This is a genomic window from Lelliottia jeotgali (assembly GCF_977070485.1).
In genome coordinates this window covers 1-114,938 of the sequence record NZ_CDRVFO010000003.1, presented here as the reverse complement: position 1 = coordinate 114,938, position 114,938 = coordinate 1, and the positions used below count along the sequence as shown (strand labels likewise).

Genomic DNA, 114,938 nt, shown 5'->3' with positions numbered 1-114,938 from the left:
TGTGTTCGCCCCCGACATGCTGGTTGCGCAGACCTGGGTCGAGGAGATGCGAGATGCCTTGCAGGTGTCCTTCGATGCATTGGCCGATGCCGAAGGTGTGCCCCTCGATTGCCGGCATTTCATGGAAGGCGGGGCGGTGCAGGTGATTCGGGACCAGGTGGCGGCCCTGGATATCGACGTGGTGGTCATGGGAGTGGTGCAGCCCAGGGGTTTGAGCAAGCTGCTGGGTGATACCACCGAACGTATTGTCAGCGATCCACCGTGCAGCGTGCTGGCCGTTCACCCCTGTGTGATCGACACCTGGGAGCCGACGCCATGCAACTGACCTTTTTCGGCGGGACGGGTACGGTGACCGGCAGCAAGTTCTTGCTGACGCATGACTCGACACGGGTGCTGATCGACTGCGGGCTTTTCCAAGGCTACAAGCAACTGCGCTTGCGCAACTGGGAGCCACTGCCGACGGCACTGCGCACGGTCGACGCGGTGGTGCTCACGCATGCCCATCTGGACCACAGCGGTTACCTGCCGGTGTTGGTGCGCGAGGGCTTCAGCGGGCCTGTGTATGCCACCCCGGCAACCTGTGCCCTGGCTGAAATCCTGTTGCTCGACAGCGCCCGATTGCAGGAAGAGCAGGCCGAACATGCCAATCGCCATGGCTATTCAAAACATTCGCCGGCCCGCCCCTTGTACACCGAGCAGGATGCCAAACGCGCACTGCAGCTGTTCAGGCCCGTCGCATTGCACCATCGCACCCGGATCGCGCCCGGTGTCGAACTGTTGCTGCGCACGGCCGGGCACATTCTGGGCGCGGCGACCGTGCAACTGACGTTGGACGGCCAGACAGTGGTTTTCTCGGGCGACCTGGGCCGGCCAAATGATCCCGTGATGCGTGCGCCCGAACTGATCGGTGCAGCCGATGTGCTGCTGGTGGAGTCGACCTATGGTGACCGTTCGCACCCTGCACAGCCCCCGGAGCGTTACCTGGCTGATGTGATCAACCAGACCCTGCTGCGCCATGGCATCACCCTGGTGCCTTCGTTCGCGGTCGGCCGAGCGCAATTGCTGATGTATTACCTGTACATGCTCAAACGCGACGGGCTGATACCGGACATTCCGGTGTATCTCAACAGCCCCATGGCAACTGATGCCACGACCCTGTACCAGCAGTTCAGGAGCGAGCATCGCCTCACGGCGCTGGAGTGTGCCCAGATGTGCAAAGGCACGCAAATCATCCGCACGCTCGATGAATCCAGGCACCTGGATCAACTGCGCGAACCTGCGGTGATCATTGCCGCCAGCGGCATGGCCACGGGTGGGCGGGTGTTGCACCACCTCAAGGCGCTGGCGCCCAATGCGCACAACAGCATTCTGTTCTCCGGCTTTCAGGCAGGCGGTACCCGGGGCGCCGATATCATTGCCGGTGCGCGCAGCGTGCGCCTGCATGGCGAAGACGTGCCGATTCGGGCGCAAGTCTTTGTCATGGACAACCTGTCGGCGCATGCCGATGCGGACGAAATCATGGAATGGTTGCGCGGGTTCACCCGGCCGCCGCGCCAAACCTACGTCATTCATGGCGAACCGCATGCTGCGGACACCTTGCGTCGACGTATAAGCCTTGAGCTCGGCTGGCAGGTGTGCGTGCCCGAGTACCTGGAAACGGTTGCCATAGACCCTGTGCGCTGACACGGCGCTGGAGGCTTGCATGAATATGCAAACAAGGGCGAAGCTCAGCGCCTGGGCAAAACGACCCAAGGGCAGCCTTGGATGGATCGCGGCCATCGCCACACTGGTGGTTGCCGCCTCGATCTATCAGGTGTTGGGCCCGGCCTGGCAACTGCCCATGCGTGCCCCGGCCATTGTGCTGGCGCTGCTGGCGCTGAGTGCGGCGGTCGGGTTGGCCGTGCACCGCAGTTTCAAGGGTGCGGTGGGCAAGACCATTTTTTCCGGGCAGGGGAGAGGTTGGCAGGCGAGGCTCGCCATTGTCCGGGACGTAGCCAGAGAGTCGAACATTTTGCTGGGCATGCTGCTACTGCTGGCCGTGTTGGGCTTAGGCTCACTGATACTCGCCAGCCGCTCCGTACAAGGCATCGTCAGCGGATGCGAGACCAACCTGCAGGCCCAGGTCGATCTGCCAGAGGACCAGGCGCTCGCCGCGTTGGTCGCCCAACCGGTCTGCCAGTGCCTGGCGCAAACGTTTCTGGAACGCAATGGCGTCATCCGCCTGGCGCTGTTCAATACGCCGTTGCTTGAAGTCAGTGCCTTCAAGGGGGTTACCGAGGCCGATGAGCGGCGGTGCCTGGAGCAACTGGACCTGCTGCCGGAGGCTACCGCCGGGGCACCGCCTCAGGCCAGCGAAAGCCGGTGAATCAGCTGGCTTGGGTCATCCGGGTCTCTGGCAGTGGTAAACCCTGCCGCCTGAGCCAGATCGCGCATTGCCACATTGGCTGCAGCGTCGATGGAATACATCTGTCGCAGGCCCTTGGCGCGTGCGTGGTCGATCAGGTGCCGGAGCAGCAATGTGCCCAGACCGTGACGCTGCCAGCTATCGAGCACGGTGACGGCGCATTCGCATTCCTGGTTATCCGCACCGGTGGCGTAGCGGGAGATACCGACTTCCTGCAGTTCACCGTCGACATGTGCGAGGGCCACATAGGCCATGTGCTGGTCCTGATCAACCACCATCAGTTGATCCAGCATGGCTTCGCCAGGCTCCTTGAGCTGTGACAGAAAACGGAAATGGCGCGATTGAGGGGACAGCCGTTCGATGAAGTTCTTCTCGCGCTGACGGTCCTTGGGCTGCAAGGGCCTGATCAGCACATGTGTGCCATTGTCGAGTGCTTCGATCCAGTGTTCGCCGGTCGTGGCAGGAAATGCCGCTGCGGCGTGGGGGCGGGGTGTTTCGGCGGGTGCCATGGCAAGCCTCCTTACATTCAGGGGTGTACAAAGGAGGTTCAGTTTCAGCGCATCGCCTTCTGCGCGCTTGATAGTTGTCAATTGCCGCGCCTTTAGGACCGCACCTTGCTACTTGGCCTTCCAGTACTTCTGCATTTCCAGAAACAGAAAGGAGGCCGTCCAGGTGATCATCACCAGGCCCGTCAGCGCCTGCAGGCCTGTGAGGTATTTGAGGTCGCCGCTGGGCGAAATATCGCCGAAACCGATGGTGGTATAGGTGGTGAATGAGAAGTACACGCAGTCCATGAACGTGCCGTCGAAGTTGCCGCTCAGGGTGCCCCAGCCTTCGGCACTGGCCATCAGATAATAGACCAGGGCAAAGCACCAGACTTCCAGGGCGTGGGCCACCAGTGCGCCGAGCACACCTATGACGATGCGAAACCGGCTCCAGAGTTTGAGCCGCGGTAGCCAGTCGTTCAGGCGCAGCAGGCATTCGTAATGAATCACCACCACCAGCACCACGACCAGCGCGTTGATCAGCGTGACGGTAAGCATCGACGGCTCCCCTGTGGCCCTGACAGAAGTTTGGCCGGTAATGGCCATCGTGTCGGTTTTACACCTGAACATCAGTTGATGATTGATAAAGATCACTGCGCGGGCCCTGTAGAAGCCGGCTTGCCGGCAATGGCTGCGTAGCAGCCCAACAACGCAGGTCGAATCCGTCACTTCAGACTACCTTCAGATTGACCACAGATACTCACCCCATCAAGCCCAAACGGGGGGAGTTTCATGACCCAGTCTCAGTGGAGCAGCCTGCTCCCATTGCCTATCGGCAGCCACGTCGACCATCACGCTCACTTGTCGCTTCATTTGCACAAGGACCCAGGGCGCGATGAGCTTGAGCACTTCATCCATCAGTGTTTTGCCAGCGTGCACCACGCTGATGTGCACCATTACCTTCCAGAACTGCTGGCACTGCATGACAGCCAGGGTCGGCTGGTTGCTGCCGCAGGCATGCGCCCGGCCAGCAGCGGGCCGCTGTTTCTGGAGCACTATCTGGACGAGCCGCTGGAAGCTGCAGTTTCACGCGTGGCGGGTTGCACCCTTGAGCGCGCGTGCATGGTTGAAGTCGGCAACCTGGCCTCGCTCAGTGCCGGTAGCGCGCGAATCATGATCATAGCGGTGACCTGGTTGCTGGCCACACGCGGCTTGCGGTGGGTGGCGTTCACCGGCGCGACGACATTGATCAACAGCTTTCAGCGCCTGGGGTTGGTGCCATCGGTGCTGGCGTCGGCCGACCCGGCCCGGCTGAATGGGCAGGTGGACCAATGGGGGACCTACTACGCTCAGCACCCGCAAGTCTTTGCCGGCAATATCGGTCATGGCTTCGATGCCTTGAGCAAGGCCGGGGTGTTCCAGCGCCTGGGGTTGCCAACGGCCCTTGAGGAGACTGGCCATGCCGCATGAACTGGAGCGCTTTCATCAACTGCTGGTTACGTTTGCACGTGATCACGCTGACGCAATCGCCGTACAAGATGAGACGCAGCGCTTCACTTTCAGGCAATTACTGGCAGAAGTGGGGTTGCGCACCCACAACTTGGATGCCCGCTCGCCAGGCACGCTGGTACTGGCCCTGGATAATGGCCCGCAGTTGCTGTTCTGGGATCTGGCGGCGCTTTTTTCTCAGCGTCCCTGCGTGATCGTGCCCTCGTTCTTCAGTGCCGCTCAATTCAGCCATTGCATCGAGCAGAGCGGCGCCAGCCATGTGCTATGCGACCCGCAATGGCGCGGTACGCTCGCCGAGCTTGGATTCACCCAGCAGGACGAGTTCTGGGTTCGCGAGGCAGAACCCGCCGCGGCGCTGCCTGTCGGTACTGCCAAGATCACCTACACCTCTGGCAGCACAGGCAAGCCCAAGGGCGTGTGCCTGTCGTCCGAAGCCCTGCTGCGTGTAGCCCGGGAACTGGAGGTGGCCAGCCGGCCCAGTGAGCCTCAGCGTTACCTGGCGGTGCTGCCGCTTGGTGTGCTGCTGGAAAACCTCGGTGTCTACGCCGCACTGATGGCCGGGGCGAGTGTGCTGCTGTACCCCCAGGCGCTTCTGGGCATGGGCGGTGCGAGCCAGGTCGATTTCAAGCGCTTGCTGGGGGCGATCGCCCTTAGCGGCGCGCAGAGCCTGATTCTGGTGCCGCAGTTGTTGATGGGGCTGATCACTGCCATCGAGCGCGGGCTGATGCGGGTGGGGGCGCTGCGGTTCGTTGCCGTCGGTGGTGCCCGGGTGGCGCCCAGCCTGTTGGCCCGCGCCGAAGCGATCGGCCTGCCGGTGTTCGAAGGCTATGGCTTGTCCGAGTGCGCATCGGTGGTGGCCTTGAACCGGCCTGGCGCAACCCGCCGGGGCAGTGTCGGCAAACCGCTGCCCCATGTGCAGGTGCGTATCGCCGAAGACGGGGAGGTGCTGGTGGCTGGCTCGGTGTTGCTCGGCTACCTGGAGGAGCCACCCGTCTTCGATAGCTGGTGGGCCACAGGCGACCTCGGCCATTTCGACGAGCAGGGCTACCTGTACCTCGATGGCCGCAAGAAACACCAGTTCATCACCAGCTTCGGGCGCAACGTCAACCCGGAATGGGTGGAGGCCGAACTGACCCAGAGCGGTGTGATCGCCCAGGCGTTCGTGCATGGCGAGGCCCTGCCGAAGAACCTGGCATTGCTCTGGCCGTTGGACCCTGCCACCCCCGACACACTCATCGACCAGGCGGTGCAGCAGTGCAATGCCTTGCTGCCGGACTACGCCCGTGTACATGCCTGGCGTCGCCTGCCGCGCCCACTGTCCAGTACCGACGACACACTGACCGCCAATGGCCGCCCGCGACGCGAGGCCATCCTGCGGCGTTACCACTCCCAGTTATCCGATATCCCGTTGTGAGGTCTGCCATGTCCTTTTTTGACACGCTGCAACTGCAAACCACCCAGGAGCGTCAGGCCCTGTTCGCCGTGCCGGTCATACGCGATGCGTTGGCGGGGCACGTCAGCCTCGACAGCTATGTGGCCTTCCTGACCCAGGCCTACCACCATGTGCGCCATACCGTGCCGCTGATGATGGCGTGCGGGGCGCGCCTGCCTTCGCGCTTGGAATGGCTGCGCGGCGCGGTGTGCGAATACATCGAGGAAGAGTACGGCCACGAGCAGTGGATCCTCAATGACATCAATGCCTGCGGTGGCGACTGGGAAGCGGTGCGTGACGGTCGGCCGGCACTGCCGATCGAGCTGATGGTCGCCTACCTTTATGACGTGATCGCCCGGGGCAACCCGGTCGGGCTGTTTGGTATGGTCAACGTGCTCGAAGGCACCAGCATTGCCCTGGCCACCCAGGCCGCCGGCACTATCCAGAGCACTTTGGCGCTGCCGGACCGGGCCTTCAGCTACCTCAGCTCCCATGGCGCGCTGGACCAGGACCACATGGTCACCTACAGGCGGCTGATGGACCGCCTTGATGACGTGGATGACCAGCGGGCTGTGATCCACGCGGCCAAGGTGGTTTACCGCCTGTATACCGACATGTTCCAGGGGCTGCCGCGTGCGGGCCTGCATGAGGTGCGTCATGCGCTTGCCTGAGTGCGTAGTGATACTCACCGGCGCCAGCGGAGGCATCGGCCTGGAGCTGGCCGAACAGTTGTGCGCAGCCGGTGCCCGGGTACTGGCGGTGAGCCGGCAGATGGGCAAACTCGCCGGTCTGATGCACCGTTATCAAGGCAGGCTGCTCTGGCAGGCGGCCGACCTGCGCAGCCATGAGGGGCGTGAGCAGGTGCTTGCCCGTGCCCGGGAGATGGGAGGGGTCAATGTCCTGATCAATGCCGCAGGCGTGAACCGCTTTGCCCTGCTCGAGCAGATCGATGAGCACGCGCTGGACGAACTGCTGGACATCAACCTCAAAGCCGCTGTGCAACTGACGCGTGTATGTCTGCCGCTGCTGCGCGCCCAACCCCGGGCGATGGTGGTCAACGTCGGCTCCACCTACGGCTCGATCGGTTACCCCGGTTATGCCACCTACTGCGCCAGCAAGTTTGCCCTGCGCGGTTTTTCTGAGGCGTTGCGCCGCGAGCTGGCCGATACCTCGGTGAATGTCATGTACGCGGCACCCCGGGCAACCCGCACCGCTATGAACAGCACCGCCGCCACGGCGCTCAACCAGGCCCTGAAGGTCGGCATGGACGACCCGGCAGATGTGGCCCGCGCTGTGCTCAAGGCCGTGCAGTCAGAGCGCAACGAGCTTTATCTGGGTTGGCCGGAAAAGCTCTTCGTGCGCATCAACGGCATGTTGCCCGGCGTGGTTGACCGTGCGCTGCGCAAGCAATTGCCGGTGATCCGTCGTTACATCGCTAGTCATTCCAAGGAGTCGATCAAATGAAACGTCTGTTCATCGCGGGCCTGCTGGCGTTCGCACCGCTCACCTGGGCGCTGGACCAGGCTGGCAGCCAACAATTGGCCAACCTGCAGCAGCGCTGGGTGCAGATTCAGTACCAGACGCCTGAAGGCAAGCGCGCCGATGCGTTCGAGAAACTGGCAGCCGACGCCTCCACGCTGGTTCATCAGCACCCGGGCTCGGCCGAACCCTTGATCTGGGAGGGCATCATCAATAGCAGCTGGGCGGGTGCCACTGGGGGGCTGGGGGCGCTGGGCAAGGTCAAGTCGGCCAAGGCCAGCCTGGAAGAGGCGATCAAACTTGACCCCAATGCCCTGCAGGGCTCGGCGTATACCAGCCTGGGTACCTTGTATGACCAGGTGCCTGGCTGGCCTATCGGTTTTGGTGACAGCGACAAGGCCGACACCTTGTTGCGCAAGGCGCTGCAAATCAACCCCAATGGTATCGACAGCAATTACTTCTGGGCCGATCATCTGTTCCGCCAAAAACGCTACGCACAGGCCGCAGCAGCACTGGAAAAAGCCCGCCAGGCGCCACCACGCCCGGGGCGCGAGCTGGCCGACCAGGGCCGGCGTGGCGATATCGATGCTTTACTCAAGGCCATCAAGGACAAACAGGACTGAACATGCGGCTGCTACTGGTTGAGGATGATACCGCTCTGGGTGAGGGGATCTGCGACGGGTTGCGCCAGGAGGGCTATACCCTCGACTGGTTGCGCGATGGCCTGAGCGCGCTGCATGCCCTGCAACACGAAATGTTCGACCTGGTGATCCTCGACCTCGGGCTGCCGCGTTTGGGTGGCATCGAGCTGCTGCGCCGGCTGAGGGCAGGGGGCGACAGCCTACCGGTTCTGATCCTTACCGCGCGCGATGCAACCGAAGACCGTATCACTGGCCTGGATGCCGGCGCCGACGATTACCTGGTCAAGCCTTTCGACCTCAACGAACTCAAGGCCCGCCTGCGCGCCTTGCTCAGGCGCAGCGCCGGGCGGGCCAAGGTGCTCATCGAGCACGCAGGCGTAAGCCTTGACCCTGCCACTCAGCAGGTGCACTACAACGGTGTGCCCGTGGTACTGACGCCCAAGGAGTACCGGCTGCTGCACGAGTTGCTGGCGCAACCGGGCAAGGTATTCACCCGTGAGCGGCTGACCCAACTGCTGTATGGCTGGGACGAGGAACCTGAGAGCAACACGCTGGAAGTGAACATCTATCACTTGCGCAAGAAGCTGTTCAACGGCCTGATCCGCACGGTGCGCGGTATCGGTTACCTGGTCGAGGGCAAGGTATGAGCTCGCTGCGCCAGCGTACGCTGTGGCGGGTGATGTTGCTGATGCTGCTCGGCACCGGCTTGTTGGCGCTGTACAACTATCACGACAGCCGGCGCGAGATCAACGAAGTCTACGATGCCCACATGGCTCAGAATGCCCGGCTGTTGCAGGGGGTGATGAACCTGCCGGTGCAGGATGGCAACCGCGAAAAGCTTTATCGGGCATTCAACGAGGCACTGGGCAAGGCCGGGCGCCATCGCGTGGGCCACCCCTATGAAAGCAAGCTGGCGTTCCAGGTATGGGGTGATGGAGCACGGCTGCTGGTACACACGCCCAGTGCACCGACGCTCGACCCACCGCCCACGGCCCCGGGCTTTTATGATTTCGCCAGCGGCGGCGAGCAATGGCGCGGCTTCGTTCTACCGGTGCCCGAAAAGCAGTGGGTGATCTGGGTGGGTGAGCGCGACGATGTGCGCTACGACCTGATCGACCGCATCGTACGCCATACCCTGTTCCCGTTTCTGCTTGGCAGCCTGGGCCTGGCGCTGCTGGTCTGGGCAGCTATCGGCTGGGGATTGCGCCCGTTGCAGAACATGGCCGATGTGATTCGCGCGCGCCATGCCGACTCCCTCGAACCGCTGCAGCTGGTGCCGTTGCCGACCGAGCTCGAGCCCATGCAGGCGGCCATCAACCGCCTGCTGGCGCAGATCGAGGACCTGCTGCGGCGTGAACATCGGTTCATTGCCGACGCCGCCCATGAGATGCGTACGCCGCTGGCGATCCTGCGCCTGCATGCGCAAAACGCCCAGGCCGCCAGTACTGATGCCGAGCGCCAGAAAGCCCTGGGCTTTCTGATTGGCGGCGTGGATCGGCTGACCCGGGTGGTCAACCAGTTGCTGACACTCGCCCGCGTCGAGCCGCGCCTCGGTCAGCGTCCCACCACCCTTGTCGACCTAGGTGAAGTGGTCACCGACGTGCTGGCGGATCTCACACCCTGGATACTGGATCGCGGCCTGGAGCCTTCGCTGGATATCAGTGAAGGTGACCATGGCCTGATGATCGATGCCGGTGCGCTGGGCATTGCCTTGCAGAACCTGGTTTCCAATGCAGTGGAGCATTCACCGCCGGGCGGGCGCATCACCGTATCACTCAGGCGCCTGGCCAACCGCTTCGAACTGGTTGTCGAAGATGAAGGGCCGGGTATCGACGAGGCGAATCTTGGGCGGGTGTTCGAGCGCTTCTATAGCCGCAACAGCCCCAATGGAGCAGGGCTTGGCCTCTCGATCGTGGCTACCATCGTCGAGCGGATGGGGGGGCAGGTACGTCTTGAGAACAGGGCCAGTGGCGGGCTGGCAGCTACCCTGACGTTTGCGTTGCAGTAAGCAGCCAGCCGAAGAGGCCACAACCCAGCACAACCAGCCAGGGAGGCATCTTCCAGAACATCAGGGCCACGAGGGCTGTAAGCGCAAAAGCGAAGTCCGACGGCTTGGCAATGGAGCTCGTCCAGACCGGGTGGTACAAGGCGGCTAACAGCAGCCCTACCACGCCTGCGTTTACACCGCCCAGCGCGGCCTGGCTACGAGCGCTGTGCCGCAGTTTTTGCCAAAAGGGCAATACGCCGATCACCAGCAGGAAGGAGGGGGTGAAAATGGCGAGAATGCAGACAGTCGCGCCCGCCCAGCCGGATGGCTGCACGCTCATGGACGCCCCCAAAAATGCTGCAAACGTGAAGAGGGGGCCCGGTACGGCCTGTGCCAAACCATAACCCGCCAGGAAGGTGTCATTGGCGACCCAGCCATTGGGTACTGTCGCCGACTGCAGCAGCGGCAGGACCACATGCCCTCCGCCGAAGACCAGTGAGCCTGCACTGTAGAAGGCGTTCACCATCGCCATGGCCTGCGACGGCCAGAAGTGGGCCATCAGCGGCAGGCCGAGCAACAGACCAAAGAACAGTGTCAGCGCGATCAGGCCGGTTTTGCGGCTGACTGAAAACGGCAGTTTCTCCCCTGCTGGAGGCGGGGTGGACTTGAACAGCAGCAAGCCTGCGACGGCGGAACACAAAATCACGCCTATCTGTCCCATTGCGTTGGGCCACACAAGCGCAGCGCAGGCGGCGAACAAGGCGATGGTCACGCGCGGAACATCGGTGCAAAGGCTGCGTGCCATGCCCCACACTGCCTGGGCGACAACAGCGACTGCGACGATCTTCAGGCCGTGCAGCAAACCACCAGGGACGGCACCTCCCCATGCCGAGATGCCCTGAGCAAACAGAACCAGGATGATGGCCGATGGCAATGTGAAGCCTGCCCACGCGGCCACAGCGCCCGCTAAACCAGCGCGTGAGAGGCCCAGGCCTATACCGACCTGGCTGCTCGCCGGCCCGGGAAGCAGCTGGCACAGGGCGACCAGCTCGGCATAACTGCGTTCACTGAGCCATGGGCGGCGGGTTACCAATGCTTCGCGAAAATAGCCCAAGTGCGCAATGGGGCCACCGAAAGAGGTCAGCCCCAGGCGCAAGAACACCAGAAATACCGACCAGGCAGAGTCGCGAGACGTCACGGCGCTGTTACTGCGTTCTGACAATGCAGGCTCCTTGAAGTATTGCCGCTGAGGTGCAAGAGGGGGCGCAGATCAGAGCTTGCCTTCCGACCCGCTGTAGCTGGCGCCTTGCACCTTGCCATTGGCATCGGCCAGGCATGACCATGGCGCTTGCGCGCCCGGTACCTGGATATTCACGCCGATGCCCGCTTCGCTGGGCAGCACTTCGATCACCGATAGCGTGTTGCGTGCCATACCGGTTATTTTCGCGACCTCGTCCAGGCAGGCATTGCGGGCCTTGGCAGTGCCTGGCAGCGCCGCGGCGTTGGCACCCTGATCTGCTGAGCTGGCCGCTGTGGCGAACAACAACAGCACAGCACCAGCCAGGTAGTTGCGCTTCATAACGGTGACCTCGGTCGATAGGGCAGAGAAGATGATAGCCGGTCAGGCATGTATTTTTCGAGAATCGCTGCTGCCCGTCTACGCTTGCCAGAGCAATGGCTTACAGGAGGTAGCATGAGCAATTTCCCAATCGTCGCCACTGTCTTATCGATGATATTGGGTTTATCCGTTACCCGCCTGCTTCTGGGCGCGCTGACTGTCTTCCGTATCCGCCGCAGCGCTGCCCCGGATTGGGTTGCCCTGGCCTGGGCGATCATGCTCTTCACCACACAGATGGATTTCTGGTGGGCGGTCAATACGCTGCCGCAAGTAAGGGCGACCTTCTCGTTTCAGGAATTTCTGCTGCTGGTGCTGCTGGCACTCTCGCTGTTCGTTTCCTCGGCGCTGATGTTGCCCAGCCGGAGCGAGGACGAGCTCGAAGGGCTTCGCGTGTATTTCGAGCAAGATGGCCGATACGCGCTGCTGTTCCTGTCGGGCTATTACCTGCTTGGGTTCATCGTGAACGTTCTGTTGTTCGGCGTCTCGCCCATGGCGCTTTGGGGGGCCTTTGACGTGGTCATGATCGTGATCCCTCTGTGCGTGTTTGCAGCTCGCTCGCGCAAGGCCTATGCGCTGCTGACCTTGGCATTCGTGCCGATCAATATTGCGGACCTGGTGATATCGCTACTGGCGTGACCGATGGATGGCCCCGGCTCATTCGGCCATGAACCCCGGTGGTGGCGGGCTAAGCTCGCCGAGTAGGCTTTTCAAACCGTCACCCCATTGTTTGCGGATATGGCTGTAGTAGGGGTCGTCTTGATGGATGCGCACCGGCTCGCTGCCCTTGAGGCTGTCCTTGCCATACACCAGCAGGTCCAGTGGCATGCCGACCGACAGGTTGCTGCGGATGGTGGAGTCGAATGAGATCAAACCGCAGCGCAGTGCTTCGTCCAAAGGGGTGTCGTAGGTGAGGTTACGGTCGAGAATCGGCCTGCCGTACTTGCTCTCGCCCAATTGCAGGAAGGGTGTATCTGGCGTTGCCTGGAAGAAGTTGCCTTGGGCGTAGACGTTGTAGATGCCCATGGCGCTGCCGGCGATCTGGCCGCCCACCATGAACGAGGCGCTCAGGTCGATCTGGGCCGTCAGCTTGCTGCGGTCACGGGTGATGACTTCGCGAAGGGTTTCGGCCACCAGCACCGTTGCATCGTAGAGCGTGCCGACGTTCAGCAGGTGGGTGCCGCTGCCTTGTGTACGTTGCTCAAGCAAGTTGACCACCGATTGCGAGGTGGCAAGGTTGCCGGCGGTCTGCAGGACGATCAGCCGGTCCCCCGGCACGCTGAAAACGAACAGCTTGCGAAACGTGGATATCTGGTCGATACCGGCATTGGTGCGTGAGTCGCAGATGAATACCAGCCCGTCCGCCAAGTGCATAGCGACGCAGTAGGTCATGCTGTCTACCTTGTTCCTGGAATGGAGCGGCCCCGCGCGCATGGCACGACGGGGCCCGCTTGAGTTGCGCCAGGTGATTACTGGCGGTGTACGTGGACGCTTGCCTGCATGGATTCGACGCCGCCACCGCGGCGCACGCCCCGGACCGGGCAGGCGTCGAGGTAATCCAGGCCTACTGCCAGCTTCAGATGCCGATCGGGCCGGGTGAGGCGGTTGGTGACGTCGAAGCTGTACCAGGCTTCATCGATCCAGGCTTCGGCCCAGGCGTGGCTGGCCAGGTGGGTTTCGTCTTCGGTACACAGGTAACCGGACACGTAACGTGCCGGGATGCCGAGGCTGCGGGCGCAGGCCAGGAAGGCGTGGGTATGGTCCTGGCACACCCCGGCACCGCCGGCAAATGACTCGCTGGCTGTGGTGCCCACGGAGGTAGCCCCCGGGCTGTAGGGCATATGGTCGGCCAGGCCTTGCATAAGTGCGGTCAGCGCGCCCCGGTCACGGCGCTCGCCGCACTGCTGGGCGGCGAAGGCCTTGAGTGCGTCACTGGCCTGGGTGAGTTGGCTGCTGCGCAGGAAGGGCAGGGGCGACTGGCCGCCGGCCTCGTGTTCGCAATCCGGGTCGATTTCTACCTGGCCACTGGCGGTAAGGGCGAGGTGGCCATGGGGTTTTTCCAGGGTCAGTACGTGCAGGATATTGCCATACGGGTCGATCTGGCTGTTCACCTTGCAGGGCAGGTCCAGTTGCCATTCGAGGATGCGCTGACGCTCGCTGCTGCGCGGTGTCAGGCGCAGGAACTGGATGCTGTTGCACACGTCACTGGCATAGCTGTAGGTGGTGTCGTGGCGGATGGACAGTTTCATACGACCTCCAGATAGGAATTGTGGACGGTCTGGCCCAATTGATGGATGCGGCCGATGAAGTCGGTCAGCCACACGTGCAGCCCGGCTTCGAGAATCTCATCGATGGCGGTGTAGCGCAGTCGCGCATTGAGTTCGGCAGCCATCCGTTGTGCGGGGCGGCCGGTAGTGCCAGGCAGGCCGGCGAGGATCTGGTCGAGCTCCTCGATACAGGCATGCAGTGAGCGTGGCACGTCAACGCGCAGCAGCAACAGCTCCGACACCGGGCGTGCGCTGGGCGCATTGCGATAGATTTCGTTGAACGCTTCGTAGGAGGTCAGTGCGCGCAACAAGGCGCTCCACTGGTAGTAACCCCTTGCAGAGTCGTCGCTGACTTCCTCGGAGGTTTCCCCGAACATTTCGTAGCGCGCATCGAGCAGGCGCAGGGTGTTGTCCGCCCGCTCCAGGAAGGTCCCAAGGCGAATGAAACTGTAGGCATCGTTGCGCATGATGGTGCCGGAGGTTGCGCCGCGGAACAGGTGGGAGCGTTCCTTGACCCAGTCGCAGAACTGGCTGATGCCATAGCGCCCGAGGCCATTGCTGGCGATGTTGCGCATTTCGATCCAGGTGGCGTTGATGTTTTCCCACATGTCGGCGGTTATTCGCCCGCGCACCGCATGCGCGTTGGTGCGCGCCGCCTGCAGGCAGCAATAGATGCTGCTGGGGTTGTTCGCGTCCAGCGCAAAGAAGTGCAGCATGCGCTCGGTGTCCAGCTCGGAGTGCTTGCGGATGTAATCGTCCAGCGTACCGGAGGCCAGCAGCGACATGGCAAGCTCCGCGTGGCCATCGGAGCGGCCGGCTTGCGGCATCAGCGACAGCGAGTAGCTGACCTCGAGCATGCGCGCGAGGTTTTCGGCGCGCTCCAGGTAGCGGGACATCCAGTACAGGTCGGAAGCGGTTCTCGAAAGCATGGCTCAGTCCTCCACCACCCAGGTGTCCTTGGTGCCGCCGCCCTGCGACGAGTTGACCACCAGCGAGCCTTCCTGCAGCGCAACGCGGGTCAGGCCGCCGGGTACCAGGCGCGTTTCGCTGCCTGACAGTACAAACGGACGCAGGTCGATGTGGCGCGGCGCGATGCCGCTTTCGACGAAGGTCGGGCAGGTTGACAGGCATAGCGTGGGCTGCGCGATGTAGGCGTGCGGGCGCGCCTTGATGCGGGCGCGGAAATCCTCGATCTGCGCGGCGGTTGCGGCGGGGCCGACCAGCATGCCGTAGCCGCCGGAACCCTGGGTTTCCTTGACCACCAGCTCCGGCAGGTGCGCCAGGACGTGGGACAGGTCCTGCGGCTTGCGGCATTGCCAGGTGGGCACGTTCTTCAGGATCGGTTCCTCGCTCAGGTAAAAGCGGATCATCTCGTCAACGTAGGGGTAGATCGACTTGTCGTCGGCAACGCCGGTGCCCACCGCGTTGGCCAGCACCACGTTGCCTGCCCGGTACACCGAAATCAGCCCCGGTACCCCCAGCATCGAATCAGGGTTGAACGACAGCGGGTCGAGGTATTCGTCGTCCAGGCGACGGTAGATCACGTCCACTTGCTGCGGGCCTGCGGTGGTGCGCATGTAGAGGTGGTCGTTGCGCACGAACAGATCGGCGCCTTCGACCAGCTCGATGCCCATCTCCCGCGCCAGGAAGGCATGCTCGAAGTAGGCGCTGTTGAAGCGCCCGGGGGTGAGCACCACGGCGGTCGGGTTGTCCAGCGGGCTGGCACTTTTGAGTGTATCGAGCAGCAGGTTGGGGTAGTGGTCGATCGGGGCGATGCGCTGGGCGGCGAACAGTTCGGGGAACAGGCGCATCATCATCTTGCGGTCTTCGAGCATATAGCTGACGCCGCTGGGCGTGCGCAGGTTGTCTTCCAGTACGTAATACGTACCATCACTGTCGCGTACCAGATCGACACCGGCGATATGCGCGTACAGCCCCCGGTGCAGGTTCAGGCCTTGCATGGCGACCTGGTAGCCCTCGTTGGCCAGCACTTGCTCGGGCGGAATGATGCCTGCCTTGAGAATGCGCTGATCGTGGTAGATGTCCTGGAGGAACAGGTTCAGCGCCTGAACACGCTGGATACACCCGCGTTCGACAATGCGCCATTCGCTGGCGCGGATGCTGCGCGGGATGATGTCGAAGGGGATCAGCCGCTCGGTGTCCTGCTGGTCACCGTACAGGGTGAAGGTGATACCGGCCCGGTGGAACAGCAGGTCGGCTTCGTGCCGGCGTTGTTCCAACAGTTCCAGCGGTGTGTTCGCCAGCCAGCGGGCGAACTCCTGATAGTGCGGGCGGCAACTTCCGTTTGCCTCATACATTTCGTTGAAAAAAGCCCGGGACATACCCACTCCTTGCCACGACTCGTCGGCAGTTTCGTTTCTCGCTTGCCAAGCGATCCACTGGAGCTTTGCAATGAAAATGCCGGAACGGGCAGAGCGGGAGAGTCAGGAAGAAAAATGCCCCTGGGAACGCGCAAGTGCGCTTTTTGGTATCAATAACGCGAAAGAATCAGGCCAATTGACCGGGATTTTCGTAAACCAGGCGCGGCGAATGCAGGGGTGAACTGCATCAAATGGGTGCAGGGTTGGGCGCCGGGTAAAAGGTGAACCAAATCAGGGCAAGCGATGAGTGCGTCAGGACCATGGCCAGCCGTGCCATCAGGCGGCGGCATGCACATGGTCGACGATCGTCACCCGATTACGACCCGATGCCTTGGCACGGTACATGGCCTTGTCGGCGCTGCTGAGCAACGCATCGAGTTCACTGGCGGGTGCTTTGGCGAAGGCCAGGCCTATGCTGGCGGTAACCGCGTACTGCGTGTCGACGTTCAGCTTTGCTATCAGGGCCCGCAGGCGCTCGGCAAACTCGCTGGCAGTGACCAGAGGCGTATCGGGCAGCAGGATGGCGAACTCCTCGCCGCCCAGCCTGCCGGCGATGTCGTTGTCACGCAGGCTGGCGCTGATGGCTGTACCGATCCGCTTCAGCACCTGGTCGCCCGCCGCATGCCCGGCGGTATCGTTGATCTGTTTGAAATGATCGACGTCCAGCATCAGCACGGCTACATACGTGTGCCCCTCCTTGCACAAGGTGTGCTGCGCCAAGGCACAGTCAAAAAAGGCACGGCGATTGTTCAGTCCGGTCAGTTCGTCCGTGCACGAGGCCACGATGGCAAGCCGGTGTGCACGTTCCATTTCGTGCTTCAGGCGCCAGGCGGTCACCAGCGCTGAAGACAGGCTTTGCGTCGCGTTGACGACGAACGAGGCGAACACCAGCACCGCCAGAGCGATGCCCTGCTGAAGCGCGGACGGCTGCAGCAGCAGCCAGGCGGTACAGGGCAGCAGCACCAGGACGATCGAGACCAGGGTCATGTTGCGGTACGAGGAGTAACACGAGACTGCACTGACAGACATGCCCACGGCGAACAGCATGATCAAGGCCTGCCCCAGCAGGTCATCGGCAGGCATTACAGCCAATGCGCCCAAGCCCCAGACTGCTGCCGACAGCACCAGGGTGGCCCAGTAACGCCACTCCCACCGTTCGGCCGTGCGCAGGTTGGCCGGTGCCCGCAGATAGGCGACGAACATGGAAGTACGCAGGACCGTCGACAGGCTCAATACCGTCATCCAGGCGGCCACGTTCTGCTGGTCGAAACGCTCCCAGCCCAACCAGCACAACATTGCCGCAGCCAGGAAGCTGCCAAGCACAGCGGGCGCCGACTGGACGAACAGCTGCTGCAGGCGATCCCTCCTTACACAGTACGCTATTTCATCGCCAGGATTGAGCTCTGTCATGGCATCCGCCGCAATTCGTGATCGGTGGCGCATTGTGGCACTTTGCCTGCGCCCTGGAAAAGCGTTCTGGCGTTCACGTGGGATGCCCTCTGTTGTTGGCGTCAGTGCACACCCATTGGCAGCGCTTGTCTTGCCTGGCTCTTGTCGGGGCGCGTGGGCAACATGGCAGACTGTAGCTGCTTTCCCACTGGATGCTCGAAACCAGTGCAGTGCGTGACGGGCCGATCCTCGACGATGCAGCCGCCGTCCAGCAGCACGACCCGCTGGCAGAAGTACTGCACCAGGCTCAGGTCATGGCTGATCAGCACGAAGGCGGTGCCGCTGCGCTGGCGCAGGGCCTCCAGCTGCTGCAGGAGCTGTAACTGCAATACCCGATCCAGGTTCGACAACGCTTCGTCGAGCACCACCAGTTGCGGCGAGACGGCCAGCGCCCGGGCGATGTTGGCGCGCTGCAACTGGCCGCCACTCAACTGCTGCGGCAGGCGCTGGGCATGCTCGGCACGCAGGCCCATTGCCTCCAGCAGTTCAAGGGTGCGAGCTTGTCGGCCGGCTTCATCCAGGTCGGTGAGGTGGCGCAGCGGCTCGGCGATGCTCCAGCCGATGCTGCGCTGCGGGTTGAAGGCGCCAGGGGCGTCCTGGAACACCAGTTGCACGGTGCGCTGGAAGTCGCGCGCCTGTTCACCTCTTAGCTGGCTGACATCCTGCCCGGCAAAGCTCACCTGGCCCTGGGTGGGTTTTTCCAGCCCGAGCAGCAGCCGCGCCAGTGTGCTTTTGCCGCTGCCACTGCTGCCTAGCAGGCCGATGGACTCACCTGCGTGCAGGTGCAGGTCGATACTGTCGAGCACCTGCAGCCAGCCCCGTTTGCGCAACAGCCCCCCGGTGCGATAGCGATGGCCAACGTTGTGGACGTGCAGCAGGCTCATGGTTGGCTCCGGCAAAGTACCTGCTGGGCGTGGAGGAGGGTGCGGGCAGCGGCGCTGGCAGGGTTCTGGAAAAGCTCATGGACCGGCTGGCATTCGACGATGCGGCCGGCTTCCATCACCGCAACCTGGTCTGCGCAGCGCGCCACCACGCCCATGTCGTGGGTCACCAGCAATACCCCAAGCCCATGCACCTGCACCAGTTCCATCAGCAGGTCGAGAAACCGCGCCTGGCTCAGGGCATCGAGGTCACTGGTAGGTTCATCAGCCAAGAGGAACGGGGTTTCGGCCATGAGCGCCAGGGCGATCATCATCCGTTGCAGCATGCCACCGCTGAGCTGAAAGGCGAACGCTTGCAGCACCCGCTCCCGGTCTGCAAGACCCACCGCATCCAGGCAGTCGGCCATCCGCGCACGGGCTGCAGCACCGGTGACGCCGCGCTGCCTGAGCGTCTCCAGGCCGTGGCTGGCCATGTTGCGCACCGGGTTGAAGGCACTACGCGGGTTTTGCAGTACCAGGCTGGCCAGGCGGCCACGAACACTGCTTGCAGCCAGCGGCTGGCCGTCGAGCAGCAACTGCCCCTGGGTGCGGTTAAGGCCTGGTGGCAGCAGGTCGAGCACACCAAGGCAACTGAGGGATTTGCCCGAGCCACTGGCACCGACCAGCGTGCAGACTTCGCCGCGGCGCAGTTGCAGGTCAACGCCGTGCACCAGCACGCCGGCCTGAGCCTCGATGCGCAAGCCGCGGATTTCAAGTACTGATGGGTTCATTCAATGGCGCTCCTGTGTGGGGTCGAGGCGGTCGCGCAGCGCATCGCCCAGCAGGTTGAAGGCCATCACCGAGAAGAAGATCATCAGCCCTGGCAACAGCAGCAGTTGCGGGTGCGTCCAGATGAATTCCTTGGCGTCGTTGATCATCACGCCCCATTCGGCGGTGGGCGGCGCCACCCCAAGGCCAAGGAACGACAGGCCGGAGACGTGCAGCATCATGTGGCCGATATCCATGGTGGCCAGCACCAGCAATGGGCCGGCGATATTGGGCAGCACATGCTGGCGCAGCCGCGCCCAGCGTGAAGCACCGGCCAGGCGTGAAGCCAACACGTATTCGCGGCCGCGCTGGGCAATCACCAGGCCGCGCACCATGCGCGCATACCAGGCCCAGTGGGACAGGGCGATGGCGATGATCACGTTGCTAAGGCCGGTGCCCAGCAAGGTGACGAAGAAGAATGCCAGGACCAGCGTGGGGAAGGTCATGAACATGTCGCACAGGCGCATCAGCAGCAGGTCGGTGCGCCCGCCGACGAACCCGGCCACGCCGCCTACCGCGAGCCCTAGCGCCAGCACCAGCGCCAGGGTCAGCATCACGCTGCCCAAGGACAGGCGCGTGCCGACGATCAGCCGCGAAAGCAGGTCGCGCCCGAGGTGGTCGGTGCCCAGCCAGTGGCTGGCGTCGGGCGCCTGCAGGCGCTGGCCGAGGTCGACCAGGTCGGGGTCATGCGGGGCGATCCAGTGGCCGAACAGCGCCAGCAATGCGAGCAGCCCGACCAGGGCCAGGCCGATCATCAGGCTGGGGCGGCGCAGCAGCAATGGTTGACGCAGGGCAGACTGCACACTCATGCGTTCACCCCTTCCAGCCGGCTGCGAGGATCAAGCCAGGCGTAGCAGACATCGACGATCAGGTTGCAGACCATCAGCAGGCCGGTCAGTAGCAAGGTGAAGCACTGCATCACCGGGAAGTCGCGGTTCAGCACTGCAGACACCGCAAAACGGCCAACGCCGGGCCAGGCGAAGATGGTCTCGATCACCAGTGCGCCACCGATCAGTTCGCCGATGTGCATGCCGGTGGCGGTCACCAGCGGCAACCAGGCATTGCGCAGGATATGGTCGCGCCAGACGTGCCGTTCGGGCAGGCCGCGGGCACGGGCATAGGTGACGTGGCGCTGCCCGCCGGCTTCCAGCAGGCTGGCACGCAGCAGGCGGGCGTTGATCGACATCGACATCAGGGCGATGGCCAGCACCGGCATCACCAGATGCCCAGCCCCCCCACGCCCCAGCGGCGGCAGCCAGCCCAGCCACAGGGAAAACAGCGCGATCAGCAGAAACGCCAGCCAGAAATTGGGCATGGACACCCCCAGGAACGTCACTGCCCGCACGGCGTGGTCGGGCCAGCGCCCTTGCCAGCGGGCCGCCAACAGCCCCAAGGGGATCGACAGCAGCAGCGTGCAGGCCAACGCCAGGCCGCCGAGTTGCAGGGTGGCGGGCAGGTAGTAGAGCAGGTCATCAAGCACTGGGCGGCCGGTGATATAGGAGATGCCGAAGTCCAGATGCACGGCGTTCCACAGCCAGCTCAGGTATTGCGCATACAGCGGGCGATCCAGCCCCAGGGTATGGCGCACCTCGGCGATGGCTGCGTCGGTCGGCGGGATATGCGAAAGCCTGAGGTAGTCCAGCGCCGGGTCGGTGCTGCCCAGGTGCAGCAGCACGAACACCAGCAACGAAACGCCAAGCATGACCGGTACAAGCAGCGCCAGGCGCAACAGGATGTAGCGCAACATGTCAGTCTTCCTGTTTGGGTGTCATGGTTTCGAACGGCACATCGAACAAGGTGCTGCCGAACTGGACCTTGGCCACGGAGTTTCGGCGCACGCTGATGGCCGTGAGATGCGAGATGGGCAGGTAGACGGCCTGTTCGTGCAAGGTGGTGAGGATGAAGCGGTACTGCTCGGCACGCTGCTGCTCATCAGTGCTGGCCAGCACCTGGCCTATGCGCTTGTCCAGTTCGTCCTTGATTGCCAACCCACGCTGGGCCATGTAGTCGGCATGGCCGGCGTAGCGCATGGAGCTGACGAACGAATGCGGATCGTAGGGCGCACCCCAAGTGTCGGCGAAGATCATGCCGAAGTCGCCGTCGCGCTGGCGTCGCACCAGCGCCCCTTCCTCAACCGCACGCAGGTCGATGCGGATGCCGATTTTCGCCAGCTCGCCCTGCAGCACTTCGGCCAGGCTCTTCTGCAAGGCGCTGGTGCCGAGGAACACCAACTCGATGGCCAATGGTTCGCCGCCTTTGCTGCGCACTGAAGCGCCTGGCGCCAGCGCCCACCCGGCAGCATCGAGGGAGTTGGCGGCGAGTACAGGGTCATACGGGTAGGGCTTGAGGCCGATATCGGCGTAGGGCGTGTTGCTGGCAAACAGGGTATCTGCCCGGGGCTCAAGGCCGTAGAGGATCTTGTCGATGATGGCTTGCTTGTCCACCGCCTCGTTGATCGCCTGGCGTACCGCCAGATCACGGGTAGCGCCACGGCCGGTGTTCATCGCCAGGGTGCGGGTGGCCAGCGGTGCCGACAGTGCGGTGGCAAAGCCCTGGTCACGCAGGCGTACGAACGTGCTGGCAGTGATCTCGCCGGCGGCGCCTTGGATCAGCTCGACTTCGCCGGCCTGCAGGGCCAGCGCGCGGCTGTTGGGGTCTGGGATGACTTTGACCATGACCTCGGCGTAGGCCGGCTTTGGCCCCCAGTAATGAGGGTTGCGCACGAAGCGGTCGTATTCGCCCAGGCGCGATTCGGCGCGCATCCACGGGCCGGTCCCGGCGGGTTGGCCGGGTTTTGCCTGAGGCGAGGCAAAGCGCAACGGACGAACCTGGGCCAGTTCCATCAGCGTTGGGTAGTAGGGGTGCTTGAGAACCAGGCGCAGGGTCAGGCGTTCAGGTGCTTCAACGTGGTCCAGGGTGGTCACCAGCTCCATCCAGCGGTGGCGCTGAGTGTTGGCCAGCACTGCGTCGAGGTTGGCTTTGGCCGCAGGCGCATCGAACGGTGTGCCATCACTGAAGCGCACACCGTCACGAAGCGTGAACGTGTAGGTCTTGCCGTCATCGGAAACCTGCCAGGCCTCAGCCAGCCAAGGCTCCAGCGTACCCGCGGCGGTATAGCGCACCAGGGGCTCATAGACCATGGCCTGGGCGTACATCTGGTTCGGGGAGTAGCCACGCGGGTCGAGCGGCCCGGCATTCACAGGCCATGAGTACACCAACCTTGGCCCTTGCTCGGCGGCGCTGCTGGCCGGCGCAACAGTGCACGCAGCAAGAAAAAGGAGGCCCAAGAGGGCGGGCTTTCGTTTAGCTGGCTGCTGCTTCACACTGCGTTCCCCACTTTCACGGAGGCCGTAGGCTAAAGCGCGGTGGGTATGATGTCTACGTGAAATCATCTTACCGGAAGTTACAAAATGCAACGAATCACCATCACGCTGGATGAAGAGCTGCTCGACGTCATCGATCGGCGGGTGGCGAGCCAAGGCTACCAGGGCCGTTCGGAGGCCATTCGCGACCTGCTGCGTGCGGGCATGCGCGAGTCTGAAGCATTGCCGGACGATGCCGCCTGCGTGGCCGTGGTCAGCTACCTGTACGACCACAGCACCCGCGAACTGCCCAGGCGGCTCAACCAGACCCTGCATGCCCACCACGATCTGACCCGGTCCACCCTGCACGTGCACCTGGACGCCGGCCACTGCCTGGAGGTCTCGGTGCTGCAGGGCGAAAGCGGCCGCATTGGCGAGCTGTCTCGCCAATTGATGGTCGAACGTGGGGTGGAACATGGTCAGGTGCAGGTGATGCCGGCGCCGGGCCAGGCGAAGGTGCGCTGAGGGGCGAGATCGTCGCCCCATAAGCAGTTGGCGTCTCAGAGCAGGATATAGTCGCTGTATTGACGCAGCCCGCCATGCGCACCTTCGATCAAGTGCACATAACGCCCGTCCACCAGGTCGACTGGCAGGCAATCGTCGACCTCAAGCACTGCGTCGGTATGCGGCTTGAGCCAGCCTGCCTGCATGCGTTGCTTGCCCAGTTGCTTGGCCTGGGCCTTGTCCCTGGCCACTACCAGCAGGTAGCGGTGCGCCTCCCCAAACACCTGCGGCTCGTAGCCGCCCAAGTTGATGAAAAACAGCCGCGGGTCATCCGGGCCTGGCGCCAGTTGGCTGAACTCGACACGGTAGTGATCGATACCGTCGACCTCCAGCCACGAGTCGATGTGCAGGCCTGCACGGCTGCCGAACCAGCCCTCGCGCAGTTGCGGGTACGCCTGCTGCAGTGAGCCCGCCTGCGCGAACAGCACGTCGTGCACCTCTATACTGGCCCGTGGATGGCGGCCACCGAGCATGACTACGTACAGCATGAGCAATTCCTTCAGGGGGTGGACGACGCCGTATTTTGCGGGTTATGACGCCTGTCGACCACCGTCTCTTTACGCACCTTTTACCTGCCGGCTCTGGCGCCGTCTACGACGCCAGCCCCATCAGTAACGCCACTGCACAGCGACTTCCAGGCTGCGCGGCTCACCCAGGTAGTACTGGGTGTTGCTCTGGTGGATGAAGCGGGCGTAAACCTCGTCGGTGAGGTTGCGCAACCGTGCGCTGAGCTGCACATGCTTGTCCAGGTCGTGGGTCATGGACAGCCCGTATAGGGTGTAGGACGGCACCCAGGCGGTGTTGGCGGTATTGGCGTACACCGCGGCCACGTAGCGTGCATCGGCACCCACTTGCCAGCCCGGCGCCAGGTCGTAGGTCAGCCAGAGGTTGGCCACGCGGTCGGGGATGTTCACCGGGTTCTTGCCCTTGCGCGAATACACCACACCGCCAATGGTCTCGTTGAACTCGTCGTACTCGGCATTCACCCAACTGAAGTTACCGGCCGCCAGCAGCTTGGGCGTGACCTTGAACGACGCCGCCAGCTCGATACCGGTGGAGGTCTGCTGGCCTGCCTGCTCGGTGGTGTTGGGCACGGTCGAAGAGGACACCGAGATGTTCTTGCGCACGATGCGATAGGCCGCTGCGGTGGCCGAGCCGCGGCCGTCGAGGAAGTCGAACTTGCTGCCCACCTCGACCTGGCGGCCAGTGCTCAGGTCGAAGTCACCAACCTGGCTGATCGACGCACTGGTCAGCGTGCCTCCTGGTGGTTCGGCCGAGGTGCTGTACTGGGTATAGAGGCTGACGTTCGGGGTCAGGTCGTAGACCAGGCCCAGGCGACCAGTGACCGCGTCCCAGCGCCGGTCGAGTTTCGAGCGTGCGACATGGTCGACAACGTCGAAGTCGATGTGGTCGTAGCGCAAGGCGGTGATCAGCGACAACTGGTCGGTCAGGCGCGTGCGGTTCTCGACGAAGCCCGAGGAGGTGTCGGTGGTCGTGCTGCGGCCTTTGCTGCGCGGTGCGTCCATGCCAGGGATGTCGAGGAAGTGATCGGGTTCGAAACCGTTCGGATCGACGGTGTCGAAGGCCCCTTTGGACAACGGGTAGTTGGTTTGCTGATTGCGGCTGTAGTCAACGCCAAATGCCCAGTCGCTGGCCAGGCCGAACAGTTGGCCTTGATGGGTCAGCTCGAGGCGGTTGCCATTGACCTCTTGGTCGTGACGTTGGCGGTAGCCCCCGGAGCGGGCAATGGCGCTGTTGTCGGCGTTGTAGCGGTACACCTCGAGGTTGCGGTAATCGCGCTGGCCGTCGTAGTGGTAGAACGTGTTGCGCAACTGGGTGGTGTCGTCGAAACGATAGTCGGTGATCGAGCGCAGCCAGCGGGTGCGCTGCTCGTAGCGGCCGTCTTCGACGTTGTAATTGTTGAAGCGGTTGCCTTTGTCGATGTGCAAGGTCCCTGTCAGCGGTTGCAACACCGGCGTACCCCAGTAGGGGCTGTCTTCCTTTTCTTCCAGGTATTCAAGTGCCAGGGTATGCGACAACTGGTCGTTGATGTCACTGAGCAGCGAGAAGGCGAGGTTGCCGGCACCGTTCTCTTGCCGGTCGATATAGCCATTGGTGTGGGTGCGGCTGTAGTCGAGCCGCGCATAGTGGCGTGGGCCGTCGCCACTGTTGAGCTCTTTGTTGAAGCCTACCGCGGTTTCCCAGGTGTCGTAGCGGCCGTAGCTGACACGGCCTTCGAAGGTATCCTCATCTCGGTTTGCCAGCTTGGTGATCACGTTGAGGCTGCCACCCACGGCGCCACTGCCGTTGAGGAACGACGACGGGCCACCCAGCAGTTCGACGCGGTCATAGATCCAGGCGCCGACCGGGCGTGCCGCTGCGCCGTACTGCAGGTTGATGCCGTTGAACAGCTGGCTGACCTGGGCACCGTTGAAGCCCCGGTACGCCACATAACCGCCCCAGCCGGGCGGCGCCGACGCATTCACCCCTGGCAGGGCGTTGGCGGCGTCCTGGAAGTTGCGCGCGCCGATACGCTCCATGGTCTGGCGGTCGGCCACACTGACCGAAGCAGGGTTTTCACGGGCGCTGAGGTTCAGGCGCGAGCCGCTTTCGCTGGGGGTATCAAGGTTCAGGGCGGTGGCCGGTTTCGGTTGGTCGGCGCTGGCCGTCACGTTGCTGGCAGGCAGTGTCAGGGTCTGATCCTGCGCCCACGCGCAGGTTGCGCTGCCAACGAGCAGCGCCAAAGTGGTCATGCGGAACATGCAAGGCTTCCTGGCTGAAATAGATTAACGCCCGCCGCAGGCGATGCCGCGGCGTGGCGATGTCAGAGCACGGGAAGGGTTGCGGGTGAGGCGCGGGGGTTGACTAACGGCCAGCGTTGTTTGGGCAGGCGCGGCGCCGGTTGCCTGGGCAAGGGTTTGCGCGACTCGCCAGCGAGCAGGGCCAGCAGGCCGAAGAAGGCAGCGAGCAGGCTGGCGCAGAACAGGCTGGTGATCACACAGTCGGCGCCGGTGGAGGGCACCGGGTCGGTGATGTCCTGGTCACCCTTGAATGCACCGCTGCTGTCGGCGGCGCACCAAGCGGCGTCGTCCAGGCCGCTGAGGCGCAACCCGGCCATCTGCCCATGCCCCATTGCGCAGAGCAACGAGCCGAACAGGATGCTGAAGTACAGCATCCAGGCAACCAGTGCTTTTTCGGGGCGGGCCAGGTTCAAGGGGCTGCTCTGGGACGGGTCAGGGATCGAGGACGCGATTCTAACGGTTTTGCCGTATCTGAAAAGAGGTGTGTGCACACAAAGGGCATTGGAGTGGAGGCTGCATCGTTTCATCTGCTGAAAGCGGCTCAGGCCCGGGGGATAAATATATAAAAGCCTAAAACCTGTACAAGAAGCTATTCTTGTATAGGATTTAGCGAGCCTGACGTTTACAAATGACGCCCTGCGCAGGTGATACCTGCCTTATGGAGTACACGCCATGAATCTGCACACTCTGACGGAGCTGGCCGCAGCCGGTAACGTTCAAGAACTTGAGCTGCTGTCGCTTGAAGGCGGCTTTTACATCCTGCGGGCGCTGACTGACGCAGGGCCGCTCACGCTCAGCGATGCAAACGGCCAGGCGGTGCGCTTTCGCTCGACCACCGAACTGCGACAACTGCTGGCCGATCTGCCGCCCGTGCCCTGCATGCTGGTGCAACAAGTGGTGCATGACGAGATGTGCGGGCAGCGCAATGGCCCTGTCGAGCCCCTGCGCGTGCCGGTGACGCTGGCCAGCCAGTGGTAGACCGAGCATTGCGCCTGGGCCTGGTGCTGGGGGATCAACTGTCGTTCAACCTAGCAAGCCTCGCCGCGCTGGACCCTGCACACGATGTGATCCTGATGGCGGAAGTGCAGGGCGAGGCGCGCTACGTGCCGCATCATCCGCAAAAGATCGTGCTCATTTTCAGCGCCATGCGCCATTTCGCCCAGGCGCTGCGTGAGCGCGGCTGGCGGGTGGAGTATGTAGAGCTGAACGCACCCGGCAACAGCGGCAGCATTGCTGGTGAACTGCGCCGGTGGCAGCAGGCGCTGGGTGCGACGTACATTCACCTGACCGAGTGTGGTGAGTGGCGCCTGGAGCAGGCTTTGAATGACGCCGGCTTACCACTGGTATGGCATCGCGATACACGGTTTCTTTGCTCGCGCGATGCGTTCGCACGCTGGGCAAAAGACCGTCGCCAATTACGTATGGAGCACTTTTACCGAGGCATGCGCAAGCGTTGCGGCCTTCTGCTGGAGCCTGATGGCAGCCCGGTGGGTGGGTCCTGGAACCTAGACGCTGACAACCGCAAACCCTTGCCACGGGGGCTGCGCGGACCGTTCCCGGCGCGCTTTGCCCAGGACGAAATCACCACGGCGGTCGTGGCGCTGGTCGGCGAATGCTTCAGTGACCATTACGGGGCGGTAGAAGGGTTCGATTATCCCGTGACCCATGAACAGGCCCAACAGCTCTGGCAACATTTCCTCGAGTTTGGCCTGGCCGCGTTCGGCGACTTTCAGGACGCCATGGCCGAAGGCGAGCCGTTCCTGTTCCATGCCCGTATCAGTGCGGCCCTGAACATCGGGCTGCTGGATGTGCGGCGGTTGTGCGAAGACGTGGACAATGCCTGGCGTGAGGCGCGGATACCGCTCAACGCGGCTGAAGGTTTCATCCGCCAGCTGATCGGCTGGCGCGAGTATGTGCGCGGCATCTATTGGCTACGCATGCCTGAGTATGCCGGGCTCAACTACCTGGGCAACGACCGTGCGTTGCCGGAATTCTACTGGACCGGGCATACCCGCATGCGCTGCATGGAGCAGGCCATCGGCCAGACCCTGCAGTTGGGTTATGCGCATCACATCCAGCGGCTGATGGTCACGGGCAACTTCGCATTGCTCGCCGGTATTGTGCCCAGCGCGATTTGCGAGTGGTACCTGGCCGTGTACATGGATGCCTTCGACTGGGTGGAGTTGCCCAACACGCTCGGCATGGTGATGCACGCTGACGGCGGCTACCTGGGGTCCAAACCGTATTGCGCCAGTGGCCGCTACATCCAGCGCATGTCCGACCACTGCAAGGCTTGCAGCTACAAGGTCGAGCATGCGGTAGAGGAGGATGCCTGCCCGTTCAACGCGCTGTACTGGCACTTCATCATCCGCCATCGTGACCTATTGGCTGGCAACCCCCGCCTGGCGTTGGTCTATCGCAGCCTTGACGGCATGCCGGTAGCCAGGCGCGAAGGCGTGTGGGCGCGAGGCGAAGCCTTGTTGGCCCGCCTCGATAGTGGCCAGAACCTATGAAATAACCGTTCGATAAACGACCACTTTTCCCCGATCTGCAGATACCGCCAAGCAGCCATCATGCACATTTGTGATTCTCTTTGGCCAACCGCTCGGCGCAGTTTCCCCCAGGTTCAGGACGCTGGGGCAGGCAGTAGGGCGTTCAGCGTCAGGCTGGCTCTGATCATGAACCGATTCCAGGCCTTCTTTTTGCAGTTTGATGTGCACTGCAACCTGAAACCCGCCGCTCTCGATAAGGTGTTCACGCTTGAAACTTCATCAGCTCAAGGCGCTTGTTGCCATTCACCAGGGGGGAAGCATTCTCGAGGCCTCCAAAATCTTGCACATCACGCAACCTGCCCTGAGCCGCTCGATCAAGGAACTGGAGCGGGAGTTGGGGTTCACCCTCTTGCAGCGTTCGTACAAGGGCATGGCGTTGACCGATGAGGGCAAGCGCATCATCCGCCATGCCAACCTGGTGGTGGAGAGTATCCGCCGTTTGCAGATCGAGGCGGCAAGCATTCAGGATGCCGCATTGGGGGCGGTGTCGATCGGCGTCACCTCGCTGACGGCGATGCTTGACGGGGTGGATGAAAGCATTCTGGCGTTTCGGCGCAAGTACCCGCGGGTGAAAATCACCATCACCGATCTGCGTCCCAGCCAGATCCTGCAACGCCTGCGCGACGGTAGCCTGGACTTTGCCATCACCTCCCAGCAACCCTTGAGCCGTCTCAATCTGGATTGGGAGGCAGTGGGCAGCATCAAGGGCAAGGTGATCTGCCATGCGTCCAACCAGCAGAAGTTTTCCCAGTCACTGCGTTCGCTGCAATACGCCAACTGGATCAGCCTGGACGAGCTGACCGATCAGGCATCGCAGTTTCACCAGTTGTTCGAGGTCAATGGCCTGCGTGTGCCGCAGAGCGCGGTGGAGTGCACGTCGATAATGATGGCCCTCAAGCTCCTGAAGAACACTGAGTCGCTGATGACCATCAGTGAGCTGGCCGTAAACGATGCCTTCACCTTTGCGACCCGGCCGGAGTTCATTCAAGTGGCGGTGCAGGAGTTGGTACCAGACTATCCAATCAATCTCGTCTGCATCGACCGTGATAGCCTCACGGCCCCCGCCCAGGAACTCTTCCACAGCTTGCGCGCAAGAGTCCTCAAGACGCTGCCGCGGGACGTTTCAGAAGTGGTAGTACATGCCTAGTGAAATATTGCTTGGGTCATCTCCCACCTGATCAACCGGAGTGCCTGCGTAGGTCACCGATGACGCGCCTTGGTTGGCGATCACACCCAGGCGCGCATAGGCGGCCCATCGCGGGTTGAAGAAGTGGTCGTAGCCAAGCACTGCCCCCAGCGCGTCCTTTTCGCGGGCCGATACCGTCCGCTGGACCACCGCCAGCCTGAGCACGTCAAGCTCGCCCACCGGGGCCATCAGGCCGAAGGTGTACACGGTGGTACTGGGTGTGCCCGCTTGGTCTACATCCTGGCGTTGCCAGGTCAGGCTGGTGGCCAGCGGGCCGAAATCATAGAACGCCGACAGGCTTGTGTAGTGGTTGGCAGTCTGTCGCGAGCTGCCACCATCATCCCATGGGTCGCTGTAATACAGGTTGTAAGACCCCAGCAGCATCACACGGCTATTTCGGTATTGCAGCTTCGCACCCCCACCACGCACCGTACGCCCCTGGCTGGCGACGTCATCGAAGCCGAAGCTCAAGGCCGTTGCCAGGCTGAAACCGTTCATGTTCGGGCTGGTGTAGGCCAGGGTGTGCTTGGGCCTCAGGTCGAGATAGTAGGCGCCTTTGCCGGCCGCAGGTATTGACAGAAACGTATACGGCGAGCCGTATGCCGCGAGAAACGGGTCGGCGTAGGTCGGGGTCCCCACCCCGTAGGTTTTGCCGAACTCAAGCCTGCCCAGGCTCTGCGAGCGCAGGGCGAGCGTTGCCAGGCGCAGCGTGCCGATGTTGTCCCACGTCCCTTCCAGGGCCTTGCCGTTCAGATTGAAGCCTTCTTCGACGTCCAGTTCCAGCACCGTATCGGGGTCGAGTGCTTTTCGGGCATACAACCCGAGTTTGTTGGTCCAGGCGCCGCCGCCCGCCATTTGAAAACCTGAGTGGTGCTGAGAGTCGTGGTAGCTGGCGAATGCATCCACGGTCCCGTAGATCTTCAGCTTGTCATCGAACCCCTGATCCACCCCGTAGTAACCGAACCCGGAAGCTAGCCGGTTGAGGGTAGGGAAGCCCTCAGCCTGTGCCTGCATGGCAAGACAAATTCCTTGGCTCATCAACAGCAACGACACAGTGCGAGTGATGCAAGTATTCATTCACGACTCCAGGCACGGGATGCGGTCGCGCTAGATTCGATGAACAGGAGGTTGCAGCGTGATTGCTTGTTTGGCCAACGAATGTCTTTTGGTTAATAAGGTGGGCGGGATCTCGCTGGGCCGGGAAAAGGTGGCCGCAAAGCTGCTGCATGGCAGTGACCAATGTTTGTTTCCATCCCCCTGAGTGGCCAACTTCGATGACCCTTATCGGGGCACAAGGACGATGCCAGGGCATCTGTGCGCCATCCCAAGGCAAAGCGGCCACACCAGCACCCGGTCAATTAACCATTGGTTAGTTCATTGCCAAAACTGCAAGTGTGTTGGCTGCGCGATTGGCTGATAGTCACTGCATGCCGTGATTCGCCATCGGAGATAACAATGAATAGACCGCTACCTGCACCTACGATCCTGGAGGCCGGCTCAAAGCATCACGCGCAGGCATCGTCCTCACGCAGAACCCTGATAGCGTGCTCACTGGGCAACGCCCTGGAGATGTACGACTTCACCATCTACAGCTTCTTCGCAGTGCTGATCGGCCGGCACTTCTTCCCTTCAGAGTCGGCACTGGCCTCGCTCCTGATGTCGCTTGCAACTTTTGGTGTGGGCTTTTTGATGCGGCCTGTCGGGGGCATCATCATTGGCCGATACGCCGACAGGCATGGCCGCAAAGCCGCCTTGAGCCTGACGATCGGCCTGATGACATTGGGCACTGCCTTGATCGCCTTCGCGCCTACGTATTCGCAGATCGGTATCTTTGCAACGTTCATGCTGGTCGCCGGTCGGCTGATTCAGGGGGTGTCGGCAGGTGGCGAGGTCGGTACCGCATCTGTTTATCTGATGGAGTCCAGTACTGCCTCCAAGCGATGCCAGAGTGTGAGCTGGCAGGCTGCCAGTCAGGGCTATGCCGCGCTGGTCGGGGCGGGGTTCGGGTTCAGCCTGAGCCAGTTGCTGGACCCGGCCAGCCTCGAAAGCTGGGGCTGGCGCATTCCATTCATTTTCGGCCTGTTGATCGGCCCGGTAGGCTTGTACATCCGCAACCGTCTACCAGAAACCCACGAGGCCGCAGCGGCACAGGAGGGCAGGCAGCCGCTGGACCCTGAGTTGCTCAAACGCATCGGCCTGGGCATCGGCCTGATGGCCAGTTCCACCATCGGCATGTACCTGTTCGTGTTTTACATGCCCACCTACCTGACCACCGCCATGCACTACCCGCAAAGCAGTGCCATGGCGATCGCCGGCATCAGCAGCGGCTGCATGGCGATCATATGCCCGCTGGCCGGCAAGTTCGCCGACAAGTACCAGCTCAGGAAACGCCTGCTGGTCTGGACCATTCTCGCGCCCGTGGTGTTGACGCTGCCGGTGTTCTACGTGCTTGGGCACGTCGAGCACATGGGCCTGGCAATGATGTGTGTCGCGGCGTTGATTCTGCCCACTTGCATAGGCGCCGGTGCGTACTTCGCGTTGATCATGGAAGGCTTCCCCAAGGCGCAGCGTGCCTTTGGCACCTCGGTCAGCTACAGCCTGGGGGTGACGCTTTTCGGCGGGTTTTCGCCACTGATCGCTACCTGGCTGATTGCCGCAATGGGCACGCCATTGGCACCGGCCTACTACCTGTTGGTGGGTGGCGCGGTAAGCCTGGTGTGCCTCAAGTACTTCCCTGAAAACAAAGGATGCGAGTGACATGGGTACCTTCGAGCGAAAGCAAACCCCGCAGTTTGCTGAAGAGCTGGACACGTTCATCAGGATCCGGCGCCAGATCCATGCGGCGCCAGAGCTCGGCGGCGACACGCCTGACACTGCTGCTCTGGTGGCTGAAAAGCTGCAGGCTTGGGGCTATGAGGTGCACCGTAATGTGGGCGGGCACGGCCTGGTAGGGGTGCTTAAAGTGGGCGACAGCCCCCGCAGCATCGGGCTGCGGGCAGACATGGACGCTCTGCCCATGAGCGAGAAGAACCCCTTCGAGCACGCCAGCAAGATCCCCGGGCGCATGCATGCCTGTGGCCATGACGGGCATACCGCGATCCTGCTGGCGGCGGCTTCGCGATTGGCTGCGACGCGAAACTTCAACGGTACCTTGAACCTGATCTTCCAGCCCGACGAAGAAGGTTTGGCCGGCGCCAAGGCCATGATCGACGACGGTCTGTTCGAGCGTTTTCCGTGTGATTCGGTGTACGCGCTGCACAACATGCCAGGCATGCCGGTGGGCACTTGCGTGGTGCAAAGCGGACCGACCATGGCGTCTTCCCAGCGCGTGAGCATTCGCATTTGCGGCAGAGGCGGGCATGGCGCCATGCCGGAGCTTGCGGTGGACCCCATCTCGGCCCTCAATAGCCTGATCAGTGCCATCCAGACCATCAAGTCGCGCAACCTGAGCGTTGAAGAGTACGCGGTCATCAGTATCGGCATGATCCAGGCGGGCACGGTCTACAACATCATTCCCGATGAAGCGAGCATGTTGCTCAGCGTGCGCACCGATACGCCCGAAACCCAGTTGAAGATAAACCAGCGTATCGAGGCGCTGGTCAGGGGGCATGCCGAGAGCTTTGGGGTAGAGATCGAGCTGGACTTCACCCAGCTGGCGCCTGCGCTGAGCAACAGCGATGCGCAAAGCGCACAGCTGCGTGAAAGCCTGCGCCCTTTGTTTGCCGAGGGGCAGATGCTGGCGAGGATGCCCAAGAAGGTGATGGGCACCGAAGATTTCGCCTACATGCTCCAGGCACGGCCGGGGTGCTACTTCATGTTGGGTAACGGCACAGGGGAGTTCCATGGTTGCTCGGTACATAACCCGCATTATGACTTCAACGATGCACTGGTGAAGATCGGCTCCGATTGTTGGGTGAAGTGGGTTGAGGACTATCTGAGTTGATGTGGCGCAGGCTACGTAGCCTGCTCACGGCGATAGGCATAGGTTTCGGCGAAGCGCGACAGCATGTAGGCACTGCACGAAACCGGCGGGTATTTGGCGGGGTTGTCGGGGCTGGAGCAGTTGGGCAGGCAACTGATCATCGTGTCCGGGTGCGGTTCGGCAAAGAACGGCATCGAGTAGCGGTGCGCGCCCTGCGGGCTGACCACCCGGTGGGGCGTTGAGGTGTACCTGTCGTTGCTCCACCGCGCCATCATGTCGCCGATGTTGACCACATAGGTGCCCTCGATCGGTGGCGCATCGATCCATTGGCCATCCACGCTCTGCACCTGCAGGCCGCCGGTGCTGTCCTGGTACAACAAGGTCACGCATCCGTAGTCGGTGTGCGCGCCAGCGCCTTGCTGGTCGGTGCTGCTGGCGGTCTGGCGCGGCGGGTAGTGGATCATGCGAAACACGCTGATGGGGTTGGCGAAGCGCTGGTCGAAGAAGTCGTGCTCGATACCCAAGGCCTGCGCCATCGCCCGCAGCAGGGTCAGGGACAAGGCGTGCATGTCCTGGTAATGCGTTTGCAGCAGCGCCTCCCACCCGGCAATCGCGGGGTGCCGGTTGGGACCGCGCAGTGGCTTTTTCGCGAGCACGTCGGGATGATCCGGGGCCATGTGAAAACCCATGTCGAAGGTTTCCTTCAGGTCGCTTGGCCGGCTCGGGTCCAGCTGCTCGGTGGCGATGGCACCGTAGCCGCGATGGTGCTCGCTCTGGGTGATGTCGATGCGCAGCTTTTCTTCGGCCGGGCAGGCGAAGAACTGTTCGGCGGCCGCTTTCAGTGCGCCAATGCGTGTGGCCGGGATGGGGTGCCCCTTGATGTAGTAGAAGCCCCACTGCCGGCAGGCGGCGTCGATCTGCCGGGCTACGGCCTGGCGTGCGGCGGGATCGTTCTGATAGAGCGGGCTGATATCGATGATCGGCAGGGTGTTCATGAATGGCTCCGTGAAATGGCGGTGCAAGCGGGAGCGGCTGGCGCTCCCACCCGGCGTTTACTTGGGCAGTTGCGCCGTAATGCCTTTGACGTAGTAGTTCATGCCTGCCAGTTCGGCATTGCTGGCCACGGCACCTGCGGGGATCTTGACTGCGCCAGCCTGGTCCAGGATCGGGCCGGTGAAGGGGTGGAACGTGCCGTCTTTGATGCTGGCGATGATCTGTTCGGCGCCGCTTTTGACATCGGCCGGCACCAGGTCGCTGATGGGCAGCTGTACGGTGCCCTCGGCAAGCCCGCCCCAGTAGTCCTGGGGTTTCCAGGTGCCGTCCATGACCGCCTGAGTGCTCTTGATGTAATGCGGCCCCCAATTGTTGACGATGGAGGTCAGCACCGCCTTGGGCCCGAAGTGGGCCATGTCCGAGGCGTAGCCGACGGCGTAGATGCCGCGGCGTTCGGCGGTCTGGATCGGTGCCGGGCTGTCGGTGTGCTGGAACAGCACGTCAACGCCCTGGTCGATCAGAGCGTTGGCGGCATCGGCCTCTTTGCCCGGGTCGAACCATGAGTTGACCCATACCACCTTGATTTCGGTGCCGGGGTTGTATTTGTCCAGGGCAAGCTGGATTGCATTTATATCGCGCAGCACTTCCGGAATCGGGAAGGAGGCGACATAGCCGATCTTCTTGCTCTTGGTCATTTTCGCGGCCAGGTACCCGCCGACGTAACGGCCTTCGTAGGATGTGGCCAGGTAAGTACCAAGGTTCTTGTCCTGCTTGTAGCCGGTGGCATGTTCGAAGGTGACCTTCGGAAACTGCTTGGCGACTTTGGCGGTGGGGTTCATGTAGCCGAACGAGGTGGCGAACACCAGGTCGTAGCCGCCCTTGGCCATGTTGCGGATGACCCGCTCGGCATCGGCGCCTTCCGGCACGTTCTCGACGAAGCTGCTGTCGACCTTGTCACCGAACTGCTTGATCAGGGCCTGGCGGCCCTGCTCATGCTGATAGGTCCAGCCATGGTCGCCGATCGGGCCGATATAGACGAAGCCGACTTTCAGCGGGTCGGCTGCGGCGGCGGACAGGGCGGTGCTCAAGCCAATGGCGGCTGCCAGGGCGCGCAGCAGGTATTTGCTTTTGTTGTGAGGCTTCAAGGTGTGGCTCCTGTAGGTCTTCATGTTGGCTGTGTAGGGTGCGTTGGTAATGCAAGAAAACAGAGCAGAGGGGCATGAATTGCGGTGCACGGTGCGGCCAGGCGCGAGGCCTCAGCGCCCGGTCTTCCACGGCTGACCCAGTGAAACCGGCGCATAGAGGCGGGTTTTGATGGCATCGCGCGACAGCACCACCAGCACCAGAATCGTGGCCACATACGGCAACATGGCCAGCAGGTTGGCAGGGAAGCTCACGCCGATACCCTGGGCCACCAGGTGCAGGATGCTCGCCAGGCCAAACAGGTAGGCGCCGAGCAGCACACGCAGTACTCGCCAACTGGCGAACACCACCAGCGCCAGGGCGATCCAGCCGCGACCTGCGGTCATGTTTTCTGCCCACATCGGTGTGTAGGCCAGCGACAGGTAACCCCCGGCCAGCCCGGCCATCGCGCCGCCGAACAGCACCGCCAAGGTGCGCACGCGCAGCACGGGCAGGCCCATGGCGCTGGCGGCGTCGGGGTTTTCACCGACGGCCTGGAGGATCAGGCCGGTGCGGCTTTTGAGCAGCGTCCAGGCAATCAGCACGAACAGGCCGAAGGACAGGTAAACCAGCACATCCTGGTTGAACAGCATATGGCCGATGACCGGAATGTCCGCCAGCAGTGGTATGGCCACCGGCTCGAAACCGCTCAAGGGCTTGCCGACCCAGGCGGTGCCGACGAAAGAAGACAGGCCGACACCGAAGATGGTCAGTGCCAGCCCGGTCGCCACCTGGTTGGCCTGGCAACCGAGTGCTACGAGAGCGAACAGTGAAGCCAGCAACATGCCGGCCAGGCACGCCATCAGGACGCCCAGCCAGAGGTTGCCGGTGGCGTAGGCGGCGATGAACCCTACCACCGCACCGAACAGCATCATGCCTTCCTGGCCGAGGTTGAGTACGCCGCTCTTTTCGCACACCAGTTCGCCCAGGGCTACCAGCAGCAGCGGGGTACCACAGCGCACCATGGCGTAAAGAATGTTGCCAAGCAGATCGAGATCCATAGTCGAAGCCTCAGCCTGCACGCGTTGAGCGGCAGGTAAACGAAAGGGTCATGGGAATTCAGGCACTGGCGGTTTTTGCCAACGGCGCTCGGCGGTGCCCTTTCAGCTTCAGGCGCAGCCGGTAGAGGATCAGCACGTCGCAGGCCAGCAGGTAGAACAGCATCATTCCCTGGAACAGCCCGGTCAGCGATTGCGGCAGGTTCAGGCTCATCTGCGCGTTCTCGCCGCCGAGGTAGAGCAGGGCCATCAACAACCCGGCGACCAGAATGCCAAACGGGTTGAGGCGCCCGAGAAACGCTACGGTGATAGCCGCGTAGCCGTAGCCGGGTGAAACCTGCGGCACCAGCTGGCCGATCGGCCCGCTGACTTCGCTGACCCCGGCCAGGCCTGCCAAGCCGCCGCTGATCAGCAGCGCCAGCCAGACCAGGCGCTTTTCACGGAAGCCGACAAAACCGGCGGCGCGCCGGTCCAGGCCGAGCACTTTGATCTGGAAACCGATGAAGCTCTTGTGCAGCAGCACCCACACCGCCACCAGTGCCATCAGTACGAAGTACAGCCCGACATGCAGTCGGCCATCCTCGAACAGCGCCGGCAGGCGGCTGGCATCGCCGAACATTGCCGACTGCGGGAAGCTGAACCCTTCGGGGTCCTTGAGTGGCCCGTGGACGAAGAACAGCAGCAGGTTCAAGGCGATGTAATTGAGCATGATGGTGGTCAGGATTTCGTTGGTATTGAAGTGCGTGCGCAGCCAGGCCGCGAGCGCCCCCCACAGCGCACCGGCCAGCGTGCCGGCGAGCAACACCCAAAGCAGTGCCCAGCGGCTTTCCCAATCGATGAGGTGGATCGCCACGGCACTGCCGGCCAGGGCGCCCATCAGCAACTGCCCTTCGGCGCCGATATTCCAGATCCGCGCCTGGTAGGCCACCGCCAGGCCGAAGGCGCAGAGCAGGATTGGCAGGGCTTTGAGCAGCAGTTCCGAGAGGCCGTAGAGGTCGCTGATGGGTTCGATCAGCAAGGTGTGAAACGTCTGCAAGGGCGCATGCCCCTGGGCGCTGAACAGGATCGCCCCGCTGAGCAGGGTCAGCAGGGCGGCAAGCAGGGGTGACAGCACGAGCATGGCACGGGACTGCTGGGTACGGGGTTCGAGGGATAGCAACATGAAGGGCTCTCGTCAGGCGGCGTCTTGCGGGGCATCGAACTGGCCGGCCATCCAGCCGCCGACCTCCACGGTATGGGTCTGTGCGGTGGCCTTGAGCGGCGACAGGCGGCCACTGCACAGCGCGCCGATGCGGTCGCTGATCTGGAACAGCTCTTCCAGGTCTTCGGAGATCACCAGGATTGCCGCACCGGCGTCGCGCAGGGCAATCAGCGCACGGTGAATCGCGGCGGCGGCGCCGACATCCACGCCCCACGTCGGGTGGGCAGCGACCAGCAGCTTGGGGGCCTGGAGGATTTCGCGGCCGAGGATGAACTTCTGCAGGTTGCCCCCGGACAGGCTGCGTGCCGTGGCGCGGGCATCCGGGGCCTTGACCGCGAAGCGCTGGATGATCTGCTCGGCCAGCGCCTGCACCTTGCCGGAGCGGATCAGGCCGCGGTTGACCAGGCCGTGCTGGAAAGCGGTGAGCAGGGCGTTGTCGGCCAGGCTCATGTCCGGCACCGCGCCGTGCCCAAGGCGCTCGGCCGGTACGAATGCCACCCCCAGGGCGCGGCGGGCGTCGGGGTACAGGTGGGCCATCGGCCGGTTGTCGAGGGTTATGCGTTCGCGCTCGCCGGCGGGCAGGCGTGTTTCACCACTGAGCAGGGCCAGCAGTTCGTCCTGGCCGTTGCCGGCCACCCCCGCGATGCCGACGATCTCACCGCTGCGCACTTCCAGGCGCAGGTGTTCGAAGGACGTGCCGAACGGGTCCTTGTTGCGCCAGGACAGGTCGTCCACCCGCAGACGTGGCAAGCCGCCGGCGCTTTTCGGGTAACTTGCCTCCAGCCCTTCGGCATCGCCGACCATCATCCGCGCCAGCTGCAGATCGCTGCATTGCGCCGGGCTGCACGCGCCGGAAACCCGTCCGCCGCGCAACACCGTGGCACCATGGCACAGGGCACGCACTTCGTTTAGCTTGTGGCTGATGAACAGGATGCTGCAGCCCTCTGCGGCGAGTGCGCGCAAGGTGACGAACAGTTCGTCGACCTCTCGCGGGGTAAGCACCGAGGTCGGCTCGTCGAGGATCAGCAGCTTGATCGGCTGCATCAGGCAGCGCACGATCTCCACCCGCTGGCGTTCCCCGATCGACAGGCTGTGCACCAGGCGCTCCGGCTCCAGGCCCATGCCGTAGCGTTGGGACACTTCGCGGATGCGTGGTGCCAGCTGCTTTGGCGTTCCGGCATCGCGGCCAAGGGCCAGGGCAATGTTTTGCGCGACGCTCAGGGTTTCGAACAGGGAAAAGTGCTGGAACACCATGCCGATGCCCAGCGCGCGGGCCCGGGCGGGGTCGCGCACGTGCACGGGCTGGCCTTCCCATAGCACCTGGCCGGCATCCGGCGCGGTGACGCCGTAGATGATCTTCATCAGGGTGCTCTTGCCCGCGCCGTTCTCGCCGAGCAGGGCGTGGATTTCACCGGGAGCGATGCGCAGGTCGATGCGGTCGTTGGCCAAGGTGCCCGGGTATCGCTTGGTAATGGCACGCAGCTCAAGGCGCAGTTGCGAGGGGGATTTGGACATGGGACTGCTCGGGGTCAGGGTGATGAGCAGTTGCACAGCAAAAACATGGCCAATTGGTCAGATTATTGTTCAAGGGCTTGTGTTAGAGGGGCTGCCGGCCGAGACCGGCGCACGCTTGGTGAACGTTGCGGCAGCGGGGTGTTTGGTTTTGGGGCGCCAAGGTGCCAAGTTGGGGCGCTGTGTTCAGCGTGGTCGCCATGTTCGGCCGGCTACGACATGGGCGTCACTGCTGGAACGCAGTGCGGCCCTTCGCGGGCAAGCCCACAGGTACCGTGCTGGTCCCTTAGGCGTGGTTGGTTTCACGTTTTCAGCATGCGCACTTCGGCAGTCATTGTTTGATCTCCCCGAAATTCTGGATGCCTGGGCTGGCCCTATCGCCGGCAAGCCGGGCTCCCACAGGTTTCACCGGGCGCCTAAGGGTCGTCTACAACCTCAGGGGCGGTGCTGTGCGAGGAAGCTAGCCGGGGAAAGAGCCAGGCCAGGCAGATCATGATGAGGACTAATGCAGCGTCTGCGGGTCGGCTGGTTTCTGTATTTGTGCCAGAGCTGACTCGAGCAATTTGCGCCGGGCATCAAGCTCGTGCATCGAGGTCATGATCATCAAGGACACGGGTGCTTTGGGCTGCATCAACATCGCCTGTTGGGCAACGACCTCGGCGCAGAGCGCGTAGTCGGCAGCCATCATCAGCGTGTCTTCGAGGGAGTGAAGGGTGTGCGGGGGATCGGGGACTATCTTCAACATGCTTTGGTATCCATTTTCAGGGCCGCCTGCTACCTGCTGTCAAACAGTTAGGTGGCAGCTGTGCATAGGTTGACAGACCGGCGGATACCAGAACCGGCGCACGCGAACGAGCCCCATACACAGCCGCCATTAAAGGCAAAGCTCTGCAAAGTATCTCGTCGCGGCCTGTCAAAGCCGGTCGTTGATGTGCAACGACCCACCGAGCCTAAAACTCAGAAATAACGACCGCAACGAAAAACAGGCGTAGCGAGTATCTTTGGGAAATGGACTACAAGAAAGGGGACAAATCTGATTTTTTTGCGGTCGGGCGTGACTGCTTGTAATGCCGGCCAGCGTCCTGCATGTCTCGTCATCCTGCATCCGCTCGATAACCAGCCTTTCCAATAATCCGTGAATAACCATTGCCTAAGATCAGCACCGACGCTCCTTCGCACTATTCTTGACATTTGATAACCACTGCAGCCGACGCATTGCTAGTGTGGTTGCACAAGCTTTGTGTGATGGGCAATACCCTGTATCAGGCTCTGCCCATACCGGGTTGGGCCGGGGAGCAGGCGCACCGTCAGAAACGCTATCGAAGCCGGCTTGGTTCCTCGGAGGTCATTCCTGTGCGCGATCCAGCAAAGAAAATGGGTTTGGTCGGGCTGACCACTTTGGTCACCGTCAACATGATGGGCTCAGGTATCATCATGCTGCCCGCCAGCATGGCGCAGATCGGTGCTGTGTCGCTGCTCTCGTGGGTCGTGACGGCTGTGGGTTCGATGGCCATCGCCTACTGTTTCGCACAATGCGGTATCTACTGCACGCGCTCGGGCGGAATGTCGGCCTACAGCGAAGAGGCCCATGGCAAATCCGCATTCTTCCTCTGCTCCTACCTGTATTTCCTCTCGCTGATGATCGGCAATGTTGCCATTGGTATTTCCGCGGTGGGTTATCTGACGCCTTTCCTACCCTGGCTTGGTACAGGCCCAGGCCCGCTGGTGGCAGGGACGGTGATGCTGATCTGGTTCAGCACCCTGGCCAATGTCGGCGGTGCGAACATAACCGGCAAGCTAGGCGCGATCAGTGTATGGGGCGTCATCATTCCTGTGGCGGGCCTGAGTTTCGTGGGTTGGTACTGGTTCAACCCGCAGACGTTCACCGATGCCTGGAACCCCGACAGCATACCGGTGAGCCAGGCGATCACCGCCAGTATCCCCTTGACGCTTTGGGCCTTTCTGGGCATGGAGTCGGCCGCGCAAAATTCGGATGCGGTGGAGAACCCCAAGCGCAACGTGCCGCTTGCATGCCTGTTCGGCACACTGGGCGCGGCGGTGATTTATATCCTGTCGACCACCGTCATTCAGGGGATCGTGCCAAACCCCGAACTTGCGAACTCCAGCGCACCCTTTGCGCTGGTCTATGCGCGCATGTTCAATGACACGGTCGGTAACGTGATCATGGGGTTGGCAGTCATTGCCTGTGTCGGTTCATTGCTGGGGTGGCAGTTCACCCTGGCCGAGACGGCCAAGGTTACCGCCGAGCAAGGGCTGTTTCCCAAGTTGTTCACCCGCGTTACTGCCAGGGGCGCGCCACTGGCGGGCATGCTGACGTGCGCGGTCTTGCAGAGCCTGATTGCGTTGTCGACCATTTCGCCTAATGCCAGCGCTCAGTTCAGCAAGCTGGTCAACCTGGCGGCAGTGACCAACATCATTCCCTACATCACGTCCCTGACCGGGTTGCTGGTGATCATGTACAAGGCCCAGGTGGATATAAAGATCTTCCGTCGCAACAGCGCAATCATGCTGGTTGCGGTGTGCTATTGCTTCTATGCGCTCTATGCCTCGGGTCTGGAAGCGGTGTTTGGCGCTGCGCTGATCATGGCGCTGGGTTACCTGCTATTCGGCTTCATCGCCAAACGTTTCGTCAAGGTGCTGGACTTGATTGGAGGTGCGCCATGATGCGCAGGTCGAAATGGGTTGCCCTGTGCCTGGCCCTTTCGGTGCCGTTTGCGGCGGTGTGCAGCGTTGAAGCAGCGACCGACAAGCTGAGCCGGCTGCGCGCCAGTCAGGTCCTCAATCTGGGTTTTATCGCAGACCTTGCCCCGTTTTCCTCAGGCAGTATCCAGTCACCTCAAGGGTATGGCATCGAATTGTGCCAGGCAGTGGCTCAACACCTTCGCCAGTCACCTGGCCTTGCCGACTTGCAAGTGCATTGGCATGTGGTGCCGCAGGAGCAAGCCGTCCGCGCCTTGAGCGAGGGAACGGTTGATCTGCTGTGCACGCCGATGGTGGAAACGATCACAAGACGGGAAACCCTGAATTTTTCCATACCGGTATTCACCACCGGCCTTGCGGTGCTGGTGCGGCGTGATGCACCGGCCAGCCTTCTGGAGCCACTGCGTGGTAAGCCTGTCGATACCGGCCCCAGGTGGCGCGCAACCCTCAATGCGGGGTTGAGCAAGCACAGTTTTGCAGTGCTGCGCGGCACGCTGAGCAGTCAGTGGGCGCGGGAGCGTATTCGCAAGCTTGGCCTGCAGTCCAGGCTTGAAGAGGTGTCCAGCTACCAGGAGGGTGTGCGCCGGGTGGTCGAGCGCAAGGTCGATGCGTTTTTTGGCGAGAGGATGATTTTGCTTTCCCTGCAGAGCCAGCAGCCTGAGCGCGACCGGTTATGGATCCCGGATCACCTGTTTGTCACGAGCCGTGTCGCACTGCCCATGGCCCGTGGCGATGATGGTTTTCGCCTGTTGGTGGATGCCGCGCTTAGCCAGGCGCTGTCCGGCCCGGATGGAGAAGCCTTGTTCGTACGCTACCTGGGGGTACAAACAGCGCAGGACAAACTGTTGCAGAGCCTTTATGTGTTGCCGGATGACCGTGAACGGCTGGCGCCGCAACATTAGTCTTCTTCGCGCAGTGCCTTGATTCTTCCTTTTTTCTCAGCGCTGATCAGTGCCGCGTAGTCCTTCGCATTCTGCTCGGCGTAGGCGAGTGAGAAATCGCCTATGGCCTGATCAAAGGTGTTCGATTTACCCAGATAGCCACTGATCAAGGCGGCGTCACCTGATTTTGCATGCGCGCGCGCCAGGGTAATGCCGCATACCTCGGCGTACATCATCATCTGTTCGAGCGATGCACCTTCTACAGGTAGTGACATTTTCATGTCGCGCAATTGCCGGACAAAAAACTGCCGGCCCTTGGTGCTCTCGGTCCATCCGAGAAAAATGTCACTGGCAGATTGCATAAGCCGTTGGCCCGTGACCACCCGTTGGCCCTGGTTTACAAATTCGCTCTTGCCCGCATAGGGTTCAAGCACAGAAGGACAAGCCTGCTTGAATTGCAGGAGCAATGGGTTGTTTTGCGCTGAAAAGAACAAACCGACGAAGCAATAGGTGCCGACGCTGCCGATACCCACTGCCTTCATGGCAAAGTCTTCCAGGCGATAACGGTCATACAGGACCCTGCGTTCCGGCAGCAGAGAAGTACGATAATCCTCCAGGGCAAGGTGCACCCGGTTGATGAAGTCGGCTTCATCGACATGAAAAAGAATCGGCGGCTGATCGACCAGGCGTCGCCGGCCGCCCACTTCGTCACTGATTTGTGGGTACAGGTAGTCGCCGATGCGAGTCCGGGCCTTGGCCATCAACTGTTCACGTGCTTTACGGTATTTGAGACTAGGGGCCATATCGATGAGTGTTTGTGCGTCGAGGCGGTCGTACCAGATTTCCAGCGGGCTCATCATCGTCAACTCGCGCATGCGTTCCCGGTAGGCGCGAACGCATTCCATAGCCAGACGCCTGGCATCTTCATCGATGAGGCGGTTATCGCGGGCGGCTACGGCAAAACTGGTTGCCAGACGCTTTATATCCCACTCCCAAGGGGCGGGTAACGTTTCGTCAAAATCATTGATGTCGAAGATCAGGTTACGTTCGGGGGTGGCGAATAATCCAAAATTCAGCAGGTGGCAATCACCGCAGGCCTGAACGCGAATACCTGTGTGGGGAAGTGTCGCGAGGTCGCGTGCCATCAAGCCGGCTGAGCCCCTGAGAAAAGTGAACGGGCTACGCAACATGCGCCCATAGCGCACGGGCACCAAGGCCGGATGCCGGCTGCGGTTGGACTGTTCGAGAATGTCGACAGGGTCGCGATGCTTGTGCGCCGGTTTCCAGAATGCATGGGACGAGCGCGGCACCGTTTCGCGCAGTTTCTTTCCTGCGTCCAGGCGCTCTGTTCGTGACGCGAAGCGCTTGTGTTCCCGATGGCCGTCATCATCTGCTTGCAGGTGCGAGCTGGCCTGTTTCCTGAACTCGGGCATGTCAGCACCTTTGGTGATCAAAGGCAGAAGGGCAGGGCCTTGTTTTTTGCGCCAAGACACTGTTCACAGCTGATTCAAGCGTAGCATGCGCTGCGTCCAAGCTTGCACCGGGTGGCCAGATCGTCCTTCAGCGCTCATCCCAAGGGTGCTGAAGATTTTGCGGCAAGCACCCAAAGGAACCTTGACAGACTATTGGTTAACAAAAATAATCATTAACAATATTATCCATTAACAATAACAAAGGATATCTGCACTCATGAAAGCGCCTATAGCACGCCCCCCAGCAAACCGGGTCGCATCACCAGGCCCGCACCCGACAAATCCCGATGCCCGGTCAGTGCAGGAGGCAGCATGATGAACCTTCGCAGAGGATTGCTTGGGCTGCTGCTTGGCGTTTGCACGGGCCTTGCCCAGGCTGCCAGTTACGCTCCGCCCCCGCTCAAGCTCGAACCCCTGGCGCGCTTTACGGTGGACCTTGTCGCGCCGGTGTGGGAGCTGGGCGAAACCAGCGCGCAGGGCAAGCGGCGTATCATCCCGATCACAGGCGGCCGTTTCGAGGGGGCCAGGCTCAAGGGCACCATCCTCAATAACGGCGCGGACTGGCAGATTGTCAGCCCCGAGGGTGTGGCGATCATCGACACCCGCTACCTGCTGCAGACCGACGATGGCGCACTGATCTACCTGCGCACCGAAGGCTACCGTTACGGGCCGGCTGCGGTCATGAAGAGGGTGGCCGCTGGCGAAGACGTCGATCCCAGCCTGTACCAGTTCCGCATCACCCTGCGTTTCGAGACATCCGCGCCCCAATACGCATGGCTCAATCGTACGGTCGGCGTGGGTAGCGCAATGCGCTTGGGCAATGCAGTGGTCTACGACGCGTTCGAGGTCAAATAGTTTTCCATGTCAACCATGACTTTCTGGGCTACATGCATGGTCATGACGGAATAAACCGCAAGTTGCATGCCCCGATGGAATGCGCCTCCGTATAGTGTCGCGCAGCGCCCAGCACGCGGGCGATGAGCCTATCCTCGTTCGGCAGACCCACGTCGCAGCAAAGGGTGACCATCGTCACTGCCCGTACCCATGAAGCGATGCACCCGGCGCCAATGGTATGTATCGATGCACACCGGGCAAGCTGGCGCGCTGCGCCCCTGCAGCGCGTGTCTGTTTGCTCGGCGCGTCATCGTTGCTATCACTCACGCCTGCTTGGCTGATTGATGGCTAGAGGATTGCGTCACTTCTTACCAGGAAGCATCGAGCTCAATACCTGCTTGGCTGTCTGGACCATGACGCTGGCCTGGTCCGGGTCGCCTTTGAACAAAAAGCCGGCGAGGTTCTTCGCCTGTTCGAGTTTGATATGAGGCGGCAAGGGCGGCACGTTGGGGTCGGTCTTGAACTCGATCAATACCGGCCGATCGGCGCTTAGCGCACGTTCCCAGGCCGCTGCGATGTCATCTTCACGGTCGACGAAAATGCCCTCCAGGCCGATGGAGATGGCAAACAGGTGATAAGGCACGTCAGGGATCGTCTGGGACGCCTCGAACTTGGGGTCGCCCTCCATCACACGTTGCTCCCAGGTGACCTGGTTGAGGTCCTCGTTATTGAACACCGCGCAGATCCATTGCGGGTTCTCCCACTGCTGCCAGTACTTGGCTACGGTAATCAGCTCGGCCAGGTTGCTCATCTGCATCGCGCCATCGCCGACCAGTGCCACCACCGGGCGCTGCGGATGGGCGAACTTGGCGGCGATGGCGTACGGTACCGCGGCGCCCATGCAGGCCAGGCCGCCTGACAGCGAGCACTGCATGCCTTGCCGAATTTGCAGGTCACGGGCATACCAGTTAGCGCAGGAACCGGAGTCGCTGGTCACCAGGGTGTTGTCGGGCAGGCGAGGGGACAGCTCGTACACCACGCGTTGCGGGTTTATCGGGTCCGCCTTGACCATTGCGCGTTTGGCCAGGGTCTTGTCCCAACGTGCGCGCCAGCCTTCGACTTTCTTACGCCAGCGGCGGTCGGATTTTGTCTCGAGCAATGGCAGCAATGCGCGCAAGGTCTCCCCGGCATCACCCAGCAGGTTGACCTCCATCGGGTAACGCAGGCTTAGCATGTCTGGCTGAAGGTCGATCTGCACCCCACGGGCCTGGCCTTCCTTGGGCAGGAACTCGGAATAGGGGAACCCTGAGCCGATCATCAGCAAGGTGTCGCATTCGGCCATCAACTGGTAGCTCGGTTCGGTACCCAGCAAGCCGATGGCGCCGGTCACCCACGGCAGGTCATCGGGCAAGGCGGCCTTGCCCAGTAGCGCCTTTGCCACCCCTGCGCCGAGCGTGTCGGCGATTTCGATGATCTCTTCGGTAGCCTGCAAGGCACCGGCTCCGACCAGAATGGCCACTTTGCGCCCAGCGTTGAGTACCTCGGCGGCACGCTGCAGGTCGCTGTCGTAGGGCACCACCTTGGGCTTGCTGTAACCAACGCCGGAATGCACGGTGCCATGGGCGCGGGCCGGTTCCTGGTAGGGCAGGTCCTGAAGGTCATTGGGCAGGATCACCGCCGTCACACGCCGTTCGCCGACGGCAGTGCGCACGGCGCGGTCGAGTAAATGGCGTACCTGCGAGGGTGTGGAGGCTTGTTGCACGAATGCACCGGCCACATCCTTGAACATCGACAGCAAGTCCAGTTCCTGCTGATAGTGGCCGCCCAACGCCGCTCGGGCTTGCTGGCCGACGATGGCCAGCACTGGCATGTGGTCCATGCGGGCGTCATACAGCCCGGTGAGCAAGTGCGATGCGCCAGGCCCGGAGGTGGCAATGCACACGCCCAGTTCACCGGTGAACTTGGCATGGGCGCAGGCCATGAATGCTGCCATTTCCTCATGGCGGGCCTGGATGAATTCGATCTTGCCGTTGGCCCGGCTCAACGCGCCGAATACACCGTTGATACCGTCGCCGGGGTAGCCGAAGATGCGCCGCACCCCCCATTGATACAAGCGCTCTACCAGAAAGTCGCCTACCGTGCCTGTCATTGCCTTCTCCCGTTCGCTGGCCGATAGGGGTCTGGACTTGGCGCGGTTTACGAAAGTTTCAACTGATATGCTTGCGTGCGCGGGTTAGCCGCCGTTTCAAGCGTTTTGGTCCTGGACCTTGAGTCGCACTGACCTGGCGTCTTCAGGGGCAGTCAGCAAGGTCAGACGATGAAGTTCACCAATCTGTTAGGTACCACTATCATTCTCTCAGCGCCTTCCAGATATTTGCTCAACACCGCATCGCAGAGTGCCTGGCGACGGATCGTGTCATGGTCGGCGTCTGCCTGGACGAGGATTTCCCCACGCAGCTTGCCATTGACCTGCACCATCATCTTCACTTCATCCCGTTTCAGCGCTTCGCTGTCTGGGGTCGGCCAGGCACTGTCATAGATCGCGCCAGGGAACGCCAGCTCTTCCCATAGTACTTGGGAAATATGCGGCGTCACCGGATGCAGCACCTGGAGGAGAATGGATATGGTCTCCCGGCAGACTTGGCGGCCAGCGCCGCGGGCTCCTTCGAGCACCTTGAGCATCTTCATCGCGCCCGATACGACGGTGTTGTACTGCAGGCGCTCATAATCGTAATTGATCTGTTGTAGCAAGCCATGGGTCTCGAAACGTACACGGCTAGCTTGCGCGGCATCCGTCGGCAGGTCGTCAACTTCGTTCCAGCGAGCTTGCTCGTCAACGGCAAAGTCCCAGAGACGGCGCAGGAAGCGATAAGCCCCTTCGACACCGCTGTCGCTCCAGATCGTGCTCTGGTCCGGAGGCCCTGCGAAAATGGTGAACAGGCGGGCGGTGTCCGCGCCGAATCGGTTGATGATCTCCTTGGGCTCGACCACGTTGTTCTTCGATTTGGACATCTTCTCCACACCGCCCAGGCTTACGGGCATGCCATCCTCGATCGCTGTGGCGCTGACCGGACGGCCCTTCTCATCGTAGTGAACCGATATCTCGGAGGGGTAGAACCAGCGCCGGCTGCCATCTTCGGCCTTGCGGTAGTAACTTTCCCGCAGCAACATCCCCTGAGTGAACAGGTTCTTGAACGGCTCACTGAAGTCAACCAATCCCTCGTCGCGCATCGCCTTGGTCCAGAACCTGGCGTAGAGCAGGTGCAGAACCGCATGTTCGATGCCGCCGATGTACTGGTCGATGGGCATCCAGTAGCGATTGCCAGATCCGACCATTGCGGTATGGCAGTCCGGGTCGCAGTAGCGCATGAAGTACCAGCTGGAGTCGACGAAGGTATCCATGGTGTCTGTCTCCCGAAGTGCGGGCGCCGCACAACGCGGGCATGCGACGTGGCGGAACGCATCATGCTGCTGAAGCGGGTTGCCACTGCCGTCGGGAATGCAGTCAGTCGGCAATACCACTGGCAGGTCTGCGTAAGGCACCGGAACATCGCCACAGCATTCGCAATGGATGATTGGAATCGGTGTTCCCCAGTAACGCTGCCGTGAGATGCCCCAGTCACGCAAACGCCAGGTGGTGGCTTGCTCCCCGCATCCGCGCTCGGCCAGGGCATCGAAGATCGCCAGGGACGCCTGCTCTACAGTGAGGCCATCGTAGGCGCCTGAATTGATCAGGCGACCCTCCCGACTGGCATAGCGATCCGACCATGCGGCAGGGTCATAGGCCGCCCCTTCGAAAGTGATGACGGGGCGCACGGGCAAGCCGTACTGCCGTGCAAAGTCGAAATCACGCTCATCGTGGGCCGGCACTCCCATCAAAGCGCCTTCGCCGTACTCATCGAGCACATAATTGGTGATCCAGATGGCGACTGGCTCGCCAGTCAATGGGTGCTCGACGTGCAAGCCGCTCGGGATGCCGAGCTTCGCTTGTGCACCAGCGGCAGGGCTGGCCTGTGCCGACTGCCGACACGCCTGCACCTGTGGTTCGAGCCCAGGCTCGAGCGCGATGGCTCGCTGGGCCAGGGGATGATCAGGGGAAACAGCGCAGAAAGTCACACCCATCAGCGTTTCGACGCGCGTGGTGAATACCCACAGCTTGCCCGCGTCGATCAACTGCCCGCTGGCATCTTCGATCGCATGTAGGAAGGCCAGGCGCGTGCCACTGGCCTTGCCAATCCAGTTGCGTTGCATGCTGCGAACCATGTCCGGCCAGCCTTCCAGGGTATCGATAGCCGACAGCAGCTCTTCGCCATACTGCGTGATGCGCAGGTAGTAGCCGGGAATCTCGCGCTTCTCCACCAGTGCCCCTGATCGCCAGCCCCGTCCATCTACCACTTGCTCATTGGCCAGCACGGTTTGGTCGATGGGGTCCCAGTTGACGATCTGGGTTTTCTTGTAGGCCACGCCCTTTTCCAGCAGCTTCAGGAAGAACCACTGGTTCCACTTGTAGTATTGCGGATCGCAGGTGGCAATTTCCCGCGACCAGTCGAACGCCAGGCCGAGCGGTTGCATCTGGGATTTCATGTCGGCGATGTTCATTCGAGTCCATTCGGCTGGAGGCACGCCCGACTGCATGGCGGCGTTTTCCGCCGGAAGGCCGAATGCATCCCACCCCATTGGCATCAGGACGTTGTAGCCCTTCATCCGCAAGTGGCGTGCCAGCATGTCATTGATCGTATAATTGCGCACATGGCCCATGTGCAGTTTCCCGGAAGGGTATGGCAGCATGGAGCAGGCATAGAATTTTGGCCGGCTTTGGTCTTCGACAGCCTTGAAGACTTCATCGCGAAGCCATTTGGCCTGAACCGTGCTTTCGACCCAGGCGGGATCATACTGCTGTCGCATAGACGCTCCTCGAAGTTACTGGCGCCGAGTGGCAATAAACCGCTCGACTCATGCGTTTTTATTGGATATCACTCGGCCTACTGAATTTCATCTGCCGCCGGTGCGAGGGATTAGGGCAATCTGACAGAGATCGGATTTGAACAGTTTTCTGACTCTGGGCGGCCTCCCGCCAACCAGCCACGGGGCCACACACTGAAGGCCCGAGGCGGCTTGTATTTGGGCTTCAGCGACCTGCTGACAATAGCTGCGATGTTCCGATCCCCGCGCTGCATGAGGTTACAGTGAAGGCGCTGCACTTTAAGTGGGCAGACATGGTCTGCTCCAGTTGATCCAGTTCTTTCAGGCGGATCCGGATGCGGGAAGTCGGCAGATTGACGGTACCGCTTTGTAAAGCATACTCCGCCGCGCGTCTGAGGGATCCATCGTGAAGAAACTGACCTGCTTTTAAATTCTGGTCAGTGTCTAGAGTGAGTGTCGGTTGGTTAGTGAGGTTGAATATGGCTAAGGCCTAACTTTAATGTCAAGCGTTTCTTTCAAGGATCTATGGGGTTGAATAGAGGCGCTGAATTGGCTGTCAGAAAATTCGCAGGAATGTGTAGGATTAGTTCACGCAATGTTTATTGTATGCTGCGATTCTGGATATCCCTATGATTTCAAATATAGAGGGTTTTTAGTCCGAGTAGCCATGAGGGTAGATGTCGTCTAATTGTTGTATGTATTGCCCGCCATGCTATCGATGGTGACAAGTTCATGGCGTTTATCATCTTCATCATGGGTTCTGCCAAGTATCCGTATGTTGATTTGGCATCACGGGCGGCAATGAGTATGCAAATGGCCTTTCCTACCGAGCTCGCTATTTTTTACAGGCTATCCGGATCCCCAAAGAACATCTGTATCCGCGACCTTAACCAGCGCTCCGCCGGGTCATTGTCCTGCGCCCCTCGCCAGGCCATGTGCAACTCGAAGCTGCGCACCGCTATCGGCAGGTCTTCAGCCCGCAACCCACCCGCAGCAGTCAGCGCATCAGCGGTGTAATCGGGCACCGTGGCAACGATGTCGGTCCCCGCCAGCAGGCTGCCCAGGCCGTTGAATTGCGGCACGGCCAGGACCACATGGCGCTTGCGGCCGATCTCCTCCAGCGCTTCGTCGATGAAACCGGACAAGTCACCAGCGAACGACACCAGTGCATGCGGCCGTGCGCAGAAGTCGTCGAGGGTGATGCTGCCGGGCACGCTGTCGGCGCGCAGCAGCTTGGGCATGCTGCGGCGCAGCACCTTGCGCTTGGCGTTGGCGGGCAGTTCGCTGGTGTAGCTCACCCCCACCGAGATTTCGCCGGAGGCCAGCAGGGTAGGCATCAGCAGGTAATTGACCCGGCGCACCACCAGCACGATGCCGGGCGCCTCGGCGCGGATGCGCTTGAGCAGCTGCGGCAGCAGGGCGAATTCGGCGTCGTCCGACAGGCCGATGCGGAACACCGCGTTGCTGGTGGCCGGGTCGAACTCGGCGGCGCGGCTGACCGCGGTGGAGATGGAATCCAGCGCCGGCGACAGCAGGGCGAAGATTTCATGTGCCCGCGCTGACGGCTCCATGCTGCGGCCCGTGCGCACGAACAACGGGTCGTCGAACAGGTTACGCAGGCGCGACAGCGCCGCGCTGATCGCCGGCTGGCCAAGGAACAGCTTCTCGGCGGCACGGGTCACGCTACGCTCATGCATCAGGGTTTCGAACACGATCAGCAGGTTGAGGTCTACGCGACGCAGGTCGTTTCGATTCATCGGTGCACTTCGCCTAAAGTGGGGCAGGGGTGAATCTTAAGGCCAAAGGCTGTTAACCTGCACCGATTTGTGGGGCCAATGCACAGAAATGTGAGGTGCCCAATCGATGACAGGCATGTCGACTATTAATAGCCACTGATGGTCTAACGGCAAAAGCCCGGATAAAGTCCGTGGTAATACGAGATTCACAAAGGCGAGGTATGCGATGTCCCGCATGATCCGGTTCCACAAGTTCGGCGCTGCCGAAGTGCTCCGCTGCGAGGAGCAGGCCGAACCGTCACCTGCTGTCGGCGAGGTGCAGATCCGCGTCGAGGCCATTGGCGTGAGCTGGTACGACGTGCTTTGGCGGCAGAACCTGGCGCCGTCCCAAGCCCGTCTGCCTGCGGGGATCGGCCACGAGATGGCCGGTGTGGTGACTGCGGTGGGTGAAGGTGTCGATGACATTGCAGTGGGCGACCGGGTGGCCAGCTTCCCGGCGACCAGTGCCAATGATCACCCGGTGTATGGGGATGTGATCGTTCTGCCGCGCACGGCGATTACCCGTTATCCGGATATCCTCACACCGATCGAAGCCAGCGTGCATTACACGCCGCTGCTGATCGCCTACTTCGCCTATGTCGACCTGGCCAGGGCCAAGGCCGGGCAGACCGCACTGGTCACCGATGCCAGCCATTGCGCAGGGCCCGCCTTCGTACAGCTGGGCAAGGCCCTGGGGCTCAAGGTGTTCGCTGCCACCAAGGAGCCGGAGCAGCGCGAATATCTGCTGGGCCTGGGCGCTGACAAGGTGATTGTCACCGAAGAGCAGGACTTGCTCATGCAGGTGGGCAAGTACACCGACGGGCGCGGCGTGGACATGGTCCTGGACGGTATGGGCGGCCCGCAGATGTCACTGCTCGGCGATGTACTCGCGCCACGCGGCAGCCTGGTGCTTTATGGCCTGCAGGGTGGTAACCAGACACCATTCCCGGCCTGTGCGGCGTTCCAGAAGAACATCCAGTTCTACGTTCACTGCATCGGTAACTTCACAGGCAAGCCGGAACTGGGCATTAGCCAGGACCAGGTTGCGCTGCAGCGCGCCCTGCGCGATATCAACCAGTTCACGGCTGACCAGTTGCTGACACCGCAGATCGTCAAGGTGTATCCGTTTGATCAGGTGGTTGAAGCGCACCGGTATATGGATGAGTGTCCTTGTGGCGGCAGAGTGGTGCTGGACTTGGGGGCGGGCTGATATACGCTCGATGTAAAGGGAACCCGGGCTTGGCTCGGGTTTTTTTTCGAGTGTTCGCAGCTTGATGGTGCGCCTCCCGCGCGGTGCTCGATAGCCGCAACGCCATAAAATTCTAGGCGTTCACTTTCCAATACTCTATCTCCCCGACAATTCGTGAATAGTCACTTGCTAGGACTTTTCCTACAATTAACTAGTATCCGTCCTACATAGAAACTATTGCCGCCTCGCGTGCATGCAGATGTCTTGAAAAATCTTTATCTTTGAAAACTTCCCCGTGTCGAGCGCACATTGACCTGCCATTCGGCTGAATGGTTTTTTTACCGGCGTCTGTATCTTTTAATCGTCGAGCAACGCCTGATAATGGCGTAATGATGCTTTACGCAAGGAGCGTGTAATGGAGAAGAACAACCCTGGTTTTTGGTGTTTTGGCGCGGCGGAGGGCTCACGCAGGGGTTCATTTTGCTCAATGGCATGGCGACAGTAATTCGTCACTTCAGTTTCTCATAAAGATTTGTAGGAAGATTCTTCAGATTTGATTCGCCGCCTATTCATTCATGCAAAAGTGCATCGTTGGCGGTGGAAAGAATGAAGTAGTGAGGTGGCATGTGAGCAATATCCACGACCAAGCTATGCATCATATCTACCAACAGGTGCTGGACCGCGTGTTGGGCCATATGTCTCAGGTCCAGCGCGCCTCTTTGCAGTTGTTGGTTCAGCGTTTGCTGGTAGCCGCAGGTGGCCCGGAATATATCGGTACGTTCAGGTTGCTCGTGCTGCTAGGCGCAGACTGCCATAGCGCCCGGCTGCTGGCGGTCTTGCGTGCGGCCCAGTTGAGCATTGCCCAGCGCGCACCTGTCACCTTTCAGTTGCAGGTGGTGGCGGTGTGCCTACCCGCAGCCAGCAGCGCGCTTCTTGAGCAGCATGAGCGTGTTTTCAGTGCCTTGTTTCTGCATGACGATCCCAGGGTCCAGTTGCAGATGCTCGAAGCCGGGCAGGTGGTGTCGTTCACCCGCCGGCCCTACCTGGCGGCCGAACCCTGGGCGCTGGCGCGCGATGCCTTGCTTGTGTTTGGCCATCTTGTCGATACGCGGCCCGAAGCACTTTTGGGCAGTCGCACGCACCTGGAACTGGGCGCAGCCCTGTGTCTGGCGCTCGACGGCCAACCGGCAGTCGATGCAATGGTTACCGCCATGCCTGCGCGACAGCGGCTGCGTTACCTGGCGTGGGCCCGCAGGGGCCTGCGCCAGGCGGGTGGCGGGGGGGGAGCAAACCTGCATCAGTGCATGGCGACGCTTGCCAAGCGGTTGAGTCAGTTGCACAACACCGCCGGCACTTCACTTGGCGAGCCCGAAACGCCTGGCACCGAGTGCTACTCGGACCGCCTGATCAGGCTGATTACCATCGACGAACTGTTGCCCCAGCTACTGAGTGAAGGTGAGCTGGACTTGATGATGGAGTGCCACTTCGAGCCTGTGCAGAAGGCCATGCCACTGGCAAGTTTTCTCGACCCGCTGGCCTTGGCCCAGCTGCATGAGTTGCGGTCGCGCTGCAATGTTCCTGTGGAGGCAGGCTTGGCGCAGCGTCTGCATGGTGAAAGGTCGCCAGCCACGCCACAGGCATCGCAGCACAGCCGTTTTGCCAAGGCCTATGGACTTGAGCGAACCCAGCTCGTTTGCATGCTCCACAGCCCGTTCGCCAACAAGGGGCGCGGGTTGGAGCGCTTTCTGCAATGCTGCCACGCCGATATGCTGGTGGCACTGCCTTATCTGCATCGCGCCATGCAGGGCAAACCCTGCCCCGATCCCGTCAAGGATTGGTTGGTAAACACCAGTGGTTTGTCCCTCGGCCAATTGCGAGCTATTTATGAAGGGCGTTTGCATGACAGCGCCTTGCCCTTGCTGGCAAACCTGGCACGGCGTGATGTGCATCTGGGGCTGGTGGCCAACCGGCCCGCAGCTGGTTTGACTGCCTGTGAGGGCTTACCTGATGGGGCGTGAATTCGCCTACCAGACGGTGTATAGATATCTGCAAGCGCTTATCGATGAGGCCGCGCGGGGAGGTCAGCGCCGTTTGCCCTCACTGCGCGCCCTGTCCAGGCACCTGCGCGTTTCATTGGCCACTGTGCAAACGGCCTACGGGTTGTTGGAACATGAAGGGCGGGTACTGTCGGTACCTAAGTCCGGATACTTTGTGCCGACCGGAGTCATCAAGGGCGTAACGGCCACTGCAGAGTCGGATCAGGCTGTGCTGGCGCATCCGGCGATGGAACGTGTTTTGTTCGCTCACGAACGACGGCTGGCGCGACAGCGAGCATGTTCATCGTCCGGTGCCCAGAACTCGGGAGAAGTTCGCCTGCGGCATGTATTGGCCGAACGTTACACCCGATCGTCCCGGCAATCCTGGCGTGCTGAAGATGTGCACCTGGGGCCCGACATGCAGGCTGTGCTGGAAACGCTGCTGGAAGCATTGGCGTTGCATGGCAGCACGGTCCTGGTCGCATCGCCGTGCTGCTGGCGTTTGCTGAGGGTTTTGCAGCGTTTTGGCTTGCATGTGCTGGAGATGCCCGTCGACCACCATGGCAGCCCTGACCTCGGCAGCCTTGCTCGCCTGCTGGGGCGTGAGTCGGTGCGCATGATGGTCATACCGTCATGCCTTGGCATGCCCACGGGGCGGTTGATGTCGCAACAGGACCAGCGGCAGATTGCCCACTTGCTGGCCTCGCATCCTGTCTGGCTGCTGGAAAACGATCTGGACAGCGAGCACTGTTTCGACACCCCTCCAGGGGCACGTTTGCGTGACTGGGTCGACCAACGGTGGCTGTTGGTGCTGGGGTCGCTGCAAGCGTTGGTCGGTGCCGAGGCTCCCTACGCGTATGTACTGGGCCTGCATGGCACCTTTGCCGAAAGGTTTTCCCGACGAGCCTTCCAGCTACCTCCTATGCGTCAGCAGGCCTTGGCGCAGATGCTCAGCAATGGCGAGGTCGACGGGCTATTGCGCCGACGCCGGCTGGAGCTGCGCAAGCATATGGAGCATTTATGCAATCAACTCAATGTTTGCCTTGGCGGGCAGTTGGCCTTTGACATGCCTGACGGGGGCTATGTCCTGTGGGTGCGCATGCTTGAGCCAATCGCCTTGGATCGAGTTGCGCCAGCTTTGTCTGGTCCGGTCTTGCAAGTACTGGCGGGTGCGCGGTTCAGCTTGCAGGGGCGTTATCAGCAGTACCTGGCGCTTACTTGGGCAGGCGACCAGCCAGAAGCGCTAAGCGAGGCGCTCTACCGGTTGAAACAGGTGCTGGCGCCGCGTCGCGGGCGGCAGGCTGACAGCAAAAGCTGATCGCCTGCCCTGGCATGTCACGTATCATGGCGCCCTGTTCATTCATATTCAGGAGCATCTGCATGGGCACCCCACATTTTCGCCGACCTGTTCTCCAGGATGCCGAACGCTGCTACGAGATTGAAATCGGCGCGTACGAAGGGGATGAAGCCGCGACCCTTGAAAAGATCCGCACCCGCATCGCGCAGTACCCGGAGGGTTTCCTCCTGCTTGAGGTCGATGGCGAGGTCGTGGGTTTCATCAACAGTGGCTGTGCCCACGACGTGGTGATGTCCGATGAGGCCTTCAAGGAGCTGGTAGGCCATGATCCGGCGGCCGCCAATGTAGTGATCATGTCCGTTGTGGTGGACCCGGCTTTTCAGGGCAAGGGCTACGCGAAGCTGTTGATGAATACCTTCGTGCAGCGGATGACTGCGCTAGAGAAACGCACCATCCACCTGATGTGCAAGCAGCAACATGTCGAGCTGTACCGCAAGATGGGTTACCAGTATGTGAAACCGTCGCCCTCGGACCACGGCGGCATGGCCTGGCATGAGATGGTCATGGCGCTCTGACGTGGCTGAAGCGCCATTGGTCGGTTGTTTGCCAGCCTGACCCACGGGGCTTGCCAGCAGGCGTTATCTGTATGTATAAACAGTGTCCGTTCCTGCTACCCCCGACCCCTCCCTGTGATCGCCCATTCCGTCGACGACCCGCTCTACTACCTGCATAACTTTCGCCAGGTATTGCTGTGGGTCGAACACCGTTATGCCGACCTGCTCGATACCCAGGAGCTGGCTTTCATCCATGCTTTTGCCAGGCTCGAGGAGCCAGCCCAGGCGCTGCTGGTGCGCATGGTGATGCGCAAGGGCGAGCTGTTTCGCAGTGACCGACTGGAATATGCCGAGATCGGCGATACGCGTGCGGCCTTGCAGCCACTGCAGGCGCTGGGCTGGGTGCGCGAACCCGAGCAGTTGAGCCTGGAACAGTTGTTCGCCCTGCTTCGCAAGGAGGAACTGGCCAGCGGTTTTGCAGGCCTTTTGAGCCGACCGCGTGCGGCCAAAACCGATCTGCTCGCGCAACTTCAAGTCTTGGAACTGGCGCCCAGGCCGCTGTCCGAATGGTTTATCAGCGCTCCGGTGCGCATCGTACAGTGGTGCCTGCAGCCGCTGTGCGACCGCATGCGTCTGCTGTTTTTTGGCAACCTGTACCAGGACTGGTCTGATTTTGTCCTGGCCGACCTGGGCGTGCTGCGCTTCGAGCAAGTGCCATTCAGCCCCGGCTCGCGGGCCTTGCAGCAGCGCAGCGACGTTGACCTGGCCATGGCTTTGCACCAATGCGCCGAGCGATTGGAGTCGGATGAGGCGCCTGCGTCGATCCTTCAGGCATTGGCGGGCTGGCGCAGCGAAAACCCCTGGCTGGCCCGGCGTCACGCGCGCTTGCTGTTTGCCTTGGGCCAGCAGTGCGAGCGCCTTGGCAACTGGGACCTGGCATTGACGGTGTATGCCCAGAGTAGCCATGCCCAAGCGCGCATCCGCCAAGTGCGGGTACTGGAGCGCAGCGAGCGCTGGCAAGAGGCGCATGCCCTGGCCGTGCACCTGGCTCAAGCGCCTGCCAATGCCCTGGAAGTCCAGGCGCTTGAGCGCATGTTGCCGCGCCTGGTGCGCAAACTGGGCGGGCCGGCGCAGCGCCGGCGGCGTGTCACACCCGCGCAGGTGATCGAGCTCGAGCTGCCTCGCGAGCAGGCCGCGCTGGGTGTCGAGGAGGCTGTTCGGCAGCACCTGGCGCAAGCAGGCGGGCAGGTTCACTACGTCGAGAACACGCTGCTCACCAGCCTGTTCGGGCTGTTGTGCTGGGACGCGATCTTCGCCCCGATTCCCGGCGCTTTCTTCAACCCCTTCCAGGCTGCACCGCAAGACTTGCACGACTGCGACTTCCAACTGCGGCGCGCTGCTCAGTTCGATGCTTGCCTGGGCCGGCTAGACGACGGCTCGCATCAGCAGGCCATCCTCGACTGCTATGCCGCCAAGCAAGGGCTACAATCGCCGTTCGTGTTCTGGCAGATGCTCAACCATGCCTTGCTCGTGCAGGCATTGGCCTGCCTACCAGCCGCGCACCTCAAACAGTGTTTCCTGCGCCTGCTGCAGGACATACGCAACAACCGCACCGGCATGCCTGACCTGATCCAGTTCTGGCCGGAGCAGGGGCGTTACCGCATGGTCGAGGTCAAAGGCCCGGGCGACCGCCTGCAGGACAACCAGTTACGGTGGCTGGAATTCTGCGCCGAGCACGGCTTGCCGGTGGCCGTCTGCCATGTGCGCTGGAGCGGCGAGTGAGCTACCGCGTGGCGGTGCGCTCTTTGTGTGAGTTCACTGCCAAGGTCGGTGACCTCGACCTGCGCTTCACACCGTCGCCCACTGCCCAGGAGGGCATCGAGGGTCATCGCAGGGTAGTGGCCAGGCGGGCCGCCGGGTACGAGGCGGAGGTCGCACTCGAAGGCGCTTATCAGGGCTTGCAGGTGCGCGGCCGCGCCGACGGTTATGACCCCGCCGCAAACCGTCTTGAAGAGATCAAGACCTACCGTGCAGACCTGGTCCGCCAACCTGCCAATCATCGCCAGCTACACTGGGCCCAGGCCAAGGTCTATGCCTGGCTGCTGTGCCAGGCGCGGCAGTTGCCCGCCATCGAGGTGGCGCTGGTTTACCTGAACGTGGACAACGACAGCCAGACGCTGATCAGCGAGCATTACAGCGCTGCCGAGCTGCAAGCTTTTTTCGAAACCCAATGCCTGTGTTTTCTGGCTTGGGCCCAGGGGCAAACACAGCGCCTGGCCGAGCGTGACCGAGGCCTGCAGACCCTGGGCTTTCCTTACCCGCAGTTTCGCCAAGGCCAGCGGCAACTGGCCGAAACCCTGTACAAGGCGGTCAGCACCGGGCGCTGCCTGATGGCCCAGGCCAGCACCGGTATCGGCAAGACCCTCGGCACACTGTTCCCGTTGCTCAAGGCCATGGTGCCGCAACAACTCGACAAAGTGTTCTTCCTGACCGCCAAGACCCCAGGCCGGGCGCTTGCGCTGGAGGCCCTGCAGCAGATCACCCGGGCCACGCCGCAGCCCGCGCTGCGCACCCTGGAACTGATTGCCCGCGACAAGGCCTGCGAGCACCCCGACAAAGCCTGCCATGGCGATGCCTGCCCATTGGCCCAAGGCTTCTACGACCGCCTGCCGGCGGCGCGTGAGGCTGCAGCCCGGTTGCCGTTGCTGGACCGCGCAAACCTGCGCGATGTGGCCTTGGCACACCAGGTTTGCCCGTACTACCTGGGGCAGGAAATGGCTCGATGGGTCGATGTACTGGTTGCCGACTACAACTATTATTTCGACGCTCATGCCCTGCTGTTCGGCCTGACACAGGCCAACCAATGGCGCGTTGCGGTTTTGGTTGACGAGGCTCATAACCTGGTGGAGCGTGGCCGCGGCATGTACAGCGCCAGCCTCGATCAGGGGCAGTTGCAGGCGTTGCGCCAGCGCAAACCGCCAGGGCTGGCCAGCGCGCTGGACCGGCTGAACCGCCAATGGAATGCCCTGTATAAGGCGCAGCGAGCGCCTTATCTGGCCACCGAGCAGTTGCCGGACGCCTTTCTGCGTGCGCTGCAGCAATGCATCGGGCTGATCCAGGAGCGCTTGAACGAGTCGCCCGTCGAAGTGGATACACACATCCTGCAGTTCTATTTTCAGGCGCTGCAGTTCAACCGGGTTGCCGAGCTGTTCGATGAGCATTTCCTGTTCGATGTGAGCCTGCGCGAAGGCCCGCGCCAGCGTCGCCTGGCCACCTTGTGCCTGCGTAACGTAACGCCCGCCAAACTGCTCGGCCCGCGCATGCAGGCAGCGCGCAGCGTGACGTTGTTCTCGGCCACGCTCAGCCCCCGGCATTTCTACACCGACCTGCTCGGCATGCCACCGGATACAGCGTGGCTTGAAGTGGCGGCGCCGTTTCGCGCCGAACAGCTCGAAGTGCGCATCGCCAGCCAGGTCTCTACCCGTTATCACGAGCGTCGGGCCTCGCTGGCACCGATCGTTGCGCTGATCGCCGAGCAGTACCAGCGCCAACCCGGCAACTACCTGGCGTTCTTCAGCAGTTTCGAATACTTGCAGCAAGTGCATGCGCTGCTGACCGAGCAGCACCCGGCGATAGCAGCCTGGGCCCAGGCGCCGGGCATGGACGAAGCCGCGCGTCAGGCCTTTCTGGCGCGCTTTGCCGCCGACGGGCAGGGCGTTGGCTTTGCCGTGCTGGGCGGGGCTTTTGGCGAAGGCGTCGATCTACCGGGTACCCGGCTGATCGGTGCATTCGTCGCCACCCTCGGGTTACCTCAGGTCAACCCGGTGAACGAACAGTTCAAGCAGCGCCTGGGGCGCCAGTTCGGCGCTGGTTTCGACTACGTCTACCTGTACCCCGGTGTACGCAAGGTGATCCAGGCTGCAGGCCGGGTGATTCGCGGCGATCAGGACCGCGGCGTGCTGGTGTTGATCGATCAGCGCTTCGCCGAGCCGCATGTGCAGCAGATGTTCCCCAGCTGGTGGCAGATAGCCCGCGAATAATCCTCGGCAAGGCCTTAGCACCTCATTGCAACTCCCAGTACACTGCGTGTTCCAACTCCAACATCCGTTGAACTCGAGGTTTCTGCATGACGCTCAGTCCTTTGGCAGGCAAGCCGGCTCCGGCCAGCGTGCTGGTCGATATCCCCCGCCTGCTCACCGCTTATTACACCGGCCGCCCCGACGCTGCCGTAGCGGCCCAGCGCGTGGCCTTCGGCACCTCGGGCCACCGGGGCAGTTCGTTCGACCTGAGTTTCAACGAAGACCACGTGCTGGCGATCACCCAGGCCATCTGCCTGTACCGCCAGGAAAAGGGCATCGACGGCCCGTTGTTCATCGGTGCCGATACTCACGCGTTGTCCGCGCCGGCAGCCGCCAGTGCCCTGGAAGTGCTGGCCGCCAATGGCGTGCAGGTGATGCTGTCCAAGGACGATGAATACACCCCGACGCCTGCGGTGTCCCACGCCATCCTGTGCTACAACCGTGGCCGCGATGGTGGGCTGGCCGATGGCATCGTAATCACCCCCTCGCACAACCCGCCGCAGAGCGGTGGCTTCAAATACAACCCGCCCAACGGTGGCCCGGCTGACAGCGATGTGACCAAGTGGGTCGAGGCCAAGGCCAACGAACTGCTGGCCGCAGGCCTTGCCGGCGTCAAGCGCATGGACCATGCGCAAGCCCTTCAGGCCCCGAGCACCCAGCGCCACGATTATGTCAGCCACTACGTTGCCGACCTGGAAAACGTCATCGACTTCGACATCATCCGCAGCGCCAACCTGCGCCTGGGCGTTGACCCGCTGGGTGGGGCAGGGGTGCGTTACTGGTCGGCGATCGCCGAGCATTACAAGCTGAACCTGGAAGTGGTCAACACCGAGGTCGACCCGACCTTCCGCTTCATGACCGTCGACTGGGACGGCCAGATCCGCATGGACCCTTCGTCGCCGTACGCCATGCAAGGCCTGATCGGCCTGCGCGAGCGCTTCGATGTGGCGTTCGCCTGCGACCCGGACCACGACCGCCACGGGATCGTCACCGCCGATGGCCTGTTGCAGCCAAACAACTACCTGGCTGTGGCCATCGACTACCTGTACCGTCACCGTCCGCAGTGGCGCAGTGACGCTGCCGTAGGCAAGACGGTGGTGTCCAGCGGCCTGATCGACCGTGTTACCGCGCGCCTGGGCCGTGACTTGTATGAAGTGCCGGTGGGCTTCAAGTACTTTGCCCAGGGGCTGTTCGACGGCTCGTTGGGCTTTGGCGGCGAAGAAAGCGCCGGCGCGTCGTTCCTGCGCAAGGACGGCACGGTCTGGGCAACCGACAAGGATGGCTTGATTCCGGCGCTGCTGGCCGCCGAGATGACTGCACGCACCGGCCGTAATCCAAGCCAGGCCTATGCCGACCTCACGGCGGCGCTGGGCAAGCCGTTCGCTACCCGTGTGGAAGCGAAGGCCGATGCTCGGCAGAAGGCGTTGTTGAGCAAGTTGGCGCCGGAGCAGGTCAAGTCGACCGAACTGGCCGGAGAACCCATCGAGCAGATCCTCAGCCACGCGCCAGGCAATGGCCAGGCCATCGGTGGCCTGAAGGTGATGACCGCCAACGGCTGGTTTGCCGCACGGCCATCCGGCACCGAGGACATCTACAAGATCTACGCCGAGAGCTTTATCGACGAGGCGCACCTGCAACGCCTGGTGGCAGAGGCGCAGGTATTGGTGGATGCCGCGATTGCCTGATTGACCCGTGAACCAGGGCCGCAGCGCGGCCCTGCTTGTTCAAGCCACATCGACCAGCACGATCTCGCTGTCTTCGATCGCGGTCACTCGCAGCACGTCTTCCTGCTCGATCGCCACGCCATCGCGGCCCTTGGCCCGCAGCCCGTTGACCTCAACCAGGCCCTTGGCCGGCACCAGATAGCCTCGGCGCCCTGTATCAAAGCGGTACTCGGCCGTTTCGCCTGCCCGCAGGGTTGCCGCTACCAGGCGCGCATCGGTGCGGATCTGCAGGCTTTCATCATCGCCCGCCCGGCCGCTGGCCAGCGTTACGAAGCCTTCCCCGCGCTCGCCTTTGGGGAACGGTCGGGTACCCCACGACGGCGCATCGCCGACGCGCTCCGGTACGATCCAGATCTGGAAAATACGAGTATCGACGTCTTCCAGGTTGTACTCGCTGTGCACGATGCCGGTACCGGCACTCATGACCTGTACATCGCCGGCTTCGGTACGGCCTTTGTTGCCCAGGCTGTCTTGGTGGGTGATGGCGCCTTCACGCACATAGGTGATGATTTCCATGTCGCGGTGTGGATGCGGTGGGAACCCGCTGCCGGCGGCGATGAGGTCATCGTTCCATACTCGCAGGTTGCCCCAGTGCATACGCGCCGGGTCATGGTATTCGGCAAACGAGAAGTGGTGATGGGCATCGAGCCAGCCGTGGTTGGCGTGGCCAAGGCCTTCGAAAGGTCGCAGTTGCAGCATGATCTTGCTCCTTGAGTGGGTGGAATGGGCTCATGATGCTTCAAAGAAAGATCGAAAATAAGCGTAAATATCGGCTAATTACCATCGTTTAATTAGATTGGTTGCAGCGATGTGAATTGTGCGATTCATCGCCTAATCCACTGATCTGCAAGCATTCGCTGGCGATTTTTTGCCGATGCGGCGAACATGCACGCTGTTTCGATTTTCAACGGAGTGACCGTGGCCCACGAGCAACCCCAGGCCCCTGCCGAACTGACCCCGCCCGCGCAATTGCCCTGGCTTCGCCGCCTGGCTGCACGCCTTTTGGGCCGTGGACTGAGCCGCTTGCAGGCGCAACACCGTGACTCCTGGTTCCTGGGCCATGCCATCGGCCAGCGCAGCGGCCACGCTGATGGCATGCGCGAAGGTTTCGAGCGTGGACGGGTGGAAGGTTACGAGGCAGGTCGCCAGGTACTGGTGATTCGCGATTCACGCCCTGATAGCGCTGCCGTACCTGGCCGGGATGACCTGTTGTTCGACGACTGGCGCCTGCCGCTGACCACTGAGCTGAAAAAGCGCTTCAAGGCTGATGTAGCTCAAAGACTGCCCGCCGAGGCGCAGCCCAGTGCCGCCCAGTGGAAGCTGATATTCAGTGACACGCCCTCTACCTGCGTGGTGGCCGGGGCCGGGGCTGGCAAGTCCACTTCGCTGGTGCTGCGCATCCTGCTGCTGCGCCATTACCTGGGCTACGAACTGGACGCGATGACGGTGGTGACCTTCACCCGTGAGTCACGCAAGGACTTCATCAAGCGCCTGGTGCAGGTGTTCTCGCTGTGGCAGCTCGACCTGCCTCCGGTGCGCGCCCGCGAGCTGGTACGTACCTTCCACTCGCGCATCCTGCCGCTGGTCCGCAGCCTGCCCGGCTTTGGCCAGGTGCGTGCATTCGAGACCCTGGGCAACGATATGCCAGAGGGGCGTGAGGCGGACGCCGAGAGCAACCCGTTTGACCTGCGCCTGAACGACGCCCAGCGCCAGCAGCTCAATCTTTGCTATCGCGACCTGCTCGCGGAAAACCCGCGCTTTGCCGAAATCATCGCGACCCTGCGAGGTGAAGCCCTGCAGCTCAAACCGCTGGACCCGGACCACCCCGACGTGCAGAAGCGCGTGCAGGTGACGCAACTGGCTGCCCAGCGCGACGAAGAGCTGTGCGACGTGATCGAGGATTTGTGGTTCGCGGCGGGCGTGTGGCCGATCAAGGGCATTGAGCCGTGCCGTGAAACGGTCGACATCCGGGGCAGCCGCTTCCATGTGCATGGCCGTCTGGAAGGCCTGGATGCCTGGGTGGTGCTCGGTTTCGACCCGTCGGAAAGCGCACAGTACCAGCGCCCGGGGGCCAAGCTTGCGGTGCGCGCCGAATGGGCGGTCAAGCGCACGTTGCTGCAGGCGTTCTGCGACAGGCCGCTGATCTGGTTGGACAACTATGCCATGGCCCGGCGCCTGGCCGCCTCGCTGGCAGGTGACGCGGTCGCGGGCCCCGGGTTCGAGTACAAGGTCAAGGGCGAGTTGGCCCCGGCACCGTTGCTCGATGCCTTCGTCGGTGCCGCCAACTTCATCGAGAATCTGGGCCTTGAGGTCAACAGCGCGGTGGCGGCGATGAGTTTCCCGTCCGGCGACAGCGATGCATTGTTCTTCGAGGCGCTGGCACTGTATTGGAAAGCCCTCGAGGCGCACCTGCTCAACCAGTCGCCGCCGGTGATGGGCTACAACCGCATGTTCGCCTTGTTCGGTGAGAACAACCCGGAAAACCTGAAACTGCTGCCAGACCCCTTGCTCAGGCCATTGGCGCATCTGATGATCGACGAGTTCCAGGACGTATCGCCGCAGATCGTCAGCTGGCTGCGCGCCAGCCTCGCGGAAATCCGCCGCCGCGGACCGGCCATTCACACGGGGCGCACCGCCCAGTACTCTTCTCTGCTGTGTGTGGGTGACGATTGGCAGTCCATCTATGGCTGGCGTGGCAGTTCGCCAAAGTACTTCATGGAATTCACCAAGACCTTCCCGTCGCCGGCCAACACTCGGGTGATGCTGGTCGACAATTACCGTTGCCAGCAACTGGTCATCGATGCTGCCGAGCATCTGGTCAAGGGAGCGCCATCCATCACTGGCAAGAAGGCCAGAGCTGCGGGCCCCGCCGCCGAGTTGCCGGTGTCGGCAGTCAAGGTGTACGAACGTGACGAAGCGGTGCTTGGCCAGACGCTGATCGAGCATTACCAGCGTGGGGAATCGGTGATGATGCTGTACCGCAAGGGTGCCGACAAAGCCTTGATGAGCGAGCACCTGGCCTGCGTGCTACAAGGCGAAGCGGCATTGCCGCCCGATCAAAGGCGTCTGCGCCAACTGACCTACCACAGCGCCAAGGGGCTGCAGGCCGATGCAGTGTTCATGCTCGGCGACTGCCAGTACCTGACCAGCTCGCCGTACAAGAACCAGGTGTATCGCCAGGCCGGCCTTGGCCGTGCCGGTGATGCCCAACCGTTCGATACAGCGCAGAAGGAAGAGGTACAGCGCTTGGCCTATGTGGCGGTCACCCGCGCCGCCAGACACTGCTATTGGCATGTCGAGGCGGCCAGCGGCGAAGCGGCAGCGGCGCCACGGGCTTCGAGCCAGGTGGATGGCCGGCAAGCCTTCTTCGAAGACCTGCGCGGCCAATGATCACGGCTTAGCCAGCGAGCTTTTCGGCCTGCCGGGTGAGGCTGAGCAGCAGGCCGTGCTCGACCTTTTGCTGCTCCTCGTTCAAGGCGCGCATGGCTTGGTCGAACTGGCCGTCATTGAGCGGCACGCGCCGCAGCAGTCCGTTTTCGTCCAGCGGGTTCTGCGGCAGCACAGGCCCCAGGGCTTCAAGCACCGAGGTGTCCAGGCGGGCTACGGGGTCATGGCTGTCGTCCAGGCAATGGAACAGGTAGTCATGGCCCACTCGCCAGAAATCGGTGAGCAGGCTGAATGCTTCGGCATTGTGACGCTTGAGGTATTGCACCCAGCCTGCCTGCCCAAGTATCCATGCCTGCCGTGTGTCGGCTCTGGCATCCCTGGCAAGCACTGCGCTGTGTACCTTCTCGATGATGGTGCTGTTGATCCTGGCTGTATCCCGGTAGAGCATGCCGCGGCTGGGTTCAGGGAAGTCCAGCCGGGTTGCAAGGGACTGACGCAAGGCAAGGCGGACTTCGATATCGTCGACCAGCCCGGTTTCCAGGTCGACGTCAGGAAACGCGGCCGGATCATCCAGTGAGTCGTACTGTGGCAGATCCGCATCGAACACACCGTCTTGCAGCGCCTGCTTGCGTAATGTCCTTCTCAGGCTGATGCGATCGGCCAGTTCGTTGACGATGTCCCGGCGATAAAGCTTGCGGTATAGCGTGAGCAGGGTCTTGGCCTGCTCACCGCTATGGCCTGCTGTCTCGTGTGCCAGCACTTCGATCTCCAGTGCACTGAAGGCATCGGCACCGGCGTCACCGCAGGTTGGCGGATACGCGTGCGCCACGTCGGCAAGGCGTTCGCGCAGCGCCGTGTCGCGCCCGGCTTTCTCCAGCAGGGCCCAGACTCTGCGGCCCAGGTTATCTGGCTCATGCTGCGCCTCGGCTGACTGTACCAGGCGTTCGAGTACCCCAAGCAATTCACCGTTTTCCCCTTGGTCGAACAGATCGGACCAGAGTTGGTCCTGGTGGGTGGAGGCGGTACTGCGCCACAGTGTCTGCCATTCAGGCATATCGGGTGCGTGTTCAAAGACCTGGACGCCGCTGGCACGCAGTTGCGCACGGGTTTGCGCTTCAAGCGTGTTGTAGTTTAAGTGCCAGCGCCGCTCGGGCGCTCGCGCAGCGACATCCCGGGCGAACGGGGTGCGCAGGATGTCCGCAAGATTGGGCAGGGTTCGAATGCGGTTGAATGACAGGTCCAGGTGACGCAGCTGGTACTGATGCTGGCTCATCAGCCGCGTCAACCCCTCGGGCCATTGCCGCAGGTCGCTGTTGTTCAGGTTCAGGGTGCGCAGGCGACCCATGTAGCTGACGTCGGGGGCGTGGCCCAGTGTATTGAAATCCAGTAAGAGTTGCTGGGGATGGATCATGGCCTGGAAGGCCGAGGCCAGGGTTTGATCGAGGGTAATGGCATTACTGCCCAGGTTGAGTACATCCAGCCGTAGGCCAGCCAGCAAGGCAAGGCTGGCAGCGTCCAGTTGCAGGCGGTTTCTGCGCAGGTTGAGGTTGCGCAGGCCGGGCATGGCCGACAGGGCCTCATGAGCCAGTGGCGAAAGGGCCGGTAAAGCATTTCCATTCAGTTTGAGCGTATGTAGTCCAGGTGCAGATTTCAGTGCCTGGAACAAGGCCTCGGCGTCCATGTCCGGGTTGCCGGCTACCTCCAGTGTGCGCAGGCCAGGAAAACATGACAGAAAGTCTCCTTCCAGGCGCTCGAGTCTGAGCCCTTCCAGTGTAAGGGTGCGAACATGCGGCAAGCGTGCCGTGAGCGTTGGCAGCCTGCGCAACTGCATGCGGTCCAGCGTCAGCGCCTCGCGGGCAGCGCCACCTTCACGGCCCCAGGCGGCCAGCATCCGCTCGGCAAAGTGTGAGCGATCGAAGCGCTCGTCCAGCTCAGTCGCGCCGCCAACCCACCTGTTCAGGTCCTGGCGCAAGGTGCGTTGCTCGGCTTCCAGCCGGCTGATCTGCGTTCCCAGGTTACCCGTCTGTGCCAGTTCTGACTGCAGCGCGCTGAGCTCTCTGTGGTCGAGCTCCGGAAAGAGCGCGCCCAGGCGTTGCGCTGCACGCCCGGCACCTCGGCCGCTGAGCGGGTAGCCGATACGGCCGGCGGCAAGGCGCAAAGGTGAACGATAGCCAGGTTTGATGGGCTGCTGGCCAATCAGCGCGGCGCAGTTTTCGCGGTCGGCGAGCGCAACCTCAAGCAGTTGCGCAGCGCTTGCCTGAGGATGCTGGCCCAGCAGGCCTTCGGTCAGTTGCTGGCTGTCGCTATTGGCCAAATGCGGGCGGTAAAGGCCCATGATGGCGCGGTCCAGCCGTGTGCGGGCTTGCAACTGGCGCGCTTCTTCGGCTATCCGTAACGGCACACGTCCAGTTGCCAGGCGTGCGCGTTCGGTATGGCTGGCCGCCTGGATGACCTCTTCCAAGGCACCAGGTGGTACACCGGGGAACTGCCTGCGCAATGGCTCTGTCGCGTCACTTGCAGGCTGGGCATGGTTGCTCAGCATACTGTGGTATATCGCCTCGCGCTGGCTTTGCAGCTGTTCGCCCAGCCTGGTGTTCAGGGCCGAGGCCCACAGCTCAGAAGGCAGGTCGCCGAGCATGGCACGCACGTGCCGCTCGTCCAGTTGCGTTACGACTGCATGGCCCAATTGACCATTCTCCAGATCCGAGCGGGTCATGCTGATTTCCACCTGACCAGGGGTGTCGAGGGCGCTATACCGCACCGCATCACCCCAAGGTTCGGGGCCGATGAATACCTTGAGCACGTGATCCTGCGGCCAACCTGGCAAACGCACCAGTTCCGGCAGCGCGTAGTTCTTGTAGGCAGCCAGTGAAAGGCCTTGCCGCACTCGGTGGATCAGGTTCTGCACCTGGTTGTCCAGGCGTATGCGCAGCAGCATGTCCTCCAGCAGAGCCGGAGGGCGCAGCCCTTTGGCATGCATGCGGCGCAGCACACTGGCGTCTGTACCGGTACTGCGCATCGCCGTGACCAGCTCGCTGCTGTCCAGCCCCTGGCTTGAGTGGCCAAGACGCTGCAGCAATTGCGTATCGTCCCACTGCAAAGGCTGTTCATGGGCCAATAGCCAGCGCCCGTCACCCTGATGGTGTAACAGTGGCGCGTAGGCTGCTGGGTCGCTGGGGTGGCGGATGCGCCATTGCTGGTCAGGGTCCTGGAAAGTCTCATAGGGCGTGCCTTCCAGCACGAGGTAGCGTTTGCCCTCGAGCTCGTAATGCCCAAGTTCATCGGGCAGGCCTTCTGTTGGCAGGGTAATCGGGCTGGCATAGGGGCTCATGTCCGGATGCCACAGTTGCAGGCGGTCTTCATGCCATACCGCTTGCATGGCGTCGACGAAACCTGACGCCTTTATGACCTTGGCTCCGCCGGCAAAACCGGCGATCGCGGCAGCATTGATTACCAACGATTCAACCTGGGCCAGTGCTTGTGCAGTGTCACCTTCTTCCCAGGCCTCAAATCCGGTAAACACCGAATCCATCAGTTGGTAAGCGAAAACGCCGGTCATTACCGCGTTCAGGCCGGGCACGAAGAAGGCGGCGATGTTCAGCACATTCATGCCCATATCCAGCCAGTACCGCAGGTGTTTCTGAGAAGCCTCGGCGTCGACATCGGCTGTTGGGACAGCCAGGACCCTGGCGTCGGCCTTGAGGCGGGCGAGGTGGGCGTGGTAGAGGGTTGGCCACAACTCACTTCTTGTCTGCGATGGCAAGATGTGGAAGTTCGGCGACTTGCGTGGCCGTTGTCTGCCTTGCTCATCGATCTCGAACAGGGCGTCCCATAGCTTGCCCGCCAGCATGGGCTGGTCGCGTTTGTAGGCGAGCGCGATCACGGTTTCGCGGAACGTGCTGTGCAGCAGCCGCTCTCGGAAATACTTGGCAGCAGCCTGGCGGGAGGGGTATTCGCGCACAGGGTGTTCTTTGTCGCCCGGGAGGTGGACGATGCAGGGGGTGATTGCATCATCCCTATCGGCACCGATGAACAGCATCTCGTGCAAGGGGATGTCGAACAGGCGCAAACGCCAGCTATGCAGGGGATGGCCGTCGTAAGCTGGTTGACGTACGCCGTCGCACAGGTCGTTGATCGCGGCAAGGCCTTTTGCGCTCAGCAGGCCTTTGAGCGAGGCGATGTACGCCTGCACGCGCAGTTCCTCTTGGCTGGCACGCATCGACAGCTGACTGATTTCCTCCTTGCGCGGGCCTTCATAGATGGCCTGCAGGTGATCCTGATATTGCTGGCCAAGGTCCAGTTTGCGGCAATGCCGCACGAATTGCGCCATGGACAAACCGGCCAAGGGCGTGTCGTCGCCCGGCGCGCAGGTCAGCTCGCTGTAAGGCCCGACTTGTTCGATGCCTTCGAAATTGTGCAGGGCGGCTTCAAGCAAGCTGCGCGACTGACGAGGGCCTACGGGGCGGGTCACAAAGGTCTCTTCCTGCAGGGGCGCACCCAGCGGTACTTCCGGGCTGGCGGCGCCCGGCCCATAGTTGATGACCGTCTCGAAAGGCTGGAAGTTGTACTGGGCCTTGTCCACGGCCACTTTCAGACCCAGCCGGCTGCTCAGCAAAGGGCTGCAGAACGTGGTGATGTCCTTGAAACCGACAAGGGCGTTGCTCAGTTGGGTAACGCAGCTGTCACGTCGCCCGATGAGCATGCGCAACTGCTCACGATGCTCTGGCTGCGCGGTCGCATACCAGCTGTAGGGCGCGCCATCTTCATCCACGTAGGCCGCGCGTGCGCGTTGCACGATGCCTCCGGTATGCGTGGGATGCAGGGTACGGGCCCATTCGGGCAGGGCTTGGGTGATCAGGTCTTGGTGCAGGGCAATCGCATTTTGCATGGGATGAGCCTCGTATGTGTGGAGGCGGTAGTCGACACCGCTGGCGAAGCGGGCGTGCGGTAGATAGTTGCCCGTAAGGGTCGGTCTCGTGCATGCATGGGTCGGTAAGAGGCCAGCAGGGCAGGCCACGCTGCGAGATGGTGGGGTGAAGGCATGGCGCCAGTGTTCAGCGAAGGAGAGTGCGATGCGTTCGCTATGCAGTCCCAAGGATCACCTGCTTGACCTCGACGGTATTGAGATAGCGGTACGCACGTGGGGAGCCGAAGACGGTATGCCGGTGCTGGCGTTGCACGGCTGGTTGGACAATGCTGCCTCGTTCGAGCGCCTGGGGCCGTTGCTCGATGGTTGCTTCGTGATCGCCCCCGACCTGGTCGGTCACGGCCGCTCCGATCACCGACGCCACGACAGCGGCTACTACCTGTGGGAGCATGCCGAGGATATGCTGGCGGTGGTCGACAGCCTGGGACTGGCGCGGTTTCATGTGCTTGCCCACGGTATGGGTACAGGCATTGCCTCGCTGCTGGCCGCCATGACCAGTGGCATCGCCAGCATGACCTTCCTCGACGGCATGGGGGCGCCGTTCACGGTTGCCGAGGATGATCGCGTGCAGCACCTGGCCCGTGCCTATCGGCTCAAGCGCATGGTGCAACGCAGCCAGTTGCACGGCTTTGCCGACAGCGCCGCAAGCCGCTTCGACAATCTGGAAACTGCCCTGCAGCAGCGGCGCAAGCGACTCGATGCCGAACTTGCCGACGACGCCGCACGCTTGCTTGCCATGCGTGATCTGCTGCAGTTGGCGGATGGCTACTGCTGGCGTCATGACCCCCGGCTGGTGTTGCCCGAACCGATGCCACTGACTGAGCGCGAGGCGTGCGACCTTCTCAGTGAAATTCGCTGCCCGCTTTACCTGATGCTGGGCAGGCAGGGGGCATTTGTGGGCGGTGCCTTCGAGCAGCGCGAGGCAGCATTGCCCAGCCATGCCAGGGTGTCATGGCACCCCGGTGGGCATCACTTCCACTTGGAAGCGCCGAACCGAACAGTGGTGGAGCAGATTCTACGTACCCTGGCCCGCCATGATGCCGGCCTGCTTCAGCGCCTGGTGAACGAGTAGCGGGGGATGCGCTGCTGGGCTATGGTGGCCGGGACCTCTGTGCAATCGCCTCAAGGAGCGCCGGCATGAGACCCTTCGCCATCAAGCACATCGACCACCTGGTGCTGCGCGTCAGCGACCTGCAGCGTAGCGTGGCCTTCTACCGTGACCTGCTGGGCTGCACGGTCAGCAGGGAGCGCGAGGACCTGGGGATGGTCCATTTGGCAACGGGTACGGCCATGATCGATCTGGTCACTCTCGATGGCCCACTCGGGCGCACCGGTGGTGCAGCACCCGGGGCTCAAGGGCGTAACCTTCACCACTTCTGCCTACGTATAGAACCGTTCGATGAACAAGCGCTGACCGCCTACCTGCAAGCGGCCGGCGTGGCAGTGGAGCCTGCCCAAGCGCGCTATGGTGCCGAGGGCGAGGGGCTGTCACTGTATTGCTACGACCCCGATGGCAATCAGGTCGAGCTCAAGGGGCCGGTGTCAGCGCAGTGCGGTCCTTGACCGGGTTTCAGGGAGCCGGACTTCGCCGATGCTGGCAAAGTGGATATCCCGGCAAAGCCGATTATGCTTGAAATACCTTGCTGCGATCCGAGGCGGCCAGCCTCGTCGTGCTTCGCAACCAAAGCAAGCCCCTGGGGCCTGGGTGCGACGGTGAAATGGGTGTGAGGTACTCCGGCCTGCGATAACCACAATCCGGAGGCAACCCATGGCGGTTCTCGACAGCGCATCCACGGGCAGTAGCGCGCCCCAACGCGGCATCACCAAAGAAGAGCGCAAGGTCATCTTCGCGTCCTCCCTGGGTACCGTGTTCGAATGGTACGACTTCTACCTCTACGGCTCACTGGCGGCGATCATCGCCAAGCACTTCTTTGCCGGGGTCAATGAAACCACATCCTTCATTTTCGCCTTGCTTGCCTTTGCCGCTGGCTTTGCGGTGCGACCGTTCGGTGCCATCGTGTTCGGCCGCCTGGGCGACATGATCGGGCGCAAACACACGTTTCTGATCACCATCGTCATCATGGGCCTGTCTACCGCGATCGTCGGGCTGCTGCCCAGCTACGCAACGATCGGTGTGGCAGCCCCGATCATTCTGATTGCCCTGCGCCTGTTGCAGGGCCTGGCGCTGGGTGGCGAGTACGGTGGGGCGGCCACTTATGTGGCCGAGCATGCCCCCAAAGGCCGGCGTGGTTTCTTCACCTCGTGGATCCAGACCACTGCGACGCTGGGCCTGTTCCTGTCGTTGCTGGTGATCCTGGCCTGCCGCACGGCCTTGGGTACTGAAGCATTCGAAGCCTGGGGCTGGCGCATTCCGTTCCTGCTGTCGATCCTGCTGCTGGCGATTTCGGTGTACATCCGCATGCAGCTCAATGAGTCGCCGGTGTTCATGAAGATGAAGGCCGAAGGCAAAGCCTCGAAAGCCCCGCTGACCGAATCCTTTGCACGTTGGGACAACCTCAAGGTGGTGATCATGTCACTGCTCGGCGGCACTGCCGGCCAGGCCGTGGTGTGGTACACAGGGCAGTTCTATGCGCTGTTCTTCCTCCTTCAGACGCTGAAGATCGACCCACAGACGGCCAACCTGCTGATCGCCGGCTCGTTGCTGATCGGTACGCCGTTCTTCATCTTCTTCGGCAGCCTGTCCGACCGCATCGGGCGCAAGAAAATCATCATGGCAGGCTGCATCATTGCCGCCTTGACCTACTTCCCGATCTTCAAAGCGTTGACCGAATACGGCAATCCTGACGTCTTCGTTGCCCAGGAGCAGAACCCGGTGGTGGTCATGGCCGACCCTGACCAATGCGCATTCCAGTTCGACCCGGTGGGCAAGGCCAAATTCACCAGCTCGTGCGACATTGCCAAAAGCCTGCTGGCCAAGCGGGCGATCCCGTACCAGAACGAAACGGCCGAGCCTGGCAGCGTGGCGCAGATTCGTATCGGTGAGCGGGTGATCCCGAGCTTCGATGGCAGCAGCCTGGCTGCGGCTGACCTGAAGACCCAAGGCGACGCCTTTACCGCAACCCTGGCGGGTGCCTTGAAGGAGGCGGGTTACCCCGAGAAGGCCGACCCTGCGAAGATCCACTACCCGATGGTGCTGTTGCTACTGACCATTCTGGTGATCTACGTGACCATGGTATATGGGCCGATAGCGGCATGGCTGGTGGAGCTGTTCCCGGCACGTATCCGCTATACCTCGATGTCGCTGCCATACCATATCGGCAACGGCTGGTTCGGCGGCTTCCTGCCTACCGTGGCATTCGCCATGGTGGCGGCCACCGGTGATATCTACTACGGGCTGTGGTACCCGATCGTGATCGCGGTGATGACAGCGGTGCTGGGGATCTTCTTCCTGCCAGAGACCAAGGACCGGGATATCACTTGAACCTGATGTAGATATTTCAGGCCCCATCGCCGGCCAGCCGGCGATGGGGCCGTCATTGAAAACAATCAGTCGAAATACCCACGCAAGCTGAAGGCATAGCCCAGATCCACGTCCTGTGCCTCGCCTGGGCTCCAGCGTTTGGTCAGCACGAACTCGAACGCCGGTTCGTACAGCCCGTCGCGCACGACGGCGCCGCCCAGCACCTCGACGTCATACCAGCCATTGTCCAGCTCGATGATCGGCCGCCCCGGCACTTGGTAGCGGGCGAGCAGGTCGCCGAGGGTCTTGTTGGTGAAATGCTGGAGGATGCGCCAGGTGTACACCATGACCGCACGGTTCTCGACCTGTAGCACATAACCGCCGCGCCGGTGTTTCAGGCGGCTGCCGGGCTCGAGCAAGGCGGGAGTGTCGCCTTCGAGGGTGAAAATGATGTGGTAGGGCAGGTTGTCGATCCCGGCCAAGGGTATGACGATGCCTTCACGTACGGCCCTGTCGCCGCTGTCGGTGTGGGTGAATTCGCTCGCGAGGTCATCGGGCAAGTCATTGTCGTGCTTGAAACGATCGAGCAACTGAATGTCCCCGACCAGAAAGTAATCGACCAGGTCGTTGAGCACTTCACTGAATTCGTGGCGCATTGTTTTTCCTTGTTGTAGCGCACCGGGAATAGCGGCAAATGTAGCCAATGGCGGGCTGGCCTGCCATTGGCCACGGTCAATGCTTCTGAGCGATCTGGATCAGGTTGCCGCAGGTATCGTCGAACACCGCGACGGTGACCGGGCCCAGGTCGGTGGGTTGTTTGGTGAACTTGACCCCGGCCTTGCACAAACGCGTGTACTCGGCCTGAATGTCGCGCACGCCGAACGACGTCGCTGGAATACCGTCCTGGCGAAGCGCCGCCTTGTAGGCCTTGGCCGCAGGGTGGGAATCGGGTTCTAGTACCAGCTGAACACCATTGGGGTCGTTGGGTGAAGTGAGAGTGAGCCAGCGGTACTGGCCCATGGGGATGTCGTCCTTGGGCTCGAAACCCAGTACGTAGTGGTAGAAAGCCAAGGCCTTGGCCTGGTCGTCGACGAGGATGCTGGTGACAACGATTTTCATAGGCTCACACCGTTCCTGCGGCTGTTTACCTTCCAGTAAAGACGGTTTGCTGCCGGGTGTGGCAAAACAAGAATATGTTCAAGCCATAGGCAAATCCTTCATCACCGGGCCGCCCGCCACTGCAACGGCACGGTAAAGTGGCAGGATAATTCAAAAGGGCGCCCCAACCGGCGCCAGAGAGGTGCCTGTGGCTTCCTATACCTTGCGACAACTCAAATACTTCGTCACCACCGTCGAGGCCGGCAGCGTTGCCGAGGCATCGCGTCAGCTCTATATCGCGCAGCCGTCCATTTCCACAGCGATCAAGAGCCTGGAAGAAAGCTTTGGTGTGCAGTTGTTCATCCGCCACCATGCCCAGGGTGTTTCGCTCACCCCCAGCGGCAAACGCTTCTACGCCAAGACCAAATCGTTGCTGCAGATGGCCCACGAGTTCGAGCAGAACGCGCTGGCCGACAACGATACCGTGGCCGGCCAGATCGATATTGGATGCTTCGAAACCGTGGCCCCGCTGTACCTGCCACGCCTGATTGCCGGTTTTCGCGAACGCTACCCGGGCGTTGACATCCGTTTGCGCGATGGCGAGCAGCAGGAGCTGATCCAGGGCTTGACGGCTGGTAGGTTCGACCTGGCGTTTCTCTACGATCATGACCTGGATGGCACCATCGAGACTGAGCCGCTGATGGCCCCTCAAAAGCCCTACGTGTTGCTTCCTGACAAGCACCGCTTTGCTGGCCAGTCGCAGGTGTCACTGCGTGACTTGTGCCCGGAGCCGATGATTCTGCTGGATGTGGCGCCGAGCCGAACTTACTTCGTCAGCCTGTTCAACGAGATGGGGCTGACGCCAAACATTGTCTTCAGTTCGCCGTCGATCGAGATGGTGCGCGGGATGGTGGGGCAGGGGTTCGGTTTTTCACTGCTGGTGACCCGGCCGCATTCAGAATGCACGTATGACGGGCAGAAGCTGGTGACGGTGGACATTGCCGAGCCGGTGGCCTTGTCGGGGCTGGCAGCGGCGCGGTTGAAGCGGGTGCAGTTGACCAAGCCGGCGCAATTGTTCGTGGAGTTTTGCCGGGAAGAATTGGGCAGAATGTAAATTACCGGGGCGCAGCGCGCCCCAGTCACCTCACTCAATCAAGCGTGATCCGGTACCACCGCAATCACATCGATTTCCATCAGCCATTCAGGCTGGGCCAGGCCCGCCACTACCAGCCCGGTGGAAATCGGAAACACGCCCTTGAGCCACTTGCCCACTTCTTTGTACACCGGCTCACGGAAACGCGGGTCGGTGATGTAGGTGGTGGTCTTGACGATATGCGACAGGTCGGAGCCTGCTTCTTCAAGCAGCTGCTTGACGTTCTTCATCGCTTGTTCAGCCTGCGCCCGAGGGTCGCCCAGGCCCACCAGGCGGCCTTCGAAGTCGGTACCGACCTGGCCGCGCACATAGATGGTGTTGCCGGCGCGCACGGCTTGGCACAGGTCGTTGTCCAGGGTCTGGTTAGGGTAGGTGACCTTGGTGTTGAACATGCGGATGCGGGTATGGGTAGGCATCAGTGGGCTCCGAGGGTGCTGACGTTGCTGATCGAGGTAGGTTGCTGCTCATCCGCTTCACGCTGTTCGCGGTCGCGGTAGGCCAGGTAAGTGCGCTGGGTGGCGATGTGGCCGGCGACGTGCTTGGCGTCGTGCCAAACGCCCCAGATGAACGACGAACCGCGGCGCGACAGCCAGGGCAGGCCGAGGAAGTACACACCCGGCTCGCGGGACACGCCGCGCTGGTGCTGGGGCTTGCCGTTGGCATCGAAGGTGTCGACTTGCAACCAGCTGAAGTCCACGCCGTAGCCGGTGGCCCAGATGATGCTGGTGACATTGGCCTTGGTCAGGTCCAGCTCCAGTAGCGGGTTGCTGATGCAATCCGGGTCCGGCAGGCGTTTACGTGCTTCGGGTTCTTGCGGCAGATCGAGGCCGTTGCGTTCGACATAGGCATCGGCAGCGTCCAGCAGGGCCAGGTAGTTTTCGTCGCCGCGGCGGATGTTGTCGGCCAGGTTGTCCTGGAAGCGTGCCACACCGTTATCGAACGATTGGGTCAGGCCGACCAGCGTCATGCCCTGATGGGCGAGGGCGCGGAAGTCTACGGTGTGGCCGCCACGGGCACCGCTGACGGCAATGGTCACGTGCTCGCGGCCTGGCTTGGCGATCTCGGCATCCCATTCGCCCAGCACGCCCAGCCACCAGCAGAAGTCGCGGTTGCGATAAGCCCGTGGCGGACGATCGTGGGCGCCGACCGACAGGTACACCTGGCGCCCGGCGCGCATCAGCTCTTCGGCGATCTGCACGCCGGAAGAGCCGGCACCTACCACCAGCACTGCGCCTTCAGGCAGCTGCCCGGGGTTGAAATAGGCGGCAGAGTGGATCTGGTGCAGGTGCTCATCCTTTGGCGCGATGGCCGGGATGACCGGGCGCTGGAACGGGCCGGTGGCGGCCACCACGCGGTTGGCCCGAATCACCCCTTCATTGGTCTCGATGGTGAAGCCTGGGCGGTCGGCATTGCGCACCACCTTCCTCACCTCGATGCCGGTGCGCACCGGCAGGTTGTACTTGCGCACGTATTGCTCGAAGTAGTCAGCAACCTGGTCCTTGCCGGCGAAGGCGTCGGGATCCAGGTTGAATTCAAGGCCGGGGAAGCGGTCATGCCAGACCGGGCCATTGGCGACCAGCGAATCCCAGCGGCCAGTGCGCCAGGCCTCGGCGATACGCTTGCGCTCCAGCACCAGGTGCGGCACGCCGAGCTTGCTCAAGTGTTCGCTCATGGCCACGCCGGCCTGGCCGGCGCCGACGACGAGGGTGTCGATTTCAATAGTGTTCAGTGTCATGTCCGAGCCCTTGTTCAGGCGGTTTTTGTCAGGTCGGTTTGGAGGACCGCCGTTACCTGGGGCCAGACTAGGGATGCACGGAAAATCGCGAAATTAGTATTTAACGAGTACTTGCCGATAAAACGGCGAAGGCCTTGCTACACAAGGGATACAGGAAAGTTCGCGGGGTTTGGGGGCTGTTTTTCGTGGCGATGCCCGGCCTTAGTTTTTTCCTGCTCAAGGCACAGGAAAAAGGTGGTTTCGCTCACTAAAAGGTTCTGCCCAGAATGCTTGCAATCGCCCAGAACAACAGGAGCCTTTTCATGACGTTCTCCATCATCGGACGCTGCCAGGAAACCGGCCAGGTCGGTATCGCCATCAGTTCGTCGAGCATCGCAGTAGGGGCGCGCTGCCCTTGGGTACGTGCAGGCGTCGGCGCCGTTGCCACCCAGAACATCACCTTGCCGGCCCTCGGCCCACAGATTCTCGATGCCCTGGAACAGGGCCAGCTGCCGCCTGCTGCAGCGCTGGACCGGGTGCTCAGCGCCAATGGCTGGAGCGAGTACCGCCAGGTAACGGTGATCGACAGTAACGGCCAGGTGGCGCTGTTCACCGGCAAACAGGCGTTGGGTGTGCACAACGCCGTGGCCGGTGAGCAATGCGCGGCGGCCGGTAACCTGTTGTCTTCAGTACAGGTCATCGAAACCATGGTGCAAGCCTTCGAACAGGCCGGCGGGCACCTGGCTGATCGCCTGCTGGCGGCCATGCATGCGGCTATGGCTGCAGGCGGCGAGGCAGGCCCGGTGCACTCGGCGGCGCTGAAGATCGCGGGCGAGCTGACCTGGCCACTGGTGGACCTGCGCGTGGATTGGGCCGATGAAAACCCGATCGGTGTGCTCGATGGTTTGTGGCAGGCGTACCGCCCGCAGATGCAGGATTACGTCACCCGCGCGCTGAACCCGACGACTGCACCGAGCTACGGGGTGCCGGGTGATGAGTGAGTTCACCAGCCGCGCCCTGTTGGCCCGGCTGATCGGCTATGCCACGGTCAGCCGCGACTCCAACCTGCAGCTGATCGGCTTCATCCGCGACTATCTGGCCGAACAGGGCGTGGACAGCGAACTGTTCCATAACCCTGAAGGCACCAAGGCCAACCTGTTCGCCACCATCGGCCCCGCTGATGTTGGCGGCGTGGTGCTGTCCGGGCATACCGATGTGGTGCCGGTGGATGGCCAGGCCTGGACGGTCGAGCCGTTTGCCCTGAGTGAACGTGATGGGCGCCTGTATGGCCGTGGTACGGCGGACATGAAAGGCTTCATTGCCTCGGTCTTGGCGGCAGTACCCGCATTTCTTGCGCAGCCGCTGCGCATGCCGGTGCATTTGGCGTTTTCCTATGACGAGGAAGTGGGTTGCCTGGGTGTGCGCTCGATGCTCGCCGCGCTCGAACAGCGGCCTGACAAGCCGCGGCTTTGCCTGATTGGCGAGCCTACTGAACTAAAACCGGTACTCGGCCACAAAGGCAAGCTGGCCATGCGTTGCCAGGTGCATGGCGCGGCGTGCCATTCGGCCTATGCGCCGTATGGTGTGAATGCCATCGAGTATGCCGCCAGGCTGATCGGCAAACTGGGCGAGATTGGTGACGCGCTGGCGCTGCCCGAGCGGCACGACAAGCGCTTTGACCCGCCGTTCTCGACGGTACAGACAGGCACCATCAAGGGGGGTAGGGCGCTGAACATCGTGCCTGAAGAGTGTGCGTTCGACTTTGAGGTGCGTGCATTGCCAGGCTTTGAAGCGCAGACGGTGGCCGATCAGTTGCAGGCCTATGCCGAGGCCGAATTGTTGCCGCGCATGCGCACCGTGAACGCGGCCAGTGCCATTCATCTGGAGCCGCTGAGTGCTTATCCAGGGTTGGCCACACCTGTCGACGGCGAGGCGGCGCGGTTGGTCGCATTGCTCAGCGGGTCGAATGAATTCGGTACGGTGGCGTTCGGCACCGAAGGCGGGTTGTTCGATCAGGCGGGCATCCCCACCGTGGTGTGTGGCCCGGGGAGCATGGAGCAGGGGCACAAGCCGGATGAGTTTGTCAGTGTCGAGCAGTTGCAGGGGTGCGATGCGATGCTGTCGAGGCTGGTGGATTACCTCAGGCAGGATTGAGAAGGGGCCGCACAGCGGCCCCCGGGGATCAGAAGGTCGCTTTGACCTGCAGCCCAACCACCAGCGCGTTGTCGATGTCCTGCCCGGAGAAGGCACCAGGCTCGATGATGTATTGCACATCCGGGCGCAGGTTCAGCCATGGCGTCGCCTGGTAGCCATAGCTCAGCTCGATCAATTGCTCGGCGCTGTCGATGTCCGGGAACTGCTGCCCGGCATTGAACGCGGCATCTTCCAGCACGTCACGGCTGCGCGGATTCGGCACGGCGCGGCCATAACCCAGCGCCACGGTGTCACGCGGGCGGCCTTCGAACGGCTTGTACAGCACCACACCGGCGCCATACCACTTGGTAAATGGCGAGGCTGCCTTGCTCGACGCCGAGTACTGGCCGAAGGCATGCAGGCTACGGCCTGGCAAACCGGCATCGTTCCACACCGCCTGGTCGATCAGCAGGTAATGGCCGCCACGACCGGACACTTCGTCGTCGCTTCCAATGCGTTTGACGTCGGAGCTATCGTAGTAGTAGCCCAGCTTGTATTCACCTGGCAGTTCACCCTGCAGCTTGTACACCAGCTCGACCGGCACCACGGTGCCGGTGGTGTGCTTGGGCCCCAGGTGCCAGGCGCGGCTGGAGTTGCCGTTGCTTTCCGGGTCGACGTTGAACGCCGCCACGCGCAACTGCCACGACGGCGACAGGTCGTACTTCACGCGCACGCCCAGGTGGGCGTTGGGGTAGTTGGTCCAACCGCTGCCACCCGACATGTTCAGCGGGTGCCCGCAGAAGCCGGCGTTCATGAAGTTGCACAGGATGCCGCTGTCCAGGCCGCCGAGGTCGTTGCCCATGGCCATGTAGCCGAGCTTGACGTTGAGCGCCGGGGTGAACAGGGTGCGTTCGTAGCTCAGTTCGGTCAGGCGGGTGTACAGGCCGCCGTAGTTTTCCTGGATCGGCAGGCGGTTGCCCACCAGGTCTTCCGAGGCGCTGTTGCCGCGACGGTCGTTGATGGTCAGCTGGACCTTGCCGCCGTTATCCAGGCCATACAGTTTCGACAGGTCGAACTGCACGCCGAACTTGAGGTTCTGCGAATAGCGCGCCGAGCGGTGCAGGCCACCGTGGGCGTTGTACGCGGTCTCACCGCTGTAGTCGCCAGTGACTTTGATGCCGTCTTCTTCAAGCTGGTGGCGCAGGCCGCCCCAGTCACCGGTCATGGTGCTGCGGGTCATGAGGTCGCCGTCGGCCAGGACGGTGGTGCTGGCCAGGGCCAGCAGAAGGGGGGAGGTGATGCGAATAGCGGATGGCATTGCGGGGTCTCGAATTGATCTTTCAGGGCCTCATCGCCAGCAAGCCGGCCCCCACAAGATCTTTCAACGAACCTGTGGGAGCCGGCTTGCCGGCGATGAAAGCGACGCGTTTTACGGCAGTGCGTAAGAAATCACGTAGTCGCCACGGTCAGTCGACTGGCGGGCGCCGCCGGCAGTGACCACCACGTACTGCTTGCCAGTCTTGGGCGAGACATAGGTCATCGGGCCACCCTGGCTGCCGACTGGCAGGCGGGCCTTCCAGATTTCGTTACCGTTGCTGCTGTCGTAGGCGCGCAGGTAGAAGTCCTGGGTGCCGGCAATGAACACCAGGCCGCCTTGGGTCGACAGGGTGCCACCCAGGGTTGGCAGGCCGATCTTGATCGGCAGGTGCATGCGGATACCAAGCGGGCCGGTATCTTCAACGGTGCCGACCGGTACCTGCCAGGCCACCTGGCGGGTCTTCATGTCGATCGCGGTCAGGGTGCCGAACGGTGGCGCCTGGCAAGGGATACCGGCTACCGACAGGAAGCGGTTCTTGTTCACCGCATAAGGGGTGCCTTTGAGCGGTACGGCGCCCATGCCGGTGTTCAGTGCTTCACCACCGCCAGCGGCCTGGCCTTTGTTCTGCGACGGGATCATCTGGATCCACAGGCCCAGGCGCATATCGTTGACGAAGATGAAACCATGGACCGGGTCGGTGGAAATGCTGCCCCAGTTCATGCCCCCCAGCGAACCGGGGAAGCTCAGCGACAGGTCGGTGCCCGGCGCGGTGTACAGGCCGTCGTAGCGCATCTTCTTGAAGTCGATACGGCACAGCAGCTGGTCATATGGCGTGGCGCCCCACATGTCCGACTCGGTCAGCGTCTGTGCGCCGATCTGCGGCATGCCCACCGATTTGGGCTGGGTCGGGGAGTACGGCTCGTTCGGGATGTTGCTTGGCTTGACCGGAACTTCGTCAACCTGGGTAAGCGGCTTGCCGGTAGCGCGGTCGAGCACGTAGATCTGCCCGGCCTTGGTGCCGATCACCACCGCAGGTACCGACTTGCCGTCGTCCTTGGTGAAATCGATCAGGCTTGGCTGCATCGGCAGGTCGAAGTCCCACAGGTCGTTGTGCACGGTCTGGAACACCCACTTCTCGTTGCCGGTGGTGGCGTCCAGGGCCAGCACCGAAGCACCGTAGGTGTGGTCCAGCTTGCTGCGCTCGACACCGTAGATGTCGGTGGACGAGGAGCCCATCGGCAGGAACACGGTGTTCATCGCCGGGTCGTAGGACATCGGCGCCCAGCTGTTCGGCGTGCTGCGCACATAGGTGCTGCCGTCAGCCGGAGCGTTGCGGTCTTGCGGGTTGCCCGGGTCGAACGCCCAGCGCATGGCACCGGTGAACACGTCGAAGCCACGGATTACGCCGCCTGGCATGTCGGTCTGGACGTTGTCGGCGACACGGCCGCCTACCACCACGGTGGTACCGGCCATCAGCGGCGCGGAGGAGAGCTGGTAGTAGGAGTTCGGTACGTCACCCAGGCCGGCCATCAGGTTGACCTGGCCATTGTTGCCGAAGCCTTGGCAGAACTCACCAGTGTCGGCGTCGACCGCGATCAGTCGACCGTCGATGGTGTTGGTCAGCAGGCGACGCTGGCAGTTGGCGCCAGCCGGTACGCTACCGGCGGTTACCGGCGAGCTGTTTGGCTGAGTTGGCTGAGCCACTGGTGCGGTAGCGTCGAAGTAGGCCATGCCACGGCAACGCTGCCAGACTTTGGACTGGGCGTTGATCTCGTTCTTCCACAGCTCTTTGCCGGTGTCGGCATCGAGGGCGATCAGGTTGTTGTGCGGGGTGCAGATGAACACTTTGTTGCCGACCTGCAACGGGGTCAGCTGGTCTTCAGCACCGTTGCCGTCGCTGATGGCGACGTCACCGGTGTGGTAGGTCCAGGCGACCTTGAGCTTGTCGACGTTGTCGCGGTTGATCTGGTCCAGTGCAGCGAAGCGGCTGCCACCTTCGGTATTGCCATAGTGGGCCCAGTCCTTCTGCTCCTTGCCGGCTTCGACCGGGGTCATGCCCGGGCCTTTGCCGGTAGGTGCGACGCTTGGATGAGCAACGAACATGTTGCCCACAGCGATCACCAGCACCACGGCCAGCACGCCGGCGATGCCGTAGGCACCACGGCCAGTGCTACCGCCATTGGCGCGTACCAGCAGCGGATAGACGAGTGCCACCACCATGCCGATGGCACCGAACATGAACAGGCGCGAGAACAGCGGCCAGAACACCAGGCCGGCGTCGATCAGTGCCCACAGTGCGGTGCCGATCAGGAATGCAGCGTAGAGCCAGGCGCCGGCTTTCTTGCGTCGGGCAATGAGGACGCCGGCGATGGCCATGGCCAGGCCGCCGATCAGGAAGTACCAGGAGCCGCCAAGGCCCGCGAGCTTGACGCCGCCGGCAGCCAGGAGGAGGCCAAGCAGGGCGATGATCACGCCCAAGCCGACCAGGATGATGTTTGTGGCGCCAGAGGCGCGCGGTGTTTCGTTCATGCCAGGGATCTCAGCAGGTGGAATGTGCGCAGTTTAAGCCCTTAGCAAGCTAATTAACAAGTTGGTACATAATGTTCTGAGTCTGATTGTCGCAGGCTTGAACTTGCGGGTTTGTCGCGAAAAGTCTAGATCAGGCAGTGAAAAGTGCATAAAAAGTTCTTGAAACCAGCAGTCAAAAACATCAATGCACCGATAACCTGGAGCCGCGATAGCGTGTGAAGCACAAAAAAAGGAACCGCAACGCCAGGGAGAGAAGCGCTGCGGTTCAAGGGGGGAGCTGCTTAGCGCTGGGTGGCGGTGGCCGTGTTGCCGTTGCCCATCTGGGTGATGGTGGCGGCCTGGTTTGCGCCGCTCTGGTCGACGAACGCCATGTTGCCGGCGGCGCCCTGTGTCACGTAGGCGACGTTGGCGGTATCGGTTTGCTTGATGGTGGCGCTGTTGCCACTGCCGTACAGCTGGGTCGTGAAGCTCTGGTTGGCGTAGCCGGACTGGTCCAGGGTGATGGTGTTGCCGGTGCCGGTGGTGTCGCCGGTGGCATAGTTGTCGATGCCGCGCTGGTCAGCGATCAGGATGTTGTCGGTGCCGTTCTGCTCGAAGTACAGCTCGTTGTTGCTGTCGGCCTGCTTGGTTTCCATTGAGTTGTTGGTACCTTTTTGGCCCAGGGTGGCCAGTTGCAAGGTACCGTTCTGGGTCAGGTTGACGGTGTTTTCGGTGCCTTTCTGGTTGATCACGGCGGTCTGGTCGCTGCCGAACTGCCCGCCAAGTTTCTCGCCCTTCCAGTTGCTGGCCATGACTTTGTTGCCCGTCCCCTGTGTGGTCACGGTCAGGCTCTGGTTATCGCCGGTCTGGTAGGTGAAGTGCAGGTTGCTGGTGCCGGCCTGGGAGATGCTGGTGGTCGAGTTGGTGGTCTCGAACTGATCGGACCAGCTGGCGTTGGATTTGCCTTGTTGATACAGACTGGCAGTATTGTCCTGGCCCAGGCTCTGGTCGATGTAGCCTTCGTTGAGCTGGCCATTCTGGTTGACGGTTGCCTGGCTGCCGACTTGAGTGTCCTGCCAGACTTCCACCGAGTTGCCCGTGCCGTTCTGATCGATGCCTATGAGGCCGCCGGTGCCGTCGCGCTGGTCGCCGTAGGCCCAGTTCTGCTTGCCTTGCTGGTAAATCTCGATATTGCCGTCGTTGTGCGTCAGGTGTTCGGCAGCGGCATAGTTGTCCTGGCCGTCCTGGTTCACCAAGCTCTTGTTGTTGCTGCCGCCGAACAGCTGTTCGACGAAGGCTTCGTTGCGCTGGCCGCTTTGCTGGGTGGTGGCCTGGCCGCCCAGCTGGGTATCCTGCCACACGGTCGAGCGGTTCTCGGCGCCTTGTTGCATCTGCAGCGCCTGGTTGTTTTCACCCAACGACTGGCTGGCGAAGGCGTCGTTGTAGGTGCCCTCGGCTTGCTGGGTGATCAGGCTGCCATTTTCGAACAACTGCTCGCCGTAGCCGGCGTTGTACGAGCCATTGGCGGCCTGGTCGATGTAGCTGGTGCTGGTGTCCTGCACCGCCAGGTGGTTGTTGCCCTTGCCGGTCTGGTTCTGGGTGGCTGCGGCGAAGGGCGCGACGGTCTGGCTTACTTCGGCGATGTTCTGGTTGCCGGTCTGCGACTGGGTCGAGGTGCTGTCATCCGCCATGACCTGGCCGGCCACGGCCAGGAGGATAGCGGCACTTAGGGGAGCAAGCTTGAACATGGTGGTGCCTCCAGGTCTATCGGTATTGAGTGATCTGAACATGCTGGCCATTGCCGGCCTGGGTCACGGAACTGTTCAGGCCCGAGCCGGCTTGCACGATGCTGGCGCTGTTGTCGTTGCCGATCTGCTCGATGCTGGCGTTGTTGCTGGTGCCGCTCTGGCGGATCGACGCGCTGTTGCCATTTCCCTGTTGGCTGATGCTGGCCATCAGGTCACTACCTTCTTGCAGGATGTAAGCTTCCTGCGCGCCCCCGGCCTGGACGATGCGGCCCAGCAGGGCCTGGCCGTTCTGGTCGAGGGCGGCGCGGTTGCCCGAACCCAGCTGCTCGATCACCGCTACCTGGCCGGCACCTGCCGGCAACAGGCGGATGATCACCGGGTCACCGAGGTCGCTGCCGGCCGCAAGGTCGGCGTTGTCCATCAGATCGTCGGCCTGAACCTGGCCAGCGAGGGCCAGGCACAGCAGCAGTGGGGGCATGCGTCTCATGACGTTCTCCTGGCCTTAGCGCACAATGACGTTGACGGTGCGTGTGGTGCCTTGGCTGCTGGTTACGGTTGCCGTAGGAGCGGCAGTCGGGATCATCGTGGTGCTGTTGCCCACTGCCAGGCGCCAGCGACCGGTTATCGGTACCGCGACGGTGCCGAGGACCTGCTCACCCGTGGTGGTGGTCACGCGCACGGTCACCGTGTTGCCGGTGGTGACCGACGAGGTGCCGCTGATGTCCCAGTTGAAACGGTTATTGGAGCGCGCCGTGACCGTTGCCGCGGTGACCGCGAAGGTTTCTGCGGCCGGGCGTGGCGACACGTTGACGGTGACGGTGCCGGGGTTGGACAGCGCACCGAGCGAGTCACGCACCTGGAAGGTGAAGGTGGTGGTGAACGCCGTGGTGACCGTCGCCGGTGGCGTGTAGGTCACCGTGCTGCCGTCGGTGCTGACCGCACCGCGGCCGGTAGCGGGTTGCGTGACGTTGTCGACTACCAATGGTGCGTTGCCTTCCGGGTCGGCGGCGCCTGCCAGTACGTTGATGCTCAGGGGCACGCCCAGTGTCGCGACGGTCTGGGCAGCCACGGTTGGCGGCTGGTTTGGCGCAACGTTCACTGTCACGGTGGCCGGTGTGGACTTCAGGCCCTTGGCGTCCACCGCCTGATAGCTGAAGGTGGCGACCAGGGGTTGTGTGGCGCCGGCGGGCGGGGTGTAGGTGACCGACGTGGTGCCGTTGAGCACAACACCGCCAAGGCCGGTACCCGGTTGGGTCAGGTCGCTGATGGTCAGCGGTACGTCACCGTCCGGATCGCTGTCGTTCTGCAACAGGTTGAGGGTCAGCGGCACACCGACGCTGGTACTGCCGGAATCGGCCTGGGCCAGCGGCGCCTGGTTTTCGGCTTCGATTGGCGCGTTGCCGACCACGATCACCGGTTCCACATCGCTGCCGCCATGGGCGGATTTGATGGTGACAGTCGCAGGCGGCTGGCTGAGGTCGTTGACGGTCAGGCTCTGCAGGGTGCCGGATTTGGACAGGCGGCCGTAGCCTTGGGCAACCAGGTCGGGGACTACCACCTCGTCGCTGGAGCGTGCTTCGATCACCAGGCGCTTGTTGGCCCAGTCGTAGCGGGCAGTGTCCACTTTCACCACGTCTGTCAGCTTGCTCGAAAGTGAGGTAGGGCGTGTGCCGCCGGTAGCCGTGCTGCCGGTTACCACCACTACCGGGGGCGGCGCGGTCTGGCTCAACTGCTGGGTGAAGAACAGCCCGTTGTTATCCGCAAGCAGGCTGAACTGGCAGGGCGAGGGTGGAGTTCCGACCAAGGCCAGGCCATTGCGCATGCATACATCAGCATCGTTCGGCGCTTTGGCGAAGACTTCGACGCGGGTGCCGGCGCCGTTGCGCGAGTAGGTAGCGCGCTCCAGGGTTACCGGCGTTTGCGCACGCTGGTCAAGCACCTTGCCCGACACCGTGAACACATTGGTCTGGATGGCCCCGGCTGGCCCTTCGATGCGTACGAAGTTGGTATTGAACGGGCTACCGGTCACCGCTTCGGTGAGGTTCGGGTCGCCGATGAAGGTTTCGCTGGCACCGGTATCCGGGTTGACTTCGGTATAGGGGCCACCGACCCCGCGCAGCCACGGCCCGAGGTTGCCGTTGAGCGCTCCGCTGAAGTCGCCCGGGGCGCCGATGCCGATGTCGCGGGTGATGTTGATCGCCCGCCGACCGGCTGCGGTCACGTTGACCGTTTCTACACCGTAAGGGTGGGTGATGACATAGGTGCCGGTCGTCGGTACCGAGGCGCGGATGCGGATGCGGGCAAAGCTTTGCTGGTCACCGTCTACCGGGTTTTCCGCGGCGAAAGCGGCTTCTATGCCTGCTACGTAGACTTCCAGTTCATAACCACTGTTGCCCACCTGCGGGATCGAGGTTTCAGCCAGGAACCAGAACATCTCTGGGGGCCAGTTGTCGGGGAATACCAGTGGCAGCGCGTCGTCGTAGACGCCCGGCTCAGGCAGCAGGGTGCACATGTAAGCCGGTGCGCCCGGCGCACCAGGGAAACGGGTGCTGGTAGCGCGCGACTGGCACAGCTCCAGGGACAGGTTGTCGGTGTCCTTGTACCACATCGGGTAACCACCGGTGGCAAAGGTGTAGGGGCCCGGATCGACCTCCGACAGTGCGGCCCAGGCCGCGCTCGTCACAGTGAGGGAGAAACCGGCGGCCAACAGCGCACGGCGTTGCCAAGTGTTCATGCTGCCTCCTTGAAGGCGGAGCCTTTGTCTGTTCATGGCACCAGCACCACGTCTTCGCTGTCGCTACCGCCATTGGCACTGGTGACCTGCACCTTGGCCGGCGGGATGGGCGACAGGGAGGTGCTCAACGTCTTCACCGCACCGCTGCCAGCCAAGTCGCCGATCAGCGCACCGTTGCCGGTGTGGGCGGTGAGGACCGGTGGGCTGGTCTCGTCACTGGTGCTCGCCACCAGGGTCAACTGGCCGCTGGCCAGGCTGAATTCGGCACGGGTGATGGTCACCAGGTCGGTCAACGGCAGGTTGACGGTGGCCAGGCTGCTGGTGGGGATCGCCACACTGTTGTCAGCGGTCAATGTCAGCGAGGCCGGCAACAGCGGGTTGAGGACTGACTGGGCATACCACGCGCCGGTACTGTTGGCTTCGGTCAGGCTCAGATTTGGCGTCTGGCTGGTCAGGGTGACGGTGGCCGGAGGCGGCGGAGCCATCACGAAGACGTCCTGCTGGGCACGCAGGTCGCCGTCCTCGGTGTGCCGCGAATAGGTACTGCGCAGTGGCATCACCGGAGTTGGCCGGGCAACGTCGGAGAGCTTGCCGGAGATCGAGAACAGCTCGGTACGCAGGTCGATGCCACCGGGGCCCTCGATACGCACGTAGTTGGTGTTGTACGGGCTGCCGGTGACGGGCTCTTCCAGGTTCGGGTCGCCGATGAAGCGCTCGCTGCCCTCGGAGTAGGGGCCGTTGACGCTGCGCAGGAACGGCCCCACGTCACCTTTGAGCGCGCCGCTGAAATCACCGGCGCCGGCGATGCCGATGTCGCGGGTCATGTTGATCGCCCGATCGCCTGCGGCGGGCACGTCGAACACGTCGACACCGTAGGGGTGCGTGACGATGTAGGTGCCGGCGGTCGGCACATCGACGCGGATACGGACCCGGGCGAAGCTGACCTGATCACCTTCGACGGGCTCCTCGGCGGCGAACGCCGCTTCGATTGCCGTGCCGTAACTCAGGTCGATGCCGCGGGCGGCATCGACGATGGCGGCGTCGGCGGTGAACCAGAAGGCTTCGTCGGGGAAGTTGCTGGGGAAGACGATGGGTTGGGTGTCGTCGAATACGCCGGGCGTGGGCAGCAGCGTACACATGTACGCCGGTGCCCCCGGGGCGCCGGCAACACGTGAGCTGACGGTCTTGGTCAGGCACAGGTCAAGGGTTCGCCCGTGCGTATCCTGGTACCAGGCGGCAAAGTTGCCATTGGCGGGGTCATAGGGACCGGTGTCGACGGCATACAGCGCTGCCTGTGCCGGGAGCTGGAGCATGCTGGCGAAAATCGCCACGGCCAGCGGAGTGGGTATCGGTCGGTGCATGAGTCATTCCTCCTGCAAACGGGCCCATGGACTTGGGGCGTCTGGGAGGACATCGGCAACAGCCGTGCCAAATGTTTTGAAACAGGCTCAAGGCCCCGGTTCTGCTGAGTTCAAGCTTGGTTTGGGCTGTTTAGTGAGTTATTTCAGGTGGGTTGTGTTCCCCAGGGTTGGGGGATTGGGGATGAGCATTTGCAGGGTGGCGCCAGCAAAGCGAAAGACGCCCGGATGGAGGGGTGACGCCAGGCTAATTCTCACGCACACTGCGGAAAAATCCCAAGCCCGTTGCCCCACCGTAAGAGGGCACTGCCGGAGCAGAAGATGGCGCGACAACACTTACAAAACGCCCGGGATCCCCTGCACCAATTGCACGAGTCACGGCAGGCCCGTCTCAGGCTGGCCAGCGAAGGCGAGCTGCCGCCGGGCATGCTGCGCGACGAAATCGACGCTTCCTGGCGGCGCAGCCTTGGCCATGGCCTGGATTGCCTGCAGGGCGAACAGGTCGGCCTGGGCCTGGAACAAGGCCATGACTTGCGCACGCTGCTTGAGCAAAACAGGCTGCTGGTCGACGCGGTGACCCCCGAGCTGGACTACCTGGTGTCACGCCAGGGCAAGGCCGGCATCATCATACTCGGCGACGCCCAGGCCAATGTGCTGGCCATCGAAGGGCAAAAACATGTGCTCGAGCGCGAAGGCCTGCGCGACCTGCACCCGGGCAGCTGCTGGAGCGAATCGCTGCGCGGCACCAACGCCATCGGCACCGCCGTGGTCGAAGGCCGACCAACGCTGATCAACTGTGGCGAACATTACCTGGACCGGCTAAGCCCGTTCTCCTGCACGTCGGTGCCGCTGCGTGACCCGCATGGTCAGGTGATCGGGGTGCTCGACATCACCCGTGAAGGGGCCATGGCGCAGCCTCAGGACAGCCTGTCGATGCTGATGATGGCCGCCGGCAACATCGAAAGCCGGATGTTCGGCCTGTGCCACCCGGAGCAGATGGTGCTGGCCTTTCACAGCCGCCCGCAATACCTCAACAGTGCCTGGCACGGCCTGCTGGCGCTGAGCCTGGACGGCGAAGTGCTGGCCGCCAATGACAACGCTTGCCAACTGCTGCAGGTGCCACGCCAGGGCCTGATCGGGCGGCGCAGCAGCGACCTGCTGGGCGAACGCTCACCGGCCTTCATCGCGCGCCTCTGGCAGGGCGCGGTGAGCAGCGTGCAGACGGCCAAGGGCGAGTTCTTCTTCCGCGCCTTGCAGCTCCCGCGCCACAGCCACTTGAATGGCGCCAGCGCTCCCGGTAAGCCGGCCCAGGCCAACAAATCACCCGCGCTGGAAGCCTTGGCCGGCGGCGATGCGCGTCTGGCGCGTAACCTGCGCATGGCTCGCCAAGGCCTGGGCAATGGCCTGCCAGTGCTGTTGCTGGGCGAGACAGGCACCGGCAAGGAAGTAGTGGCACGTGCTCTGCACCAGGCCAGTCCTCGGGCCGACAAGGCCTTTGTCGCGGTCAACTGCGCGGCGATTCCCGAAGGGCTGATCGAGTCGGAGCTGTTCGGCTACCGCGATGGCGCCTTTACCGGCTCGCGCCGTGGCGGCATGGTCGGGCGGCTGATGCAGGCCCATGGCGGTACGCTATTCCTCGACGAAATCGGTGACATGCCCCTGGCCCTCCAGGCTCGACTGCTGCGTGTGCTGCAGGAGCGCCGGGTGGCGCCGTTGGGGGCGGGCGACGAGCAGGAGATCGACGTGGCGTTGATCTGCGCGACCCACCGCGACCTCAAGCGCCTGGTGCAGGACCAGCACTTCCGTGAAGACCTCTACTACCGGGTCAACGGTGTGTCGCTGCGCCTGCCGGCACTGCGCGAACGCGACGACCTGGCATTGATCATCGAAGGTCTGCTGGAGAAGGCCGGCGCCAAAGCGGTGAGCCTGGATCCTGCGTTGGCGGCGCTGCTTGCAGGCTTCGACTGGCCGGGCAACATCCGCCAGCTGGAAATGGTGGTGCGTACTGCCCTGGCCATGCGCGAAGACGGCGAGCAGGTGCTGACCCTCGATCACCTCACCGACTGCCTGCTTGACGAGCTGGCCAGCGGCAGCGCGCCCTCAGGGAACTTGAAGGACACCGAGCTAGAACTGATCCGCAACGCCTTGGCGCGCCATCACGGCAATGTTTCGGCCGCTGCCGAGGCCCTGGGCATCAGCCGGGCGACCTTGTACCGCAAACTCAAACAGTTGCGGGGCTGACATGGGCAGCTTGTTCTCGAGGCTGGTGGAGTCCAGCGATCCGGTGCTCATGCGCCAGGCTCTGGCCTGGCTGTATGGTTTCGTGCGCCCGCACTGGCGTGCCATCGGTGTGTTGCTGGGATTGTCCCTGGGCGCGTCGCTGCTCGCTCTGGCGCAACCCTGGCTGGTAAAAACGCTGATCGACGAAGGCCTGTTGGCCAAGGATTATCAGACCCTCTGGCACATGGCGGCGATCATGATCGCCGCCGGCCTGCTGGGCACCGTGCTGGCCGGCGTCAACCGCTACCTGCATACGCGGCTGTCCGGGCGTATCCTGTTTGCTCTGCGCGACGATCTTTACCGTCACCTGCAGCGGCTGTCGCCGACGTTCTACGGGCGCCGGCGCACGGGCGACATCCTTTCCCGGCTCGATGGCGACGTCGCCGAGATCCAGCGCTTCGCCGTGGACTCGCTGTTCTCGGCGGTGTCCGCGGTGATCGGCCTGGTCGGCGCGGTGGCCCTGATGCTGATGCTGTCGTGGCAACTGTCGCTGCTGCTGGCGCTGCTGATTCCGGTCGAAGTGCTGTGGCTGCGCTGGATGCGGCGCAAGGTCGAGCGCGAGGTGCGCAGCCTGCGCGAGCGTTCGGCGGATGTCTCGTCGTTCCTGGTCGAGACCCTGCCGGCGATGAAATTCATCCAGGCCGCCGGGCAGCAAGGCCGGGAGGCCGGACGCCTGGATCAGCTTGGTCAAGGCTACATGCGCCAGTTGCTCAAAGTGCAGGTCACCGAGTTCTTTACCCAGGCGATCCCTGGCACGCTGACCTCGTGGTGCCGCGCCTGTGCCTTTCTGGTCGGCGGCTGGTGGGTGATCCAGGGCACCTGGCAACTGGGCGCGCTGATTGCCTTTTCCACTTACATGGGCATGGCCGTCGGCCCGGTGCAGAGCCTGTTGGGGCTGTATGTGGCGGTGCAGCGCATGGCGGTGAGCCTGGGGCGAGTGATGGAGCTCAAGCAGGAAGCCGTTGCAGTGCATGAGGCGCTTGTACCAAGGCCGATGCCGGAGGGGCCGGGCGAGCTGCGCCTCGAAGCGGTTTGCTTTGCCCATGACGGCCGACAGGGTGCGGTGCTCGACACTGTCGATGCCTGCCTGCCAGGGGGCCTCAAGGTCGCGATCAGCGGCGCCTCTGGGGTTGGCAAGTCGACCCTGATCGACCTGCTGCAGCGCTTCTACGACCCTGATGCCGGGCGCATCCTGCTGGACGGCGCGAACTTGCGTGAACTCGACCTGGCGGCTGTGCGCCAGCGCATCGCGGTGGTCAGCCAGGACATCGTGCTGTTCCGTGGCACCCTGGCGCAGAACCTCGCCTACGGCGTGCCCCAGGCCAGCCGCGAGGCGCTGGAACAGGTGGTGCGCCTGGCGCACCTGGAAAGCTTGGTGGCCAGCCTTCCGATGGGCCTGGATGGCCTGCTCGGCGAGCGCGGCCAGCAATTGTCCGGTGGCCAGAAGCAACGGATCGCCATTGCTCGCGCGGTGCTCCAGGCACCATCGATCCTGGTACTGGACGAAGCCACCTCGGCGGTGGACGAAGCCACCGAGCGCGAAGTGATCGCCGCGATCGACGAATTGTTCGCCGGCCGTACGCGCATTCTCATCAGCCACCGCGCTTCGACCCTGGCCGATGCCGACTTGCACCTGCACCTGCAGGGTGGGCAGTTGCATGTTTTGCCCCAGGAGGCCATCAAGCATGGCCAATAAGGTGATGGTCGGGCTGATCGACAGTGGCTGCACGGCGGCACAAGCCCGGGCGCTGCACGGCGCACGTCGATTCTGGCTGGAGGAAGGCATGCTGCGCGAAGGCGCGCTGCAGCCGGACCGCCTGGGGCATGGCAGTGCCGTGCTGGCTAGCCTGCAAGCCGAAGCTGGCAGGGTGCCGCTGCTGCTGGCCCAGGTGTTCAGCGAGCAAGGCAGTACCAGCGCCTTGCAGGTGGCCGCAGCGTTGTTGTGGCTGGCCGAGCAGGGCGCCACCTTGATCAACCTAAGCCTTGGGCTGCAGCAGGATCGGGCGGTGCTGCGCCAGGCCTGTGCCGAGGTGCAGGCCGCCGGGTTGTTGCTGTGTGCATCGAGCCCCGCACAGGGTGCGGCGGTCTATCCGGCCAGCTACCCAATGGTGGTTCGCATCACCGGTGATGCCCGCTGCGCACCGGGCCAGTGGTCATGGCTAGGCAGTGCCCAGGCCGACTTTGGCGGCCATGTCGGCGAACCTGGCATGGCCGGCGCCAGCCTGGGCTGCGCGGCCGTTACCGGGCGCATCGCCGCCCTCATGCAGCAACAACCCGACCTGGACCGCCAGCAACTGCTGGCCTGGTTGCAGGCCCACGCGAGTTTCACAGGCCCCGAGCGGCGAGGGGCAGGGGATGCCTGAACCGCGCATTCTAGTGTTGGGCGCAGGCCCGGCAGGTACCGCCACTGCCCTTGGCCTGCGGCGCCTGGGCTATCCGGTGACCGTGGTGAGCGACTGGCGGCGCTTCGCGGCGCTCGAAGGGGTATCCCAGCGGGTCCTTGAAGGTCTGCGTAACGCCGGCCTGGGGGGAGCTTTGGCAGAGGCGGCGATGCCGGCGACCCGCGAGGTGCGCTGGAACGGTCAGCACCTGCAACTGAACCAGGAGTTCCTGCTCGACCGGCAGTGCTTCGACCGTGCCCTGCGCCGGGATCTGGAGCGGGCCGGGGTGACGGTAATCGAGGGGCGTATACGCGACGTCATGCACAAGGGCGTACATTGCGTCGGCCTGGACGATGGGCAGGTGCTGCAGGCCGAGTTCCTGGTCGAAGCGCGTGGCCGTCAGGCACCGCTGGCCGCAGACCGTTTGCGCGGACCGGAGACGGTCAGCCTGTTGAACCTCTGGCAGGGTGAACCCGGGGCGCCGGCGTCGGCCGTGGAGAGCCTGGATGAGGGCTGGGCGTGGATGGCCAGGCGCGCCGATGGCCGCTGCTACTGGCAGATCACCCTGGATGCTGTCGGGTTGCCGGGCAAGGCAGCTTTACCTGAGTACTGCGCCGAGCGCCGCCGTGGCTCCGCGTTGGCGGCCGAGCTTTTTGGCGTACAGGCGTTCGAGCCTGCACAAGTGCACGCACGCAGCAGCACGGCGATTCTCGCGGGCGACTGCGTGGGGGACGGCTGGATACGGGTGGGCGATGCTGCCATGGCGGTTGATCCACTATCGGGGAATGGGATTTTCCAGTCGCTGTCTTCGGCATTGCAGGCACCTGTGGTGATCAATACCCTATTGCGCCGGCCCGAGCGGGCGGCGCTGGCGCGGCAGTTTCATCAGCAGCGTGTTGAGCAGCTGTTCATGCGCTTTGCCCGGATTGGCCGGGACTTCTATGGTCAGGAGCAGCGCCGCGTCGGGCAGCCGTTCTGGGCGCGCCGGCAAGTTTGGCCGGATGCGCAGCCGTTGCACCTGGCGGCGGATTGGCAGGCGGTGCGGGTGGCGCGGCGGCCGGTGTTGCGTGAGGGCCTGGTGGATGAGGCCGAGGTGGTGGTGACGGCAGATCAGCCGCTGGGGGTTTGGCATTTGCAAGGCGTGGAGCTGGCACAGGTGGTGCGGGCGTTGCAGGCTGGCCAATCAGTGGATGAGGCCTTGCGCAGTCATCCCCAGGTACAGCAGGCGATGTTACGCCGCTGGCTGGCAGAACAGGGTTACTGTTGAGAGCTTGGGGCCGCTTTGCGGCTCATCGGGATTGGCGCTACCACATCGGCAGCAGCGCCTTGTACCGCGAAAGGGCTGCGCAGCAGCCCCAGCAGGCAGGATCAGAAGAAGGTCCCGACCAACAACTGCATATAGGTACCGGTATCCCGGCTGCCCATCTGCGTCCCGCCATTCGCCGCACTACGCTCCGGCTTATAGAACCCCACCAGCGGGCTGATCAGCAGGTGCTCGTTGACCATCCACTCCACGTACACATCCAGCTCCCTTGCACCCAGGTTGCCGTGGTCGGTGTCGAGCGTATCGAAGTCGAAGTACAGCGCCCCGACCGTCAGATCGTCCCGTGGCTTGGCCTTGAGCGCCACGTGATGCACCTGGCTGTTGCTGTTGAATGGCCCGGCATAGTTGGCCGCCACTTCACCCTGGAACCAGGTGCCGTAGCCGCGGCTCAGGCCGTAGAACAACGGGTCGAAACTTTCCGAGAAACGGCTGTAACGGTAGGTGGCGGTAGGTGTCCAGGGCAGTTCCGAGAAGGTCCAGTTACTCTCCAGGTACCAGGCGTTCTCACGTCCGCCGCTGCGGTCTTGGGTGACGTATTCGCCAGCTAGCTCCAAGTCCTCGACACCCAGGTTGCCACGCCCGCGCAGGCTGACCGTGTCCATGCCGTCGCGATGTTCCAGGCCCAATATCCGCGCGTAGCGCTGGTCGACGTCAAGGCCATGGATCCAGCTCAGGCCGACGGTGCCGGCGTCGGCGACATGCTCGATATTGGCCACCGCCAGCGACGTGTCAGCCTGGAAGTGGTTGTCGGACTTGAGCCACATCAGGTCGCCCCGCCAGCCTTGCTTGCCACCCAGGCGCAGTACGCCGGTGCGGTCGAAGGCCTTGCGCGCCGCCAGGTAATAGGCGCCGCCACGGTCGAAGTTGGCGCCCAGGTCGACGTTGCCAAGGTTGACCGGATCGCCCTGGATCAGGAAGCCGTCACCTAGGGTCACCACCTGACGGCCGCCGGAGAGGTCCACACCATTTTCGCCCAGCGCCGGGAACAGATTGGCCGAACGCCAGCCCAGATACAGGTCTTCGATGGCCGTGCGGCGCTCGTCGCCGAGGGTCAGGCCGGCGGCATCGCCATCGCCCCAGGTGGCCGAACTGACCAGGCTGAAGGCCCCGTACAGGTCGCCGCTGTCGGCCAGCGTCTGGCTGCCGCTCAGGCCGTACTTGACGTAGCCCTCGCGCCAGTCGCTGCTGCCGGGCTGGCGGTTACCGGCCTGGTTGTAGCTCTCATCGCTGTGGAAGACGCCGAACAGGGCTTCGAGGTCGGCGTTGAGGGTGGTGCCGTTGTGGTTGTAGAGCTCGCGGGCCTGGGTGAAGGGGGTAGTGAGCAGCAATGCCAAAGTGCAGGCGAGTTTGTGTTTCATGGTGTGCTCCATGTTTTTCTTGTTGTGGTCTGGTGTTGCTTGTACCGACCCGTTCGCGGGTGAACCCCAAACAGGGAGTGCGCAGGTCCCAAGGCCGGTACAGGTGCAAAGTCAGAGCCTGATCAGCACCGACTTCAGCTCGGTGTAATGCTCGATAGCGGCCGCGCCCATCTCACGGCCAACGCCCGACATCTTGTAGCCCCCGAACGGCAGGGCCGGATCCAGCGCACTGTGGCAGTTGACCCATACCGAGCCCGACTTGATGCGCGGGATCATCCGGTGCACCGCAGCCAGGTCGTTGGACCAGATGCTGGCACCCAGGCCGTAGGGGTTGTCGTTGGCCATGCCGATCACTTGGTCGAGGTCATCGAACGGCATCGCTACCAGCACTGGGCCGAAGATTTCTTCCTGCACCAGGCGATGGCGCTGGTCGACGTCGACGATCACCGTCGGCTTGACGAAATAGCCCGGGCCAAAGCCTTCACCACCGCAAGCAATGGTCGCGCCCAGCTCGCGGCCGAGCTTGATGTAGCCGGTAACACGGTCCTGCTGCTTGGCCGAGATCAGCGGGCCCATCTGCACGGCCGGGTCCAGGCCGCTGCCCAGCTTCATGCCATTGGCGATGCCGGCGATGTCGGCTACCACGTTGTCGAAGTGCTTACGGTGCACGTACAGGCGCGAACCCGCGCAGCACACCTGGCCCTGGTTGAAGAAGATCGCCGTGGCGGCGCCGGCGGCGGCTTGTTGCAGGTCGGCGTCGGGCATCACGATGGTCGGTGACTTGCCGCCCAGTTCGAGGGTGACCCGGGTCATGTTCTCCATCGCCGCCTTGCCGATCAGCTTGCCCACTTCGGTGGAGCCGGTGAAGGTCAGCTTGTCCACGCCGGGGTGGCGGCTCAGCGCCGCGCCGGCATTGAGGCCGGTGCCGGTGATGACGTTGAGCACACCGGCCGGGTAGCCGGCTTCGTCCACCAGTTCGGCGAGCTTGAGCGCGGTCAGCGGGGTTTCGTCGGCAGGCTTGAGCACCACGGTGCAGCCGGTGGCCAGGGCCGGGCCGAGCTTCCAGCAGGCCAGTAGCAGCGGGAAGTTCCAGGCGACGATGGCGCCCACCACGCCCACCGCTTCGCGGCGCACGAAACCATGGAACTGGTCATTGGGCATCAACGGCATTGAGGCCTCGACGGTGCTACCCTCGATCTTGGTGGCCCAACCCGCCATGTAGCGCAGGAAGTCGATGGCCAATTGCACGTCCATGACCTTGGCCACGACGGCGCTCTTGCCGTTGTTCAAGCACTCCAGTTCGGCCAGCTGCTGCGCATCTCGCTCCATCAGGTCGGCCAGGCGCCACAGCAGGTTCTGCCGCTCGCGCGGGCGCATGCGGCTCCAGGGCGAGTCGTCGAAGGCCTGGCGGGCGGCGCGTACGGCGCGGTCGACGTCCTCCTGCTCGGCGGCGGGCACTTCGCCGAGAACTTCACCGGTGGCCGGGTTGCGGAACGATAGGGTGCGACCGCAGGCGGCGTCCTGCCAGTCGGCGCCGATGCGCATCTTCAGCTTGCGCTCGAGGAAGGCGCGGGTGACGGGCAGGATGGGCAGTTCGGAAAGCATGGGGCGGTGCCTCTTGTCATTGGATGTGCCGGGCATTGGCGCAATGGGCGTGCCAAGTAGCCTCAACAGGCGCAAACGCTTGAGCCGCCTTGGGTTTGCCAAGGCGCAGGTTGGCGATTGCGTGGCTGCGCTGTTGCACTTTGAGACGGTGTGAGACGGTGGTGAAACAGTGTCTGGGTGGCTCCATCGCTGGCAAGCCGGCTCCGGCAGGTCTAGAGAACTCCGGGGGAGTTGCGGGCGCTGGCGTGCCAGCGATGGCCTGCACAACTGGCCCTGTCTCATGTTGATACAGCCTGTCGCGAAATGGCACGGTCCAACTCGCCCCCAGTACCGCGCTGGCGGTCCAGGAAACCGACTAAAAGACTGAAATACAAAGATTTATCAGCATGTGGCACAGTTTCTGTATCACAACTGCCACATGCACACCTGCTGTACCAAAGCGTGCGAAAACGATAAGAACAACAACCGTGGAGGTCTGACCTTGAAGACGACTCGACTCCGGCGGCATGCGGGCAAACTGGCGCTTGTCGCCGCCGCACTGCTGGGCACCCAGGCCATGGCGGCCGAGCAGGGTGCGACCCTGTTGCAGAACAAGTGCATGGGGTGCCATATCCCCGAGGGCAACGATACCTACAGCCGCATCAGCCATCAGCGCAAGACGCCCGAGGGTTGGCTGATGAGCATCGCCCGCATGCAGGTGATGCACGGCCTGCAGATCAGTGACGACGACCGCCGCACCCTGGTCAAGTACCTGGCCGACCAGCAAGGCCTGGCGCCGAGCGAAACCGACGGCGTGCGCTACGCCATGGAGCGCCGCCTCAATACCGTCGAGCATTTCGACACCCAGCTCAGCGAAACCTGCGGCCGCTGCCACTCCGGTGCCCGCGTGGCCCTGCAGCGCCGTCCGGCGCAGGAATGGGAGCACTTGGTCAACTTCCACCTCAGCCAATGGCCGTCGCTGGAATACCAGGCCCAGGCCCGCGACCGTAATTGGCTGGACATCGCCCTGAAACAGGTGGTACCGGAGCTGGCCAAGCGCTTCCCGCTGGAAAGCCCGGCTTGGGCTGAATGGCAGAAGGCCAAGCCCAAGGCCGATACTTTGCCGGGGCAGTGGGCTTTCAGCGGCCATATGCTCGCCAAGGGCGATGTGCGTGGGGTGATGACCGTCAGCCCCGACCAGGGCGATACCTTCAAGGTCGACGTCAAAGGTATCTACGCCGACGGCACGCCGTTCAACGGCAGCGGCTCGGCGATCCTCTACAACGGCTACGAGTGGCGCGGCAATGTCAAGATCGGCGAGGCCAGCCTGCGCCAGGTTTTCGCGGCACTCGATGGCGAGATGAAAGGCCGCATGTATGAAGCCGATCATGATGAGCGCGGGCTTGACTTCACCGCAGTGAAGGAGGGCAAGGCACGCTTGCTGGCGGTGCAACCGCAGTTCATCAAGGCCGGCGGCGAAAGCGAGATCAGCCTGGTGGGCACCGGCCTGGACGGTAAGCCGGACCTGGGCGCAGGTGTCGAAGTGACCGAAGTGCTGGAACAGACCCCCACCCTGGTGCGGGTCAAGGCGCGCGCTGCGGCCGACGCTAAGCCAGGGCAGCGTGAAGTGGCGGTGGGCGCGCTGAAGGGCGTCAAGCTGGCGGTGTACGACAAGGTCGAGGAAGTGAAGGTGGTACCGGCGTTTTCCATCGCCCGTATCGGCGGAAACGGCGCCTCGGTGCCGAAAGTCCAGGGCCGCTTCGAGGCCGAAGCCTGGGGCAAGGACGCCAGCGGCCAGCCGCTGCGCATCGGCTATCTGCCGGCGACCTGGAAGGTCGAGCCGTTCAACGAGCGGGCGGTCGAAGACGAAGACGTCAAGTTCGCCGGACAGATGCAGGCCGACGGAGTGTTCGTGCCAGGCGGCGCGGGGCCGAACCCGGCGCGCAAGATGATGACCAACAACGCCGGCAACCTGAAAGTGATCGCCACCCTGGCTGACGGCGGCCAGACGGGCGAGGGGCACATGATCGTTACTGTTCAGCGCTGGAACAACCCGCCTTTGCCTTAAGGGCCGGTTGCCAGGCGCATATCTAACGGATCGATTACTCGGAGGTCGCCATGGGCGCACTACTGAACCTGGTCGAGCGTAACCTGCACGAAGTGCAGGTCGACGCCGACCGCATGCTGTTCCATATCCCCAGCAGTTCGCTGTTCGCCGCCGATGCGGTGACCGGCGGCATCATCGACACCCTGCGCCAGCAAGGTTGCAGCGCCGAGGAGCTGACCCAGCGTCTCGGCCAGCGGTTCGCCGGCCAGGACATCCAGGAAACCCTGCGCGAGCTGATCGCCCTGGAGCTGGTCAGTGACGGCTCGCCGCTGACCCCGGAAATCGCCCTCAAGCAGGTCGAGCGCACCGCACTCAACACCGTGGTGCTGAACGTCAACACCGGCTGCAACCTGAGCTGCACCTACTGCTACAAGGAAGACTTGGACAAACCGTCCGCCGGCAAGAAGATGAGCACGGCCACTGCCGAAGCTTCGGTGGAGATGCTGCTCAAGGAGTCCCCCGACGAACAGCGCTACAGCGTGGTGTTCTTCGGCGGCGAGCCGTTGTCCAACCGGCCGCTGATCGAGCACATGGTGGCCTACTGCGAGCGGCGCTTCGCCGAGGCGGGCAAGCAGGTGGAGTTCATCATGACCACCAACGCCACGCTGCTCACCGAAGAGACCGTCGACTGGCTGAACGCCCACCGCTTCGGCCTCTCGGTGAGCATCGACGGACCCAAGACCGTGCACGACCGCAACCGCATCACCGTGGGCGGGCAGGGCACCTATGACGTGGTGCGGCGCAAGGCCGACATGCTGCTGTCGCGCTACACCAGCCGCCCGGTCGGCGCGCGGGTGACCCTGACCCGCGGCATCACCGATGTCGAGACCATCTGGAACCACTTGTTCAACGAGATGGGGTTCGCTGAAGTCGGCTTCGCCCCGGTCACCTCCGGCGACATGGCCGACTTCAACCTCACCGGCGATGAGCTGGTCGAAGTCTTCGCCAACATGAAGGCGCTGGGCCGCCGTTACCTGGAAGCCGCCCTGGAGCACCGCAACATCGGCTTCTCCAACTTGCACCAGCTGATCACCGACATTCACGAGGGTCACAAGAAAGCCCTGCCGTGCGGCGCCGGGTTGAAGATGCTGGCGGTGGACCACGAGGGAGAGCTGAACCTTTGCCACCGCTTCACCGGCTCTAGCCTGCCGACCTTCGGCAACGTGCACCAGGGCGTCAAGCAGGCGCAGCTCAATGACTTCCTGTCCCAGCGTCTGGACCGCAGCAACACCGGTTGTGAGAGCTGCCGCATCCGCAACCTGTGCTCCGGCGGCTGCTACCACGAGAGCTACGCACGCTACGGCGACCCGCAGCACCCGACCTACCACTATTGCGAGCTGATGCGCGATTGGGTCGACTTCGGCATCGAGGTCTACAGCCGCATCATGGCCGCCAACCCGGCCTTCATCGATCGCTACATTACCCCGCGGAAGGCGCACTGACATGAAGCACTTGAAGCCCCTCAACAACAAGGCGCGCATCCTTGAGCAGGCCGCCGCCGAAGATCGCGTCGAAGAAGTCATGGCCATGAGCGCGGTAGCCGGGTGCACCGCCACCACCGACCCAGGCTGGGAAGTCGACGCCTTTGGTGGTGTCAGCTCGCTGTGCCAGCCGATGGAAGCCGACCTGTATGGCTGCTCCGACCCTTGCTGGTGGCCGGCCCAGGTGCCGGACATGATGAGCACCTACCAGGACTGGAACGCCCAGGCGACCAACTCCCAGGATGACTGGCGCAACCTCGGCACCGTGTTCCCGAAAGACAAATGACCGGCCCAACAAGAATGACAAGGGGAAACCGCATGAAACCTGGACTTTGCGCGCAGCTCGCGCTCACCGTCGCCGCCACGGCCTGCACCTGGGCGGTACAGGCCGATGATACCGGGCCCGCCCTCAAGGCCGGCAAGGAATACCTGATCGCCACCAACTACCCGAACAACCTGCACGTGGTCGATGTAGCCAGCGACACGCTGTACAAGAGCTGCCGCATGCCGGATGCGTTCGGCCCTGGCACCGCGATGATGGCGCCGGACAACCGCACCGCCTATGTGCTCAACAACCACTACGCGGACATCTACGGCATCGACCTGGACACCTGCAAGACCACCTTCCACGCTAACCTGTCCAGCGTGCCCGGCGAAGTCGGCAAGTCGATGTACTCGTTTGCCATCAGCCCTGACGGCAAAGAGGTGTATGCCACGGTCAACCCCAGCCAGCGCCTGAACGACCACTACGTGGTCAAGCCGCCGCGCCTGGAAGTGTTCCGTACCGCCGATGGTGTCGACGCCAAGCCGGTGCGCACCTTCCCGATGCCGCGCCAGGTGTACCTGATGCGCGCCGCCGACGACGGCAGCCTGTTCGTGGCCGGGCCGGATATATACAAGATGGACGTCAAAACCGGCAAGTACGAGGTGGCGCTGCCCTTGCGCACCTGGAACCGCAAAGGCTACAGCGCACCTGATGTGCTGTACTTCTGGCCGCACCAAAGCCCGCGCCATGAGTTCTCGATGCTCTACACCATTGCCAGGTTCAAGGACGACAAGCAGGACCCCACTACCGCCGAGCTGCTGTACGGCTACCTGAGTGTGGATCTCAAGACAGGCAAGACTCACACGCAGGAGTTCGCTGACCTGACCGAGCTGTACTTCACCGGCCTGCGCTCGCCAAAGGACCCGAACCAGATGTATGGCGTGCTCAACCGCCTGGCGCGGTACGATATCAAGGAGCGCAAGCTGATCAAGGCGGCTAACCTTGAGCACACTTACTACTGTGTGACCTTCGACAAGAAGGGCGACAAGTTGTACTTGGGTGGCACGTTCAATGACCTGGCGGTATTCGACCCTCAAACACTCGAGAAGGTGAAGAACATCAAGTTGCCGGGCGGGGACATGTCCACTACCACGCCGCAGGTATTTGTCAGGTAGTTTGTGTTGGCCCAGTTGCCGGCAAAACCGGCGACTGGGCCGGTTCCACCACCACAAGAATAACAAGAGAGCACCCATGACCCAGCCAAGCTACAGCCAGGGCGACCTGGGCAAGGCCTTGCTTAGCCAATGCATCGGTGACGCTTTCGACGCCACTGTCAACCGCTTCCCCGACCGCGAGGCGCTGGTCGTGCGTCACCAGGCCCTGCGCTACACCTGGCAGCAACTGGCCGACGCCGTCGACCGGCACGCCCGTGCGCTCATGGCCCTGGGCGTGCAACCGGGTGAGCGCGTGGGCATCTGGGCACCCAATTGCGCCGAGTGGTGCATCACCCAGTTCGCCAGTGCCAAGGTCGGCGCGATCCTGGTCAATATCAACCCGGCTTACCGCGCAACCGAGCTGGAGTACGCTCTGGGACAGTCGGGCTGTCGGTGGGTGATCTGCGCCGATGCTTTCAAGACGTGCGACTACCACGCCATGTTGCTGGGCCTGATCCCGGAGCTGGCGAACAGCCAGCCCGGCGCATTGGCCTGTGAGCGCTTCCCGGAACTGCGCGGGGTAGTGAGCCTTGCCATTGCGCCACCGTCAGGCCTGCTTGCCTGGCATGACCTGCAGGCCCGTGCCGACGCCGTGAGTGCTCAAGCTCTGGCCGAGCGCCAGGCACAATTGCAGCCTGGTGACCCGATCAATATCCAGTACACCTCGGGCACCACCGGCTTCCCCAAGGGCGCCACACTCAGCCACAGCAACATCCTCAACAACGGCTACATGGTCGGCGAAAGCCTGGGGTTGACCGAGCACGATCGCCTCGTCGTACCGGTGCCGTTGTACCACTGTTTTGGCATGGTCATGGCCAACCTTGGCTGCATGACCCACGGCACCACCCTGATCTACCCCAACGATGCCTTTGATCCGTTGGCCACCTTGCGGGCCGTAGCCGAGGAAAAGGCCACCGCACTGTATGGCGTGCCGACCATGTTCATCGCAGAACTGGACCACCCGCAGCGCGGTGCCTTCGACCTGTCGAGCCTGCGCACCGGGATCATGGCCGGCGCCACGTGCCCTATCGAAGTGATGCGCCGAGTGATCGACGAGATGCACATGGCCCAGGTGCAGATTGCCTACGGGATGACCGAGACCAGCCCGGTATCGCTGCAGACCGGCGCCAACGACGATTTGGAGCGCCGCGTGACCAGCGTCGGCCGCACTCAGCCACGGCTTGAAAGCAAGGTGATCGATGCCGACGGCAATACCGTACCGCGGGGCGATATAGGTGAGCTGTGCACCCGTGGCTACAGCGTGATGCTGGGCTACTGGAACAATCCCGAGGCCACCGCCGAGAGCATCGATGGCGAGGGCTGGATGCACACCGGTGACCTGGCCGTGATGGACGAGCAGGGGTATGTGCGCATCGTCGGGCGCAGCAAAGACATGATCATCCGCGGGGGCGAGAACATTTACCCACGTGAGCTTGAGGAGTTCTTCTTTACCCACCCGGCTGTGGCCGACGTGCAGGTGATCGGTGTGCCGTGCAGCAAGTATGGCGAGGAGATCGTCGCCTGGGTGCGGTTGCACCCGGGGCATCAGGTCGCTTCAGACGAGTTGCGCGAGTGGGCGAGGGCGCGGATCGCGCATTTCAAGGTGCCCAGGTACTTCCGTTTCGTCGATGAATTCCCCATGACCGTGACCGGCAAGGTACAGAAATTCAGGATGCGCGAGATCAGTATCGAGTCGCTGCCTGAGCAATGATTTGCTCAATGATGACTCTATCGCCGGCAAGCCGGCTCCCACAGGTACCCACCGCTCTCAAGGCATTGGTGGCACCCGCAGGAGCCGGCTTGCCGGCGACAGGATTGGTGCGGTTGGCAATGGCTCAGCCCTGCAACAGCTCAGGGCTGTTGAAATTGCTCAAGCGTGGGTCACCTTCGGGGCATTCCAGGGCCTGCACCGGCCCCAGCAACAGGGCCTTCTGCAAGCTCCGCTCTCCAGCCGCCCAGGCCTGCTTCAGCAGCGGCAGCAGCCTGCGCGGCAGCACGCTGAACATCGGTTGCCAATACTCACCCTGACGCACCATGGCCGCACAGTCATTGGCCACTGCCAACTGCAGCAAATCCTCGATCAACCCTCGCTCAATCAGTGGCGCATCACAAGCCAGCACCACTACCCATTCATGCTTGGCCGCTGTCAGCCCGGCGATCACCCCGGCCATTGGCCCAGGGAAGTCTGCCTCGGCGTCGCACACCAGTTGATCGGCAAACGGCCGATAAAGGTCCTGGTTGCGATTGCAGGAGATCACCACATCGTCACTCAGTGCCCGCACCACTTGCTGCACATGCGCCACAAGCGGTTCGTCACGCCATCTCACCAGCCCTTTATCACGACCGCCCATGCGCTGGCCGCGACCGCCGGCGAGGATCAGGATAGATAGGAGAGGCATCGGTACCGCTCGATAAGCTGTGTAATGCTTCTGCACCTCGGGGTCATCCAGGCTTTCGTACCTGATGTTTTCCTTGTCCAGGCCATCAAGTCCTTTGATTGTGCCAAGGATTTCTGGCCACTGGCTTCTGTCTGAAACCTCTATCACGAAGGGTTTCAGGTAATGGTCGAGATGGCCTTTGGAGGGTTGGTTGATCTCAGCGCTCAAGGCGGTCAGGTATTGTTCTTTGGTCGTTCGAGACCAATCAATGGCGAACCCGGCCCTGTGGCAAAGCTCCATGAACACCAGCAGGATGGCCCGACCATTACCATCCAGAAAAGGGTGGGCATCGGCGAGCAAGCCAAGCACTTCCCCGGGTTGCTGTCTGAAACGCTCGCTATCCTGACCAAGTCTCAAGGCGTGGGAGGCCCAATGCCTGATCTGATCAGGAGGGCAAAACGCTGTGTGGCGTGGGTCGGAGTCGGTTCCCTTGAATACCGCGAGCCTGGGCGCAACTTCGGCGCGGTCCCTGCCGGCCCAGGGATAGAAGTCGGAGAACAGCAGTGCATGCAGTTCAAGCAGGGTTTCATAGGTAATGCGCGTGGGCGCAGCGAGCAGGGCAATGGCCTCCTCGAGGCTTGCCTCGAAGGCCAGATGCTCCATTTTCTTGATTTGTTCGGGGTCTTTGAACTTGAAAGCATTACGCAGGTAGCCTGCGGACTCATAGTCATCAAAGGGGTCGAAAATCATGCGCTGAGGTTACGTCCGCTGCCAGAACACGATTGTTCGCGCAGGTAACTGGCTTCCAGCTGCAGAATCTGCTGCTTGGTCAAAATGCCTTGCTTCTTGAGGGACACGAGCATTCTCTCGATGGTATCGAGTGCAACGACATCACCAGAGAGCCGGGTAATCGTGCTAGCCAAGTCGCTGAAACGATCCTTGCCGCCAGTCACGCCATGCTGCTTTGCGAGTTCCTGGATTTGGCTTCTGATACTGATATCGTGAGCTTGTTTCATTTCAGGGCCTCCACCGATGCAAGCAATATTAACATAGCGAGTTTCAAGCGCATGGGTTGCTTCATTGCAGCGTGCCGTTTAACACCCACGGGTTTGCGAGCCGCGGATAGTGCAAGGTCTGGCCTGACATTGTTGCCAGTCATGCAGGCCAGACCTCGCGTGGTTTTATCACACGACTACATGTTTAGCGTCGACCGCGTTCCGCTTGTCACGGCGCTGCGCCAAACGCATCACCACTACAAAGAACACCGGCACGAACACCACCGCCAATGTGGCGCTGAGCATCCCGCCGATCACCCCGGTGCCGATCGCCTGCTGGCTCGCCGAGCTGGCGCCGGTGGCGATGGCCAGTGGCACCACGCCGAGGATGAACGCCAGCGAGGTCATCACGATCGGCCGCAGGCGCAGGCGGGCGGCCTGCACGGCGGCGTCGACGGCATCCACGCCCTGGTCCACCAGGCTTTTGGCGAATTCGATGATGAGGATGGCGTTCTTCGCCGACAAGCCGATCAGGGTGATCAGGCCGACCTTAAAGAACACATCGTTGGGCATGCCGCGCAGGGTCACCGCCAGCACTGCGCCGAGCACGCCGAGCGGTACCACTAGCAGCACTGCGGTGGGGATCGACCAGCTTTCGTACAGCGCCGCCAGGCACAGGAACACCACCAGCAGTGACAGCGCCATCAACAGCGGTGCCTGGCTGCCGGACAGGCGCTCCTGCAATGACAAGCCGGTCCATTCCAGGCCGGCCCCGGCCGGTAATTGCGCGACCAGACGCTCGACTTCAGCCATGGCCTCGCCCGAGCTATAACCGGCCGCCGGCTCACCGGAAATCGACACGGCCGGGTAGCCGTTGTAGCGGGTCAATTGCACAGGGCCACTGACCCATTTGGCCTGTACGAACGCGCCTAGTGGCACCATCTTGCCGCTGCTGTTGCGCACGTGGATCTTCAGCAGGTCCTCGACCTGGCTGCGCTGGTCGCCTTCGGCCTGCACCACCACCCGCTGCATGCGGCCCTGGTTGGGGAAGTCGTTGACGTAGTTGGAGCCTACGGCGGTGTCCAGCACCGCGCCAATGTCGGCGAACGATATGCCCAATGCATTGGCCTGGCGGCGGTCGATTTCCAGCTGTACCTGCGGGCTTTCGGCCAGCGAAGCTTCGCGCACGTTTACCAAGACCTTGCTTTTCCCGGCGCCAGCCAGCAGTTCGTCACGCGCCGCCATCAGCGCGGCATGGCCCATGCCACCACGGTCCTGCAGGCGCAACTCGAAACCGGTGGACTCTCCCAGGCCGTCGATGGGCGGCGGCAGCACAGAGAACGCTACCGCATCGCGGATCCGGGAGAATGCAGCGTTGGCGCGGTCGGCAATCGACTGGGCGCTGTCGTCAGCGCCGCGTTCGGACCAGTCCTTCAGGGTGGTGAAGGTCAGCGCCGCATTCTGCCCGCTACCGGAGAAGCTGAAACCGAGAATCACCGTGGTGTTGCCCACCCCGGGCTCCTGGGCATTGTGCGCCTCGATCTGTGCGGCTACCTGCTCGGTACGCATGCGGCTGGCACCTGGTGGCAGCTGGATGTCGGTGATGGTGTAGCCCTGGTCTTCAGTGGGCAGGAATGCCGTGGGCAACTGGCTGAAGCCGTAGCCGAGCACTGCCAGCAGCACGCCATACACCAGCAGGTAGCGGCCGCTGCGCTTGAGGGCCTGCACCACCCAGCGCTCATAGCCGCTGCTCATGCGTTCGAAATTGCGGTTGAACCAGCCGAAGAAGCCCTTGCGTTCGTGGTGTTCGCCCTTGGCCAGCGGCGTGAGCAGGGTGGCGCACAGGGCAGGGGTCAGGCTCAGGGCCAGAAACGCCGAGAACAGGATCGACACGGCCATCGACAGCGAGAACTGCTGGTAGATCACCCCGACAGAGCCTTTCATGAAGGCCATGGGCAGGAACACCGCCACCAGCACCAGGGTGATGCCGATGATGGCGCCGCTGATCTGGCCCATCGCCTTGCGCGTTGCCTCCTTCGGCGGCAAGCCTTCCTCGGCCATGATCCGCTCGACGTTCTCCACCACCACGATGGCATCGTCGACCAGAATGCCGATGGCCAGGACCATGCCGAACAGTGTCAGCACATTGACCGAAAAGCCCAGCGCCAGCATCACGGCGAAGGTACCCATCAGCGCCACCGGCACCACCAGGGTCGGGATCAACGTGTAGCGCAGGTTCTGCAGGAACAGGAACATCACGGCGAAAACCAGCAGCATGGCCTCGAACAGGGTGCTGATGACCTGCTGGATGGAGACCTTGACGAACGGCGAGGTGTCATAGGGGATGTCGTACTTGACTCCCTCCGGGAAATAAACCGACAGCTCCTGCATCTTCGCCCGTACCAGCGTGGCCGTTTCCATGGCGTTGGCCCCCGGTGCCAACTGCACGCTGAAGGCGCTGGCCGGCTTGCCGTTCAGGCGTGTGCCGTACTGGTATTCCTGGGCGCCGATCTCGACCCGCGCCACATCGCCGATGGTCACCGTTGAGCCGTCCGGGTTGGCCCGCAGCACAATGGCGGAAAATTCTTCCGGCGTGCTCAGCTGGCCCTTGACCACCACATTGGCGGTGATCTCCTGGGTGCTGCGGGCAGGCAGGTCGCCGATGCTGCCGGGAGCCACCTGGGCGTTTTGTGCGGCGATGGCATTGGCCACATCGTTGGGAGTGAGGCTGAAACCGATCAGCTTGCCAGGGTCGATCCAGATCCGCATGGCACGCTCGGAACCGTAAAGCTGGGCTTTGCCTACGCCCTTGAGACGGCGGATTTCGTTCATCACGTTGCGGGCAAGGATATCCGACAGGGCGGTTTCATCAAGGCTGCCGTCTTCAGAGGTCAGGGTGCCGAGCAGCAGAAAACCGGTGGACACTTTTTCCACCTGCAGGCCCTGCTGGGTCACCGGGCGCGGCAAGCGCGACTCGACCACCTTGAGGCGGTTTTGCACGTCGACCTGGGCCAGATCCGGGTGGGTCCCCGGCTCGAAGGTGGCGGTAATGGTGGCGCTGCCCAGGCTGCTCTGCGATTCGAAGTACAACAGGTTGTCGGCACCGTTGAGCTCCTGCTCGATCAGGCTGACCACGCTCTCGTCCATGGTGGCTGCGGACGCCCCCGGGTACACGGCATAGATTTCCACCTGCGGCGGGGCCACGTTGGGGTATTGGGCCACCGGCAGTTGCGGGATGGCCAGGGCCCCGGCCAGCAGGATGAACAGCGCGACCACCCAGGCAAATACCGGGCGGTCGATGAAGAATTGCGGCATGGGTCAGGCCCTCACTGGCCGTTGTGCTGGGCGATGGGTTGGCTGCGCTGGGCAGTGTCGACCAGGACCTGGTCACCGGCCTTGACATGCTGCAGGCCCTCGACCACTACACGTTCGCCAGCGGCCAGGCCTTCATTGACGATCCAGCGGTCGCCCTGGGCGTTGCCCAGTACCACTTGGCGCTCGCTGATGCGCGCCTGCGCGTCGACCACCAGCACTTTCGGCACTCCAGCGCTGTCACGCAGGATTGCGCGCTGCGGCACGCTGATGCCTTTGGGCTGTACGGCCTGCTCCAGGCGCACGCGCACGTAGCTGCCGGGCAGCAGGTCCAGATCAGGGTTGGGGAACTCGCTGCGCAGGGTTATCTGGTTGGTGCTCGGGTCGACGCTGATGTCCGAAAACAGCAGTTTGCCGGGTAACGGGTAGGCAGTGCCGTCATCCTGGATCAACGTGGCGCTTGCCTCCCCGTTGCCTGCCTGCTGCAACTCGCCAGCGCGTAGCGCACGGCGCAGGGTGTTGAGCTCGCGGGTCGACTGGGTGACGTCGGCGTGGATCGGGTCCAGCTGCTGGATGGTTGCCAGTGGCGTGGTCTCGTTCTGCCCCACCAGCGCGCCTTCGGTGACCAGGGCGCGGCCGATGCGCCCGGAGATCGGTGCGGTTACCGTGGCGTAACCCAGGTTCAGGCGCGCCCGTTCAAGCGCAGCCTTGGCTGCGGCCACTTCGGCGTCGGCCTGCAGGAAGGCCGCGCGGGCATTGTCGTACTCCTGGCGGCTGACGGCCTTGTCGTCGACCAGTTCGCGGTAGCGCTGCTCCTGCAAGCGTGCCTGATACAGGTTGGCCTGGGCTTTGGCCAGTGTGGCACGGGCGCTATCGTGGTCGGCCTTGAACGGTGCCGGGTCGATCAGAAACAGCACGTCGCCTTGCTTGACGTCGCTGCCTTCGCGGTAGACCCGCTTGAGCACCACGCCCGCCACCCGCGCGCGCACTTCGGCGGTACGCGGGGCGAGAATGCGCCCGCTGAGCTCCGTGCTGATGGCCAGAGGCTGGAGCTTCAGGGTTTCCACCCGCACCTGGGGTACGGGGGCCTGGGTGTCCTGCTCTTCGGTGTCGTTGCAGCCGACCAGGAACATGGCCAGAAGCGCCACGAGCGGCACGGGGCGCAGGCGATGGATAAGGATGTTAGGCATACGGACCTTCCGATGATGACCGGCCGTATGCTAAGGCAGGCGGGGCGCGGCTGCCTGTTAATACCTGTAGGACGTGTGTGAAAAAGTGTGAAGAAAAATCCTGCACTCGTGGGGATTCTATATTCTTGCCGCTACATGCCTGTGTTGGCCTTCCTCAACTCATACCAAGCCCTATGCCAAACATTCTCCTGGTAGAAGACGACAGCGCGCTGTCTGAATTGATCGCCAGCTACCTGCAACGCAACGACTTCCATGTGCGGGTGATCGCCCGGGGCGACCATGTTCTGGAAGCGTTCCGGCAAGACAAACCCGACCTGGTCATCCTTGATCTGATGCTACCGGGTATCGACGGCCTGCAGGTGTGCCGCCTGCTGCGCCAGGAGTCCCAGAGCCTGCCGATCCTGATGCTGACGGCCCGTGACGACAGCCACGACCAGGTCTTGGGGCTGGAGATGGGCGCCGACGACTACGTGACCAAACCGTGTGAACCGCGGGTGCTGCTGGCACGGGTGCGAACCTTGCTGCGCCGCAGCAGCGTCCATGAGCCGCGGCTGGACAGCGAGCAGATCCTGGTCGGTGGCTTGCGCATCGACCTGGCCGAGCGCCTGGTCAGTTGGCGCGGGGAAGAGGTCGAACTGTCCAGCGGTGAATACAACCTGCTCGTGGTGCTGGCGCGCAATGCCGGGGAAGTGCTCAGCCGTGACCGCATCCTTCAGCAACTGCGCGGCATTGAGTTCAATGGCACCGACCGCTCCGTGGACGTGGCCATTTCCAAGCTGCGGCGCAAGTTTGACGACAGCGCCGGCGAAGCGCGCAAGATCAAGACCGTATGGGGCAAGGGTTACCTGTTCAGCCGCGTCGAATGGGAGTGCTGAAGCAGCATGCTGAAAATTCTGGTGCGCCTGTACCTGGTGATCATCGTCGCCTACGCCGGTGCGCTGCTGTTGATCCCTGACGCCATCGTCGGCCTGTTCCATGACCGCTTCGTGGCCTATAACCTGGACCAGGCCAAAGGCGTGCAGTCGCTGATCGTGCGCCAGTTCCGCCAGGCCCCGCGTGAGCAATGGCCTGCGGTGGAACAGGAGCTGGCCGAGGCGTTCGCGCCGCTGCAGGTGACCCTGCTGCGTACCGATCAGGCCAGCTTGAGCACGCAGGAGCAGGCACGTCTGGCGCATGGGCTGTACGCAGTGCGTATCGGCGAGTGGGGCTACTACGAAACGGTGCTGGCGCCGCTGGAAGAGGGCTGGCTGGTGAGCCTGCACTCGCCACCGGACCCGCTGGACATCAACGTGCTGTCCTGGGGCGTAACCGTGCTGATCGGCGCCGCAATGCTCGGCTGCCTGCTGCTGTGGGTGTGGCCGCACTGGCGCGACCTTGAGCGCCTCAAGGAAACGGCCAGGCGCCTGGGCCAGGGGCAGATGGCCGAGCGCACGCATATTTCCCCGCATTCGAACATCGGTGAACTGGCCGGTGTATTCGACACCATGGCCAGCGACCTGGAGCGCCACGTCAATCAGCAGCGTGAGCTGCTCAACGCTGTCTCCCATGAGCTGCGCACGCCGCTAACCCGCTTGGACTTCGGCCTGGTGCTGTTGTTTGACGAAGTGCCGCCCACCAGTCGCAAGCGCCTGCTGGAGCTGGTCGGGCATGTACGCGAGCTGGATGAGCTGGTGCTCGAACTGCTGTCCTACAGCCGGCTGTATAACGCCGACCAAGCCCGTGAGCGGGTCGAGGTGTCGTTGCTGGAGCTGGTCGACAGTGTGCTCGGCAGCTTTGCCGAAGAGCTCGACAGCCGTGGCATTGAGTGGGAGGTGCGCGCCGACGGTTCTCTACCGCGCTTCGTGCTTGACCCGCGCCTCACGGCCCGCGCGGTGCAGAACCTGGTGCGCAATGGCATGCGCTATTGCGATCAGAGCCTGCTGCTGCGTTTGCGTCTGGAAGAGGACGGTGCTTGCCTGTTGACGGTCGAGGATGACGGTATCGGCATTCCGGTCGAAGAGCGTGAGCGGATTTTCCAGCCTTTTTATCGCCTGGACCGCAGCCGGGATCGCAATACTGGTGGGTTCGGCCTGGGGCTGGCGATCAGCCGGCGAGCCATCGAGGGGCAGGGTGGTACGCTGACGGTGGCGCAGTCGGCCCTGGGTGGTGCACAGTTCATGATTCGCTTGCCAGCAGGTTAGTCCATGGCACCGGCTTCGCCGATGATCGCCGGCAAGCCGGCTCCCACTGGGTTTGCGCTGAGCTTGAGAGCAGCGGGGTACCTGTGGGAGATTCTATGGTTGAAAACAACGGTCTTTAGGCCGTTCTGCTTACGTATTCCTCCTTCTTCTTCATCAGGGCAAATGCAACCCGGGCGAGCTTGCGCGACAAGATCACCAGCGCTTCAGTCGTGGCCTTGCCCTTGTTTCGATAGTGTTCGTACGTCTCTTTCCAGGCCGCCGAGCGGCTGGCTGACATTGAGGCGTTATGCAGCAATCGGCGAATTTCCGGGCAACCTCGCTTCGTTAAACGACGTAGTCCCGTCTTCTGCCCGGA

General features: G+C 62.6%; 93 protein-coding genes (1 of these 93 running past the window's edge). 46 read left to right on the top strand and 47 right to left on the bottom strand.

The genetic code is table 11. The features are described 5' to 3' along the window. The 3 genes in view from ACW4TB_RS05340 to ACW4TB_RS05330 are tightly spaced (at most 19 nt apart) and all read left to right on the top strand, a layout consistent with a single transcriptional unit that may run on beyond the window. Window positions 1–325, top strand: partial view of a universal stress protein gene (locus tag ACW4TB_RS05340; protein WP_279932222.1) — the final stretch only. The gene continues 602 nt to the left of window position 1, outside the view; only the last 325 of its 927 coding nucleotides appear in the window; its start codon lies beyond the left edge, outside the window; the stop codon is at window positions 323–325. Next, the gene (locus tag ACW4TB_RS05335) at window positions 316–1,683 is read left to right on the top strand and encodes an MBL fold metallo-hydrolase RNA specificity domain-containing protein (RefSeq protein ID WP_254465964.1); all 1,368 of its coding nucleotides are present in this window, start codon (window positions 316–318) and stop codon (window positions 1,681–1,683) included. The genes ACW4TB_RS05340 and ACW4TB_RS05335 overlap by 10 nt, the downstream gene beginning before the upstream one ends. Window positions 1,684–1,702: 19 nt before the next feature. Continuing rightward, window positions 1,703–2,365 carry a hypothetical protein gene (locus tag ACW4TB_RS05330; protein ID WP_012314876.1) on the top strand — a complete coding sequence of 221 codons (663 nt, stop codon included), beginning with the start codon at window positions 1,703–1,705 and terminating at the stop codon, window positions 2,363–2,365. Here ACW4TB_RS05330 and ACW4TB_RS05325 read toward each other — a convergent pair. Together ACW4TB_RS05325 and ACW4TB_RS05320 are read right to left on the bottom strand one after the other, a co-directional pair. Further along, window positions 2,344–2,913: a GNAT family N-acetyltransferase gene (locus ACW4TB_RS05325; RefSeq protein ID WP_012314875.1), complete on the bottom strand. Its 570-nt coding sequence runs from the start codon at window positions 2,911–2,913 to the stop codon at window positions 2,344–2,346. The two genes, ACW4TB_RS05330 and ACW4TB_RS05325, sit on opposite strands and share 22 nt — an antisense overlap. A 108-nt stretch (window positions 2,914–3,021) precedes the next feature. Continuing rightward, the gene (locus ACW4TB_RS05320) at window positions 3,022–3,447 is read right to left on the bottom strand and encodes a potassium channel family protein (protein ID WP_012314874.1); all 426 of its coding nucleotides are present in this window, start codon (window positions 3,445–3,447) and stop codon (window positions 3,022–3,024) included. 234 nt (window positions 3,448–3,681) lie between these two features. Between ACW4TB_RS05320 and ACW4TB_RS05315 the strand changes: the two genes are divergently transcribed. From ACW4TB_RS05315 to ACW4TB_RS05285, 7 genes are read left to right on the top strand one after another with little or no spacing between them, the layout of a single operon-like run. Then, window positions 3,682–4,359, top strand: coding sequence for a thermostable hemolysin (locus ACW4TB_RS05315; protein WP_012314873.1), 678 nt, complete (start codon window positions 3,682–3,684; stop codon window positions 4,357–4,359). After that, window positions 4,349–5,812 (top strand): AMP-binding protein, encoded by a 1,464-nt coding sequence (locus tag ACW4TB_RS05310; protein WP_279932228.1) that lies wholly within the window; start codon window positions 4,349–4,351, stop codon window positions 5,810–5,812. Before ACW4TB_RS05315 ends, ACW4TB_RS05310 begins: the two co-directional genes overlap by 11 nt. An 8-nt stretch (window positions 5,813–5,820) precedes the next feature. Further along, a complete protein-coding gene (locus ACW4TB_RS05305) occupies window positions 5,821–6,501 on the top strand; it encodes a TenA family transcriptional regulator (RefSeq protein WP_012314871.1) in 681 nt (226 codons plus the stop codon). Then, window positions 6,488–7,294, top strand: coding sequence for an SDR family oxidoreductase (locus ACW4TB_RS05300; RefSeq protein WP_012314870.1), 807 nt, complete (start codon window positions 6,488–6,490; stop codon window positions 7,292–7,294). The genes ACW4TB_RS05305 and ACW4TB_RS05300 overlap by 14 nt, the downstream gene beginning before the upstream one ends. After that, window positions 7,291–7,932, top strand: a complete 642-nt coding sequence (locus tag ACW4TB_RS05295; protein WP_455828289.1) for a tetratricopeptide repeat protein — start codon at window positions 7,291–7,293, stop codon at window positions 7,930–7,932. Before ACW4TB_RS05300 ends, ACW4TB_RS05295 begins: the two co-directional genes overlap by 4 nt. Before the next feature lie 2 nt (window positions 7,933–7,934). Continuing rightward, complete coding sequence (locus ACW4TB_RS05290; protein ID WP_279932234.1) at window positions 7,935–8,597, top strand: response regulator; 663 nt, start codon at window positions 7,935–7,937, stop codon at window positions 8,595–8,597. After that, entirely contained in the window at window positions 8,594–9,958 is a 1,365-nt protein-coding gene (locus ACW4TB_RS05285; RefSeq protein WP_279932236.1) for a sensor histidine kinase, read from the top strand. The genes ACW4TB_RS05290 and ACW4TB_RS05285 overlap by 4 nt, the downstream gene beginning before the upstream one ends. Here ACW4TB_RS05285 and chrA read toward each other — a convergent pair. Beyond that, window positions 9,933–11,135 carry a chromate efflux transporter gene (chrA, locus tag ACW4TB_RS05280; RefSeq protein ID WP_455842922.1) on the bottom strand — a complete coding sequence of 401 codons (1,203 nt, stop codon included), beginning with the start codon at window positions 11,133–11,135 and terminating at the stop codon, window positions 9,933–9,935. The genes ACW4TB_RS05285 and chrA overlap by 26 nt on opposite strands. A 72-nt stretch (window positions 11,136–11,207) precedes the next feature. Then, on the bottom strand, window positions 11,208–11,516 hold the full coding sequence (locus tag ACW4TB_RS05275; RefSeq protein ID WP_254465959.1) for a hypothetical protein: 309 nt from the start codon (window positions 11,514–11,516) through the stop codon (window positions 11,208–11,210). A gap of 114 nt (window positions 11,517–11,630) precedes the next feature. On the opposite strand from ACW4TB_RS05275, the gene ACW4TB_RS05270 reads away from it, so the two are divergent. Continuing rightward, on the top strand, window positions 11,631–12,191 hold the full coding sequence (locus ACW4TB_RS05270) for a hypothetical protein (RefSeq protein ID WP_279932241.1): 561 nt from the start codon (window positions 11,631–11,633) through the stop codon (window positions 12,189–12,191). An 18-nt stretch (window positions 12,192–12,209) separates the two neighbouring features. Here the strand turns inward: ACW4TB_RS05270 and ACW4TB_RS05265 are convergent, their stop codons facing one another. From ACW4TB_RS05265 to ACW4TB_RS05250, 4 genes are all read right to left on the bottom strand, one after another. Beyond that, window positions 12,210–12,944, bottom strand: a complete 735-nt coding sequence (locus tag ACW4TB_RS05265; protein WP_012314863.1) for a proteasome-type protease — start codon at window positions 12,942–12,944, stop codon at window positions 12,210–12,212. A 77-nt stretch (window positions 12,945–13,021) separates the two neighbouring features. Then, on the bottom strand, window positions 13,022–13,801 hold the full coding sequence (locus ACW4TB_RS05260; RefSeq protein WP_279932244.1) for a transglutaminase family protein: 780 nt from the start codon (window positions 13,799–13,801) through the stop codon (window positions 13,022–13,024). After that, the gene (locus ACW4TB_RS05255) at window positions 13,798–14,748 is read right to left on the bottom strand and encodes an alpha-E domain-containing protein (protein WP_254465956.1); all 951 of its coding nucleotides are present in this window, start codon (window positions 14,746–14,748) and stop codon (window positions 13,798–13,800) included. Before ACW4TB_RS05255 ends, ACW4TB_RS05260 begins: the two co-directional genes overlap by 4 nt. Before the next feature lie 3 nt (window positions 14,749–14,751). Further along, window positions 14,752–16,161, bottom strand: a complete 1,410-nt coding sequence (locus ACW4TB_RS05250) for a circularly permuted type 2 ATP-grasp protein (RefSeq protein ID WP_012314860.1) — start codon at window positions 16,159–16,161, stop codon at window positions 14,752–14,754. Between the two features lie 70 nt (window positions 16,162–16,231). Between ACW4TB_RS05250 and ACW4TB_RS05245 the strand changes: the two genes are divergently transcribed. Next, the gene (locus ACW4TB_RS05245) at window positions 16,232–16,381 is read left to right on the top strand and encodes a hypothetical protein (protein ID WP_190273309.1); all 150 of its coding nucleotides are present in this window, start codon (window positions 16,232–16,234) and stop codon (window positions 16,379–16,381) included. A gap of 95 nt (window positions 16,382–16,476) precedes the next feature. On the opposite strand, the gene ACW4TB_RS05240 is transcribed toward ACW4TB_RS05245, so the two are convergent. The 6 genes from ACW4TB_RS05240 to nikA all read right to left on the bottom strand — a co-directional run bounded on the left by ACW4TB_RS05240 (window position 16,477) and on the right by nikA (window position 22,624). Further along, window positions 16,477–17,610 (bottom strand): diguanylate cyclase, encoded by a 1,134-nt coding sequence (locus tag ACW4TB_RS05240; protein WP_455842903.1) that lies wholly within the window; start codon window positions 17,608–17,610, stop codon window positions 16,477–16,479. 101 nt (window positions 17,611–17,711) lie between these two features. Next, the gene (gene nikE, locus ACW4TB_RS05235; RefSeq protein ID WP_012314858.1) at window positions 17,712–18,533 is read right to left on the bottom strand and encodes a nickel import ATP-binding protein NikE; all 822 of its coding nucleotides are present in this window, start codon (window positions 18,531–18,533) and stop codon (window positions 17,712–17,714) included. Next, window positions 18,530–19,300: a nickel import ATP-binding protein NikD gene (gene nikD / locus ACW4TB_RS05230; RefSeq protein ID WP_279932248.1), complete on the bottom strand. Its 771-nt coding sequence runs from the start codon at window positions 19,298–19,300 to the stop codon at window positions 18,530–18,532. Before nikD ends, nikE begins: the two co-directional genes overlap by 4 nt. Next, window positions 19,301–20,146 (bottom strand): nickel ABC transporter permease subunit NikC, encoded by an 846-nt coding sequence (gene nikC / locus ACW4TB_RS05225; RefSeq protein WP_012314856.1) that lies wholly within the window; start codon window positions 20,144–20,146, stop codon window positions 19,301–19,303. Then, the gene (gene nikB, locus ACW4TB_RS05220; RefSeq protein ID WP_046785844.1) at window positions 20,143–21,084 is read right to left on the bottom strand and encodes a nickel ABC transporter permease subunit NikB; all 942 of its coding nucleotides are present in this window, start codon (window positions 21,082–21,084) and stop codon (window positions 20,143–20,145) included. The genes nikC and nikB overlap by 4 nt, the downstream gene beginning before the upstream one ends. 1 nt (window position 21,085) lies before the next feature. Then, entirely contained in the window at window positions 21,086–22,624 is a 1,539-nt protein-coding gene (gene nikA / locus ACW4TB_RS05215) for a nickel ABC transporter substrate-binding protein (RefSeq protein ID WP_455842902.1), read from the bottom strand. Between the two features lie 123 nt (window positions 22,625–22,747). On the opposite strand from nikA, the gene nikR reads away from it, so the two are divergent. Beyond that, complete coding sequence (gene nikR / locus ACW4TB_RS05210; protein WP_012314853.1) at window positions 22,748–23,164, top strand: nickel-responsive transcriptional regulator NikR; 417 nt, start codon at window positions 22,748–22,750, stop codon at window positions 23,162–23,164. A 35-nt stretch (window positions 23,165–23,199) separates the two neighbouring features. Here nikR and ACW4TB_RS05205 read toward each other — a convergent pair whose 3' ends face one another. The 3 genes from ACW4TB_RS05205 to ACW4TB_RS05195 all read right to left on the bottom strand — a co-directional run bounded on the left by ACW4TB_RS05205 (window position 23,200) and on the right by ACW4TB_RS05195 (window position 26,417). Next, on the bottom strand, window positions 23,200–23,691 hold the full coding sequence (locus ACW4TB_RS05205; protein ID WP_254465952.1) for a DUF1543 domain-containing protein: 492 nt from the start codon (window positions 23,689–23,691) through the stop codon (window positions 23,200–23,202). Between the two features lie 120 nt (window positions 23,692–23,811). Continuing rightward, window positions 23,812–25,965 (bottom strand): TonB-dependent receptor, encoded by a 2,154-nt coding sequence (locus ACW4TB_RS05200; RefSeq protein ID WP_279932255.1) that lies wholly within the window; start codon window positions 25,963–25,965, stop codon window positions 23,812–23,814. 62 nt (window positions 25,966–26,027) lie between these two features. Then, entirely contained in the window at window positions 26,028–26,417 is a 390-nt protein-coding gene (locus ACW4TB_RS05195) for a DUF2946 family protein (protein WP_012314850.1), read from the bottom strand. A 259-nt stretch (window positions 26,418–26,676) separates the two neighbouring features. Here ACW4TB_RS05195 and ACW4TB_RS05190 point away from each other — a divergent pair, with 259 nt between their 5' ends. From ACW4TB_RS05190 to ACW4TB_RS05180, 3 genes are all read left to right on the top strand, one after another. After that, complete coding sequence (locus ACW4TB_RS05190; protein WP_012314849.1) at window positions 26,677–26,982, top strand: DUF6482 family protein; 306 nt, start codon at window positions 26,677–26,679, stop codon at window positions 26,980–26,982. Beyond that, window positions 26,976–28,517 carry a cryptochrome/photolyase family protein gene (locus tag ACW4TB_RS05185; protein WP_455842901.1) on the top strand — a complete coding sequence of 514 codons (1,542 nt, stop codon included), beginning with the start codon at window positions 26,976–26,978 and terminating at the stop codon, window positions 28,515–28,517. The genes ACW4TB_RS05190 and ACW4TB_RS05185 overlap by 7 nt, the downstream gene beginning before the upstream one ends. 247 nt (window positions 28,518–28,764) lie before the next feature. Next, complete coding sequence (locus ACW4TB_RS05180) at window positions 28,765–29,703, top strand: LysR family transcriptional regulator (protein WP_012314847.1); 939 nt, start codon at window positions 28,765–28,767, stop codon at window positions 29,701–29,703. Here the strand turns inward: ACW4TB_RS05180 and ACW4TB_RS05175 are convergent. Further along, window positions 29,680–30,819, bottom strand: coding sequence for a porin (locus tag ACW4TB_RS05175; protein ID WP_279932257.1), 1,140 nt, complete (start codon window positions 30,817–30,819; stop codon window positions 29,680–29,682). The two genes, ACW4TB_RS05180 and ACW4TB_RS05175, sit on opposite strands and share 24 nt — an antisense overlap. Window positions 30,820–31,197: 378 nt before the next feature. Between ACW4TB_RS05175 and ACW4TB_RS05170 the strand changes: the two genes are divergently transcribed. Both ACW4TB_RS05170 and ACW4TB_RS05165 read left to right on the top strand, forming a co-directional pair. Further along, the gene (locus ACW4TB_RS05170) at window positions 31,198–32,499 is read left to right on the top strand and encodes an MFS transporter (RefSeq protein ID WP_012314845.1); all 1,302 of its coding nucleotides are present in this window, start codon (window positions 31,198–31,200) and stop codon (window positions 32,497–32,499) included. Window position 32,500: 1 nt separating this feature from the next. Next, window positions 32,501–33,685, top strand: coding sequence for a M20 aminoacylase family protein (locus ACW4TB_RS05165; RefSeq protein WP_254465948.1), 1,185 nt, complete (start codon window positions 32,501–32,503; stop codon window positions 33,683–33,685). Between the two features lie 11 nt (window positions 33,686–33,696). On the opposite strand, the gene ACW4TB_RS05160 is transcribed toward ACW4TB_RS05165, so the two are convergent. The 6 genes from ACW4TB_RS05160 to ACW4TB_RS05135 all read right to left on the bottom strand — a co-directional run bounded on the left by ACW4TB_RS05160 (window position 33,697) and on the right by ACW4TB_RS05135 (window position 40,295). After that, window positions 33,697–34,659, bottom strand: a complete 963-nt coding sequence (locus ACW4TB_RS05160) for a 2-oxoglutarate and iron-dependent oxygenase domain-containing protein (protein ID WP_254465947.1) — start codon at window positions 34,657–34,659, stop codon at window positions 33,697–33,699. 57 nt (window positions 34,660–34,716) lie between these two features. After that, window positions 34,717–35,802: a BMP family ABC transporter substrate-binding protein gene (locus ACW4TB_RS05155; protein ID WP_455842900.1), complete on the bottom strand. Its 1,086-nt coding sequence runs from the start codon at window positions 35,800–35,802 to the stop codon at window positions 34,717–34,719. Window positions 35,803–35,913: 111 nt separating this feature from the next. Then, window positions 35,914–36,840: an ABC transporter permease gene (locus tag ACW4TB_RS05150; RefSeq protein ID WP_012314841.1), complete on the bottom strand. Its 927-nt coding sequence runs from the start codon at window positions 36,838–36,840 to the stop codon at window positions 35,914–35,916. 58 nt (window positions 36,841–36,898) lie between these two features. Further along, window positions 36,899–37,999: an ABC transporter permease gene (locus ACW4TB_RS05145; protein ID WP_279932258.1), complete on the bottom strand. Its 1,101-nt coding sequence runs from the start codon at window positions 37,997–37,999 to the stop codon at window positions 36,899–36,901. Between the two features lie 12 nt (window positions 38,000–38,011). Then, window positions 38,012–39,553, bottom strand: coding sequence for an ABC transporter ATP-binding protein (locus ACW4TB_RS05140; protein ID WP_279932259.1), 1,542 nt, complete (start codon window positions 39,551–39,553; stop codon window positions 38,012–38,014). 499 nt (window positions 39,554–40,052) lie between these two features. After that, window positions 40,053–40,295: a hypothetical protein gene (locus tag ACW4TB_RS05135; protein WP_279932260.1), complete on the bottom strand. Its 243-nt coding sequence runs from the start codon at window positions 40,293–40,295 to the stop codon at window positions 40,053–40,055. Between the two features lie 629 nt (window positions 40,296–40,924). Between ACW4TB_RS05135 and potE the strand changes: the two genes are divergently transcribed. Both potE and ACW4TB_RS05125 read left to right on the top strand, forming a co-directional pair. Next, entirely contained in the window at window positions 40,925–42,235 is a 1,311-nt protein-coding gene (potE, locus tag ACW4TB_RS05130) for a putrescine-ornithine antiporter (protein ID WP_455842921.1), read from the top strand. Continuing rightward, complete coding sequence (locus tag ACW4TB_RS05125; protein WP_279932261.1) at window positions 42,235–43,173, top strand: transporter substrate-binding domain-containing protein; 939 nt, start codon at window positions 42,235–42,237, stop codon at window positions 43,171–43,173. Before potE ends, ACW4TB_RS05125 begins: the two co-directional genes overlap by 1 nt. Here the strand turns inward: ACW4TB_RS05125 and ACW4TB_RS05120 are convergent. Beyond that, a complete protein-coding gene (locus tag ACW4TB_RS05120) occupies window positions 43,170–44,585 on the bottom strand; it encodes a DUF2252 domain-containing protein (RefSeq protein ID WP_254465942.1) in 1,416 nt (471 codons plus the stop codon). The two genes, ACW4TB_RS05125 and ACW4TB_RS05120, sit on opposite strands and share 4 nt — an antisense overlap. A gap of 351 nt (window positions 44,586–44,936) precedes the next feature. Between ACW4TB_RS05120 and ACW4TB_RS05115 the strand changes: the two genes are divergently transcribed. Then, a complete protein-coding gene (locus tag ACW4TB_RS05115; RefSeq protein ID WP_012314835.1) occupies window positions 44,937–45,479 on the top strand; it encodes a DUF3237 domain-containing protein in 543 nt (180 codons plus the stop codon). A 340-nt stretch (window positions 45,480–45,819) separates the two neighbouring features. Here the strand turns inward: ACW4TB_RS05115 and ACW4TB_RS05110 are convergent, their stop codons facing one another. From ACW4TB_RS05110 to ACW4TB_RS05100, 3 genes are all read right to left on the bottom strand, one after another. Further along, a complete protein-coding gene (locus ACW4TB_RS05110) occupies window positions 45,820–47,607 on the bottom strand; it encodes a thiamine pyrophosphate-requiring protein (RefSeq protein ID WP_455828290.1) in 1,788 nt (595 codons plus the stop codon). A gap of 161 nt (window positions 47,608–47,768) precedes the next feature. Further along, complete coding sequence (gene leuS / locus ACW4TB_RS05105) at window positions 47,769–50,363, bottom strand: leucine--tRNA ligase (protein WP_279932263.1); 2,595 nt, start codon at window positions 50,361–50,363, stop codon at window positions 47,769–47,771. Between the two features lie 860 nt (window positions 50,364–51,223). Beyond that, window positions 51,224–52,138, bottom strand: a complete 915-nt coding sequence (locus ACW4TB_RS05100; RefSeq protein WP_012314827.1) for a LysR family transcriptional regulator — start codon at window positions 52,136–52,138, stop codon at window positions 51,224–51,226. A gap of 205 nt (window positions 52,139–52,343) precedes the next feature. On the opposite strand from ACW4TB_RS05100, the gene ACW4TB_RS05095 reads away from it, so the two are divergent. The 7 genes from ACW4TB_RS05095 (at window position 52,344) to pgm (ending at window position 62,996) form a co-directional block, all read left to right on the top strand. Continuing rightward, window positions 52,344–53,366 (top strand): zinc-dependent alcohol dehydrogenase family protein, encoded by a 1,023-nt coding sequence (locus ACW4TB_RS05095; RefSeq protein WP_279932264.1) that lies wholly within the window; start codon window positions 52,344–52,346, stop codon window positions 53,364–53,366. A 629-nt stretch (window positions 53,367–53,995) separates the two neighbouring features. After that, entirely contained in the window at window positions 53,996–55,363 is a 1,368-nt protein-coding gene (locus ACW4TB_RS05090; RefSeq protein WP_455842899.1) for a hypothetical protein, read from the top strand. After that, a complete protein-coding gene (locus tag ACW4TB_RS05085; RefSeq protein ID WP_279932266.1) occupies window positions 55,353–56,699 on the top strand; it encodes an aminotransferase class I/II-fold pyridoxal phosphate-dependent enzyme in 1,347 nt (448 codons plus the stop codon). The genes ACW4TB_RS05090 and ACW4TB_RS05085 overlap by 11 nt, the downstream gene beginning before the upstream one ends. 62 nt (window positions 56,700–56,761) lie before the next feature. After that, window positions 56,762–57,253, top strand: coding sequence for a GNAT family N-acetyltransferase (locus ACW4TB_RS05080; RefSeq protein ID WP_012314823.1), 492 nt, complete (start codon window positions 56,762–56,764; stop codon window positions 57,251–57,253). A 114-nt stretch (window positions 57,254–57,367) separates the two neighbouring features. Further along, the gene (locus ACW4TB_RS05075; RefSeq protein ID WP_279932267.1) at window positions 57,368–59,014 is read left to right on the top strand and encodes a VRR-NUC domain-containing protein; all 1,647 of its coding nucleotides are present in this window, start codon (window positions 57,368–57,370) and stop codon (window positions 59,012–59,014) included. Continuing rightward, window positions 59,011–61,272: an ATP-dependent DNA helicase gene (locus tag ACW4TB_RS05070; RefSeq protein WP_279932268.1), complete on the top strand. Its 2,262-nt coding sequence runs from the start codon at window positions 59,011–59,013 to the stop codon at window positions 61,270–61,272. The genes ACW4TB_RS05075 and ACW4TB_RS05070 overlap by 4 nt, the downstream gene beginning before the upstream one ends. 86 nt (window positions 61,273–61,358) lie before the next feature. Beyond that, window positions 61,359–62,996 (top strand): phosphoglucomutase (alpha-D-glucose-1,6-bisphosphate-dependent), encoded by a 1,638-nt coding sequence (gene pgm / locus ACW4TB_RS05065; RefSeq protein ID WP_279932269.1) that lies wholly within the window; start codon window positions 61,359–61,361, stop codon window positions 62,994–62,996. A gap of 39 nt (window positions 62,997–63,035) precedes the next feature. On the opposite strand, the gene ACW4TB_RS05060 is transcribed toward pgm, so the two are convergent. Continuing rightward, window positions 63,036–63,734 carry a pirin family protein gene (locus ACW4TB_RS05060; protein ID WP_012314819.1) on the bottom strand — a complete coding sequence of 233 codons (699 nt, stop codon included), beginning with the start codon at window positions 63,732–63,734 and terminating at the stop codon, window positions 63,036–63,038. Between the two features lie 186 nt (window positions 63,735–63,920). On the opposite strand from ACW4TB_RS05060, the gene ACW4TB_RS05055 reads away from it, so the two are divergent. After that, window positions 63,921–66,425: a UvrD-helicase domain-containing protein gene (locus ACW4TB_RS05055; protein ID WP_279932270.1), complete on the top strand. Its 2,505-nt coding sequence runs from the start codon at window positions 63,921–63,923 to the stop codon at window positions 66,423–66,425. A 7-nt stretch (window positions 66,426–66,432) separates the two neighbouring features. Here the strand turns inward: ACW4TB_RS05055 and ACW4TB_RS05050 are convergent, their stop codons facing one another. Beyond that, complete coding sequence (locus ACW4TB_RS05050; protein WP_279932272.1) at window positions 66,433–71,310, bottom strand: NEL-type E3 ubiquitin ligase domain-containing protein; 4,878 nt, start codon at window positions 71,308–71,310, stop codon at window positions 66,433–66,435. A gap of 184 nt (window positions 71,311–71,494) precedes the next feature. Between ACW4TB_RS05050 and ACW4TB_RS05045 the strand changes: the two genes are divergently transcribed. The 3 genes from ACW4TB_RS05045 (at window position 71,495) to ACW4TB_RS05035 (ending at window position 74,791) form a co-directional block, all read left to right on the top strand. Beyond that, the gene (locus tag ACW4TB_RS05045) at window positions 71,495–72,421 is read left to right on the top strand and encodes an alpha/beta fold hydrolase (RefSeq protein ID WP_279932274.1); all 927 of its coding nucleotides are present in this window, start codon (window positions 71,495–71,497) and stop codon (window positions 72,419–72,421) included. A 65-nt stretch (window positions 72,422–72,486) separates the two neighbouring features. After that, on the top strand, window positions 72,487–72,912 hold the full coding sequence (locus tag ACW4TB_RS05040) for a VOC family protein (protein ID WP_012314815.1): 426 nt from the start codon (window positions 72,487–72,489) through the stop codon (window positions 72,910–72,912). 205 nt (window positions 72,913–73,117) lie between these two features. Then, entirely contained in the window at window positions 73,118–74,791 is a 1,674-nt protein-coding gene (locus ACW4TB_RS05035) for an MFS transporter (protein WP_039602012.1), read from the top strand. 65 nt (window positions 74,792–74,856) lie between these two features. Here the strand turns inward: ACW4TB_RS05035 and ACW4TB_RS05030 are convergent, their stop codons facing one another. Next, window positions 74,857–75,426, bottom strand: coding sequence for a hypothetical protein (locus tag ACW4TB_RS05030; protein ID WP_012314813.1), 570 nt, complete (start codon window positions 75,424–75,426; stop codon window positions 74,857–74,859). A gap of 76 nt (window positions 75,427–75,502) precedes the next feature. Then, entirely contained in the window at window positions 75,503–75,889 is a 387-nt protein-coding gene (locus ACW4TB_RS05025; RefSeq protein WP_012314812.1) for a VOC family protein, read from the bottom strand. A 187-nt stretch (window positions 75,890–76,076) separates the two neighbouring features. On the opposite strand from ACW4TB_RS05025, the gene ACW4TB_RS05020 reads away from it, so the two are divergent. After that, complete coding sequence (locus tag ACW4TB_RS05020) at window positions 76,077–76,982, top strand: LysR family transcriptional regulator (protein ID WP_279932303.1); 906 nt, start codon at window positions 76,077–76,079, stop codon at window positions 76,980–76,982. Between the two features lie 38 nt (window positions 76,983–77,020). Here ACW4TB_RS05020 and ACW4TB_RS05015 read toward each other — a convergent pair whose 3' ends face one another. After that, a complete protein-coding gene (locus ACW4TB_RS05015; RefSeq protein ID WP_012314810.1) occupies window positions 77,021–77,437 on the bottom strand; it encodes a RidA family protein in 417 nt (138 codons plus the stop codon). Continuing rightward, window positions 77,437–78,756: a flavin-containing monooxygenase gene (locus ACW4TB_RS05010; RefSeq protein ID WP_279932306.1), complete on the bottom strand. Its 1,320-nt coding sequence runs from the start codon at window positions 78,754–78,756 to the stop codon at window positions 77,437–77,439. The genes ACW4TB_RS05015 and ACW4TB_RS05010 overlap by 1 nt, the downstream gene beginning before the upstream one ends. A gap of 302 nt (window positions 78,757–79,058) precedes the next feature. Here ACW4TB_RS05010 and ACW4TB_RS05005 point away from each other — a divergent pair, with 302 nt between their 5' ends. Continuing rightward, window positions 79,059–79,736 carry a DUF1028 domain-containing protein gene (locus ACW4TB_RS05005; RefSeq protein WP_279932308.1) on the top strand — a complete coding sequence of 226 codons (678 nt, stop codon included), beginning with the start codon at window positions 79,059–79,061 and terminating at the stop codon, window positions 79,734–79,736. Beyond that, entirely contained in the window at window positions 79,729–80,889 is a 1,161-nt protein-coding gene (gene argE, locus ACW4TB_RS05000; RefSeq protein WP_279932310.1) for an acetylornithine deacetylase, read from the top strand. Before ACW4TB_RS05005 ends, argE begins: the two co-directional genes overlap by 8 nt. A gap of 28 nt (window positions 80,890–80,917) precedes the next feature. On the opposite strand, the gene ACW4TB_RS04995 is transcribed toward argE, so the two are convergent. The 6 genes from ACW4TB_RS04995 to ACW4TB_RS04970 form a co-directional block, all read right to left on the bottom strand. Next, window positions 80,918–82,186: a carbohydrate porin gene (locus tag ACW4TB_RS04995; RefSeq protein ID WP_012314806.1), complete on the bottom strand. Its 1,269-nt coding sequence runs from the start codon at window positions 82,184–82,186 to the stop codon at window positions 80,918–80,920. 111 nt (window positions 82,187–82,297) lie between these two features. Continuing rightward, a complete protein-coding gene (locus tag ACW4TB_RS04990) occupies window positions 82,298–84,715 on the bottom strand; it encodes a glucose/quinate/shikimate family membrane-bound PQQ-dependent dehydrogenase (protein ID WP_254465925.1) in 2,418 nt (805 codons plus the stop codon). Between the two features lie 281 nt (window positions 84,716–84,996). Further along, on the bottom strand, window positions 84,997–86,442 hold the full coding sequence (locus tag ACW4TB_RS04985; RefSeq protein WP_455828291.1) for a curlin: 1,446 nt from the start codon (window positions 86,440–86,442) through the stop codon (window positions 84,997–84,999). A 16-nt stretch (window positions 86,443–86,458) separates the two neighbouring features. Next, window positions 86,459–86,929, bottom strand: coding sequence for a curlin (locus ACW4TB_RS04980; protein ID WP_012314803.1), 471 nt, complete (start codon window positions 86,927–86,929; stop codon window positions 86,459–86,461). A 15-nt stretch (window positions 86,930–86,944) separates the two neighbouring features. Beyond that, a complete protein-coding gene (locus tag ACW4TB_RS04975) occupies window positions 86,945–89,176 on the bottom strand; it encodes an Ig-like domain-containing protein (protein ID WP_254465923.1) in 2,232 nt (743 codons plus the stop codon). A gap of 32 nt (window positions 89,177–89,208) precedes the next feature. Beyond that, the gene (locus ACW4TB_RS04970; RefSeq protein ID WP_279932317.1) at window positions 89,209–90,537 is read right to left on the bottom strand and encodes a hypothetical protein; all 1,329 of its coding nucleotides are present in this window, start codon (window positions 90,535–90,537) and stop codon (window positions 89,209–89,211) included. 318 nt (window positions 90,538–90,855) lie between these two features. Here ACW4TB_RS04970 and ACW4TB_RS04965 point away from each other — a divergent pair, with 318 nt between their 5' ends. Genes ACW4TB_RS04965 through qhpG form a run of 4 tightly spaced genes read left to right on the top strand, consistent with a single transcriptional unit; the run spans window position 90,856 to window position 96,462 of the window. After that, on the top strand, window positions 90,856–92,775 hold the full coding sequence (locus tag ACW4TB_RS04965) for a sigma-54-dependent Fis family transcriptional regulator (RefSeq protein WP_279932319.1): 1,920 nt from the start codon (window positions 90,856–90,858) through the stop codon (window positions 92,773–92,775). A 1-nt stretch (window position 92,776) separates the two neighbouring features. After that, window positions 92,777–94,510 (top strand): ABC transporter ATP-binding protein, encoded by a 1,734-nt coding sequence (locus ACW4TB_RS04960; protein WP_254465921.1) that lies wholly within the window; start codon window positions 92,777–92,779, stop codon window positions 94,508–94,510. Then, window positions 94,500–95,177 (top strand): subtilisin-like serine protease QhpE, encoded by a 678-nt coding sequence (gene qhpE / locus ACW4TB_RS04955; protein ID WP_012314798.1) that lies wholly within the window; start codon window positions 94,500–94,502, stop codon window positions 95,175–95,177. The genes ACW4TB_RS04960 and qhpE overlap by 11 nt, the downstream gene beginning before the upstream one ends. Further along, the gene (gene qhpG, locus ACW4TB_RS04950; RefSeq protein ID WP_254465920.1) at window positions 95,170–96,462 is read left to right on the top strand and encodes a flavin-dependent monooxygenase QhpG; all 1,293 of its coding nucleotides are present in this window, start codon (window positions 95,170–95,172) and stop codon (window positions 96,460–96,462) included. The genes qhpE and qhpG overlap by 8 nt, the downstream gene beginning before the upstream one ends. A 101-nt stretch (window positions 96,463–96,563) precedes the next feature. Here the strand turns inward: qhpG and ACW4TB_RS04945 are convergent, their stop codons facing one another. After that, window positions 96,564–97,877: an alginate export family protein gene (locus tag ACW4TB_RS04945; RefSeq protein ID WP_254465919.1), complete on the bottom strand. Its 1,314-nt coding sequence runs from the start codon at window positions 97,875–97,877 to the stop codon at window positions 96,564–96,566. A gap of 111 nt (window positions 97,878–97,988) precedes the next feature. Then, complete coding sequence (locus tag ACW4TB_RS04940) at window positions 97,989–99,482, bottom strand: aldehyde dehydrogenase family protein (RefSeq protein ID WP_279932322.1); 1,494 nt, start codon at window positions 99,480–99,482, stop codon at window positions 97,989–97,991. Between the two features lie 481 nt (window positions 99,483–99,963). On the opposite strand from ACW4TB_RS04940, the gene peaA reads away from it, so the two are divergent. From peaA to ACW4TB_RS04915, 5 genes are all read left to right on the top strand, one after another. Next, the gene (gene peaA, locus ACW4TB_RS04935) at window positions 99,964–101,529 is read left to right on the top strand and encodes a quinohemoprotein amine dehydrogenase subunit alpha (protein ID WP_042112024.1); all 1,566 of its coding nucleotides are present in this window, start codon (window positions 99,964–99,966) and stop codon (window positions 101,527–101,529) included. Between the two features lie 50 nt (window positions 101,530–101,579). Continuing rightward, window positions 101,580–103,010: a quinohemoprotein amine dehydrogenase maturation protein gene (gene peaB, locus ACW4TB_RS04930; RefSeq protein ID WP_012314793.1), complete on the top strand. Its 1,431-nt coding sequence runs from the start codon at window positions 101,580–101,582 to the stop codon at window positions 103,008–103,010. Between the two features lies 1 nt (window position 103,011). Continuing rightward, window positions 103,012–103,335 carry a quinohemoprotein amine dehydrogenase subunit gamma gene (qhpC, locus tag ACW4TB_RS04925; RefSeq protein WP_008091708.1) on the top strand — a complete coding sequence of 108 codons (324 nt, stop codon included), beginning with the start codon at window positions 103,012–103,014 and terminating at the stop codon, window positions 103,333–103,335. A gap of 32 nt (window positions 103,336–103,367) precedes the next feature. Then, entirely contained in the window at window positions 103,368–104,489 is a 1,122-nt protein-coding gene (gene peaD, locus ACW4TB_RS04920; protein ID WP_012314792.1) for a quinohemoprotein amine dehydrogenase subunit beta, read from the top strand. 76 nt (window positions 104,490–104,565) lie between these two features. Continuing rightward, window positions 104,566–106,239, top strand: a complete 1,674-nt coding sequence (locus tag ACW4TB_RS04915; protein ID WP_254465918.1) for a fatty acid CoA ligase family protein — start codon at window positions 104,566–104,568, stop codon at window positions 106,237–106,239. A gap of 124 nt (window positions 106,240–106,363) precedes the next feature. Here the strand turns inward: ACW4TB_RS04915 and mobA are convergent, their stop codons facing one another. The 4 genes from mobA to ACW4TB_RS04895 all read right to left on the bottom strand — a co-directional run bounded on the left by mobA (window position 106,364) and on the right by ACW4TB_RS04895 (window position 112,403). Then, on the bottom strand, window positions 106,364–107,656 hold the full coding sequence (gene mobA / locus ACW4TB_RS04910; RefSeq protein ID WP_012314790.1) for a molybdenum cofactor guanylyltransferase MobA: 1,293 nt from the start codon (window positions 107,654–107,656) through the stop codon (window positions 106,364–106,366). Further along, window positions 107,653–107,922, bottom strand: coding sequence for a hypothetical protein (locus ACW4TB_RS04905; RefSeq protein ID WP_254465917.1), 270 nt, complete (start codon window positions 107,920–107,922; stop codon window positions 107,653–107,655). Before ACW4TB_RS04905 ends, mobA begins: the two co-directional genes overlap by 4 nt. A gap of 168 nt (window positions 107,923–108,090) precedes the next feature. Further along, a complete protein-coding gene (locus ACW4TB_RS04900; RefSeq protein ID WP_254465916.1) occupies window positions 108,091–111,216 on the bottom strand; it encodes an efflux RND transporter permease subunit in 3,126 nt (1,041 codons plus the stop codon). A gap of 11 nt (window positions 111,217–111,227) precedes the next feature. After that, window positions 111,228–112,403, bottom strand: a complete 1,176-nt coding sequence (locus ACW4TB_RS04895) for an efflux RND transporter periplasmic adaptor subunit (RefSeq protein ID WP_012314787.1) — start codon at window positions 112,401–112,403, stop codon at window positions 111,228–111,230. A gap of 173 nt (window positions 112,404–112,576) precedes the next feature. Here ACW4TB_RS04895 and ACW4TB_RS04890 point away from each other — a divergent pair, with 173 nt between their 5' ends. Together ACW4TB_RS04890 and ACW4TB_RS04885 are read left to right on the top strand one after the other, a co-directional pair. Then, complete coding sequence (locus ACW4TB_RS04890) at window positions 112,577–113,278, top strand: response regulator transcription factor (RefSeq protein ID WP_012314786.1); 702 nt, start codon at window positions 112,577–112,579, stop codon at window positions 113,276–113,278. A 6-nt stretch (window positions 113,279–113,284) separates the two neighbouring features. Beyond that, the gene (locus ACW4TB_RS04885) at window positions 113,285–114,583 is read left to right on the top strand and encodes an ATP-binding protein (RefSeq protein ID WP_012314785.1); all 1,299 of its coding nucleotides are present in this window, start codon (window positions 113,285–113,287) and stop codon (window positions 114,581–114,583) included. Between the two features lie 115 nt (window positions 114,584–114,698). On the opposite strand, the gene ACW4TB_RS04880 is transcribed toward ACW4TB_RS04885, so the two are convergent. After that, window positions 114,699–114,938 (bottom strand): transposase (locus tag ACW4TB_RS04880; RefSeq protein ID WP_455842898.1); only part of this gene is annotated, 240 nt, incomplete at its 5' end.

What these genes read in the sequence shown, in the direction of transcription:
- ACW4TB_RS05205 (WP_254465952.1), bottom strand. Translation starts at nt 23,691, where the DNA reads ATGCTGTACGTAGTCATGCTCGGTGGCCGCCATCCACGGGCCAGTATA.
- ACW4TB_RS05120 (WP_254465942.1), bottom strand. Translation starts at nt 44,585, where the DNA reads ATGCCCGAGTTCAGGAAACAGGCCAGCTCGCACCTGCAAGCAGATGAT.
- mobA (WP_012314790.1), bottom strand. Translation starts at nt 107,656, where the DNA reads ATGATTTTCGACCCCTTTGATGACTATGAGTCCGCAGGCTACCTGCGT.
- ACW4TB_RS05165 (WP_254465948.1), top strand. Translation starts at nt 32,501, where the DNA reads ATGGGTACCTTCGAGCGAAAGCAAACCCCGCAGTTTGCTGAAGAGCTG.
- pgm (WP_279932269.1), top strand. Translation starts at nt 61,359, where the DNA reads ATGACGCTCAGTCCTTTGGCAGGCAAGCCGGCTCCGGCCAGCGTGCTG.
- ACW4TB_RS05160 (WP_254465947.1), bottom strand. Translation starts at nt 34,659, where the DNA reads ATGAACACCCTGCCGATCATCGATATCAGCCCGCTCTATCAGAACGAT.
- ACW4TB_RS05240 (WP_455842903.1), bottom strand. Translation starts at nt 17,610, where the DNA reads ATGACAGAGCTCAATCCTGGCGATGAAATAGCGTACTGTGTAAGGAGG.
- ACW4TB_RS05035 (WP_039602012.1), top strand. Translation starts at nt 73,118, where the DNA reads ATGGCGGTTCTCGACAGCGCATCCACGGGCAGTAGCGCGCCCCAACGC.
- ACW4TB_RS05285 (WP_279932236.1), top strand. Translation starts at nt 8,594, where the DNA reads ATGAGCTCGCTGCGCCAGCGTACGCTGTGGCGGGTGATGTTGCTGATG.
- ACW4TB_RS05275 (WP_254465959.1), bottom strand. Translation starts at nt 11,516, where the DNA reads ATGAAGCGCAACTACCTGGCTGGTGCTGTGCTGTTGTTGTTCGCCACA.
- ACW4TB_RS04940 (WP_279932322.1), bottom strand. Translation starts at nt 99,482, where the DNA reads ATGCTTTCCGAACTGCCCATCCTGCCCGTCACCCGCGCCTTCCTCGAG.
- ACW4TB_RS05095 (WP_279932264.1), top strand. Translation starts at nt 52,344, where the DNA reads ATGTCCCGCATGATCCGGTTCCACAAGTTCGGCGCTGCCGAAGTGCTC.
- ACW4TB_RS05050 (WP_279932272.1), bottom strand. Translation starts at nt 71,310, where the DNA reads ATGCAAAATGCGATTGCCCTGCACCAAGACCTGATCACCCAAGCCCTG.
- ACW4TB_RS04990 (WP_254465925.1), bottom strand. Translation starts at nt 84,715, where the DNA reads ATGAACGAAACACCGCGCGCCTCTGGCGCCACAAACATCATCCTGGTC.
- peaD (WP_012314792.1), top strand. Translation starts at nt 103,368, where the DNA reads ATGAAACCTGGACTTTGCGCGCAGCTCGCGCTCACCGTCGCCGCCACG.
- nikD (WP_279932248.1), bottom strand. Translation starts at nt 19,300, where the DNA reads ATGAACCCATCAGTACTTGAAATCCGCGGCTTGCGCATCGAGGCTCAG.
- ACW4TB_RS04980 (WP_012314803.1), bottom strand. Translation starts at nt 86,929, where the DNA reads ATGAGACGCATGCCCCCACTGCTGCTGTGCCTGGCCCTCGCTGGCCAG.
- ACW4TB_RS05045 (WP_279932274.1), top strand. Translation starts at nt 71,495, where the DNA reads ATGCGTTCGCTATGCAGTCCCAAGGATCACCTGCTTGACCTCGACGGT.
- ACW4TB_RS05305 (WP_012314871.1), top strand. Translation starts at nt 5,821, where the DNA reads ATGTCCTTTTTTGACACGCTGCAACTGCAAACCACCCAGGAGCGTCAG.
- ACW4TB_RS05085 (WP_279932266.1), top strand. Translation starts at nt 55,353, where the DNA reads ATGGGGCGTGAATTCGCCTACCAGACGGTGTATAGATATCTGCAAGCG.
- ACW4TB_RS05040 (WP_012314815.1), top strand. Translation starts at nt 72,487, where the DNA reads ATGAGACCCTTCGCCATCAAGCACATCGACCACCTGGTGCTGCGCGTC.
- ACW4TB_RS05325 (WP_012314875.1), bottom strand. Translation starts at nt 2,913, where the DNA reads ATGGCACCCGCCGAAACACCCCGCCCCCACGCCGCAGCGGCATTTCCT.
- ACW4TB_RS05200 (WP_279932255.1), bottom strand. Translation starts at nt 25,965, where the DNA reads ATGTTCCGCATGACCACTTTGGCGCTGCTCGTTGGCAGCGCAACCTGC.
- ACW4TB_RS05055 (WP_279932270.1), top strand. Translation starts at nt 63,921, where the DNA reads ATGCACGCTGTTTCGATTTTCAACGGAGTGACCGTGGCCCACGAGCAA.
- ACW4TB_RS05060 (WP_012314819.1), bottom strand. Translation starts at nt 63,734, where the DNA reads ATGCTGCAACTGCGACCTTTCGAAGGCCTTGGCCACGCCAACCACGGC.
- ACW4TB_RS05110 (WP_455828290.1), bottom strand. Translation starts at nt 47,607, where the DNA reads ATGACAGGCACGGTAGGCGACTTTCTGGTAGAGCGCTTGTATCAATGG.
- ACW4TB_RS04975 (WP_254465923.1), bottom strand. Translation starts at nt 89,176, where the DNA reads ATGAACACTTGGCAACGCCGTGCGCTGTTGGCCGCCGGTTTCTCCCTC.
- ACW4TB_RS05295 (WP_455828289.1), top strand. Translation starts at nt 7,291, where the DNA reads ATGAAACGTCTGTTCATCGCGGGCCTGCTGGCGTTCGCACCGCTCACC.
- peaB (WP_012314793.1), top strand. Translation starts at nt 101,580, where the DNA reads ATGGGCGCACTACTGAACCTGGTCGAGCGTAACCTGCACGAAGTGCAG.
- ACW4TB_RS05315 (WP_012314873.1), top strand. Translation starts at nt 3,682, where the DNA reads ATGACCCAGTCTCAGTGGAGCAGCCTGCTCCCATTGCCTATCGGCAGC.
- ACW4TB_RS05030 (WP_012314813.1), bottom strand. Translation starts at nt 75,426, where the DNA reads ATGCGCCACGAATTCAGTGAAGTGCTCAACGACCTGGTCGATTACTTT.
- ACW4TB_RS05310 (WP_279932228.1), top strand. Translation starts at nt 4,349, where the DNA reads ATGCCGCATGAACTGGAGCGCTTTCATCAACTGCTGGTTACGTTTGCA.
- ACW4TB_RS04965 (WP_279932319.1), top strand. Translation starts at nt 90,856, where the DNA reads ATGGCGCGACAACACTTACAAAACGCCCGGGATCCCCTGCACCAATTG.
- potE (WP_455842921.1), top strand. Translation starts at nt 40,925, where the DNA reads ATGGGTTTGGTCGGGCTGACCACTTTGGTCACCGTCAACATGATGGGC.
- ACW4TB_RS05190 (WP_012314849.1), top strand. Translation starts at nt 26,677, where the DNA reads ATGAATCTGCACACTCTGACGGAGCTGGCCGCAGCCGGTAACGTTCAA.
- ACW4TB_RS05170 (WP_012314845.1), top strand. Translation starts at nt 31,198, where the DNA reads ATGAATAGACCGCTACCTGCACCTACGATCCTGGAGGCCGGCTCAAAG.
- ACW4TB_RS05300 (WP_012314870.1), top strand. Translation starts at nt 6,488, where the DNA reads ATGCGCTTGCCTGAGTGCGTAGTGATACTCACCGGCGCCAGCGGAGGC.
- ACW4TB_RS04945 (WP_254465919.1), bottom strand. Translation starts at nt 97,877, where the DNA reads ATGAAACACAAACTCGCCTGCACTTTGGCATTGCTGCTCACTACCCCC.
- ACW4TB_RS04970 (WP_279932317.1), bottom strand. Translation starts at nt 90,537, where the DNA reads ATGCACCGACCGATACCCACTCCGCTGGCCGTGGCGATTTTCGCCAGC.
- nikR (WP_012314853.1), top strand. Translation starts at nt 22,748, where the DNA reads ATGCAACGAATCACCATCACGCTGGATGAAGAGCTGCTCGACGTCATC.
- ACW4TB_RS04985 (WP_455828291.1), bottom strand. Translation starts at nt 86,442, where the DNA reads ATGTTCAAGCTTGCTCCCCTAAGTGCCGCTATCCTCCTGGCCGTGGCC.
- ACW4TB_RS05250 (WP_012314860.1), bottom strand. Translation starts at nt 16,161, where the DNA reads ATGTCCCGGGCTTTTTTCAACGAAATGTATGAGGCAAACGGAAGTTGC.
- nikC (WP_012314856.1), bottom strand. Translation starts at nt 20,146, where the DNA reads ATGAGTGTGCAGTCTGCCCTGCGTCAACCATTGCTGCTGCGCCGCCCC.
- ACW4TB_RS04890 (WP_012314786.1), top strand. Translation starts at nt 112,577, where the DNA reads ATGCCAAACATTCTCCTGGTAGAAGACGACAGCGCGCTGTCTGAATTG.
- ACW4TB_RS04995 (WP_012314806.1), bottom strand. Translation starts at nt 82,186, where the DNA reads ATGCCATCCGCTATTCGCATCACCTCCCCCCTTCTGCTGGCCCTGGCC.
- ACW4TB_RS05175 (WP_279932257.1), bottom strand. Translation starts at nt 30,819, where the DNA reads ATGAATACTTGCATCACTCGCACTGTGTCGTTGCTGTTGATGAGCCAA.
- ACW4TB_RS05260 (WP_279932244.1), bottom strand. Translation starts at nt 13,801, where the DNA reads ATGAAACTGTCCATCCGCCACGACACCACCTACAGCTATGCCAGTGAC.
- ACW4TB_RS04885 (WP_012314785.1), top strand. Translation starts at nt 113,285, where the DNA reads ATGCTGAAAATTCTGGTGCGCCTGTACCTGGTGATCATCGTCGCCTAC.
- ACW4TB_RS05245 (WP_190273309.1), top strand. Translation starts at nt 16,232, where the DNA reads ATGAAAATGCCGGAACGGGCAGAGCGGGAGAGTCAGGAAGAAAAATGC.
- ACW4TB_RS05025 (WP_012314812.1), bottom strand. Translation starts at nt 75,889, where the DNA reads ATGAAAATCGTTGTCACCAGCATCCTCGTCGACGACCAGGCCAAGGCC.
- ACW4TB_RS04915 (WP_254465918.1), top strand. Translation starts at nt 104,566, where the DNA reads ATGACCCAGCCAAGCTACAGCCAGGGCGACCTGGGCAAGGCCTTGCTT.
- ACW4TB_RS04900 (WP_254465916.1), bottom strand. Translation starts at nt 111,216, where the DNA reads ATGCCGCAATTCTTCATCGACCGCCCGGTATTTGCCTGGGTGGTCGCG.
- qhpC (WP_008091708.1), top strand. Translation starts at nt 103,012, where the DNA reads ATGAAGCACTTGAAGCCCCTCAACAACAAGGCGCGCATCCTTGAGCAG.
- qhpG (WP_254465920.1), top strand. Translation starts at nt 95,170, where the DNA reads ATGCCTGAACCGCGCATTCTAGTGTTGGGCGCAGGCCCGGCAGGTACC.
- ACW4TB_RS05090 (WP_455842899.1), top strand. Translation starts at nt 53,996, where the DNA reads ATGCATCATATCTACCAACAGGTGCTGGACCGCGTGTTGGGCCATATG.
- ACW4TB_RS05145 (WP_279932258.1), bottom strand. Translation starts at nt 37,999, where the DNA reads ATGTTGCTATCCCTCGAACCCCGTACCCAGCAGTCCCGTGCCATGCTC.
- ACW4TB_RS05015 (WP_012314810.1), bottom strand. Translation starts at nt 77,437, where the DNA reads ATGCCTACCCATACCCGCATCCGCATGTTCAACACCAAGGTCACCTAC.
- ACW4TB_RS05330 (WP_012314876.1), top strand. Translation starts at nt 1,703, where the DNA reads ATGAATATGCAAACAAGGGCGAAGCTCAGCGCCTGGGCAAAACGACCC.
- ACW4TB_RS05115 (WP_012314835.1), top strand. Translation starts at nt 44,937, where the DNA reads ATGATGAACCTTCGCAGAGGATTGCTTGGGCTGCTGCTTGGCGTTTGC.
- nikE (WP_012314858.1), bottom strand. Translation starts at nt 18,533, where the DNA reads ATGAGCCTGCTGCACGTCCACAACGTTGGCCATCGCTATCGCACCGGG.
- ACW4TB_RS05010 (WP_279932306.1), bottom strand. Translation starts at nt 78,756, where the DNA reads ATGACACTGAACACTATTGAAATCGACACCCTCGTCGTCGGCGCCGGC.
- ACW4TB_RS05100 (WP_012314827.1), bottom strand. Translation starts at nt 52,138, where the DNA reads ATGAATCGAAACGACCTGCGTCGCGTAGACCTCAACCTGCTGATCGTG.
- ACW4TB_RS05270 (WP_279932241.1), top strand. Translation starts at nt 11,631, where the DNA reads ATGAGCAATTTCCCAATCGTCGCCACTGTCTTATCGATGATATTGGGT.
- ACW4TB_RS05150 (WP_012314841.1), bottom strand. Translation starts at nt 36,840, where the DNA reads ATGGATCTCGATCTGCTTGGCAACATTCTTTACGCCATGGTGCGCTGT.
- ACW4TB_RS04895 (WP_012314787.1), bottom strand. Translation starts at nt 112,403, where the DNA reads ATGCCTAACATCCTTATCCATCGCCTGCGCCCCGTGCCGCTCGTGGCG.
- ACW4TB_RS04905 (WP_254465917.1), bottom strand. Translation starts at nt 107,922, where the DNA reads ATGAAACAAGCTCACGATATCAGTATCAGAAGCCAAATCCAGGAACTC.
- ACW4TB_RS05135 (WP_279932260.1), bottom strand. Translation starts at nt 40,295, where the DNA reads ATGTTGAAGATAGTCCCCGATCCCCCGCACACCCTTCACTCCCTCGAA.
- leuS (WP_279932263.1), bottom strand. Translation starts at nt 50,363, where the DNA reads ATGCGACAGCAGTATGATCCCGCCTGGGTCGAAAGCACGGTTCAGGCC.
- nikB (WP_046785844.1), bottom strand. Translation starts at nt 21,084, where the DNA reads ATGTTGCGCTACATCCTGTTGCGCCTGGCGCTGCTTGTACCGGTCATG.
- ACW4TB_RS04960 (WP_254465921.1), top strand. Translation starts at nt 92,777, where the DNA reads ATGGGCAGCTTGTTCTCGAGGCTGGTGGAGTCCAGCGATCCGGTGCTC.
- ACW4TB_RS05005 (WP_279932308.1), top strand. Translation starts at nt 79,059, where the DNA reads ATGACGTTCTCCATCATCGGACGCTGCCAGGAAACCGGCCAGGTCGGT.
- argE (WP_279932310.1), top strand. Translation starts at nt 79,729, where the DNA reads ATGAGTGAGTTCACCAGCCGCGCCCTGTTGGCCCGGCTGATCGGCTAT.
- ACW4TB_RS05290 (WP_279932234.1), top strand. Translation starts at nt 7,935, where the DNA reads ATGCGGCTGCTACTGGTTGAGGATGATACCGCTCTGGGTGAGGGGATC.
- qhpE (WP_012314798.1), top strand. Translation starts at nt 94,500, where the DNA reads ATGGCCAATAAGGTGATGGTCGGGCTGATCGACAGTGGCTGCACGGCG.
- ACW4TB_RS05080 (WP_012314823.1), top strand. Translation starts at nt 56,762, where the DNA reads ATGGGCACCCCACATTTTCGCCGACCTGTTCTCCAGGATGCCGAACGC.
- ACW4TB_RS05255 (WP_254465956.1), bottom strand. Translation starts at nt 14,748, where the DNA reads ATGCTTTCGAGAACCGCTTCCGACCTGTACTGGATGTCCCGCTACCTG.
- ACW4TB_RS05320 (WP_012314874.1), bottom strand. Translation starts at nt 3,447, where the DNA reads ATGCTTACCGTCACGCTGATCAACGCGCTGGTCGTGGTGCTGGTGGTG.
- ACW4TB_RS05335 (WP_254465964.1), top strand. Translation starts at nt 316, where the DNA reads ATGCAACTGACCTTTTTCGGCGGGACGGGTACGGTGACCGGCAGCAAG.
- ACW4TB_RS05125 (WP_279932261.1), top strand. Translation starts at nt 42,235, where the DNA reads ATGCGCAGGTCGAAATGGGTTGCCCTGTGCCTGGCCCTTTCGGTGCCG.
- ACW4TB_RS05140 (WP_279932259.1), bottom strand. Translation starts at nt 39,553, where the DNA reads ATGTCCAAATCCCCCTCGCAACTGCGCCTTGAGCTGCGTGCCATTACC.
- ACW4TB_RS05265 (WP_012314863.1), bottom strand. Translation starts at nt 12,944, where the DNA reads ATGACCTACTGCGTCGCTATGCACTTGGCGGACGGGCTGGTATTCATC.